Annotated in this window: 83 protein-coding genes (1 of these 83 running past the window's edge); 11 read left to right on the top strand and 72 right to left on the bottom strand. The window is 44.3% G+C overall.

What is annotated here, in order from left to right; genetic code table 11:
- Positions 1-22: 22 nt before the first annotated feature.
- From rfbC to MHB84_RS16310, 10 genes are read right to left on the bottom strand one after another with little or no spacing between them, the layout of a single operon-like run.
- Positions 23-574, bottom strand: a complete 552-nt coding sequence (rfbC, locus tag MHB84_RS16350; RefSeq protein ID WP_076287668.1) for a dTDP-4-dehydrorhamnose 3,5-epimerase — start codon at positions 572-574, stop codon at positions 23-25.
- Positions 575-596: 22 nt separating this feature from the next.
- Positions 597-1,340: a sugar phosphate nucleotidyltransferase gene (locus MHB84_RS16345; protein WP_076287667.1), complete on the bottom strand. Its 744-nt coding sequence runs from the start codon at positions 1,338-1,340 to the stop codon at positions 597-599.
- Between the two features lie 3 nt (positions 1,341-1,343).
- On the bottom strand, positions 1,344-2,474 hold the full coding sequence (locus MHB84_RS16340; RefSeq protein WP_076287666.1) for a hypothetical protein: 1,131 nt from the start codon (positions 2,472-2,474) through the stop codon (positions 1,344-1,346).
- A 58-nt stretch (positions 2,475-2,532) separates the two neighbouring features.
- Positions 2,533-2,937 carry a DUF6270 domain-containing protein gene (locus MHB84_RS31410; protein WP_445322109.1) on the bottom strand — a complete coding sequence of 135 codons (405 nt, stop codon included), beginning with the start codon at positions 2,935-2,937 and terminating at the stop codon, positions 2,533-2,535.
- Positions 2,873-3,250, bottom strand: a complete 378-nt coding sequence (locus tag MHB84_RS16335) for a DUF6270 domain-containing protein (protein ID WP_076287665.1) — start codon at positions 3,248-3,250, stop codon at positions 2,873-2,875. The genes MHB84_RS31410 and MHB84_RS16335 overlap by 65 nt, the downstream gene beginning before the upstream one ends.
- 48 nt (positions 3,251-3,298) lie before the next feature.
- Positions 3,299-5,287 carry a hypothetical protein gene (locus tag MHB84_RS16330; RefSeq protein WP_076287664.1) on the bottom strand — a complete coding sequence of 663 codons (1,989 nt, stop codon included), beginning with the start codon at positions 5,285-5,287 and terminating at the stop codon, positions 3,299-3,301.
- Positions 5,288-5,292: 5 nt separating this feature from the next.
- Complete coding sequence (locus MHB84_RS16325) at positions 5,293-7,749, bottom strand: alginate lyase family protein (RefSeq protein WP_076287663.1); 2,457 nt, start codon at positions 7,747-7,749, stop codon at positions 5,293-5,295.
- A gap of 15 nt (positions 7,750-7,764) precedes the next feature.
- Positions 7,765-11,064: a glycosyltransferase gene (locus tag MHB84_RS16320; RefSeq protein WP_076287662.1), complete on the bottom strand. Its 3,300-nt coding sequence runs from the start codon at positions 11,062-11,064 to the stop codon at positions 7,765-7,767.
- Between the two features lie 34 nt (positions 11,065-11,098).
- Entirely contained in the window at positions 11,099-12,166 is a 1,068-nt protein-coding gene (locus MHB84_RS16315) for a class I SAM-dependent methyltransferase (RefSeq protein ID WP_076287661.1), read from the bottom strand.
- Positions 12,150-13,454, bottom strand: a complete 1,305-nt coding sequence (locus MHB84_RS16310) for a nucleotide sugar dehydrogenase (RefSeq protein WP_076287660.1) — start codon at positions 13,452-13,454, stop codon at positions 12,150-12,152. The genes MHB84_RS16315 and MHB84_RS16310 overlap by 17 nt, the downstream gene beginning before the upstream one ends.
- Positions 13,455-13,683: 229 nt before the next feature.
- Between MHB84_RS16310 and MHB84_RS16305 the strand changes: the two genes are divergently transcribed.
- The 3 genes from MHB84_RS16305 (at position 13,684) to MHB84_RS16295 (ending at position 17,880) form a co-directional block, all read left to right on the top strand.
- Complete coding sequence (locus MHB84_RS16305) at positions 13,684-14,460, top strand: ABC transporter permease (RefSeq protein ID WP_076287659.1); 777 nt, start codon at positions 13,684-13,686, stop codon at positions 14,458-14,460.
- 19 nt (positions 14,461-14,479) lie between these two features.
- The gene (locus MHB84_RS16300) at positions 14,480-15,211 is read left to right on the top strand and encodes an ABC transporter ATP-binding protein (protein ID WP_076287658.1); all 732 of its coding nucleotides are present in this window, start codon (positions 14,480-14,482) and stop codon (positions 15,209-15,211) included.
- 203 nt (positions 15,212-15,414) lie between these two features.
- Positions 15,415-17,880 carry an O-antigen ligase family protein gene (locus MHB84_RS16295; RefSeq protein WP_076287657.1) on the top strand — a complete coding sequence of 822 codons (2,466 nt, stop codon included), beginning with the start codon at positions 15,415-15,417 and terminating at the stop codon, positions 17,878-17,880.
- Positions 17,881-17,959: 79 nt separating this feature from the next.
- On the opposite strand, the gene galU is transcribed toward MHB84_RS16295, so the two are convergent.
- From galU to uvrB, 8 genes are all read right to left on the bottom strand, one after another.
- Complete coding sequence (gene galU / locus MHB84_RS16290; RefSeq protein ID WP_076287656.1) at positions 17,960-18,838, bottom strand: UTP--glucose-1-phosphate uridylyltransferase GalU; 879 nt, start codon at positions 18,836-18,838, stop codon at positions 17,960-17,962.
- 298 nt (positions 18,839-19,136) lie between these two features.
- Positions 19,137-22,922: a DEAD/DEAH box helicase gene (locus MHB84_RS16285; protein ID WP_076287655.1), complete on the bottom strand. Its 3,786-nt coding sequence runs from the start codon at positions 22,920-22,922 to the stop codon at positions 19,137-19,139.
- Positions 22,923-23,094: 172 nt separating this feature from the next.
- Complete coding sequence (locus MHB84_RS16280) at positions 23,095-25,608, bottom strand: U32 family peptidase (RefSeq protein WP_076287654.1); 2,514 nt, start codon at positions 25,606-25,608, stop codon at positions 23,095-23,097.
- Positions 25,609-25,939: 331 nt separating this feature from the next.
- Complete coding sequence (locus MHB84_RS16275) at positions 25,940-27,838, bottom strand: stalk domain-containing protein (protein WP_256716720.1); 1,899 nt, start codon at positions 27,836-27,838, stop codon at positions 25,940-25,942.
- Between the two features lie 57 nt (positions 27,839-27,895).
- Entirely contained in the window at positions 27,896-29,047 is a 1,152-nt protein-coding gene (locus tag MHB84_RS16270) for a trypsin-like peptidase domain-containing protein (protein WP_083678751.1), read from the bottom strand.
- Positions 29,048-29,318: 271 nt separating this feature from the next.
- The gene (locus tag MHB84_RS16265; RefSeq protein ID WP_076287653.1) at positions 29,319-29,531 is read right to left on the bottom strand and encodes a hypothetical protein; all 213 of its coding nucleotides are present in this window, start codon (positions 29,529-29,531) and stop codon (positions 29,319-29,321) included.
- A 320-nt stretch (positions 29,532-29,851) separates the two neighbouring features.
- Entirely contained in the window at positions 29,852-32,710 is a 2,859-nt protein-coding gene (gene uvrA, locus MHB84_RS16260) for an excinuclease ABC subunit UvrA (protein ID WP_076287652.1), read from the bottom strand.
- 662 nt (positions 32,711-33,372) lie between these two features.
- Positions 33,373-35,364, bottom strand: a complete 1,992-nt coding sequence (gene uvrB / locus MHB84_RS16255) for an excinuclease ABC subunit UvrB (protein WP_076287651.1) — start codon at positions 35,362-35,364, stop codon at positions 33,373-33,375.
- A 169-nt stretch (positions 35,365-35,533) separates the two neighbouring features.
- Here uvrB and MHB84_RS16250 point away from each other — a divergent pair, with 169 nt between their 5' ends.
- Both MHB84_RS16250 and MHB84_RS16245 read left to right on the top strand, forming a co-directional pair.
- A complete protein-coding gene (locus tag MHB84_RS16250) occupies positions 35,534-36,331 on the top strand; it encodes a flagellar motor protein (protein ID WP_076287650.1) in 798 nt (265 codons plus the stop codon).
- Positions 36,315-37,157 (top strand): flagellar motor protein MotB, encoded by an 843-nt coding sequence (locus MHB84_RS16245; protein ID WP_076287649.1) that lies wholly within the window; start codon positions 36,315-36,317, stop codon positions 37,155-37,157. The genes MHB84_RS16250 and MHB84_RS16245 overlap by 17 nt, the downstream gene beginning before the upstream one ends.
- A 188-nt stretch (positions 37,158-37,345) precedes the next feature.
- On the opposite strand, the gene MHB84_RS16240 is transcribed toward MHB84_RS16245, so the two are convergent.
- From MHB84_RS16240 to MHB84_RS16230, 3 genes are read right to left on the bottom strand one after another with little or no spacing between them, the layout of a single operon-like run.
- On the bottom strand, positions 37,346-38,524 hold the full coding sequence (locus MHB84_RS16240) for an ABC transporter permease (protein WP_076287648.1): 1,179 nt from the start codon (positions 38,522-38,524) through the stop codon (positions 37,346-37,348).
- A complete protein-coding gene (locus MHB84_RS16235) occupies positions 38,517-39,707 on the bottom strand; it encodes an ABC transporter permease (protein ID WP_076287647.1) in 1,191 nt (396 codons plus the stop codon). The genes MHB84_RS16240 and MHB84_RS16235 overlap by 8 nt, the downstream gene beginning before the upstream one ends.
- A gap of 11 nt (positions 39,708-39,718) precedes the next feature.
- Positions 39,719-40,654 carry an ABC transporter ATP-binding protein gene (locus tag MHB84_RS16230; RefSeq protein ID WP_076287646.1) on the bottom strand — a complete coding sequence of 312 codons (936 nt, stop codon included), beginning with the start codon at positions 40,652-40,654 and terminating at the stop codon, positions 39,719-39,721.
- 209 nt (positions 40,655-40,863) lie between these two features.
- On the opposite strand from MHB84_RS16230, the gene MHB84_RS16225 reads away from it, so the two are divergent.
- A complete protein-coding gene (locus MHB84_RS16225) occupies positions 40,864-42,138 on the top strand; it encodes a sensor histidine kinase (protein WP_076287645.1) in 1,275 nt (424 codons plus the stop codon).
- Positions 42,139-42,157: 19 nt separating this feature from the next.
- Positions 42,158-42,847: a response regulator transcription factor gene (locus MHB84_RS16220; RefSeq protein ID WP_076287644.1), complete on the top strand. Its 690-nt coding sequence runs from the start codon at positions 42,158-42,160 to the stop codon at positions 42,845-42,847.
- 52 nt (positions 42,848-42,899) lie between these two features.
- Here the strand turns inward: MHB84_RS16220 and MHB84_RS16215 are convergent, their stop codons facing one another.
- The 5 genes from MHB84_RS16215 to ftsE form a co-directional block, all read right to left on the bottom strand.
- Positions 42,900-44,225: a PDZ domain-containing protein gene (locus MHB84_RS16215; RefSeq protein WP_076287643.1), complete on the bottom strand. Its 1,326-nt coding sequence runs from the start codon at positions 44,223-44,225 to the stop codon at positions 42,900-42,902.
- Between the two features lie 64 nt (positions 44,226-44,289).
- The gene (locus MHB84_RS16210; protein ID WP_076287642.1) at positions 44,290-45,759 is read right to left on the bottom strand and encodes a S41 family peptidase; all 1,470 of its coding nucleotides are present in this window, start codon (positions 45,757-45,759) and stop codon (positions 44,290-44,292) included.
- A gap of 134 nt (positions 45,760-45,893) precedes the next feature.
- Positions 45,894-47,177 carry a murein hydrolase activator EnvC family protein gene (locus MHB84_RS16205; RefSeq protein ID WP_076287641.1) on the bottom strand — a complete coding sequence of 428 codons (1,284 nt, stop codon included), beginning with the start codon at positions 47,175-47,177 and terminating at the stop codon, positions 45,894-45,896.
- 153 nt (positions 47,178-47,330) lie between these two features.
- Entirely contained in the window at positions 47,331-48,248 is a 918-nt protein-coding gene (gene ftsX, locus MHB84_RS16200; protein WP_063567509.1) for a permease-like cell division protein FtsX, read from the bottom strand.
- Positions 48,238-48,924 (bottom strand): cell division ATP-binding protein FtsE, encoded by a 687-nt coding sequence (gene ftsE, locus MHB84_RS16195; protein WP_024631580.1) that lies wholly within the window; start codon positions 48,922-48,924, stop codon positions 48,238-48,240. Before ftsE ends, ftsX begins: the two co-directional genes overlap by 11 nt.
- A gap of 252 nt (positions 48,925-49,176) precedes the next feature.
- Here ftsE and MHB84_RS16190 point away from each other — a divergent pair, with 252 nt between their 5' ends.
- Positions 49,177-50,610, top strand: a complete 1,434-nt coding sequence (locus tag MHB84_RS16190) for a VanW family protein (RefSeq protein ID WP_076287640.1) — start codon at positions 49,177-49,179, stop codon at positions 50,608-50,610.
- Positions 50,611-50,773: 163 nt separating this feature from the next.
- On the opposite strand, the gene MHB84_RS16185 is transcribed toward MHB84_RS16190, so the two are convergent.
- The 4 genes from MHB84_RS16185 to MHB84_RS16170 form a co-directional block, all read right to left on the bottom strand.
- The gene (locus MHB84_RS16185; RefSeq protein WP_076287639.1) at positions 50,774-52,333 is read right to left on the bottom strand and encodes an MDR family MFS transporter; all 1,560 of its coding nucleotides are present in this window, start codon (positions 52,331-52,333) and stop codon (positions 50,774-50,776) included.
- Positions 52,334-52,406: 73 nt separating this feature from the next.
- Complete coding sequence (locus MHB84_RS16180; protein WP_076287638.1) at positions 52,407-53,111, bottom strand: hypothetical protein; 705 nt, start codon at positions 53,109-53,111, stop codon at positions 52,407-52,409.
- 36 nt (positions 53,112-53,147) lie between these two features.
- Entirely contained in the window at positions 53,148-53,873 is a 726-nt protein-coding gene (locus MHB84_RS16175; RefSeq protein WP_076287637.1) for a polymer-forming cytoskeletal protein, read from the bottom strand.
- Between the two features lie 14 nt (positions 53,874-53,887).
- Complete coding sequence (locus MHB84_RS16170) at positions 53,888-54,511, bottom strand: YhbD family protein (protein ID WP_076287636.1); 624 nt, start codon at positions 54,509-54,511, stop codon at positions 53,888-53,890.
- A gap of 220 nt (positions 54,512-54,731) precedes the next feature.
- On the opposite strand from MHB84_RS16170, the gene MHB84_RS16165 reads away from it, so the two are divergent.
- Complete coding sequence (locus tag MHB84_RS16165) at positions 54,732-55,520, top strand: alpha/beta hydrolase (protein ID WP_076287635.1); 789 nt, start codon at positions 54,732-54,734, stop codon at positions 55,518-55,520.
- A gap of 117 nt (positions 55,521-55,637) precedes the next feature.
- Here the strand turns inward: MHB84_RS16165 and argH are convergent, their stop codons facing one another.
- The 7 genes from argH to argC all read right to left on the bottom strand — a co-directional run bounded on the left by argH (position 55,638) and on the right by argC (position 64,825).
- Positions 55,638-57,041: an argininosuccinate lyase gene (gene argH / locus MHB84_RS16160; protein WP_053779582.1), complete on the bottom strand. Its 1,404-nt coding sequence runs from the start codon at positions 57,039-57,041 to the stop codon at positions 55,638-55,640.
- Positions 57,042-57,146: 105 nt separating this feature from the next.
- The gene (locus MHB84_RS16155; RefSeq protein ID WP_076287634.1) at positions 57,147-58,382 is read right to left on the bottom strand and encodes an argininosuccinate synthase; all 1,236 of its coding nucleotides are present in this window, start codon (positions 58,380-58,382) and stop codon (positions 57,147-57,149) included.
- A gap of 85 nt (positions 58,383-58,467) precedes the next feature.
- Entirely contained in the window at positions 58,468-59,436 is a 969-nt protein-coding gene (gene argF / locus MHB84_RS16150) for an ornithine carbamoyltransferase (RefSeq protein ID WP_053779581.1), read from the bottom strand.
- Between the two features lie 199 nt (positions 59,437-59,635).
- Positions 59,636-60,892 (bottom strand): acetylornithine transaminase, encoded by a 1,257-nt coding sequence (locus MHB84_RS16145; RefSeq protein WP_076287633.1) that lies wholly within the window; start codon positions 60,890-60,892, stop codon positions 59,636-59,638.
- Between the two features lie 370 nt (positions 60,893-61,262).
- Positions 61,263-62,102, bottom strand: coding sequence for an acetylglutamate kinase (gene argB / locus MHB84_RS16140; protein ID WP_076287632.1), 840 nt, complete (start codon positions 62,100-62,102; stop codon positions 61,263-61,265).
- A 318-nt stretch (positions 62,103-62,420) separates the two neighbouring features.
- Positions 62,421-63,659: a bifunctional glutamate N-acetyltransferase/amino-acid acetyltransferase ArgJ gene (gene argJ / locus MHB84_RS16135; protein WP_076287631.1), complete on the bottom strand. Its 1,239-nt coding sequence runs from the start codon at positions 63,657-63,659 to the stop codon at positions 62,421-62,423.
- A gap of 116 nt (positions 63,660-63,775) precedes the next feature.
- Positions 63,776-64,825, bottom strand: a complete 1,050-nt coding sequence (gene argC / locus MHB84_RS16130; protein ID WP_076287630.1) for an N-acetyl-gamma-glutamyl-phosphate reductase — start codon at positions 64,823-64,825, stop codon at positions 63,776-63,778.
- A 330-nt stretch (positions 64,826-65,155) separates the two neighbouring features.
- Here argC and cls point away from each other — a divergent pair, with 330 nt between their 5' ends.
- A complete protein-coding gene (gene cls / locus MHB84_RS16125) occupies positions 65,156-66,604 on the top strand; it encodes a cardiolipin synthase (RefSeq protein ID WP_072733585.1) in 1,449 nt (482 codons plus the stop codon).
- 210 nt (positions 66,605-66,814) lie between these two features.
- On the opposite strand, the gene MHB84_RS16120 is transcribed toward cls, so the two are convergent.
- The 20 genes from MHB84_RS16120 to MHB84_RS16025 all read right to left on the bottom strand — a co-directional run bounded on the left by MHB84_RS16120 (position 66,815) and on the right by MHB84_RS16025 (position 86,982).
- Positions 66,815-67,720: a YitT family protein gene (locus tag MHB84_RS16120; protein WP_076287629.1), complete on the bottom strand. Its 906-nt coding sequence runs from the start codon at positions 67,718-67,720 to the stop codon at positions 66,815-66,817.
- A gap of 99 nt (positions 67,721-67,819) precedes the next feature.
- Positions 67,820-68,933 (bottom strand): peptide chain release factor 2 gene (gene prfB, locus MHB84_RS16115; RefSeq protein WP_099859210.1). Its coding sequence is split into 2 segments (ribosomal slippage): positions 67,820-68,860 and positions 68,862-68,933, totalling 1,113 coding nucleotides; the frame shifts between segments, so codons are not numbered across the junction.
- 441 nt (positions 68,934-69,374) lie between these two features.
- Positions 69,375-71,879 carry a preprotein translocase subunit SecA gene (gene secA, locus MHB84_RS16110; RefSeq protein ID WP_076287627.1) on the bottom strand — a complete coding sequence of 835 codons (2,505 nt, stop codon included), beginning with the start codon at positions 71,877-71,879 and terminating at the stop codon, positions 69,375-69,377.
- A gap of 781 nt (positions 71,880-72,660) precedes the next feature.
- Positions 72,661-73,224: a ribosome hibernation-promoting factor, HPF/YfiA family gene (gene hpf / locus MHB84_RS16105; protein WP_072733587.1), complete on the bottom strand. Its 564-nt coding sequence runs from the start codon at positions 73,222-73,224 to the stop codon at positions 72,661-72,663.
- 417 nt (positions 73,225-73,641) lie between these two features.
- Positions 73,642-73,839: a cold shock domain-containing protein gene (locus tag MHB84_RS16100; protein WP_024631599.1), complete on the bottom strand. Its 198-nt coding sequence runs from the start codon at positions 73,837-73,839 to the stop codon at positions 73,642-73,644.
- 247 nt (positions 73,840-74,086) lie between these two features.
- Entirely contained in the window at positions 74,087-75,331 is a 1,245-nt protein-coding gene (fliB, locus tag MHB84_RS16095) for a flagellin lysine-N-methylase (protein WP_143764519.1), read from the bottom strand.
- Positions 75,332-75,565: 234 nt separating this feature from the next.
- Positions 75,566-75,901: a hypothetical protein gene (locus MHB84_RS16090; protein WP_083678750.1), complete on the bottom strand. Its 336-nt coding sequence runs from the start codon at positions 75,899-75,901 to the stop codon at positions 75,566-75,568.
- Positions 75,902-75,903: 2 nt separating this feature from the next.
- Positions 75,904-76,287 (bottom strand): flagellar export chaperone FliS, encoded by a 384-nt coding sequence (gene fliS / locus MHB84_RS16085; RefSeq protein ID WP_076287624.1) that lies wholly within the window; start codon positions 76,285-76,287, stop codon positions 75,904-75,906.
- A gap of 19 nt (positions 76,288-76,306) precedes the next feature.
- Positions 76,307-77,776, bottom strand: a complete 1,470-nt coding sequence (fliD, locus tag MHB84_RS16080; protein ID WP_076287623.1) for a flagellar filament capping protein FliD — start codon at positions 77,774-77,776, stop codon at positions 76,307-76,309.
- 15 nt (positions 77,777-77,791) lie between these two features.
- Positions 77,792-78,160 (bottom strand): flagellar protein FlaG, encoded by a 369-nt coding sequence (locus MHB84_RS16075; protein ID WP_076287622.1) that lies wholly within the window; start codon positions 78,158-78,160, stop codon positions 77,792-77,794.
- Positions 78,161-78,343: 183 nt separating this feature from the next.
- Positions 78,344-79,114 carry a flagellin N-terminal helical domain-containing protein gene (locus MHB84_RS16070; protein WP_076287621.1) on the bottom strand — a complete coding sequence of 257 codons (771 nt, stop codon included), beginning with the start codon at positions 79,112-79,114 and terminating at the stop codon, positions 78,344-78,346.
- A 191-nt stretch (positions 79,115-79,305) separates the two neighbouring features.
- Positions 79,306-79,536 (bottom strand): carbon storage regulator CsrA, encoded by a 231-nt coding sequence (gene csrA / locus MHB84_RS16065; RefSeq protein WP_076287620.1) that lies wholly within the window; start codon positions 79,534-79,536, stop codon positions 79,306-79,308.
- Positions 79,536-79,985, bottom strand: a complete 450-nt coding sequence (fliW, locus tag MHB84_RS16060) for a flagellar assembly protein FliW (protein WP_076287619.1) — start codon at positions 79,983-79,985, stop codon at positions 79,536-79,538. The genes csrA and fliW overlap by 1 nt, the downstream gene beginning before the upstream one ends.
- A gap of 86 nt (positions 79,986-80,071) precedes the next feature.
- On the bottom strand, positions 80,072-80,980 hold the full coding sequence (gene flgL / locus MHB84_RS16055) for a flagellar hook-associated protein FlgL (RefSeq protein WP_076287618.1): 909 nt from the start codon (positions 80,978-80,980) through the stop codon (positions 80,072-80,074).
- A gap of 23 nt (positions 80,981-81,003) precedes the next feature.
- Positions 81,004-82,566, bottom strand: a complete 1,563-nt coding sequence (gene flgK / locus MHB84_RS16050) for a flagellar hook-associated protein FlgK (RefSeq protein WP_076287617.1) — start codon at positions 82,564-82,566, stop codon at positions 81,004-81,006.
- A gap of 18 nt (positions 82,567-82,584) precedes the next feature.
- Positions 82,585-83,085, bottom strand: coding sequence for a flagellar protein FlgN (locus MHB84_RS16045; RefSeq protein ID WP_076287616.1), 501 nt, complete (start codon positions 83,083-83,085; stop codon positions 82,585-82,587).
- A gap of 8 nt (positions 83,086-83,093) precedes the next feature.
- Complete coding sequence (gene flgM, locus MHB84_RS16040) at positions 83,094-83,378, bottom strand: flagellar biosynthesis anti-sigma factor FlgM (RefSeq protein WP_076287615.1); 285 nt, start codon at positions 83,376-83,378, stop codon at positions 83,094-83,096.
- A 151-nt stretch (positions 83,379-83,529) separates the two neighbouring features.
- Positions 83,530-83,937 (bottom strand): TIGR03826 family flagellar region protein, encoded by a 408-nt coding sequence (locus tag MHB84_RS16035; protein WP_064641917.1) that lies wholly within the window; start codon positions 83,935-83,937, stop codon positions 83,530-83,532.
- Between the two features lie 138 nt (positions 83,938-84,075).
- Complete coding sequence (locus MHB84_RS16030) at positions 84,076-86,160, bottom strand: fibronectin type III domain-containing protein (RefSeq protein ID WP_076287614.1); 2,085 nt, start codon at positions 86,158-86,160, stop codon at positions 84,076-84,078.
- A 336-nt stretch (positions 86,161-86,496) separates the two neighbouring features.
- The gene (locus tag MHB84_RS16025) at positions 86,497-86,982 is read right to left on the bottom strand and encodes a ComF family protein (RefSeq protein ID WP_143764517.1); all 486 of its coding nucleotides are present in this window, start codon (positions 86,980-86,982) and stop codon (positions 86,497-86,499) included.
- 510 nt (positions 86,983-87,492) lie between these two features.
- Between MHB84_RS16025 and MHB84_RS16020 the strand changes: the two genes are divergently transcribed.
- Positions 87,493-87,636 carry a hypothetical protein gene (locus MHB84_RS16020; protein ID WP_179087122.1) on the top strand — a complete coding sequence of 48 codons (144 nt, stop codon included), beginning with the start codon at positions 87,493-87,495 and terminating at the stop codon, positions 87,634-87,636.
- A 113-nt stretch (positions 87,637-87,749) separates the two neighbouring features.
- On the opposite strand, the gene MHB84_RS16015 is transcribed toward MHB84_RS16020, so the two are convergent.
- The 15 genes from MHB84_RS16015 to MHB84_RS15945 all read right to left on the bottom strand — a co-directional run.
- Positions 87,750-89,642 (bottom strand): helicase-related protein, encoded by a 1,893-nt coding sequence (locus MHB84_RS16015; RefSeq protein ID WP_076287612.1) that lies wholly within the window; start codon positions 89,640-89,642, stop codon positions 87,750-87,752.
- 559 nt (positions 89,643-90,201) lie between these two features.
- Positions 90,202-90,582 carry a hypothetical protein gene (locus MHB84_RS16010; RefSeq protein WP_076287611.1) on the bottom strand — a complete coding sequence of 127 codons (381 nt, stop codon included), beginning with the start codon at positions 90,580-90,582 and terminating at the stop codon, positions 90,202-90,204.
- Positions 90,583-90,907: 325 nt separating this feature from the next.
- The gene (locus MHB84_RS16005) at positions 90,908-91,630 is read right to left on the bottom strand and encodes a response regulator transcription factor (RefSeq protein WP_063567747.1); all 723 of its coding nucleotides are present in this window, start codon (positions 91,628-91,630) and stop codon (positions 90,908-90,910) included.
- 4 nt (positions 91,631-91,634) lie between these two features.
- On the bottom strand, positions 91,635-92,795 hold the full coding sequence (locus tag MHB84_RS16000; protein ID WP_024631628.1) for a sensor histidine kinase: 1,161 nt from the start codon (positions 92,793-92,795) through the stop codon (positions 91,635-91,637).
- Between the two features lie 47 nt (positions 92,796-92,842).
- A complete protein-coding gene (locus MHB84_RS15995) occupies positions 92,843-95,566 on the bottom strand; it encodes a stalk domain-containing protein (protein WP_076287610.1) in 2,724 nt (907 codons plus the stop codon).
- Positions 95,567-95,914: 348 nt separating this feature from the next.
- Positions 95,915-99,649, bottom strand: coding sequence for a SwmB domain-containing protein (locus tag MHB84_RS15990; protein WP_076287609.1), 3,735 nt, complete (start codon positions 99,647-99,649; stop codon positions 95,915-95,917).
- Positions 99,650-99,867: 218 nt separating this feature from the next.
- A complete protein-coding gene (gene metK, locus MHB84_RS15985) occupies positions 99,868-101,070 on the bottom strand; it encodes a methionine adenosyltransferase (RefSeq protein ID WP_063567744.1) in 1,203 nt (400 codons plus the stop codon).
- A gap of 257 nt (positions 101,071-101,327) precedes the next feature.
- Positions 101,328-101,600 carry an alpha/beta-type small acid-soluble spore protein gene (locus MHB84_RS15980; protein WP_053782866.1) on the bottom strand — a complete coding sequence of 91 codons (273 nt, stop codon included), beginning with the start codon at positions 101,598-101,600 and terminating at the stop codon, positions 101,328-101,330.
- Between the two features lie 139 nt (positions 101,601-101,739).
- Positions 101,740-102,297 carry a hypothetical protein gene (locus MHB84_RS15975; RefSeq protein WP_076287608.1) on the bottom strand — a complete coding sequence of 186 codons (558 nt, stop codon included), beginning with the start codon at positions 102,295-102,297 and terminating at the stop codon, positions 101,740-101,742.
- Between the two features lie 107 nt (positions 102,298-102,404).
- The gene (locus MHB84_RS15970) at positions 102,405-104,954 is read right to left on the bottom strand and encodes a DUF4352 domain-containing protein (RefSeq protein WP_076287607.1); all 2,550 of its coding nucleotides are present in this window, start codon (positions 104,952-104,954) and stop codon (positions 102,405-102,407) included.
- Between the two features lie 139 nt (positions 104,955-105,093).
- A complete protein-coding gene (locus MHB84_RS15965; protein WP_076287606.1) occupies positions 105,094-108,108 on the bottom strand; it encodes an S-layer homology domain-containing protein in 3,015 nt (1,004 codons plus the stop codon).
- Positions 108,109-108,627: 519 nt separating this feature from the next.
- Positions 108,628-108,969, bottom strand: a complete 342-nt coding sequence (locus MHB84_RS15960; protein WP_024631636.1) for a hypothetical protein — start codon at positions 108,967-108,969, stop codon at positions 108,628-108,630.
- 206 nt (positions 108,970-109,175) lie between these two features.
- Positions 109,176-113,054 (bottom strand): S-layer homology domain-containing protein, encoded by a 3,879-nt coding sequence (locus tag MHB84_RS15955; protein ID WP_076287605.1) that lies wholly within the window; start codon positions 113,052-113,054, stop codon positions 109,176-109,178.
- 160 nt (positions 113,055-113,214) lie between these two features.
- On the bottom strand, positions 113,215-114,342 hold the full coding sequence (locus tag MHB84_RS15950; RefSeq protein ID WP_053782860.1) for a glycosyltransferase family 4 protein: 1,128 nt from the start codon (positions 114,340-114,342) through the stop codon (positions 113,215-113,217).
- A 373-nt stretch (positions 114,343-114,715) separates the two neighbouring features.
- A protein-coding gene (locus MHB84_RS15945) for a WecB/TagA/CpsF family glycosyltransferase (RefSeq protein ID WP_076287604.1) crosses the window boundary here: on the bottom strand, positions 114,716-115,343 show its 3' portion. The gene runs 131 nt beyond the window's last position; only the last 628 of its 759 coding nucleotides appear in the window; the start codon falls outside the window, past its right edge — the gene reads right to left on this strand; the stop codon is at positions 114,716-114,718.

Here is a 115,343-nt window from a genome sequence, read left to right as displayed (position 1 = left end):
TGGAACCTCCTAATTACTTCACTTAGAAATTGAAATTGATCTCCGCATCTTGAAGTAAAGGATGTCTTTGGTCCTTATCTGACAAAGTCGGACTAAATGTAGGCCAATCAATTCCAAGAGCCGGGTCACTCCATAATATGCCGCGGTCGTTCTCAGGGGAATAGTATTCGTCCACTTTGTAAAAGACTTGGGTATTCGGAACAAGTGTACAAAAACCATGGGCAAATCCTTTGGGGACCAATAACTGACGATGATTATGTTCACTCAGGATAAAGCCCTCCCACTGTCCAAAGGTGGGTGATCCTTGACGAATGTCCACGATAACATCGTAAATCACACCAGAAATAACCCGAATTAACTTGGTTTGTGCTTTGGGATTAAGTTGGTAGTGCAATCCGCGCAACACACCCGGCTGAGCAGATAAGGATTGGTTATCCTGAATAAACCTGTAGTTGATTCCTTGTTGATCCATGAGCTGCTCATTGTAACTTTCCATAAAAAAACCCCGGTGATCCCCATGAACCACCGGTTCAATCAAACAGGCACCTGTCAGCTTGGAAGGAGTGATTTTCAATTATTTCGCCATCCCTTCTCTTCTATAACTTTAACTTCCCGTACGCGTCACCGAATGCAACATCTCGCGCCAATTCATTGGCCCGCGCCAACGACGCGTGAGTACCTGCATCTGTCCACCAACCCTTAAGTATATCGTAGGTAAGATTTCCTCGTTCAATATATGCATTGTTTACGTCTGTGATTTCCAATTCGCCTCTTGCAGAAGGCTTTAATGTCTTTATGATCTTGAAGACCTCACTATCAAACATATATATGCCTGTTACCGCGTATTTGCTTTTGGGTTTCTGCGGTTTTTCTTCAATGGATACGATGCGATCGTCATGTAACTCGGGCACTCCGAAGCGATGGGGATCAGTGACTTCTTGTATCAATATTTTAGCTCCGGACTTTTGCTCGCGGAAATTGGACACATACTCAGTAATATCGTCCTCAAACACGTTATCACCAAGGATGACCACCATTTGATCGTTACTTGTAAATTGTTCTGCCAATCCGAGTGCTTGAGCTATTCCTCCTGCTTCATCTTGCACTCGATAAGTGATCGAAACACCTATATCGCTTCCGCTACCGAGTAGATTTACGACGTCCCCCATATGTTCTTTGCCGGTAATCACCATGATCTCGGTAAGGCCAGCTTGTTTCAATTTGTATGCAGAATGGAAGATCATCGGATACTTGCCTACAGGAAGCAGATGTTTATTGGTTACCTTGGTTAGAGGAAAAAGGCGGGATCCTGTCCCGCCTGCAAGAATTATGGCTTTCATAAATTAGACTCCTTCTATTGCATCAACAATTTGTCGGCATCTAGCGCGCCATGTATTTCCAAGTGAAAACTGAATACTTTCTTCCTTTGAATGCATCTCAATATTACTATTAATTAAATCATTTATAAGCTTTATTAATTCCTCTCTATGTGAGTATAAATGTACGTATGGAAGAAACTTATGCATTTCTCCATAATTAATAGAAAAAATAGGCTTACAAAAGAGGATATATTCATAAATTTTGACAGGGTCAACTGCCCTAACTAACTCACTTAATACAAAAGGCATTATAAACGCATCAGCCTTATCAGCATAATCTTTTAACTTCTCATGTTCTACCATCCCGATAAACTCTAACCTGGGATGAACTGGAACCTTAGTGTCTATGGGACCTACTATAGTGAACTTCACTTTAGACATTTGATCAAGTACATATAAAACTGTATCAAAATCAAACCACGCTCCAACAGTTCCGATGTAGGTAATGTTGAATATTCCTCGTTGTTGTTCTTCTTGTGCATGTAAGGAATTTCCCTGTATAGTAGTGAGTTTAGTTGAATTTATTATAGAAGGACTAATCCCGTTATTAATTACAACAGGAATACTTCTTAAATGTTCTTTATAAGAAGATACTATTTTATTCTTCAAATAATTAGAAGACGTAAATATAAAATCTGCTCTTCGTACTAATTCGATCTCTAATAAACGCAAGCGATTAATTCTTTTATTAGAATCATCGTAAAAACCTAAAAAATCATCCATACAATCATAGATAACAAGTTTATCTTTGAATCGATCTAAAGGGACAAAATCCAAAATAATTGGAGAAGTAATCCATATATAATCAAAATTCTCATAAGAACGAATAACATTCCTATTTATAAATCTTTCAATCCATTGAATAGTCTTAACTCGCCCCGACATCGGAACCTTTCTTATCAAATTAATATTTGAATAAGTACTAATTGTTCTAGAATTAAGAATGGTATTCCTATGTTTGTCACTAAATTTATAGATATAGAACAAGTCCACATTATAGTATCGAGTTAATTCTTCGAATAAAAAATGGGGACGTTGCTTGATCCAATTCCAGTCCACATGCATGAGATAAGCTATCTTTGTTCTGGTTGTCAAGATATCATCCCCTTAGTAATTCGAAAAGATTGAATGTGTGCATAATAGTATACATTAGCTACTTTTTACAATCTGCTATTTGTTTAAATATATCCAAGTAATATTCGTCGGTATAATGCACAGGGCTTAACCCCCATTTATGCGAAGCACTACCAACTCGGTTGCTCGAAACAAATCGAATTTCTGGATATTTGTTCCTCACATAACTATAATATCTTTCCAACACTTCATTATTTCGTTGTATGTTTTGAGAATTAGGATATTCACATAGATGGTACTCCTCATTAATATAATGATCCGCCCAATAAGTTTCGTGAACAATTATTTTACTTATTGATACATGTGATAAAAGATACGTAAAGAATTTATCGCATGACTCCTCCCAGAGTAAATGCGTTCTATCGTTGAACCGTGAAACTCTCGTAAAGGTATAAATTTTCAAGATTACCGTTAACAAATTCATTTGATCTTGTAACATAAGAATTGTCTAACTTCATCAAATCAAAGCGCTCATCAACAAAGTCAATGATGAACGTATTATGATTTTTTTGTTTCAATTCTTCTAAGAAGGTATTCGAGAAATCTTTCACAATCATCCCTTTTTGGAATTCGGATTCTAATGAAATATCCTTTTGAATTACTTCTAGAGGATTTGATAACAAACTGATTAAAGATGATCTTGCATAATATTCAAGTTTTTTTTCATGTTGAGCAATTCGAAAAACATCTCTCGACACACAACTTCCAAAAATAGTAAATTCACTATATATCCCCATTGGATACTCCTATCTATAATCCGCTTATTTCGAAATTATATAGATTCACTAGATATTTAATTGCACTACCTCTACAATATTATTATCTAGTCTACTGATTTGATTACCATAAACATCTCTGATAAATACTCTGACTTGATACTTACCAGCATCAGATAATCTAGTCTGATAATAATTCACTTCAGAATACCATTTCACTTCTATTTTTTCACTATCTTTATATAGATACCATGCATATGTTAACTGGTTCCCAACTGCTTCTACTGTAAACTTAACTTCCTTACTTTTTGAAGCAGTACTTTCCTCTAAAGTGATATTATTTATTACAGGGATCACATCTTTAGCAGTAATTTTTTGTTGTAATTTCTTGCCATTCAGCTCAGCACTACATAATTTAATTGAGGTTCTCCATTCTATCACTTGATCTCTCTTTATATTTGATGTGATTCTAAAAGAATTTACAGACCCTATACCTGATGTTGAGCACAGGGAGCGATGTAGTGAAATACTATTGTTAAGACTACGATTACATGTTAGTTGATACTGAGAACCATCAAAATAAATATTCACAGTATTATCTGAACGTTTGAATAGCTTGGCTTCATGCTTCCCATCGTTTAAGAGTATAGGAATAATATGTTCACATGATAACAAATCCTTATTTGCCTTAATTTTGTAGTTCCATACTATTTCATTTTCAAAGATTCTAATACTTTTATTAACACAAATGCTAGAATCCTCCACATATAAATCTATTCCATTGTCTACAACACTATAACTAGCATTCTGAATACTATCAGGATATATAATTTCACCGTTGTAACCCTTAATTATATATCCTTCAAATATACTATCTGATGCTGCATCAATATTTAATCTAGGTTCAAGAAGTGGCATTCTTTTCCCACCAACTCTATAGTGGAAACCTTGCATTGACGGCACATATTTATGTGAATGCATTCTTAACGAACAACCGAAAAAACTTTTACCTTGTCTAAAAAAGATGTAACCACTCTCTTCATCTACAAAAGTAGTGTCAGTAAGGTCTACATTAATATTTAATAAATCCTCATCTCTAACGCAATCTGAAATAACTAGACCAACTAATGAAAGAGTATTATACATATTGACGTGAGTATACTTCTCAAAACCTACCCGGAGGCTATGTGGGAAATAGTTTGGAGTGCAACTATAACTACCATCTTTTTTTTCATATCTCAGCCATAGATCTAGAAGTGAATTAAACTCCATACCATTGTTTGTGGAGTGTTTATAAATAAGTAGCATGCATCCCCATGTAAATATTTGATTACTACTCCTGCCCAGAGTAGCATATGAACTATCAGTTGCAATAATATTAGAAATCCATAAAACTCCTTTATGAATTATTTTTATTGCTCTTGTTTGATCATGGTCAAAATCCTTCCTCACTGTACTAACAATACTTAATAATATAAATACAATAAATAAATGATATGCAATTGGCTTACCGTCCTCTACACCTCTATGATCAGAAACAGCATCATCAATAAATCCGAGTTTATTTTGAGATTTCTCAATGTGGTCTAATAAATATCTACAGTATTCGCTGTTCATGCTCTTACCGCTTAAAGAAGATAATAAAAGTTCACTCCCCCATTGTAAGGCCGCACAATTTGTATTAATTTGTCCACACTTATCTTCAAAAGAAGAATAAAACTCTTCAAATCTAGCGAAAGATCGTTTCTTTTCATGTTCCGGCAAATAATGTATAGCTAATAAACTATAATGTATTAGAAACACCTTACAAAAAGAAGAAACACCCCTGTCATTGCATAATACGATACTACGTTCAATTAATTTAGAAAAATAATCATAATAAGATAAATCTCTTGTCTTTGTATATAAATACGCAAACAAAACTGCAGCAGTTGCTGAAGAGTAATTTTCACTATATTCAGTTTCAAATGGATCAATTAGCAAAAAATCATCTTCCGGTATACACCATGATATCAATGTTGATGAGAAATCCTTAATGATTCTTCCAATAAAATCCATATCAATCACTTCCAACTAGTAATCTGTATTTTCTCAAAATGATTATATTCAACTTCTCCAAAATATTTATCATTAATCCTATAAATAACAGTATACTCTCCAGGTTCTACAAATTTATACCTAAATTCGTTGCTTTTGTTATTGATAAAATCATAGCTTGCTCCATCCTTATATACATACCACCTTGACGATACCCCGCCATAAAAATTAGATAAATCAATAGTAAACTTATAAGAATTGTTGCCCTCATCCATTATGTGATTATTACTAACAATAGGTTCTTGTTGATCAGTAGAAATCGGCTTATATATAAATTTATTCCCTTCATATTCAACAAACCCTACTATCTTTTTCGTAGTTTCTTTCGCCTTATTGCGCAAATAGCTTATCACTGCATAAGAGTAACCTTTTTCTAGATGAAATTCCTCATGATTTTCACCCGAATAGGAACTTGATGTAAATTTTTCCCCTGTAACTTTATCAATCAGATAGTAAGAGTATGAGAGTTCTTGCTCATAAGATTCTGCTGAATTTTTGATTTTTAAGTTACTCCCCACTATATCAGCTTCGACTTGACTCTCAGGAAGTCTCTCTCTCGATTTGATAGGTACAATTACATCGTTAATTTCAACTTGTTTTCCATCATAATTAAGATTTTGTTTCAAATATCTAGGTAAATCTGTCTCATTAATTATTCTTATGCTAGTTACAAATTCTGTGCTTTTGCCTGACTTCTTAAAAAGAATAGATTGACTAGGCACTGATTGATTTAATCCAGAAGAAATTACACTTAGATTGTTATCTTCATTTTGTCCTATATTTTTTTTAACTTGATCCACATTTGCTAGTTGGTCTAATAATACATAATAGTTTGTGTCTTTAATTTTTAAAATTGCACGATTTGGAGTTAATTGCTTAATCTCAGTGTCATTTGACAAGTGGAATACCTGAGAATAATCATGGACTTTTTCAGAAACGATATCATCGTGAATAATTATATTATTTCCATCAAGATAATTAATTGTTCTATCAATCTTAACACCTGGAAAAATGTTATTGAAACCTGTTACAGATTCATACCCTTCTTCTTGAGAATAAGAATAAATACCTACCTTTTTAGAGTTAAACATACTAATTGAATAGCTTTTACCATCTACTACTATTGTATTGTGAGCTGAATTACTATTAATATAATCATAAATCGGATCTCCAACCATATAATTGTACATACCTGGATCTATGAAAATATCGTGCCCCTTTGAATATAATAGGAAAGATAGATCATCCGCATGCTTATGAGTACTAGACGAATATCCTGATTTAAACAGCGCCCATGTAGACTGGTCATATTTGTTAGAATCCCAATACTCTCGGAAAATTATAGTCCCATCATTTTGAAATAGCCTTGTGTTATACTCCGGTTGAGTCCCATTGAACCCTTTTGAAAATATATATTCTAAAGAATGGTCATTAAAGCTATTGATAATTGAAGGATTATTACTTGTAAAAGTACCAAGTGTATCACCAATTAATGGTATGGATAGATTTGGTTTATAAACATACACCAGATACTCAAGTGCTCCTTTATAGTAACTATTTGCTATTTCAGCATAAACATTGTGACTACTACTCAAAAATTCCGATATTCCTTTTATATAACTAATAATCCCTACATGATACCCCGTTGAATTCTCAATATGAACATGTTTATTAGGGAAAGCATATTGAAGTTGCTTGTCCAGTCTCTCTATTCCTTTTTCAACATAATTATTATTTTCTAGATAATACCCCGCTTTAATTAAGGCACCGTCTTGAAAAATGCCATGATTGTGATTTTTTGTATAGTTTGTATCATCATAAAGCCATTCGCTATTATTTTGAATCAGTATATCTAGTTTTTGTACTCTCAACTTATTTCCAACAGATTCTTCCACCTTAGAAAGATAAATTAAATTTTCTACTCGCTCTGCTACAGAATGATCGTACCAAGTATACCTATTTAATTTTGCTTTAGATTGAGCATACTCACCCCATGACAATACAAATTTATCCGCAGCATCCAGATATTTATCATCACTTGTTAATGTATAAGCCTTACTTAAATAATATATAGGCCTCAAGGTTTGTAAATACAAGGAAAAAGTATTTGGAGACTTAGTTGCACTTATATTCCAATCAATATTATCAATATTATATAATATTTGAACACCAGAATTTATTTTATCATTAACAAAAAGATTATCGTTTAGTAACGCATCTGCATAATCAATATATTGCTCATCACTTGTAATACCATCAGTCATGAATATAGGTACATATTGTTGAATTTCACTATCAAAATTATTAGCAATCGCATTTTTCTCCATTTCGTTCAGTTTTATCCCTACCGCTGTAGCTAGTGCAACTACAAGCAGTAGAGTAGTAGCGACATAAGTACCTCTGTTCCTAAAACTAAATCGCAAAGTCCTCTTTTCCTCCTACTTAGAGATTAATTCAATCTCCTGGATAATAGTGGTTTGAAGTCCACTTTGACGTGCAACTCGTTCAGATGCCTTGAGGGATAAATCAAGAAATAATTCGGGGTTGTTATACAATTTTTCAATATTACTGGCCAACCCTTCATAATCTTCTGCTTCTACCAACATACCACATGTCTCATCTACGAACTCTGATGTAGCAGCTACATTATTGGTAATCGGAACCAAGCCAGAGGACATTGCCTCATCTCTTGAAACGCCTTGGGAATCCCATCGAGTCGGTATTAAGAAAATTCCATATTCTTTATGCAACTCAGCAATCTCTTCTTGTCTTAAAAATCGTTCTTCTAATCTAACATTCTTAAACTTTCTTATCGGCTTTACAGTTGAATGGAATAATTCTCCTTTTCCGATTAAAGTGAACTGTAACTCTTTAAAAACAGGCTTTTTTGACAAGCTTTGTATAGCTTTAACAGTCAGATCATTAGCATACTTATTACTAGCAAAGGGTCTAATTGATAGTATCTTTTTACGATGTTCGTAGCCCTTTTCATTATAATTAAACAAATCACTATTTATATAGTTGTGTATAATACTATATTTATCTTCCGGCAATCTGATCTTCAAATCTTCAAATACTTCTTCGGCAAAGTAATCAGATACAAAAACAAAATGAAGATTATATTCCTCATTTATTGCTCCATTAAAAATCTTTTTCCAAAATAGAACTTTAGCTTCAGATTCTATCTTTGCCCTATCCAACTGTTGCTGTGATGTATAATTATATTCTCTTCTCCACCAAGGTTGGATTTCAGCGCCATGAATCCATACAATAGTTCTTTTTGATGTTGCAAATTTTTGAATGCCACTCCATAACGTTTCATTTAAAAAATGAACTAAAAACGTATCATAATTTCCACTTCTAGCTACATTATTGAATTTTTCAAAATATCCACTTGTCACATCAATTCCGCCAAATTCAGTATATCCCGCTGGATCTCGCTCATTAAGTTTGAACATATCTACGTTATATCCATTCTTTTTGTATTCAGTTAGTCTGCTATGGATAAAAGCATACCTGTATAAGTTCTGATAGTCTGGATAATTATCAGCTAATAGGAGTACCTTTGATTTATTCAAAAAATAACCCCGATCAAGATTAATATCACCAACAATCAATTTTTTAATTTTGCATGTGCCTTCCCCTGAAAATCTTAATCCAAATTTCATATATTTAACGTTGCTATTAAGTTGAACACTAACTTTACGACAGCATGGTTTTACCATGCTCTCGATTTTATTACGATTATTGTCAAGAAGTACAATAACAATATCTACAGAGAATTTCGACATAAAATCGACGTCTAGATATACATTTGTATTAGAATTAAATTTGTCAGTTCCATATTCCTTGTTTAAATATATATATTCATGGGTATCCTTTAACTTTGATTCTACATAAATAAAGTCGTTCTCTTTCTTCAAATTAATCTGCTTAGAGCCATGTATTTGATTAAAGATATCATCAGAGGAAATGCTAATCTCATTTACAGATTTTTTACTTGGTTTTATTTCCTCAGCCTTTTGATATATTTGCGACATTGCTATGCCTTGATCATTAATAATTAAGTCATCTACAACAGAACAATGATCATCATTGAAATTCTCACAATAATTATATTCATCAATGGAGAAGCAATCTTCATTGATCCTACTCTCTTCTATTGATTCAGAAAAATCTATAATTTTTGAGTTCGGATAATTATCTAGCCTTAAAAGTGCCCTTTTCACGTCAAAAGATCCGACCATTCTATATTGCTTACCTTCATTATTTTTCTTAATGTCATTAGTATCATCATTTGAGAAATATGCACCCTTACATATCACAGAGCAATCTGTATATTTTGTTGCCAAAACCATATCCTCAATATAACTTTTCCCGTAATAATCTTTTGATGACAGGTACGCTATATAATTAAAATTATTTCCAATATAATTAGCAGTATCTTCATTCAAACTCTCTACAACTTGAATGCCTTCTGTGATGAGTGAACTATCCTTTATATCACTAATGACTATTAATTCCTTAAAATCATAAGATTGCTGTTTAAATTGATTAATTACATATTGCAACTCTTGTTCTGTGCTTGCCTTAGAAATTAAGGCAACCCCTTTACGACTAAGTTCCAACTTAGTCTGATATACTACATTAACCAAGTATTCTAATCGATGAGTGTAAGTATGTTCAGTCAGTATTTTCCTTAACCCCAGCAGCCTGTACTTATTGTAATATTCCATATCTGTAAACTTGTCAATTTGGTCTCCAAGATATTTACCGTCATCCGTACAAATTACTAAATCACCAAGCATATTTCGGATAGCCCTAGAATAATTACTTACTGTAACCGTATTTGATGCCAATAGCTCGAACACACGGCGTGCACACATACTTTGTGACTGCTTCACAGAATTCATATTAATATTGAAGCGATACCCTTTGTATGCTTTATCGATCTCAAAAGGTTTCAAATTCCCTTTTATATACTTCTTATACTGAGTTGGAAATGCGTAGTTAGGATCATCTTCATAAAAATTACGATCATAAATGTCTAAATTCTTACTCTCAGTTATTGTATCAATAAATGTTTCTAAATCTTTTATCCGTTCTGGATATCGTTTATAGTACGCTCCTGCAAACGCATACTTATCTTCTCTATCATATAGTTCAATTGGGTTATGAACTTTTAATTGAGCTGCGAAGGGCATCAAATAAACACGATTATGATTCAGTAATGTTTTATACTGCTGAATACAATCAATATCTGTAGTAAAGACATAATCCACATATTTAGCAGTTGCTAAAAAAGTATCAAAATGTACAGGATCCTCTTTGTTCCAAAACACAACAGGAATTTTATTTTTTTTACAATAACTTAACAAATCAATTAGTTCATTACTTAGATGAGGTACTTTTCTATTCCATAATCCATCAATTCCACGCCAAGCTGACTCAAGAAAAAACAAATCAGGGTTGAAGGACTGGATCTCTCTTAACCAATTATCAGGAGTTACTTGTAACAAACTGCATTCAGGCTCAAAAGAGTTAAAAGTAAATTCATCCATAATACAAGCGATTTTCATATTTTTTGTATCGTTAAAAGATCTTTGAAAAGTTAACATATTATTTGTAAGGGACACATTACCATGCTTCGTCACATTCACAATATTCATTTCTTTAAATAGTTCAGATCTTCTTATTTGAATCTCACGTAGTTTCTGCTCAATGTATTCCATACTCATAAATAAATTCTCCTCACTCATCAAGTGCTATTCACTAGAAGTCCTTAGGAATTCTCTTCTTGCGTTTCCAGTAATTCAGTGTAAGTCTCCCCAATTTAGCATTACTAAGTAAATCATACTTTTTAGAGATGTTTGCATACTTCGCCTCTAGATGGCTATAATCAAAGATAGCCTCCTCGTATTTTTTTAAAGTAGATTCCTCACTATCCAATCGATCCAACAACTCTTTATTTTTTGATTCCTTGATAATTTTCAGTTCCTTATTTTCCTCTTCTAATATTCCAATTTTGCGTTCTAGATCATTTACCCTTTTCTTTTCTTGATCATTTTGCGCTAAATGATGAAAATGATTTAATTCATCATTCTCTTTCTGTAAACGAGTTAAGTGCTCCCTTCCCGCCTTAATCTTCTCATTATATTCATTAATAAGAGTTGTCTTTGAATTAAGTTCGTCTACTAAGGTTCTTTCGACAGAATAGAATGCTGCTTCAAGCTGTTTGACGACTTCTCTAGGGAGTTTTAATCCCGATTCCCCCTCACCTGACAAAGAGCAGCCCACTATCCCTATCCATTTACCTAAAAACTTAATTTCTCTGACCTTAAAATAAGGCTCCACTTCTTCAAGCAAATTAAGCATATAATATGTCTTCTTGTGATCAAAATAATCATTAATACCAAAAGGAACTGTTATGATTATGGTACCATTGTCTACGAGTAGATTTTTGATTTTTACTAATAACGATTGAGTGGACGTGAAATGCTCCATCACCTCAGTAAGAATGACAGTATCAAATTTCTGTTCACTTTCGAATTCAAAAATACTACTTGTATAAAATCTTGCATTCCGTTTAACGGATTCACTTTCATTTTCTAGCGAGTTATTAGCATAAGAAATTGAGCTTTCTTCAATATCAATACCTACTGCTTGTTTACCTTCTCTGGCTAATATAAGCTCCGTTATGCCTTGTGAACAACCGACATCTAGAACAGACTTACCTGCCACTTTAGAACAAATCCAATGAATTCGTTCTCGTGTTTTTCTAGAAAACTGATCTCCCATTCCACCATGATATGCTTCGGCAACCTTATCTAACGGCTTCAATATATCCACTCCTCAAATTCGCAGGACTGATTAATGGTTGTCCTAACACATGGTAAAGAAAACCAGCTTCCGTCCAAGTTTTGTGATTTACAACCCGTCTAGTATCGAACACAAGAGCCCCGCGTGCCAGCGATGTTAGTTTTTTGGGGTCAATCTGTTTAAACTCATTATGATCGGTCAAAATTAGTATCGCATCAGCACCTTCAATCGCATCAGCTAGCGTATCCTTTTTCCCTAAAATATACTCTTTGACGTGTGGGTCAAAAATTTGCAGGTCGTAGTGGCTCTGTAATTGATGAACAATCTCAACTGCAGGGCTCTCTCTCATGTCATCAATATTCCCTTTAAATGCCAAACCAAGTACAGCTACTTTCTTGGTGTTCTTACCTTCAGTAGGCAACAATTGTTTCATTTGGCTTACTACAAAATTAGGCATTTCATCATTTGTTGTTCTGGATATATGAATCAAATTTGCCAAGGAAGGAGCGGATTCATAAATGAACCAAGGATCCACAGCGATACAGTGACCTCCGACACCTGGTCCAGGTTTATGAATATTAACTCGCGGATGACAGTTTGCCAGATCAATGGCCTCCCAAACATTAAAGCCTACACGCTCAGCAATTTTCGCCATTTCATTTGCAAAAGCAATATTAACATCACGATAAGTATTTTCCATCAACTTGACCATCTCAGCTGTCGTTGCATCAGTTATATGAATATTCCCATTAACAAATCTTTTGTACAACTCTGCCGTTCGCTCCGAAGATTCTTGGTTAATCCCCCCAACAATCCTATCATTTTGAACGAGTTCAACGAGTAATTGACCGGGAAGCACCCGTTCAGGTGAATGTGAAACAAATAGTTCTTTTCCAATATCAAACTTGGTTTCTTCCAAGATGGGTATCACCACATCTTCAATTGTTCGAGGTGGAACGGTCGATTCCAGAATAATTAAATCGCCCTTCTTGAGAAAAGGTACAATGGAATTCGTTGCATCAATTACATAATCGACGTTTGCAGTTTTATCCTCATTAATCGGAGTAGGAACAGAAATGATAAAAGCATCTGCCTGCTCCGGCATAACTCCGAAACTAAGTTGTTTGGATTGGATCACCTCTTCAAGCATTTCCTGAAGTCCCGGTTCTTCAATATGAATTCGACCATCCAAGAGTTTCGTAACAACATCGGGATTAATATCAACACCATGGACTTCAACGCCATGTTTGGCAAACATAATAGCTGTTGGCAATCCTATATAGCCAAGACCGATTACACATAATTTCAAAGTAACATCTCCTTATTATTCTCCGAGAAATCATATTGATTATATAAATAGCAAGTTTTTGAATTTATTTTTCTACATAATAGTGCATTATAGCACGAATAATGACAATTTTTCTCCTCATTTCTGGTATGACAAGTCCCTTCAAGTACCTCACAGATTGTAGAAGCTGATTCAAGTATGTTAACATACTTGTGACGTATTGCCCTCAAGTATAAAAGGAGATTATGAAATGCATACATATTTTTTGAATCTGTACAAATATAAGGACTTATTGTTTGAATTGGTTAGGAAAGATATTAAGCTTAAGTACAGAAACTCCTTTCTTGGTTTGTTATGGAGCATCTTGAATCCACTTATGTTCATGATTGTTTTAACAGTTATCTTCTCCCAGCTATTTTCGACAACAATCGAACATTTCGCCATCTATGTCCTGACCGGTCGCCTAATTTACGTATGTTTTTCAGAAACGACGAACTTTGCGATGCAGTCCATTTTTACAAATGCTTCATTAATAAAGAAAGTATATGTGCCGAAGTACTTCTTTCCACTGTCCAAAGTTTGTTCATCATTTGCAAATTCCTTATTATCTATGATTTCAATTATCCCCGTCATGCTTTTTAGCGGTTTACATTTTACTTGGGTCAACCTAATGATTGTTTTTCCATTGTTCTATCTATTTCTATTTTGCATTGGAATAGGTTTGATCCTGTCAACAATCTATGTCTTCTTCCGGGATCTACAGCATATATACTCTTTGGCACTTGTAATTGTTATGTATGCATCGGCAATTTTTTACCCGGTAGATATCATCCCAGTCAAAATTATGCCGTTCATACAACTGAATCCGATTTTTTTGATCGTCGAAATGGTCAGAGAATCTCTTATTTATAATACTACTTCAGCACTTGGTACTCATCTTTTTTGTATTGGATATGCAGGGGTGTTAATTGTTATAGGATTGGTCACTTTCTACAAAAAGCAGGACAAGTTTATTTTTTACCTGTAGTGGGATTGGAGATGAAAGAATGAAAGACGTAGCAGTAAGAGTGGATCATGTCTCCATGAAATATAAATTAATGAGCGGGAAAGTTAACTCATTAAAACAGGTTTTCATCAATGCCATGACTCGTAATATCACGTATGAAGAATTCTCTGCTCTGGAAGATGTCAGTTTCGAGATTCAAAAAGGAGAAGTATTTGGTGTAGTCGGCTTGAATGGAGCTGGGAAAAGTACATTACTAAAAATTGTTTCGGGTATTATTAAACCAACATCGGGGGCTGTAGAAAGATTGGGTTCGTTGGTTCCTCTGATAGAACTTGGCGGAGGATTCAATGCAGAGCTTACCGGGTTTGAAAACATATATTTGAACGGTATGCTCTTGGGATATTCCAAGAAATTTATCAAGGAAAAAGCAGATGAAATTATTGAATTTTCGGAACTGGAAAAGTTTATTCATACACCACTTAAAAACTACTCTTCCGGTATGAGAGCCAGATTAGGGTTCTCAATTGCCACTCTTGTTAAGCCAGAAATTTTAATAGTAGACGAAGTACTATCTGTTGGGGATTACAAATTCAAGGAGAAGTCCGAGGCTAAAATGAAGTCTCTCATGTCCTCAGGGACTACCGTGTTATTTGTATCCCATTCTATAGAGCAAATGAAGAGCATGTGTAATCGAGTATTATGGCTAGATCAGGGGAAAGTCAAAGAAATTGGACCTGCCGTTGAAATATGCGATAAATACCAATCAAAATAATCTTAATGCTCGAAAAAGTCCACCTTACAATTCCCAGGCACTTCCCGCAAAAATCAACACTATTTCCTTAATGTTTTTAAAAGTATGATACTTAAAAACCTGCTTTAATGGTGTTAGAAGACCAAAAAAAAAGATACAAAACGTTAGTAAAGATTCTACTTCTATCAACGCATTTGCAAATACTAGAAAAGGAGAATCATGCTTTGTCGAATCCAATATACGGTAAACAAAAAAAGACACTGAACAAGGCAAGTGCTAGCTCAACTTCGCCGCTGCTATGGTCTCTTACCATAGGAGTCATCTTATTTTCACTCTGGTCCTCGTTCCAAGTTGCGTTATTTAACGGACAGTTACTTCAATTCGAAGGCCCCATTTACTGGGCGCTTGCAATTACAACCCTCCTGTTCATCATATGGGCTGTAGTCTACTACAAAAATATCACACTAGACTCCCAAAGAGATTGGCTAAAATTAGCCGTCCTCTTGCTGCCACTTACCTACATACTGTCACTTATTAGTGCAGCATCGCATTACTTGGCAGTCAACATGATTCTAATCCAGTGCATTTATGCCATGCTCTTCGTCATGACGATGTCACTACTCCAGAACAAACAAATTAATCATATCATACAATCTTCGTTAATAGGAATTGCATATGTAATTGTAGGTTTTGGATTGTTGAACTGGCTGGGAGCCTTCAGTTTTGCGGGCAAGCTGGTTGGCTGGTTCTCTTCAGGAGTAGTCAATGGGGTATACAATCAAGCGATCTGGAACGATGCCAACGGACCACGGCTTGCTTCCGTGTTTCAGTACCCGAATACATACGCAGCGTTCCTTATGGCATTTCTATTCATTAGCATCTTTAGCCTAATCCGCACCAAAAAGGTTTATATACAGATGTTTCATGGGTTCATGCTTGTTCCCATCTTGCTGTCCCTGTTGCTTACATTGTCGCGGACTGGTCTTGTGATGATGCCAGTCGTTTTTGTAATCATCCTGTTGTTACTTAAACCAGCAAAACAGATTTTATGGTTCATTTATCTCACTATTCCAGGAATAGGTACGCTTGCTGTCCTGAATCCAGTCAATACCGCTGGACTCGAATTACAGCAAAAGTTTTCTGCAGGACTTGCAGCCAAAGGTTGGATTTATCTGATTACCGCATCCATCGTTGTAGCGATTATCAACTGGTTGATCCAACGTTGGATCGCTCCAAAGCTTGAAGCCAAGTTCCAAGCTTGGGGTAAACGTAAAGGCGCAAGCCTCTGGATCCCGCTTGGCTCAGTGCTGCTCGCCATTATCGCAGCAGTGCTGTTGTTGGGTACCAGCGTTCGCAACATTTTGCCGGACAGCATCAGTACGCGTCTGGAAAACATCAACTTCCAGCAGCATAGTGTCCTGGAACGACTCACCTTCTACAAAGATGCCGCCAAGGTTATCGCGGATTATCCTTTGATTGGTGCTGGCGGTGGCGCTTGGACTGCACTGTACGAAAAGTATCAAAACAATCCATACGTCAGTGCCCAGGCACATAACTTCTTCATGCAGTATCTGGTAGAAGTCGGACTCATCGGATTTATCATTTTCATGGCATTTATTCTGTATATCTTCTATCAATTCGTTCGCAGCTACTTGCGAAGAGATGAAAGCGAAAGAGAGTCTCATTTTGTTTTTTTTATTTTATCTATGACTATTCTGGTACTGAGTCTACTCGATTTCAATATGAGCTATGTTTTCATCGGTATGCTGGTGTTTATCGGGTTTGGAGGTATGGCAGCGGTAATCGAACCACGGCCTGTTAAACGTTTGAAGGTGAGCCCATCGGCTGCACGAGGGATCTATACTGCAATCGCCGGAGTTTCAATCATTGTACTATTGATCGTATCCGTCCGCTTCTTGCAAGCAAATCAATATGCGAATACAGCTAAAGAAGTAGCACAAACTAGCCAATCTTTTGAAGAGATTAAGACTGTATTGGACAAAGACTTGGCCATACGTAGTACACACTCTGACTCTCTCTTGACGCTATCTGCTCTGTATCAGCAGGGTTTCGAGCAGACGCAGGATGACCAGTTCTATATGGCTGGTGTAGATCTTTTGCAAAAAGGACTACAAGCAGAACCCTACAACAAAAGTATGGTTAAACAGCTAATCCAACTTTATGAGCTTAAAGGTGATAGTGACCAAGCGTATGCTCTCCAAAAAGAATATGCCAACAACTATATCTGGGATATGGAATGGTACGAGGCGCTAATTAGCCGTTCGTTCGATCTAGGATATCAAGCACTCGGACAAGGCGATACAGCCAAAAAAGAATCCTACTTCACATCAGGTCTGGATGCTTACCAGCATGTTGTTGATGGAGTAGAGCACCTAAAAACTCTTCCTGAAGGGCAACTTCAAGGAAAGCCATTCGAGCTAACTTCAACAATGATTCTAAATGCAGGGAAGATGAAATACATGCTAAATGATTCCGCCGGAGCTGCAACGGTTCTTAAGGGTGGAATTGCTGAGGATCTGTCCGATGCGACCAACCGTGAAATTGCCCGTTGGTACCTCGCAGCTCTGACGAAGGACGGACAACAGGATCAAGCGGTGTATGATAAATTGATTGCTGTAGCACCTAATGAAGCTGACGAGATTAAACAGATTGCTGAACTGACCTTCTAACTTGTCCCAAGTTAGATCAAAGCAAAAAGGTTTACCCTTGAGGGTAAACCTTTTTTGTATATAAAATTAAAAGTAAATACTAATTTGATGCCACAATCTTCTTCAAATAATTCAACAAATCTTCCCGCAGATCATCATGCTGAAGTGCATAATGAATCGTTGTCTCTATAAAACCCAACTTCTCTCCCACATCATGACGAAGGCCTTCAAAATGATAGGCCAATATTCTTCTCTGCTCATTCAAACGAGATAACGCATCGGTCAACTGGATTTCGCCACCAACACCTGCGGACTGTTGTCCAAGAATCTCAAAGATATCCGGTGTAAGAATATATCGTCCCATAATAGCAAGATTTGAAGGAGCATCTTCAGGCTTTGGCTTTTCAACTAAACGTTTAGAGCGGAATACTCGGTCGTTGGTTTTCATGATTTGCTCGCCATCAACAATACCGTAACGGGATACTTCTTTCCAATCGACTGGCTGAACACCCACGATTGGAGACTGGTATTCATCATACACTTCCATCATCTGCTGAAGACAAGGCTTATCTGACTCAACGATATCATCTCCAAGCAGCACAGCGAAGGGTTCGTCTCCAATAAACTTGCGGGCACACCAAATCGCATGTCCCAGTCCTTTAGGTTCCTTTTGTCGAATATAGTGGATATCTGCCATTTCAGAAGATTTACGCACCTCATTTAATAGATCCCATTTCTGTTTATCAACCAGATTTTGCTCCAGTTCAAAAGAGTAGTCAAAATGGTCTTCAATCGCCCTCTTGCCTTTACCTGTCACGATAATTATATCCTCAATACCTGAGGCCACAGCCTCTTCGATAATGTACTGAATCGTTGGCTTGTCAACAATAGGCAGCATTTCCTTGGGCATAGCTTTGGTTGCTGGCAGAAAACGGGTTCCCAGACCAGCAGCCGGAATTATAGCTTTACGAATTCTCATGATTTAACTCTCCCTCTTTATAGAGTAGATGATATGTATATCTATTCTTTCTTTTCTCGAAAGTGCAAAATTGCAAAAATACATTAATCATCAGGCTATGTAGTCTAAAATAGTTAATTATAATATATCAGATATATAAATGCATGTTTTGTATATTCAAGATGATTTTACTAGTATTCTATTCATACTATACTAAACAGGTTACACTTCTCGTCCATATCAATCTTCTTTCTTAATAAAATGATAGGGTGATACAAGTTAACAATCTGTACCACCCTATGCCACCACAACAGCTTACTTATACCATCAACAGCTCCCGAATATCCTGCTCAGATAAGGTCGTTGATCCCCCATCTCCCGGCTCAATCACTTCAGCGATCAAATCCTTCTTGCGCTGCTGCAGTTCCAGAATCTTCTCTTCTATTGTTCCTTCCGTAATCAGTCGGATAACCTGAACGACTTGCTTTTGCCCCATCCGATGGGCGCGGCCAATGGCTTGTTCTTCGACCGCGGGGTTCCACCACAGATCATATAATATTACGGTATCTGCACCCGTTAAGTTCAGCCCGGTACCACCAGCTTTCATCGAGATCAGGAACAGCTCCCCTTCCCCCTCGTTGAATCTGCGGCACATGTCGACGCGACTCTGAGTCGGTGTCTGCCCATCCAGATAAAATAGATTCCTGCCCTGCGCAGCCAATGTCTGCCGAATCAGATTCAGCATGCTTGCAAACTGGGAGAAGATCAGGATTCGTTTGCCTGCTGCCAGACAATCCTGAACCGTTTCGAGCAGCTGCTCCATCTTCCCGGAATCTCCTTGATAGCCCTCAACAAACAGAGCCGGGTGACAGCACAGCTGGCGTAAACGGGTGATGCCTGCGAGTATTTTGATCCGATTCTTCTGAAAACCGTTCTCTTCCATATCCTTGGATGTCTCATCCTGAAGCTGGGAGAGGTAGGCAGCATACAGCTTCTTCTGCTCAACTGTTAGCTCAGAGCGCTGTACCGTCTCAATGCGATCCGGCAATTCCTCCAGCACGTCCTTCTTCAGGCGGCGGAGAATGAACGGACGAACCATCCGGGCAATGCGCTCAGGCGGCAGGTCCCGGAATCTGCGATAGCTTGGAAACAGACCGGGAAATATCGCTTCGAAGATGGACCACAGCTCATCCAGTGAGTTCTCTACAGGCGTCCCTGTGAGCGCAAAGCGCCGCGGGGCCTGAATCTGCTTGACGGCCTGAGCCGTCTGAGAGGAAGAATTTTTGATCGCCTGAGCCTCGTCCAGAATTAGCGTATGGAATGTTCTAACCAGATACATGTCCAGATCTCGACGCAGCAATGGATAAGACGTTACGATGACATCCGCCTGATTCATGTCCGCGAGCATGTTGGCGCGCTCTTCCTTTTGTCCTGCAGCGATCAGGACGCGTAAATGCGGGGCAAATCGCGCAAATTCATTCGCCCAGTTGTAGGTCAACGAAGCAGGTGCTACGACAAGCACTGGAGGATGGGTTGCTTGGCTTCGAATGGTTAAGCTATCCTGCGATATTCCCGATGCATGGGAATTACCCCCTAGCCCCACCAGAGACGCCTCATCCCATGGCAATCCGGTTACAGGATCAATCCCTGAATAAGCAGGCTCTGAAGCACCCTCTCGCAGTATCCCGTTTTTCCCGTAACGATCTGGTCTTCCAACATCTCCGTCTAAAATCGGGTTCTCTCTTAGTTCAGCCGTGATATAGGCGATGCTTTGCAACGTTTTGCCAAGTCCCATGTCATCTGCCAGGATCCCGCCAAAACGATAAAAGGCAAGTGTGCGCAGCCACTGATATCCACTGGCCTGATAATCTCTCAACACGGGAGCCAGCGCATTCGGCAGCGCAAAATCCATCCGCTCAGGATCACGAAGATCATCCAGGAAACGCTTCAGGGAACCTCCCCACTTCACATGTCCGGAAACCTCATCCCGGCCCGGCAGCTGTAACGCTCGAACGGCTGGCAGCCGAATGTGGCTGCCTTTGATATCGCCCGCTCCCAGTCCCAGCGAATCCGCCATGTGGGCGAAGCTGTCAGCTCCTTCATTTTCAAGCGATAGAAAGACACCACTGCGCAAGCGGAAATACGGTTTCTTTTCCACAATGCTGCGCATGATTTCCTGAAGTTCCTGCTCGTTCACGCCTTCCATTTCAAACGAAATTTCCAGCCAGTCCAGTCCTTTCCCGAGATCTGCCCGGACTTTGGGAGGGGTTGGGTAGGATTGCATCATGGCCTTTACTGCATTCGGGACATAGATGTCCACCTGTTTCTCCAATTCAGGCACCAAATGATACATTAAATCATAGATGGCATCTTCACGTTCACTTGCCCACACGCTGCCTTCCCGTTCCAGGAAGGAACGATCCAGTCGCTCAATCAGATTCCGCTCGGCATGACGGTCACGCACCAGAATAACCTTTTTCTCTTCTTCGTCGATCAGATACTCCGCCAGCGGGTTAATCACCATTACACCATAATCAAACTCCAGACGCGCAGTGATCCGTTCCCGGTAAAAATCAATATAGAGCTTCGGCGCAAGCTCCGGCTCAGCAATTCGTTCACGCACCTGGGAGTCGATCGACAGATGTCCTAGCGTACGGAGTTCCGGCACCACATGCTGCACGAACTCATCGACTTGCTGGGAGGAAATATCGATACTTTCCTTAATCCCATACGAAGTGAGCGCCCTGCTCAAGTCTTCCAGACTGCGCATCTGCATCGGCTCCAGCATGTGAAGTTGTCCTTCGACCACAGCAGCATCATAGGCCGGAAGAAGAATCAACTCGCGCAAACCCGAGATCTCGAGCTGATACCCCTCATTGTCTCCCTGGGCAATCCGGTAAAACAGAGGCAGTGCCCCTTCACCCAACGTGAGCGGTCCGTTCGCGAGTCCCGTACCTTCCATCCGGCTGTCGGCCTGAAGCAGCAATTCCAGCAGCGGTTTCCACACCAGCGGCGCAATCAATATATCCCGCCCATCCGAAGCCCCCAGATAACCGGAGATGGATTCTCGATACGCTTCCTCGCTCTGCCTCATACGAATCAACATGGACAGAATCTCCTGATCCTGAGGGCTGAAATAATGCATGGAAGGATCATAGAAAAACAGTTTGGTAAACGACATCGGCTCGCCCTTCTCAACGCAGTTCAGGAATTGCTTCACCTTTTGCACCACGTATAGTCGTTTACTTCCGACCTTAAGCTCCAGCGCGAGCTTGGCTCCCCCTTTGTGAACCTGAACGAGCTTGCATATAAACTGAACCTGAAGCTCTTCTCGCAGCGATGAGCGGGTGACAGGTGCCGTATATTTACGTTCACCCGCATGTAAGGGACTGCGTTCCTTGGCAAAGATGGACAGAATCTGGTCAGCTGTGCGATACGAAGGCTTGTCTGCTGAACGTCCCCAGCCTGGAGCGGAACTCGGGCGACCTGCCTGGGCAAAATGGACAACCGGTTGATGATCCGCTTCAGCAGCGGAATTAAGTCCGAAAGCAGAGGATCCATTCTTTTGTGCAAAAGAAAGTGATGTTGTACTCGTACTGGACTCCGTATATCGTTTTGAACTTGAACCTTCGTGTCGTTCCGGATTGTCATTCCTAGCCGAGTCTAAGGTTGAAGAAGAGTTGGGACGCTCCCACTCCTTCTCTTCCACCAGCGTACCTACTCTGGAAGCAGGGCCTACACCAGAGCGAGAAGGATTCCCTGAGGAAGGTTTGGATGACTCCTGCGAACTACTGGTACCCGCAGCGTTAAGCTCCTGCAGTTCACCCCATTCATGAATCGCCAGCAATACTGCAGCGACATGTTTGCAATAGTCATAATACCGGCCATCACCTGGACAAGTGCAATTTGCCTCAACTTCCCCTTTTTCGTCCAAATCCACCTTCACCTGATATCGTTCCGTGCCACGCACCATGGCTTCATAATGATGCTGATCGTCACTGACAATCAGATTGCTCACCCTGCCGGACTGGTTATAGGCTTCCCCTCGTTTAAATGCCGTGACCCCGCACAGCAATTTGATATCCATCATGGTGAATGGCGCCACGTATTTCGCCTCCTTATGCGTTCTGACGGGTATGATATCTCTCAATCCACCTGTCCCTTTTACAGAAAAAACCCCAAGAGCTCCGTAAAGCAGAGTTTGGGGTTGCTTCATGCTTGTAACCTGTTACTTGCTATTATGCTTGCCGTCCTAATAGTTGCAGCCTACGATCCTATTATTTCACCAGTTGACCACGCGTTACGCCAAGCTGGTTTGTTGCTTTCAGTGTTTTCCAAACTTGTGTACCACTGATCTCGCCACGCAGAGCACGATTGTACAGATCAATAACCTCGCGCACCTGCTCAGGGGATTCTTCCAGGAATTCAACACGGTAGCGGGATACACCCAGATCCATGAAGTTGGTCAGGTATTCTGCACCGGATTGTTCCACCGCATTATACACGGTATTACGGCAGCCTTCGTCCACACGTACTGGGTGAGACATACCGATCCGATCTTGCAAGGAAGCCCGGTGATCTTCACATGGACGTCCACAGTTCGTAAAGTCGGTTCCTTCACTCATAAACGTACAGTACACACAGTGCTCAGTATGGAACATCGGCAAATGCTGATGAATAACAACTTCCGTCTGACTTGTACGGGAGTGTCCCAGCAAATCAACCATTTGCTGAATGTTCAGGTCATAAGAAGGTGTAATCCAGTCACAACCTGCTTCCAGGAATAGTTCCACTGCTTTGTGATTGGCAATGTTGAGTGAGAAGTCACCGATCAATTCCGGGTGCTTCGCATCCGGGTTCTCCATCCGGTGGCGCAAGTAGAAGTACAATGCACCCGTATTACGTACGAGCACAGCATCCGGCTGTAAACGCAGGATGTTGTTGTGATACCCGTTCTCGCCAGGCATATGAATGCGTGGTGTTGCCAACGCAATCTTGCGGCCTGCGGCACGAACAGCTTCCACCGCTGCCGGGAACTGCTTGATAAACTCGAAGTCGGCGTAGATCATGCCGACACCCGCTTCTAGCGCTGCCTCCACTTGTGGCAGGCTGCGGCAAAGCGCGGTCAGCTCCGCATGACCGCGGGCAACTGGCGCTGCTGGTTTAACCGCATCGCCGTAGACTTCCACCGCCCGTTTCACGTAAACGGGCGGTTTAGGGCGCTCGCCCGCGAGTTGTTCCACCGCCTGACGGCGAATGTTATTCAACTCACGCATCGGGATGATGACGTCACCGTGCAGGTTGACGTCCAATTCTTCCAGCTGGAACACAGTGCCGCCCAGACGTCCGAATTGCTCTTCGAGCAGTTCGTGCGTCATTGGACGCTTCTGGGCAATATCCAGTTCCATCTCGGAATTCACACGGACTGTCGTGCCCTTCTGCACGTCCGTCCACCATGTGCTAAGCGGCTGGCCTGGGCTGCCGATAACTTTTACGTTTACCGGGAAGATGCGATAAGGCTTCTCGGTTTCAAAGCTCTGACGCAGACGTTTGTCCAGCGCCGGATCATTCGTTTTCCATACTTTGTCGCCAACTTTCACGCGGCGCAGGTCCACGTCACTACGGCCTGGTACAACGTCCACGATCCAGCCTTCCTCGGCTTCGCCTTCAAGCTTCACGCCTTTGCGACGTACATCGTAGACACGTCCGCCCTCTTCCTTCTTCGTCGGATCTCCGGCATCAAATACGATTCCGTCTCCACGTTTCACTGGTGCATCCAGCTTCAGGACGACACCATCACGCAATACTTGGTCTACACGACCCAGATAGACGCCACGGCTTTTCGGGAATGTACCGTCAACCAGCTGTTTATTATTCGTTCCATCCAGGAAGCCGTGTGTGAATCCACGAGAGAAGCTCTGCTGCAATTCACGAACTTCTTCCTTACTTGGAGGAGTATTATCTCCATCAAAGTAACGGTCAATCGCTTTGCGGTATTTACTAACCACGTTGGCCACGTATTCCGGCGTTTTGAGACGTCCTTCGATTTTGAAGGAAGTTACGCCTGCTTCGATCAGTTCCGGCATCAAGTCAATCGCAGCCAGATCCTTCGGAGACAGCAGATACGCCACATCGCCCATTGGTTTATGCTCGCCATCCACCATCAGGTCGTACGGCAGACGACAAGCCTGTGCACATTCCCCACGGTTGGCGGAGCGTCCACCCCACATTTCAGATGTCAAACATTGCCCAGAATAAGATACACACAACGCACCGTGAACAAATACTTCCATCGGCAACTTCGCCTGTTCTCCGATCTTCTGGATCTGCTTCAGGTTGTTCTCCCGTCCAAGCACGACACGTTCCATATCAAACGGCTTCGTAAACTCCACCGCTTCCGGTGACGTAATCGTCATTTGGGTGGAACCGTGAATCGGGAAATCCGGCGAGATCTCGCGAATCATTTTGACCAGACCCAAATCCTGTACAATTACGGCATCCACACCTGCATCGACACAAGCATCAATCAGTTCTTTGGCATCCGTCAATTCATTTTCAAAAATCAATATATTAAAGGTCAAAAAACCTTTTACGCCATAACTGTGCAAAAACGCCATAATCTCTGGCAGCTCGTCCATACGGAAATTGTTCGCCCGTGCCCGTGCATTAAATTTTTCGACTCCGAAGAAAATCGCATCCGCGCCGTTGGCTACCGCCGAACGCATACAATCCCAGTCACCTGCGGGTGCCAGAAGCTCAACGTCTTCTCTTCGTATTGTTGCTGTTTTCATGTGTATCCTCCCCATAACCGGCATAGCCGGATTTCATCCCTGTACCCTGTACGCTAAATCCTGTACTTAATTCCATACGCCTGCATTATCACTATATCGCTATATCTATACATTATGTCTGTATTGCCTGATTCCCAAGCCTACAGTCATTCTTATTTTTCAGAACAGCAGTCATAACTCCTGAACTAGTATAGTGTACCACTTCTGCAACGACTCTTCTACGCTTTCCTGAAAAAACCGTTTATCATTTTCATTTCCATCTCAATATGAAAAACCGGAAGGTCTCTTGACCCTCCGGCAACACACATCTATTTTATTTCAGTATTTCGCATTATTTGATAAAAGTAAATGAGTTCACGGCTTTTTCCAGCGCCGCTGCCTGGACTTCTGTCTTGTTGGCGTCATTCAGCCCGCTCGTAATGGTATACGTCGTTCCATTCTGTTCAAATACGATCTGACGTCCGGTATACGGCACACCATTGTCCACTTCATGATAGATAAAGGAAAACGCAGGCACACCCGCAAACGTCAACTCCTCACTGCTAAGCAACTTGAAGTTTTTACGCGTTTTGGTTGCTTCCGCATAGGCCTCTCTAAGTTGGCTGACGGTCATTTCAATGGATTTGTCCTCACTTGCGGCAATGGAGAATTGGCCACCTGTGAAGGTATACACGACAGGAGAATACTCAAACCGATCATTGTACGGCGTCCAGTAACGCGGAATATCTACACTGTAATGATAACGTTTGGACGTTCGTGTCACAGCTTTTGTTTTATCCGTCAAATACGGGTCTTCATCCAGCTGTCCGAAATTATCGGATACGGTATCAAAATCAATCTCGACACTCTTCATGATACTCTTAAACCATTCACGATCCTTCGTTTGCTCCTCAGGGAACGTATACTCTGCATAATAGCGATAGCCGTTTTTTTGCAAAAGAACATCAAACTCCGTCTGCCATCCATCGCCAAAGTTATAACGGAACTCATTCACCTCAGCAGTCTCGCCTGATACATCCATCGTATACGAACCTATCGGTTCATAACTTTCCCGCGTGAACGTCTCACGCATCCATTTGTCCAGTTGACCGCTCCACTCTTTGACCGTCGCACCTTTCGGTGCAGATGTAACACGCAGCTGCAGATATGCACCATCTTTGGCTTCGTATATCATCTGTGTGTTGTCCATGGACCAACCTGCTGGAATCTTCAGTTCAATGCCATAATCGTCATTCCAGGTAGAGCGCATACCCTCATCCACGGTTGAAAGATCCTTAATTGTACGATCGGACTGTGCATAAGTAGGCTGGAATGAATTAAGCAGCGCTGCACGTTTGCCCAGATCCTTGTAATTCAGTGCTTCATAATCGGCAAGGTATACGTCATATTGGCGACCATCATGAATATATTGGCGCATTTCCCATAACACCCCGTCCGCATCTTTAACCACAATCCGGGCAAAAGGGTTTTTTCCTTTGTCAATTGATTCCCGATCGAGCACCGTGTCTCCGCTCTCTTTCGCTTCCTGAACAAGCTGCTGTAACAAATCATCCGAATCCAGATTCACATCCTGGTCACTCACGTACACTTCAAGATAATAACTGCTGTCCTCCGCGCCAAATGTCATCATGCGCTCCTGCTCACCGGTTTGCAAAATCATGAGGTCGGATGGGTAATTAATGGACCAGTCGTAATAACTGTTACCAATTCTCGTTTTGCCTTCATCCAGATTAAGGCCGCCCTCGTCTTCATCCGTCGATTCATCCGTTTGCAATAATCGAATGACCATTTCTCCAGAGCTACTTGGGGCAAGTGTAGCGCCAATCCCTGCGGCTACCGGTCGGAGTGGCACCATGAGCACGCCATTTACCATTTTTGGGGCAGCCCCCATCTCTTTTTTGACTCCATCCACCCAGGCAATCGAACTGCCAATGGTTAAGGTGACAGTATGCGGGCCTTCCTTAACCTTGACCACATCATTCTTCTCCAGTCGGATCTCGCTGCCAAAAGCTTTCTTGAATACACCGACAGGAACCATCGTAACCCCTTTGAACTTATATGGTTTGGCGATTGCCTGCTTGCTGCCGTTGATATAGGCGCTCGTACTACCCGCTGTGATCCGCAGCTCACTTGTTATAAGATCGGATGCCCACGCAGGCAATGCCGCTCCAATGCTCAGCATCCCGGCTAACATTCCTGTGCTCAGCACACGTAAAAATGATTTTTTCATTCCGTTCATTCGTCCTCTCTGGATCCGGATTGCTCGCCGGGCTTTATTGATCTTCATCTACAGTGAACTGCTCATCTCATCGTCTTGGATATCCGCTCGATCAGCAAGGACCACCGTACGAGTGACAATATCGCCGTCCGTTTGCATTAACAGTTTGACCTTCTGTCCTGGCACATACGTTTTGAGCAGCTCATTGATATCCACCACAGAGGACACACGTGTGCCTGCCACACTGTATAACACATCTCCCTCTTTGATTTTGGCTTTCTTCGCTTGAGCTGACAGCACACCCGTAATCGTCAAAGGATCATCTGTAGGCAGGCCCACAATCGCTGACCAGCTCTCTTCCAGTTGCAGTCCAAGGCTTGCACGCTTGATTTTTCCGTATTCAAAGAACTGATTAATAATATATTGAACGGTATCTACTGGAATTGAAAATCCCATGCTCTCGATACCCACCGCTGAAAATTTCATAGAGTTAATACCAACAACTTCACCTTTGAGGTTGACCAGCGGTCCGCCGCTGTTGCCCGGATTAATGGCCGTATCTGTTTGAATCAACCGATAGGTGGCCTCCACTCCCCGATTAAGCCCACTGATTACGCCTACTGTCGCCGAGTTACGCAAAGAGAAGGAGATCGGTGTGCCGATGGCAATGACGGTTTCTCCAACGGTTGTTTGTGAAGCTTTGGCAAAGGTCGCCGGTTTAAGAGATTTAGCATTAATTTTGATTAGAGCGATATCGCTTAACGGGTCACTGTATGTTTTGGTGATTTTATATGTATTGCCATCGGTCGTCACGACCAACGGATCGATTAATCCATCAACTACATGGGCGTTCGTCACAATCCAGCCGTTAGAGCGGATGATCACGCCAGTGCCATGAGCCAGGTTATAACGGTCCGATGTGACGCCATCCTGTGATTCAGTAGATTTGCCGATGATGCCTACAACAGACGGAGATACTTTTTCAATTACTTTCGGGACTGCTTCATTGCCCTTATACTGAAACGTTCCAGATTTGGCGTCATATTGCCCAGTTCCTCCGAGCGCTTTGACTAAATCCTTTGAATTAACATATACTTGTCCATCTACCACTTTGGCTTGCATACTTGATGAAGACTCCGCTGCTCCAGCCGTTGCTGCAACACTGATCGAGAGCACAGCAGCCATCAGTATGGCTACACCCTTTTTCCCCAACACTCTCATTCTCTCACCTAACCCTCTCTATATATCCTCCGTTATGCAACCGAAACCATAGGATCCAACACTGAATCTCTTTCTCTATTATCTGCAATACCGGTATCCTCAAATTTAACATACAAATTATTCCTGTACAATCGCTTTAAGACCTAATTTCTATAGAGAAGGCCGTATTATCCACACCACTCTGCAAAACACAAAAAAACACCCTCCTAAATTCCATGGAAAGTGTTTGTCTGTTCTTCTACTTGCTGTTTTCAAATAAGTTCAACGTTGTCTACGAACCAAACCAACCGGTAATCATGGCATAGTCCGTCAAAAGGAATACAAGCAGACTGACCACTGCAAATCCGATAGCAAACAAATTCTTCTTCGGTGCGCGAAGCAGACGAACCACTCCGATGAAAATCAGGATCGTAAATAAGATGACAAAAATATCAAACGCATTAAAATTTGAAGTACTCGCCGCGGCAGCTTCTGCAAACAGCATGGATAGACAGACCTCCTCACCATAGTTGAACAGCTAAACGCATACCCTAATATCTTCCTCTATGTTATCTGTACCCTGCTTGTAATGCAAGCCCTATCATCCAGAAAAATGAAAAAAATCCAGTTTGGCAGTAGATTGTTGGAATGCTTGCTCTACCGCATATGTAAACACTTTCACCGATTTCATATAAGATTGACACAACGGCAAAATATCAGAAAACCCTTCTTCTCGGAAGAAGAGGACATCGAATCATACATCGATGCGCCTACTTCATGAAAAGAAGGGTTAGATATTTAAAAACAAGCTGTAAACTGGAGCATTTACTCCGTCAATTGCAACGTCTTGCTTCGTTCCGTATCCCGCTCCAATACTGGCTTCAAGTACTTACCTGTATATGAAGCTTCCACTTTAATAATATCCTCTGGCGTACCTGTCGCAACAATGGTTCCGCCACCACTTCCACCTTCTGGACCCAGATCAACGATATAATCGGCTGTTTTGATAACATCCAGGTTATGCTCGATAACCAGTACCGATTCTCCGGAATCCACCAGACGGTGCAGGACGTTCAGCAGACGATCAATATCATCGACATGAAGACCAGTCGTTGGCTCGTCCAGAATATAGATGGTTTTACCCGTACTGCGACGATACAGCTCGGAAGCAAGCTTCACGCGTTGTGCTTCACCACCGGACAAGGTTGTTGCAGGCTGTCCCAAGTTAATATAGCCCAACCCCACGTCGAGCAAGGTTTGCATTTTGCGATGAATTTTCGGAATGTTCTCGAAGAACTGCGTTGCATCCTCTACCGTCATTTCCAGCACATCTGCAATATTTCTATTTTTGTATTTGACTTCAAGGGTTTCACGATTGTACCGTTTGCCTTTGCAGACCTCACAAGGCACGTAGACATCTGGCAGGAAGTGCATCTCAATTTTGATAATGCCGTCCCCGCGACATGCTTCACAACGACCGCCTTTAATATTGAAACTAAATCTGCCTTTTTTGTATCCGCGCACTTTGGCTTCATTGGTTTGTGCAAACAGATCACGGATGTCATCAAAAACGCCTGTATAAGTAGCCGGGTTGGAGCGTGGTGTCCGTCCGATTGGAGACTGGTCAATATCAATGACTTTATCGATATGTTCCAGACCGCGAATCTCTTTGTGCTGACCTGGGCGTACTCGTGCGCGGTTCAAATCACGCGCCAGCGTTTTATACAAAATCTCATTAATTAGCGTTGATTTACCCGAGCCGGATACACCCGTTACTGCGGTGAATACACCCACTGGAATTTTTACATTGAGGTTTTTCAGGTTATTTTCCTTCGCTCCACGCACTTCCAGCCAGCGGTCCCCGACACTACGACGTTCCGTACGTACCGGAATAAACTTGCGCCCGCTCAGATATTGACCCGTTAACGAGTTCTCGTCATTCATGATTTCTTCCGGTGTGCCCTGAGACATGATGGTACCACCGTGGATACCTGCCCCAGGACCAATATCGATAATATAATCGGCTGCCATCATCGTATCCTCATCATGTTCAACCACGATCAGTGTGTTACCGATATCCCGCATATGAGCGAGAGTTGAGATCAGACGATCGTTATCCCGTTGATGCAGACCGATACTCGGCTCATCCAGAATATACAGTACACCCATCAGGCTGGAACCAATCTGTGTCGCCAGTCTGATCCGCTGGGCTTCACCACCGGACAACGTTCCTGCAGCACGGCTCAGGGTCAGATAATCTAATCCTACGTTTACCAGGAAGCCGAGACGGCTGTTGATTTCTTTTAAAATAAGCTTAGCGATTATTTCTTCTTTTTCACTCAATTGTAGCGAGTCGAAGAAACGACCAGCTTCTCCAATGGACAAACTTGTCACATAAGCCATGTTGTGATCGTTAATCGTAACAGCAAGGCTTTCACGTTTCAGTCGCTGACCTTTACATGTTCCACAAGGCTTAGCACTCATATAACCTTCAATGAATTCACGGATACCTTCGGATGCTGTCTCACGGTAACGGCGCTCCAGATTATTCACAATACCCTCAAAGGTAACCAGTGCTTCTTTCCGTTGTCCAAAATCATTCTCGTACCGGAAACGAATTTTCTCCGTACCTGTACCCTGCAACAGCTTGTTCATTTGTTCAGCAGGCAAATCTTCTACAGGTACGTTTTGTGGAATGTTAAAGTGCTCGCATACCGATTTGAGGAACTGCGGATAATAGGTGGATGTGCCACCTGTCCAAGCATCAAACGCACCGTCTTCAATTGTTTTGCTACGATCCGGTACTAACAGGTCCGGGTCAACAATCATTTTGACACCTAATCCATCACAATCCGGGCAGGCGCCAAATGGGCTGTTGAATGAAAACATGCGCGGCGCCAGCTCTTCAATACTGAACCCGCACACCGGGCAGGCAAAGTTGGAACTGAAGCGCAGTTCTTCTTCACCCATAATATCTACCAGCAGTTGTCCACCGGACAGATTAAGTGCAGTCTCAATAGAGTCGGCCAAACGTGATTGCACATCTTCCTTGATCACGATCCGGTCAACCACAACTTCAATCGTATGTTTTTTGTTCTTCTCCAATTGAATATCTTCGGACAGATCACGTAACTCTCCGTTCACTCGAACACGGACAAAACCTTGTTTGGAGATATCGGAAAACACACTTTTGTGTTCACCCTTGCGTCCCGAGACAATCGGTGCCAGAATCTGCAACCGGGTCCGTTCAGGATATTGCATTATGCGGTCTACCATTTGTTCAACGGTCTGGGAGCTAATTTCCACGCCATGATCCGGACAATGAGGATGTCCCACACGTGCAAATAACAGACGCAGATAGTCATAGATTTCCGTAACGGTTCCCACAGTAGAACGCGGGTTACGACTTGTCGTTTTCTGATCTATGGAGATAGCCGGGGATAATCCTTCAATGGAATCAACGTCCGGTTTCTCCATCTGCCCCAGAAACTGTCGTGCATAAGCCGATAATGATTCAACGTAACGTCGCTGTCCTTCGGCATATATCGTATCAAAAGCCAGCGAGGACTTGCCTGAGCCACTCAGACCGGTCAATACAACAAAACGGTCACGCGGGATGGTGATATCAATGTTTTTGAGGTTATGCGCTCGCGCGCCTTTGATGACAATGTTCTCGCTCGCCAATGGTATTCATCCTTTCAATGTTGAAATTCCAACCTTTTTTAAAGGCTTTTCGATCCCTCCCAAACCCTCCCTTCCAAGGGAGGGCCCCAAAGGGCACAGCCCTCTGGACACCCGAAACAAGCGGTGCAATGGTGAATGGTCGGGTCTTGCTATGTGAAGGTTGTCGTGTGCCCGCAGCTTCGTCCAAGATCCCAGCCGATCGCTGGTCTCTTGGACGGCCGCTCTACCACGAGAGGGCGCTCACGGCTTCGCCTCGTTCGCGAAGATCGCCATTGCCTTTGGCTCGGCTCCCCTTAAACACTAGGACGCTCACGGCTTTGCCTCGTTCGCGAAGGTCGCCATTGCCTTTGGCTCGGCTCCCCTTAAACACCAGGGCGCTCACGGCTTCGCCTGCTCGCGATGGTCGCCATTGCCTTCGGCCCGGCTCCCGAGTACACGACTTCCAAATGTTTTCCTATAAACCTTTTAACCAATTTCAACTTTTCTATCAGTATAGACCTGATTTTAGGTTTTCAACATGTCTAATTATCGGTAGACATCACTGATTTCCTGACTCAACAAGAGAACGGCCACCCGGCCGTTCTCTTGTTGCAGATCTATCCTTGCTGCGACACATTCATTACTGTGCCTCTATCTTATATTTCTACAGTCTGCTTAATAAGCTATTCTGCGCGCAGTTCCAGCAATGCATCGCGAAGTTCAGCAGCACGCTCAAACTGCAAGTTTTTGGCTGCGTCTTTCATCTCTGCCTCTAGGCGCTGAATAAGTGACTGACGTTCCTTCTTCGACATCTTCTCGGCAGCGCCTGTAAGATAGTCTTTCTTGGATTCGGCAACTTTGGTTGCTTCAATCACATCACGCACTTTTTTACGTATCGTCTGTGGTGTAATGCCATGCTCTTCGTTATATTCAATCTGGATTGCACGACGGCGTTCCGTTTCCTTAATCGCCTTATCCATCGAATCCGTCACTTTGTCACCATACAGAATGACTCTACCTTCGCTGTTCCGCGCTGCCCGACCAATCGTTTGGATCAGTGAGCGTTCCGAGCGTAGGAAGCCTTCTTTGTCGGCATCCAAAATGGCTACCAGAGAAACTTCTGGAAGATCCAGACCTTCCCGGAGCAAGTTGATTCCGATAAGGACATGGAAAACCCCTAGCCTTAGATCACGCAGGATCGCCATACGCTCCAACGTCTTGATCTCGGAGTGCAAATAACGAACCTTGATTCCGATCTCCTTCAGATAATCTGTTAAATCCTCGGACATCTTCTTCGTTAATGTTGTAATCAGAACCCGCTCGTCTTTCGCAATCCGGTCGTTAATCTCACCGATCAGGTCATCGATCTGCCCCTTCGTTGGACGCAGTTCAATAATTGGATCAAGCAGACCGGTTGGACGAATGATCTGTTGTACCATCGTATCCGTATGCTCTATCTCGTAAGGACCTGGTGTCGCGGATACATAAATGATCTGATTCATCTTTTCTTCAAACTCGTCGAATTTGAGCGGACGGTTATCCAGTGCAGATGGCAGACGGAATCCGTGATCAACAAGTACAGTCTTCCGTGCTTGGTCACCGTTATACATTGCACGGATCTGTGGCAGCGTCACGTGGGACTCATCGACCACAATCAACATATCATCTGGGAAATAGTCCATCAGTGTGTAAGGTGTATCGCCTCGTTCACGGAACGTCAGTGGTCCGGAATAGTTCTCAATCCCTGAACAGAACCCTACTTCCTTCATCATCTCGATATCGTAACGTGTACGTTGCTCCAGTCGCTGAGCCTCCAGCAATTTCCCCTGTTCTCTCAGCACTTCAAGACGTTCTTCCAGTTCACGCTCAATGTTCACCAGCGCGACACGCATCGTCTCTTCTTGGGTTACGAAGTGAGATGCCGGGAAGATGGCGATATGTTCACGTTCGCCAACCAATTCTCCAGTTAACACGTCAATCTCCGTAATCTTTTCAATCTCATCACCGAACAATTCCACCCGAATCGCATGTTCACCCTTTGATGCAGGGAAAATCTCGATAACGTCACCGCGAACGCGGAACGTGCCACGCACAAAGTTAATGTCATTACGCTGATATTGAATCTCTACCAGACGAGACAAAATCTGATTGCGTGGTTTCTCCATCCCTACCCGTAGGGACAGAAGCATGCTGGAATAGGAGTGCGGCGAACCCAAACCATAGATGCAGGATACACTCGCTACAATAATGACATCCCTGCGTTCAAACAATGAACTCGTAGCCGCATGGCGCAACTTATCGATCTCTTCATTGATACTTGAATCCTTCTCGATATACGTATCCGAGGAAGGAATATAGGCTTCTGGCTGAAAGTAATCGTAGTAACTGACAAAATACTCAACCATGTTATTCGGAAAAAAGTCTTTGAACTCACTTGCAAGCTGTGCTGCCAGCGTTTTATTGTGGGCAATAATCAGCGTGGGACGTTGCAGCTTGGCAATCGTCTGTGCAATGGTGAATGTCTTACCTGTACCGGTTGCACCCAGCAGCGTCTGATATCTCTTCCCTTCCTGAACACCCTTCACCAATTCTTCAATGGCTACAGGCTGATCACCTTGGGGAGAAAACTCTGACTCGATTTCGAACGTTTTGTCGCTCATTATAATATCGCTCATTGCCGTATCTCACCCTATCGTCTAAAATAATAGTCACTATATATTGTCGAAGTTCCCCGAATTTACATATGGGAAAACTTATAGTAATAAGAATATTTGTTCCCGTTTAATTATACCTCGTCTGTGCAAGTGATGCAATCGCGAACTAAAGATAGGAGTGGGTTAATTTATGGATATTGCGACACTTATCGGCATTATTGCCGGGATTGCCGCAGTCATTAGTGGTTTCTTATGGGAAGGTGGCCAATTATCCGGTCTGATGCAAAAGACCGCTGCTCTAATTGTATTTGGTGGAACGATCGCCGCAGTTGTTGCCAGTTTCCCTGCACATCGGCTGCGTACGATTCCTGCTGCCCTCCGCATGGCCTTTGGGCGTAACAACAATGACTCAAGCCAGTGGGTTGAAGAACTTGTAGATATGTCTTCAATTGCTCGCCGCTCAGGCGTACTTGCACTGGAACGAAAAGTGATAGACCATCCGCATCCATTTTTACAAGATGGTATTCAAATGGTTGTCGATGGCACAGATCAGGATGTAGTTCGCCAGATCATGGAGATGGAGATTGATTCCGTCGAACAAAAATATGAAGGTTATGCCAAAATTTTTGAATCAGCAGGCGGTTATGCTCCAACGATGGGTATCATTGGTACCGTGATGGGACTTATTCAGGTACTTGGCAGTCTGACCGATCCTACCGGACTCGGACCAGCAATTGCTGTTGCCTTTACCGCAACCCTTTACGGGGTCGCCAGTGCCAATCTTATCTTTTTACCCATTGCTTCTAAAATTAAATCCCGTGGAGCAGACGAAATTCAATCGATGGAAATGCTGCTCGAAGGCGTACTATCCATCCAGAACGGGGAAAACCCTCAGCTTGTGCGTAAACGGCTCGAGTCCTTTACACTTACTCACCGCCAAATTACACGTCCTGTAGTGAAGGAGGGATTGGATGAGTCGGCGCAGTAAACGGCGCGGAAAACGTGAACCTGGAGATCATCGAGATCGCTGGATGATTACCTATGCCGATCTCATTACCCTGCTACTGATCTTTTTTGTGATCATGTATGCCATGAGCAATCTGGATTCTGGTAAATACGATGTGGTTACTCAATCGTTGCAAAATACTTTCAACCAATCCAATTCCCTGCTTGATCAAGGGGAAGGCCTTGGTGGTACTGCTGGACAAGCCATTACCAAAAATCCACCTTCTCACATTCAGGGTGAAGATCCCGGAGAAGGCGAAGGTTCTCCTTCCGGCTCCGAGACAGGTACGCCAGATGATGAAGATCAGCCACTTACGGAGCGGGAAGAGCAATTCAGATCACAGGAGCAGGAACTGCAAAATCTGTTCAATGTGATTACCCAGTATATCGAAGACAATAAACTGGAAAATCAGATTTTTGTTGCGGACAAGCCGCAAGGCATCTCTATCACACTCAGCGACCGCTTCCTGTTTGATCAGGGAAAGGCCGCACTCAAAAGTGATGCTGCACCCACACTGAGCAAATTGGCAAGCCTGTTCCGTGATCTGAGCACGGTTGTCAGCATTGAAGGACATACGGACAACGTTCCTGTCGGAGCGAACGCAACCTATAAAGACAATTGGGAGCTTTCCGGGGAACGTGCACTGTCTGTATTGCGATTTTTTCTCGACAAAGAAAAGCTTGACCCTGACGGATTTCAATATGCCGGATACGCGGATACGCGCCCAACTGGGGATAATACTACCGCCGCAGGGCGGCAAAAAAATAGACGTGTGGAAATCACCGTTTTACGTCAACTCCAGCCTTAATCTCCAACATTTCCTATGAAGCATCCTTGCTTTATTATAAAAAGCACGTTCTTACTGAATTCGATTCAGCAGAACGTGCTTTTTTTTATACTTCTATCTCTTATTGCTAAACGACAGATCCTTATTTTCTTCGTTGTACAGCAATGGCACACGATGTGATTACCTTCATCATACAAACGATCAACACATTACGCATCTACGCCTGGCTGGCTGGGACGAAGAATCGCAGAACCCACCGTCAGTAAAATAGCTGCCATGCCAAACAGTATCAGTAGCGGCATTGTAATATCTGACAACGTACCACCAGCAGAGATCGTTTCCACCGCTTGAATCGCCCATTTCTGCGGAACAAAATTAGCAAGTTTTTGCATGTAATCCGGCATGATCGACAGCGGCCAGAAACAGCCACCAATCATACACGTCGGTGTGATAATCAGTGAATTCAGCATAGTTGCATTTTTGGATTCACGAATCAAACCGGCAACCGTACTCGCAATCCCCATGGAGACCAGCATAAATGCGGCCAGAATGAGAAGATGGATGCCAAATGGAAGCCCCGCATCATAATGTAGCCCCCATCTGCTAATCACCAGCACCAAAACAATTTGGATCAAACCGATCGCAAAACTTCCCAAAAAATTGCCCAGTGCAATTTCATAAGCGCGGACCGGCGCCGTGTAGACTCTGGCCATCGTCCGCTTCCTGCGGTCTTCCATAATAACAGCAACTGTACTGGTCAGCAGACCCATCATGAACATAATTGTAAATCCGGTTACGTTGTTCAAACCCGGTTTTGGATAAATCTTCAGCTCAGTTGCTTCACCCGAAATTTGATGTTTACCAAGTTCAATTAACAGCTCTTTAAATTTTGCTTGGGCCAGAGCTGGATCAGGAGTCTCACCCGATGCCGCATCTGTTGCTGCCAATACTGCCGAAGCAGATTGATTCAATCCCGCCGCCAAACCTTCAACAGCAGCTCTAAGCGTATAAGAGCTTTCACTGACACGAAGTTCTACCAGCTGGATTTCAGGCTGTTTGTCTTGCAGTAAATTGTCCGTGTAATGCGCCGGGATGACGAGTCCTGAACTCCCCCTTTGCTGCGCGATGGCTTCATTAACTTCCCCAACGGTTTTCATGGGTTTGAGCAAATATTCCTCTTTGCGGCCAAGCTCATCCAAGATCCATCTGCCTGCTGCACCCTGATCCTCGTTTACATAAGGAATGACTGCACGTGTTCCCTCCTCGCTCCCAAACAGCGCAATTGTTCCTGTGACGACAAGGCAAGGAAGAAGAAAGAATGTGATGAAACCACGTTTGCGCAATATCGTGCGCCGGATCATCAGCCAGGCAATATTCAGGCTATTCATAGCGATATCCCGCCTTTCTATAGATCAGTCCCGCTGCCGCCACCATTACTGCACATACCGAACCAAGCATCATGATGCTGTACATAATCTCACTTAAGGGAGCGTTCAGCATCATCCGCAGAAAACTTTGCAAAGCCCAGTGGTTTACCGTAAATTCGCTTATTCGCTGTACAAAACCAACGGCAATGGGTGTAAATCCACCGCTAATAAATGTCATGGCAATAATGATGCCTTGAAGAGCGGCGCTTGCGGATGCGGAATTCTTGAAAAGCAGGGCAACAATCACGCCGAGAGTCATGGAAGCCAGCGTAATCAGCACACAGATTAGAACAATTAGCCAGGGATGTGTGCCCCAGTTCACACCATATAACCAATGTGTCGCCAGTACGATGATGATGGCCTGCAAGAAAGCAATTAGGCTGTTGCCTGCAATTTTCCCTCCAAAAATGACCCCATTGCCGATTGGAGCTGCCTGTAAGCGAGTTAGCGTTTTTTTGTCTCTCTCACCAAACAGACTGTTGCTGGTTGTCATACCTGAGTAAAGCATGAACATGGCGAGCATGGAAGCTGCATAATATTGTGAAGCACTATAAGAGGTACCCACTTCTCCGGGACTGCTGACGGCTATATATGAAGAGCTCGTTCTATTGGTCTGTGAATGCTCAGCCATTGCAGCTACTGCGTCAGGACCTAACACTTTCGCAGCAGCGACCTGTCTGTTCAGTTCATCCGTGAACCGCGTAAACAAAGTCTCACCTACAACATTGAGCGTGCCATCTTTCCCCAGTATCCATTGCAACCTTGCCTCTCCCCCCTTCATGACCTGCTCTTCCAGATCTGATGGGACGATTACAGCAAAATCCAGATCACCACGTCGCAGTGCACTTACAGCCTCTTTTTCCGTAGGTATGTTCTGTACCTTCATCATTTCGCTTACTGCCAAAGATGTCACAAATGTATTTAAAGCTTCGCTGATCGCTCCAGAACCGGAATTCTTTTCAGTTTGAATGATGCCTACTCTCACCGGGTCAGGAATGGCTTCATTTGCCGACCCCATTGTACTGGAAAGAGCAGTACCCAATATAAAGATGAGCAGCAGTGGCAGAATAAACAGATTCAGCAGAACGGAACGAATTCTCAGAATCCGTCTCAATTCAAAGATGCAAATATGCCATATGTTCATCTGACATCCTCCTAGTCCCGAAGCGTACGTCCGGTCAGATTAAGGAAGAGCGTTTCCAGATCAGGCTCTTCAACCTTGAGCGATTGAATGGAGATTTCATGTTTGCTGCAAATGAAGAGCATATCCTGTAGGTCCTGCTGTGCAGAAGGCAGCGTAATAGTCAATGTATTGTCTGATACTTCTACCGCACGCACACGGGGATGAAGTTTTAACTTCTCCACAACGTCGTGACCAATGCCCGAAGTGGTGAGCACTATTTTTTCCTCAGATGCAACCCGTTCTCTCAGTTCTGCTTCGGTGCCGCAGGCGATGATATGCCCCCGATCCATAATCGCTACCCGGTGACTGATTGCAGCAACTTCCTCCATGTAATGACTTGTATAAATAATGGTTGACCCCATCTGATTAAGCGTACGGACCGACTCCAAAATATGATTCCGTGATTGCGGGTCAATGCCCACTGTTGGTTCATCCATAATGATTAAATCCGGCCGATGCATAATGGCACACGCAATGTTCAGCCTGCGTTTCATACCGCCAGAGAAAGTGAACGGGGCATCCTTCGCTTTGTCCTGCAAACCTACAAATTCGAGGGATTCCTGCACCCTTTCTTTAAGCATTTTTCCACGGAGTCCATATAGTCGGGCAAAAAAAGTGACATTCTCCGCAGCGGTCATCGTTTCGTATAGAGCCAGATCCTGTGGTACCAGCCCGATTTTGCGTTTTACTTCAAGCGGCCGCTCCTTGACTGATATGCCATCCAACCGAATTTCACCCTGATCCATATTTAAAAGACCAGCAATCATGCTAATGGTGGTACTTTTCCCAGCTCCATTGGGTCCAAGCAATCCAAAAATTTCACCTTTACCGACACTCAGATTTAAATGATCCACTGACAGCTTGCTACCGTATCGTTTCACGACGTGATCCACTTCAAGCATAGCCATAGATTATACACTCCTCTTCCGTCCAGCTTCCTGCGACTGGATTTTCATATCTGTATTGTAACGAATTGTGATCTTCTGCGAAGGTACGAAAGGTCATGAAACAAAGGTGACTTAAGTCATCTTCGGTTGGGAAAACTGCCTATGATATAATCGACATACATTACCGGAAGGTATACCTTCACTTCTAAAATAAAGGATGTCTTTGACATATGCCGATGCGGTTGCTGCAATACGGTTTACTCATAGTTCCTGCGGTCCTGTACATTCTGGTGCTACCCCTGGAACAAGAAGATAGCTATACTCTGTATATTATCATTGCGCTAGGACTCGCGGTGTGGAAAGACTTCTCCCGTTCAAGTATGCAGCTTTTGCTGCTCGCGGCCGAAATCCTCTTCAGCTGCTGGCTGATCGCTCTATATGGCCCATTTATGTTTTTCCTCTCCTTATCTGCGCTTTATGTGTACATGTACAGACTGGATAGGACCCAGCGATGGTTAATGCTCGCCATTCAGCTTATAGCCAGCAATATTGCGCTACATTGGTATTACGCCCCACCACAGGAGCTTCATGCGTGGCTTACACTTCACACCAACACGGCCATTCCTTTTAGCTTCACCCAAGAGACAATGGCTCGGGTTGCAGGTAACTTGCTCCTGCTCATCACCGCAACACTCTCTTGGCAGGGGTCTAGAAGCGCGAGCAGTCGTGGGCAGCTTGAACAGGTGTACGATGAGCTGAGAAGTAAACATTACGAGCTTCAGGAGGCACGCGAACAATTGCTGCAATTCACGAAGCAGCTTGAAGGAGCGGCACAGGTTGAGGAGCGTACCCGGATATCCCGACAGCTTCATGATGATATTGGTCATCGCCTGATTCGTACTAAAATGATGTCTGAGGCAGCCCTCTTGACCCTCCCTATACATCCTGAACAGGGCACAGAAATGGTGAGACAGATTCGGGATCAATTGGCCTCCAGTATGGATGACATGCGCACCACGCTTCACAAATTGCGGCCTGACTCTTATAAATCCGATGCCTATGCATTAGATCGTCTGCTTGAAGACGTTGGCCGGGAAACAGGTGTGAAAACGCGTTACGAAGTGCGTGGGCATTCACATGCACTCTATCCCAGTATGCAGATTGTCTTGTACAAAAATGCCAAAGAGGCCGTGACCAATGCACTCCGACATGGAAATGCTACTACGATTACGGTGGAACTGGAATTTGGAGAAAGAGAAATCTGTATGTCCATCAGCAACGATGGGAAGATCCATACCTTTACCACCAAGGAACAAACGAAAGGCAGACGTGAAGGATCACGTGCTAACCCGGGCTTAAAAGCAGAGTCTACAGGACTCGGCATGGGACTTGAAGGAATGCGCCTACGCACACAGTTGGTTGGTGGGAAACTGGAGATCAAGTCGGACTATCCCTATACGGTGATTACACGCCTGCCTATGGCGAACAAAGCTGAACTGATCTGAAAAAGGAAGTGATTTGCTCATGTCAGACCTGAATGAATTAAATAACTCGAGCCATTCTGTTCACCCTGAGTCCATTCGGCTGATGCTTGCGGATGATGATTCCTTTATCCGTGAAAGTCTCAAAGTCCTGCTTGGACTCGATCCCGGCATTACCGTTACAGGTACAGCTTCAAACGGCCGGGAAGCTCTGGAACTGCTGGAGTCCGGAACAATTGCCGACGTTGTACTTATGGATATTCGCATGCCAAATTGTGATGGAGTTGAAGGTACCCGAATCATTAAAACACGTTTCCCTGACGTGCGTGTACTGATGCTTACTACGTTTGACGATGATGAGTATATTATCCAGGCTTTGCAAAACGGAGCCAGCGGTTATTTACTTAAAAATGTGCCACCTGACCGGATCATTCAGGGCATCAAGACTGTACATAACGGGGATATGTTGATTCATCCCGATATTGCTCGTAAGCTCGCGAGTCTACTCCGTCCTGCTGCAGCGCCTCAGACACATGAACCCATTGACTCTTACGGACTAACCCGTATGGAAATGGCTGTTGCAGAGGCTATATCAGAAGGGCTGTCCAATAAAGAAATTGCCGCAAAACTATTCTTGAGTGAGGGCACAGTCAAAAACTATGTTACGGATATTCTCGGCAAGCTTAGTTTGCGCGACCGGACTCAGATCGCCATTTTCATGTTAAAAAAGTAGCAAAAAGGGTATTTCCCTCGCCTAATTAGGCGGAGGAAATACCCTTTCGTCATTACATCTCTACAGTTCTTTGCTCCCCCGCCGGGGCGGGTGGCAGTGCCAGTGGAGCCTCAACATCAAGCTGATCTTTCCGACGTCGTGCGAACAATTTGAGACTTACGATATGAAACAGAGTTAGCGGACGCAAGCGGAGCGCCCAGGCTTCATGATTGTCCGGAGCCATAAGCACCCCGAGCTGGTGATGCTCACCTTCATAGATCGCCCGTTGCATGAACTTGCTCTCACCCTGATGATTACGTACCTCCAGCTTACAAAATGCCGGATTCATCCGCAATGCGCGATGTAATTGCTCAGGCGAATGCACCAATACGCCATTCACCTTGTACAGGGTCTCCCCTGCTTCAATCCCCAGTTCTTCCGCGGGACTATCAGGAATGACGCCCAGCACCTTCAAGCCGTGCTCAGGGTGTACAAACAGCGGGCTGCGGTTTTGCTCCTCAAAGCCGCTGTACCACACCAGGAACTCATGCCCAATGAAAGCAGCCAATGCTGCGACAACCATGAGTGGAGACCACCATGCAGCCAGGAGGCTGAGCACAAGAAGTCCTGTCCCATATAACAGCAATCGTTTTGCGGAAATCTGAACTTTTTTCCCGGGGAGCATACTTTGCGTAACTTCTCCAAATCCGAGCATAATCGGCAGCGCAACCAGCATGTAGCTATTCCCTCCGCTGATCAGGGCGGTCCATGGCAATTCAGCCCCGCCCGTAACAGGAACCAGAATCAGTAACGGAATCGGCCAGAAATGCTGCAACTGATAGCCTCCAACAAGCTTGCCGCGTTTACCCTCGAAGAGCAAAGGTGATGCCATGGATACCCCTTGCATACGTACCATCAATGCTTCACCGATATGTAATACAGCTGCGAGCACAAGCAGTGCGGGCATATCCAGTGCACGTAATGCTTCAGTGACACTTCCCATCCATCCTGCCGGCTGCCAGCCCGAAGCCATATTTAAACCAAACTGCAACACACCAAGCAAACCTGCAGCATAAGCAAAACATAAGTATCGGATACGGAATAATGCCAGGAATAACGTAGCTGCCCATATACAGATCAGGCTGCTCAGTGTAAGATGTGCCCCGAGAAACAGCGATATAACGGAGACCACTACACCGATTACAATACCTCCAAGTACTGCACGAATGGTCTGTGTGATCGAGCTTTGCAAACGAACGTGGAACAATTTACGTTCCTGTAAGAGTTGACGATGATAAACGAGAGCAATCAAGATTACCGCAATATAATAAAACGGCTGAATAAACAACTGCAACAATGCTTCTCCTAATGTGGTCAACCATGGCCAAGCCCATTCCATTGTGGACGGTCACCCCTCTCCTTCAGCCGGTTCAGAAAAAAAGAAGGCTGAAAATCAGCCTTCTTTATGGCTTCGACACTGCGGACGAAATATCCTTTGAGACATTTTCGATCGCGCGCTTCAGCTGTGCATCATATTGAGGATTGGCAATGCGTTCAATCAGAGCCGCTTCCAGTGATTCCGCGGTTTTCTCATCAATCTGGCCAGTTGCCTGAATGCCTTTTTGTTTCTGGAATGCTTTGACCGCTTCTTCTGTCTTTTGGTCATAGTATCCATCTACACGATCCGGCTTAAAGTCAAGTCCTCTCAGCATCGTCTGCGCACTTTTCACATCCGTGCTATTGCTGTCGTATTTCAAAGGTAATTTTTCTTTGTTGATTGGTGCCACCGAGAAGTAATCCGGCTGGTTCACCGCGATATCGGGTTTGATCCCTTTTTCATGAATCCAGTCTCCGTTCGGAGTCAGCCATTTCGCGATGGTGATTTTCAGCAGGCTGCCATCACCCATTTGCTTGTCATAACTCGTCTGTACGGTGCCTTTACCAAAGGAGTTTTCCCCAACCAGCGTTGCGCCTGCCGACTGTTGCAATGCACCAGCCAAAATTTCCGACGCACTCGCGCTTCCTTTGTTCATCAATACCGTAATTGGGTACGATTTACCTGATCCGTTCGATTTGCTTTGTTCCTTTTTACCGTTCTTGTCTTCGACTTGAACAATAACTTTGCCTTTCGGAACAAATTGCTCTGCAATATCAATAACGACCTGCAAAACACCACCCGGGTCATTACGAACATCAATGATCAGGCCCTTCATGTTCTGCTTCTCCAGCTTCGCCAGTTCTTCCTTAAAGCGATCTCCTGTGTTCAGCGAGAATTGGGTGATTGTAATCACACCAACACCGTTATCCTCCATGTGGGCGTACACCGTCTCCAGATCAATGTCATCACGCACAATGACAAATTCAATCAGCTCGGAAGATCCAGCACGTTTAACCTGTACCTTCGCTTCACTGCCTTTTGGACCTCTGATTTTGTTAACGGCTTTGTTCAGTTCCAAACCTTGCAGGGATTCACCATTCACGGACATGATCATGTCTTTCGCGCGAATACCCGCTTTCTCGGCAGGTGATCCTTTGATCGGTGATACCACTACCACATTTCCATCCTGTGAGGATACCTCTGCGCCGATTCCGGTAAATGAACCTTCAATCGACTCCTCGAACTGGGCTGCTGTTTCCTGCCCCATATAGTTGGAGTACGGATCACCAAGGGATTCCATCATGCCGTTGATCGCACCATCAATCAGTTTGGTTCGATCCACGTCTTTATAATAGTTGCTTGAGATCAAATCCATCGCGGTTTCAATCTTCTTCAAATCGTTCTTCTGCTGCGAACTGCCTGTAACGCTGGCGAGCAATCCTTCACCAGGTGTCGTTTGTGCCAGACCAGGTGAACTCATCAGCACCAGCGTAAGCAGGCTGCCTCCGAGAAGGGCTACAATGACAAGCAGCAGGGCCGATCTTTTCTTCATCATCCGTTTGTCACCGCCTTTAGTATTGAAGCGTGTCAAATTCAATTGCTCCGTGAAACATTCCCTGAACATGCCAGCTTAGTATATGCCTAGCTTGTACGGAATATGTTTGTTCCATTCCAACTGTTGGCTAAAAACTACAAATAGTTAAATGGATTCACTGCTGTTCCATTATCACGTACTTCAAAATGCAAATGCGGTCCAGTGGAGTTGCCTGTACTGCCTGATTCAGCAATTATATCGCCACGGCTTACCGTGTCACCCTTGCTAACCTTAAATCCGCCTTCACGTAAATGACCGTATAGCGTCCATAATCCGCCTCCGTGGTCAACAATGACGGTGTAACCATATCCACTATACCATTCAGCCATGATGACGATCCCGCCTGAAGCGGCATGAACGGACGTTCCTTGAGCAACAGCAAAGTCTACACCTGCATGCATTTTACCTACTTCACCCGTGATCGGATGAATACGAGGTCCAAAACCGGAAGATACACGCGCACCTGATACTGGCATGCCAAAGATACCGTTACCACTGGAGTATGACGTGCTACTGCTACTGCTGTTGGAGCTAACCTTGGTCGCCGCCTTCGCAGCTGCCGCGGCACGTGCAGCTGCTGCTGCTTTTGCTTTGGCTGCCGCCGCCGCTTGCTGCTCACGCAATTTATTTTTCTCTTGCAGAAGGGCCGAACGTTTGCTGGCAATCTGCATCAATACGTCTTCCTGTTCTTGCGTCAGCTCTTCCGACTCTTCAATCTTAGCATCATAAGAAGCGAGAAGCACTTGCTTCTCCTGTTCCTTCTCATTCAATTGGGACTTACGCTGTTTCTTCTGCGCATACAGACTCTTGGCTTCTGCATATTGCACATCTAGTTCTGCTTTTTTGTCCACGACGAGCTGCTTGTCTTTTTTGTGTTCATCCAGCAAATGCTGATCCTGATCCACAATCGTTTTCAGTGAATCGGCACGAGTCAAGAAATCAGAGAAGCTTGTGGAAGTTAACAACACATCGAGATAAGAAACGGCACCGTCTGTATACATCAGCCGTACACGCGATTCAAGTAATTTCTCTCTTGCAACGATACGTTCTTCTGCGGCTTGCAGATCTTTTTTCGTTGTCCGGAGATCTTCTTCCGTATTCTCAATCTGCAACGATACGTTTGCCAGCTCATCACTAACCACATTGATCTGCTCCATGACGACTTTCAAGTAAGCATTGGTCTTGTTTTTGTAATGCTGGGCTTCCTTTTTATTGCTGGCAGCCTTTTGCTGCTCCTTTTTGGCCGAAGCCGCCTTATTCTCCAGTTGCTGAATCTGCTGATCAATGTCGCTAATGCTACTCTTGGCATATCCGTCAGAAGGTTGAAGCGTCAAACTGGCCAATAACGTTAGAGCCAGCAGCGAAGCTGTTTTTTTCAAAATGTGATCCCCCATCCTATGAATTCACAAGAAAGCAACCTGCACAGGTGGTGAACAGCATGTTCTTTGCTTTCTTTACACTAAAGACTCCGTCTTTACTACATATCGTCAAACAGTGTTCAGTTGTGAACCTGCTTTGCCATTCTTTTTCGATTAAACGTTAAGAGATTTGCGGATGGACAATGTGCTTCCCAAAATACCAACCAGCACACCGAGTCCGATCAACAGTGTTCCAAACAGCAACCAAATATCACCGAGTGGAATCAAATTAAGCATCTGCATAAATACATCCTGACCAATCGTGGCCATCAGGCGGCTGTAACCGAAGAACAGTACTGCTACCGTAATCGCCGAACCGATCAATCCAATCAATGCCCCTTCGACAAAGAAAGGCCAACGAATGAACGTGTTGGTTGCACCAACCAGTTTCATAATACCGATCTCCCGGCGCCGGGCCAGAATCGTTACGCGAATCGTATTCGAGATCAGGAACATGGACATTAACCCCAGTCCCCCAACAAAAATAAATCCGATATTACGGACAAGCTTCGTAAATTTGAACAATACTTCCACCGTTTCCTTGCCGTAGTTCACTTTCATGATCGGCTTCTCCGGGTGTTTATCGTTCAATGCTTCGATTTTTTGCGCCACAAAAGTGACGGTTTCCGGTTCAATGACCTCTACTTCAATGGTCTCCGGCAGTGGATTGTTATCCACATCGAAACCGCTCAGCACATTGTCTGCACTTTCTCCGAGACGTTCACGGAACTCCTTGAGTCCCTCTTCTTTGGAAACAAAACGAATTTCACTGACTTCAGGCATCGCACTGATTTCCTGCTCCAGCGTGTTACGCAGGTTCTCATCCACGTTCAGCTCAAGAAACGTACTGATCTCGACCTGACTGTCCACCTGGTTGGCCATGGAATTCACATTAAGCACCAGCAGCATGAACACGCCCAGAATGAGCAATGACACGATAATGGACATGATGGAGGCCACGGACATCCAGCCGTTGCGGAATACGTTTTTGAATCCCTCCCGTAAATGGCGCAAGAGAGTACTAAAATTCATAACCGTATTCCCCTCTCATCTGATCCCGTACAATCTGTCCCCGTTCAATCGCAATAACCCGTTTACGCATCGTATTAACGATATCCTTGTTGTGGGTCGCCATAACAATAGTGGTTCCGCGGAAATTAATTTCATCCAGCAGCTGCATAATGCCCCATGACGTCTCCGGATCAAGGTTACCCGTAGGCTCGTCCGCAATAATAACAGACGGATTGTTCACGATGGCACGTGCGATGGCAATACGCTGCTGTTCCCCACCCGACAACTGTGAAGGTTCACGATTCGCCTTGCTGCGCAATCCAACCAGATCAAGCACTTCCATCACTCGTTTCTTAATGTGACGCTTCGGTGCTTCAATAACTTCCATGGCAAATGCCACATTCTCAAATGCCGTCATGCGTGGCAGCAACCTGAAATCCTGGAACACAACGCCGATATTCCGGCGTACGTAAGGAATTTTGCGTGGCTTTAACTTTCCGATATTAAATCCGTTAATGGATATTTGTCCTTTGGTCGGAACTTCTTCCCTGTACATCAATTTCATAAATGTCGATTTGCCTGCGCCGGACGGACCGACGATATAGACAAATTCATTGCGGTCGATCTTCACCGACACCCCTTGTAATGCGTGGGTACCATTGGCGTAGGTCTTCCACACGTCCTGCATTTCTATCACATCATCACTTCCCGTTGCATAGTTAGCCATTATCATTTCGACACAATCCCGGCATTTCCTTTAAAAAGACCTGAATTTCATCAGGGAAAATCCATTTCACCCCTTTTTCGATGGTGAAGCATGGATTCATATGAATTTTATTGTAACAAATTTGTTACCTATTGAGTACCCGAAAGTTTTCCATCATTGGATCATATATATGGAAAGTGTTACGAAATGCGGAACAACAGAAGTACAAAGGAGCGTTCGGATATGAAAAAAATACATTTGATGGTCATTGCACTGTTCTCCATCCTTTTAATCGGTTCCGCGTCCTATGGATTGCTGTATATGTACGTGAACCAACCCGCGCTACCAGAAGGTGTACGTGTTGGGGAGTGGTCGGTTGAGGGCGTGAATCGCAAGGAAGTTCTACCAGCACTGGATGAACGATTAAAACAAATGGAAGCATGGCCGATCACCCTTGAAATTGACGATCCTACACCAAAAACATTGATGTTCACCGCCGCCCAGACAGGCGCCAGCTACAGTGCTGACGACTTCCGGACAGCTGTCCAGCAATTGGATGAAGGCAATCTGTGGGAGCGCGCTTATGCCCGATATCACTTCATTAAGGAGTGGTCCCTCAAGCTGACGTATAATTCAAAATCACTGAGAGAGCAGCTTAATCCTGCCTGGGAAAAGGAAACCTTCGGTACACCCGCGAACGCTGTTCGCCGCATTACCGCAAGTGACAAGGTCCAGTACATCCCGGAAAAGGGCGTCCGCCGGATCGCCTGGGATGAACTCGCGAGCCTGATGCAGGCTAAACTGCACCGCGATTTCGCTCCACTGGACCATGATACGAAGCCGAACCCGCTGTTGATTCAGCTGCCGTTGTATACGCTGCAACCCGAAGTGACTCTCAATTCGCTGCGCCAAGAGGGAATTGACCGGAAGATCATTCAGTTCTCCACTGGCCTTGGAAACAGCAGTGCAGGCCGGATACATAACGTCAGCGCAGCAGCGCAAGCCGTTAACGGCATGATTTTGCCGCCAAATGGTACTTTTGATTATGAGAAGGTCATTAAGAAGGCCGAGGAAGACTATGGTTTCCGGGAAGCCCCGGTTATCGTGAATGGGCAACTGACCCCCGGTATTGGGGGCGGTATCTGCCAGGTATCGAGTACGGTTTACAATGCAGCCCTGTTGACCGGACTGGACATCGTAGAACGCCGCAACCACTCCTTGCCCGTCAAATATTTGCCGAAGGGACTGGATGCCACGTTTGCCTCAGGTTCCATCAATTTTCGGTTCAAAAACAATACTGGCAAGTCCCTGCTCATTCATGCCAAAGTGGAAGGTGGAAGCTTAACGGTCAAATTTTTCGGCACCTTCCCGGAGAACGTCAGTTATGCACTGGAATCCCGTACAATTGAGACATTAAGTGCTCCCGTGAAATATGTATCGAGCAACGTACTGCCTGACGGTGCTCAGCAGGTGCTCCAGAACGGTCAACCTGGATATATTGTAGAGACGATGCGCACCAAAAAGGTGGATGGTAAAATCGTCGAATCCAAGACCATTACACGTGACACATACAAAGCCCAGAATCGCCTGATTGCCCGCTCTGGTCATACTAACCTGCCTGATCCCAAGGAGCCTTCTGTCGTAGAGGATGGCATCAGCGACACGAAACAGCCTTAATCTTACTTTCACATGCGTGCACATGGATAGGATAGGCTCAACTCAGCAAACGTAATAACAAATAGAAAAAGACACATCTCCTGTTCCCCATTCTGGGTCCCTTGAGAGATGTGTCTTTGGTTTATTTTACAGATACATATTAGGTTTGATTAGACTGATACCTTTAATGTCCGCCTGTGTACTCTTTCTGCTCCTCGCCGATAACCATCTTCTCATTACCCATAAAGAAAGCAGCAATCAACGCGAGTGCGGCCGGGATCGCAGCCCAGGCAAAGAGCTGCACGATGGATGAAGACAACGCATGCGTAATGGTGTCCAACACCTGAGGCGGAATCGCCTTTCTCAGCTCTGGCGACAGCAGCGCATGTGGATCGCTCAGATCCACTCCCTGAGGCATACCGCCTGCAGGAGCACCAGCGCCACCCGCTTCTGCCGCTGATCCGGCGAGGGCATCATTCATTTTACGCGTAAATACCTGGCTCTGCACGATACCAAAAATCGTAATGCCCATCGTCATCCCAAGCGAACGCAGGAAGTTAAGTGTGGAGCTTGCTGCTCCGCGTCTTTGCGGTTCAAACGCGTTCATGGCTGCATTGCTGAGTACCGAGAATGACGCCCCGACACCGAGTCCAATCATCACCATGAATATACGTATCGTCCATAGAGACGAAGTTTCATCCAGCGTTGTCAGCAATCCAAGACCAACCACCAGCAACGCCAGCGTAGGAATCATAATGTTGCGATATTTGATTTTGGTCATCAGTACCCCACCCATGGAAGCCGTCACAACGGACCCCAGCATCATTGGCAATAATACGAGACCAGAATTGGTCGCCTTGCCACCGAGTACCCCCTGGATGAAGATTGGAATATACACGGATGCGGTAATAAACGCCGCACCACTGAACATGCCAATAACGTTACTGGACCAGTACACCCGGTTGCGGAACATGCCGAAGGAGATAATGGGTTCCTTGGCTCTCGTTTCTGCAAACAGGAAGAGCAATGCTAACACCACGAATCCGGCAAACAAACCGAGGATCTGCCACGAGCCCCAAGCATACGTTTTGCCGCCCAGTTCAAGCCCAAAGATGAGACAGACTACCGCACCAATCAGTGTGATTGCACCCAGCCAGTCAATCTGTTGGGATTGATGCTGATGGGATTCTTTGTAGAAAAATGCAATAAACACAAACGCGATCAGACCAAGCGGCAGGTTGATATAAAATACCCATTCCCATGTCGCATACTGCGTGATGTAAGCACCCAGTAGTGGACCAAATACGCTGGATAAACCAAACACGGCTCCGAACAGACCGCCCAATTTACCCCGTGATTCCGGTGCGACCACATCAAACATGATTGTAAAGGCAATCGGCACCAATGCACCCGCACCAATACCCTGAATAGCTCTGTACATCGTCAGCTCAACGATTGATGTTGCCGTTCCACATAATGCAGATCCGAGCATAAAAACCAGTATTCCGAAAACAAAAAACTTTTTCCGTCCGTACATGTCGGATAACTTACCGAAGATTGGCATACCCGCCATCTCGGCCACCATGTAAGCGGAGGTCACCCAGACGAACTTGTCGAGCCCACCCAGCTTCCCGACAATATCGCCCATAGCTGTTGCCACGATGGTATTGTCCATCGAAGCCATCAGTATGCTTAGCAGTAACCCTGCCAGCACCAATCCAATATTATTTTTACGTGTAGCCATTCTACTCAATCTCTCCCATTCACATCCGATTCATATGACTGAATTAGTATATCCGAAAAGTTACGGCGGATAATCAGTCCAAGGACCGATTGCTTTGCACCAAAACTTCCGATTGCGGATGAATTTGCAGAGAAGAGCGGTATTCTACCGTACCAATCCGGCAGCCTGGACCAATTTTTATTTTATCTCCTCGTACAACCTCGGCCTCCGTGTTCTCAAGTTCAATTTCGTCGCCTTCGATTAGATTGGCCTTGAGAATAGACTTGTTACCAGTGAACAAACCCTCCAGCAGTTTTCCCCGCGAATTCTTCACTGAAATGATGGAACCGCCCATTTCCTTGACCTCGGATGGACCCATAATTTTAAGTGTCATACTTTCGGCACTGAGCATACCCGTTATCGTAAAACGGCCATTCAACTTCATATTCTCCACCTGACAATCACCTGATACATGAAGCTCGCCTACCACTTTCATATGTTCAGCTTTTGCATACAGGTTAGAAGCATGATTGTCTTCCTGCTCATCGGAACCAACAGCAGACCGCTCTTTCAAGGTAAGGGTTCCCGTAATTTTGATATCGGTTGATTCAAGAGATCCATATATAACGGATGTGCCGGTGCATTTGAATTGATCACAGAACAGATTATCGTTAAATGAGGAATCTCCCATTACCTTGACCTTGCCGTACACACCGCCAGAAGAACTGCCGTCGCCGATGATGCTAATGTCATGCTTTTTATCCAATGAACCAGCAAAATGGTTATTCAAATCGATCACATCCCTTTCTCTCCAGGTCAAAACTTAAATTAAAATTTAAATCCGCTGACTGCTGCCCACCTTGGCGTCTGGATCAACCTCTAGTTCACCCGAATATTCGACCAACCTGATGTTACAGCCACGACCGATATGAACCTTGCTGCCACGAACAATATCAGCCTCGGTATCTTCCAGCACGATTTCATCCCCCTCAATCAAGGATGTCTTGAAGGATGGGGTACCGCCCAGGCCAATACTTTTCCAAAAACCAGTCTGTTCCTTACGCCGAATATCAATGCGTTCCCCGCCAATCTCTCTCGCCGAAGAAGATGTATGCAGCCTGATCTCTACCGTTCCGGCATTCAGAAAGCCACTAATTTTAATATTGCCCTGTACGTTCAAAGACTCACATTGTACGTCGCCTTCAATATCGATCACGCCACCAATATCAATGCGTTCCCCATCAACCCGTCCACGAACAGTACACTTCCCGTTGACTTCGAGCTCAGGGCTTCGGAGGTCTCCGTTAATGGTTGTTAAACCATCCACACGAACACGAGAACTAATCAAGGGGCCGTTCAGCGTGCACATACCGTTGATCGTTGCACTCTCAGAGCTCAAAGCACCGTGCATCTTCAATGTTCCATTCACATTCATGGAGGTACAGTCCAGGTTACCGTTTACTTTAGCCATGCCATCGATAGATACCCGGTGAAAATTCCCGCCTGCCGTTTGGCTCATGCCCGCTACGTTCAGATCATTGCGCAAATTACGTTCCTCCATATATGATCCTCTCCTTATCCCAATTTGAGTTTTAACTCTTCCATGAACGTCCCCATCGACTGCCTGAGAACGACCTTCACACCATTATCAAAACAAAGCTCTGTTCCTGCTGTTACCAGCATGAACGAAGGGACACCCATCTTGCGAATAAGCACCAGTTCGCTTGGTTTGCCTGTGAAACGATAATAATGCTCGGACATGACATCGATCAGCAGCGTACCCTCCTGGCGGGTAACATCTCCGCTCATTAGCAGCTTATCAAGTACATAAAGCATCATGATCTGCTCCAAAGCATACAACGGCCGCTCCCGGCCTGCTTCTTTCAACAGCTCAAGCGAAATGTTCGAAACAATGTTTCGCTCTAACAGCTGTTGAGCGGACATTTCCACTTCACCCAAAGTTGGTGAAAACACATCTGCCAGTTCATCCAGCGACAAGCCGTCTTTCATATTGAGAATCTTGTCAATCCGCAGTAAAATCTGTTGTTTTGGAAAAAAAGTTTCTTGTCCCGTATAGGACGACTTCCGAATAAACCATTCCTCCGGAATGAGATTCTTCCGCTTCCAGCGGTACAACTGGCCGTAGGAGATACCCGTCAGGTCCAGCAATTCTTTTTTGGAGATCAAATCATCCGTCATATATGGTCCCCCTTTGTGTTGAAAACAGTGTAACATAACATTGTTTCGTTGTAAATAAGGTGAATAACTAGTTGTGAATTTCTTATTATTGCAATGAAAAGACTTTGCGTATAACCTGTTTATTATAGACACTATGGAACCATTATGGATTCAGATCCCATCCTATTGAATCGGGTCAAACACATCGTTAATGGACTTATGAAAGGGGTTTCTCATATATATGGCACTTATTAAATGTGACTTTTACTCTGACACGCTTGGTCTAAGCACCAGTATGCATGTTATTCTTCCACAACAGACCCACAATCAGATTGGCATGGAGAACGTATCCGGCCAAGGGTTACATCCCACGCTGTATCTGCTGCACGGGCTATCGGATGATGACTCCATCTGGCTGCGCCGTACATCCATCGAACGATATGTTGCGGACCTTGGTATTGCCGTTGTGATGCCTCAGGTACATCGCAGCTTCTATACAGATATGGCGGAAGGCGGACGCTACTGGACATTCATCAGTGAAGAGCTGCCTGCACTTGCACGTTCCTTCTTCCCGCTATCACACAAACGTGAGGACAACTTTGTTGCTGGCTTGTCTATGGGTGGCTACGGAGCATTCAAGCTGGCACTTCACAAACCGGAGCAATACGCCGCTGCGGCAAGTTTGTCTGGAGCACTCGACATGGTAGCGCATATGGATAACCGAATTGTTAAGGCATTAAGTGATGCTGAATTCAAGCGGATTTTCGGAGCAGAAATTAAAGGTTCGGAGAATGACTTGCTGCATCTGCTCGAAGAAAGCAAAGCAAGTCAGGGTCCAAAACCTTTGCTCTACCAATGCTGTGGGACAGAGGACTTCCTGTATGACGAGAATCAAGCGTTCCGTCAAGCTTGTGCACAAACCGATTTCCAACTGACGTACGAGGAAGAACCCGGTGGACATGACTGGGGATATTGGGACGAGAAGATCCAGAATGTGCTGAAATGGTTGCCTTTGCGTGAACGTAAGTAGTCGAGAAATTTAACATATCTAAATCGTTGTCACACACAAAAAAGCAGGCCCTTGAGAAGAAGTTCTCGGCCTGCTTTTTTCGTTATATATCTTTATTTCATTATAGTAAATGCGTTATTAACCCCGATTGGTGATCCATTGCTCCGTAATTTCCAGCACCTTTTCACTACGTCCAATCGCCTCAGCCACCTGGTTCGAAGCCGTTCCGCCGTACACATTACGAGCATTTACAACCGCTTCTGGTTGCAGCACATCGTATATACGCTCATCGAACAACGGGGAGAACTGACGGAATTCATCGATGGTCAGATCCAGCAGATACTTGCCGTTCTGGATACAATACAATACCGTCTTACCGATAACTTCATGCGCTTGGCGGAATGGCAAACCTTCGCCCACGAGGAAGTCCGCAATATCTGTAGCGTTCGAGAAATCCTGATTGACCGCTTGACGCATCCGACCCTTGTTAACCGTCATCGTTGCAATCATCGGAGCGAACAATTGAAGTGCGCCTTCCAGCGTCGCTACTGTGTCAAACATGCCTTCCTTATCTTCCTGCATGTCCTTGTTGTAAGCGAGCGGTAGAGATTTCAGTACTGTCAGCAAACCGATCAGGTTGCCGTACACACGTCCTGTTTTACCACGAACGAGTTCCGGTACGTCTGGATTTTTCTTCTGTGGCATAATGCTGCTGCCCGTGCAGAATGCATCATCCAGTTCAACAAAACCAAACTCCGTGCTGCTCCACAGGACCAACTCTTCACTCAGACGGGACAAGTGAGTCATGATCAGTGAAGCGGCTGCCAGGAACTCCACGATAAAGTCACGGTCGCTTACTGCGTCCAGACTATTCTCATATACTCCATCAAAGCCCAACTGTTCCGCCACAAAATGACGGTCAATCGGGAACGTTGTGCCTGCAAGCGCACCTGCACCCAGTGGCAGCACGTTAATGCGTTTGTAGCTGTCCATAAGACGCTCTGCATCCCGTTGGAACATCGATACATACGCCATCAGGTGATGAGCGAACAGAATCGGTTGTGCACGTTGAAGATGCGTATATCCCGGTACAATCGTATCAAGATTATCTTTGGCTTGTCCGATCAGCGCTTCCTGCAACGAGTGCAGCATGCCAACAAATCCAACTACCCGCTCACGCAAGTACAAGTGCATATCCGTCGCCACTTGGTCATTCCGGCTACGTCCTGTATGTAATTTGCCACCTACAGGGCCGATGGTATCGATCAGGTTTTTCTCAATGTTCATGTGGATGTCTTCATCCGATACGGAGAATTCCACTTCCCCTGCACGGATTTTATGAAGAACAGTGATCAAACCTTCCTTGATCGTCTCTACATCCTCTGCTGGCAGAATTCCACATTTGCCCAACATCGTGACATGAGCCAGACTTCCTTGAATATCTTCCTCGGCCAACGCTTTGTCAAAGTTGATTGACGCGGTATATTCCTCAACCAGGTGATTGGTTTGTTTGGTAAAACGTCCTCCCCACAGCTTGCTCACAGTGAGTACTCCCCTTTCGCTCATGGACAAAGCCGCTCCTGCCAGATGTGCAAGAACGGCCCGCCTTGTCAGTTATTATCGTGATGCTTTATATACATGATGAAATTAGTTTTTGTTTTGTTCCACACCGGAATTTACTTTCAAACGCAATGCGTTCAGGCGGATAAAGCCAGTTGCATCCCCTTGATCGTATGCTTGTGTTGGATCAGCTTCCATTGTGGCAATGTCCGGGTTGTACAGGCTGACAGGGCTTTTCACACCTGCGCCGATGATGTTGCCTTTATACAGTTTCACACGAACGGTACCTGTTACATTTTTCTGGCTTTCAGTCACCAGCGCCTGCAGCGCTAGACGTTCCGGTGCGAACCAGAAGCCGTTGTATACGAGTGTGCTGTAACGTGTGATCAGGCTATCACGCAGGTTCATGACTTCACGGTCCATCGTGATGGATTCCATTTTGCGGTGAGCGGTAAACAGAATTGTTCCACCTGGTGTCTCGTATACACCACGGCTCTTCATGCCGACGAAGCGGTTCTCTACCATGTCCACACGGCCGATACCATGTTTGCCACCAAGTTCGTTCAGTTGCTCCATCACTTGTAGTGGGCTCAAGCGCTCACCATTCAGTGCAACACAGTCGCCTTGTTCGAATTCAAGTTCAACATATTCCGCTTGATCCGGTGCATCTTCAGGTGCACTGCTGAGCAGGAACATGTCTTTGTTCTCGTCCGCACTTGGATCGAACCAAGGATCTTCCAGCACGCCGCTCTCATAGCTGATATGCAGCAGGTTACGGTCTGTGGAGTAAGGTTTAGCCGCCGATGCGGTTACCGGAATGCCATGTTTTTCAGCGTAAGCGATCATCTCCGCACGTCCTGGGAACTGGTTGCGGAATTCTTCCAGACGCCAAGGCGCGATGACTTCAATATCTGGTGTCAGCGCAGCTGCGTTCAGCTCAAAACGAACCTGGTCATTCCCTTTACCCGTAGCGCCGTGAGCAATCGCTGTAGCGCCTTCTGCACGAGCGATATCGACCATACGTTTAGCGATCAGTGGACGTGCGATACTTGTGCCAAGCAGATATTGTCCTTCATAAAGGGCGCCTGCCTGGAACATTGGATAGATGAAATCTTTGGCGAACTCGTCACGCAGATCATCAATGTACACTTTGGAAGCGCCTGTAGCGAGAGCTTTCTCCTCAAGGCCGTCCAGTTCATCCTTTTGTCCAATATCCGCCGTAAATGCGATAATCTCCGCATCATATGTTTCTTTCAACCATTTCAAAATTACAGATGTGTCCAACCCGCCAGAATAAGCGAGTACAATTTTTTCCTTAGCCATGTTCGATGGTCCTCCCCAAGTTCAGTTGCTTAATCTATCATCGCGAAATCTGTGCCTAAAATCAACCCATTCAGGCAAACAGCATCTATTCACTCATTAACGCAGCCATCAATGCTTTCTGCGCATGCAGTCGGTTCTCCGCCTGATCAAAGATCAGGGAGTTTGGCCCGTCAATAACTCCAGCACTCACTTCTTCTCCACGGTGAGCTGGCAGGCAATGCAGGAACATATAATCCGGCTTCGCGCCTTTCATCAGTTCCTCATCCACCTGATACGCAGCAAATGCTTGTTCACGAATCTTCTGTTCTTCTTCAAAACCCATGCTCGCCCATACATCCGTATACACGATATCCGCATCTTTCACAGCTTCCTGTGCACTGTACGTTACAGTCACCTGTGAGCCGCTCTCCTGTGCAATGCTGCGCGCCTGCTCTACAACTGCGCTGTCAGGCTCATAGCCTTCCGGAGTCGCTACTGCAACATGCATACCCATCTTCGCTGCACCAAGCATAAGGGAATGCGCCATGTTATTGCCGTCTCCGACATAAGCCATTTTCAGCCCTTCCAGCTTTCCTTTGTGCTCCAGCACAGTTTGGAAATCTGCGAGTACTTGGCATGGATGCGCTGCATCGCTAAGACCGTTAATAACCGGAACATCCGCATGTTGTGCCAGTTCAGTCACATTATGGTGTCCAAAGGTACGAATCATGATGCCGTCCAGGTAACGTGACAGAACTTTGGCTGTATCATGTGTCGTTTCCCCACGACCAAGTTGGATATCGTTTTTGCTCAGGAAGAGCGCGTGTCCGCCCAGTTGGAACATGCCGACTTCAAAGGATACACGCGTACGCGTAGATGATTTTTCAAAAATGAGTCCGATCGTTTTGCCTTGCAGTGGCTGATACGGCACACCGTTTTTTTGTTTGCCTTTAATCTCAATCGCAAGATCCAGCAAATAACGGATTTCCTCCGCTGTATAATCTGTAAATTCAATAAAATCACGGCCTCTAAGATCGACCTTCTGTACCTTCTCCGTCTGTTGCGCTTGTGTCATGTTAGTGTTGTCCTCCTTATTTCCGGTTCCCTGCACCCGCATGGGCAGAAGAGTGTAGAAGGTTGAGATCTTGCCATCCGGCTGCTCACATTCATCTTCCGCTAGTTTACCGCGCGGCTACAGGGATTCATGATTCATCATTTTGTTCCGCTTCGAGGCCCGCGAAGGCCCCGAGTCAGAAAAGTTGTATAAAGTCTTTTTAGGCGTTCTTCGCCGCCACATGCTCTTCAATCAACGTAGCTACCAAGGATACCGCCTCATCGATCTCTTCCTTGCTCACATACAAGTTTGGAAGCAGACGAATGACATTCGGTCCTGCGGATACAAAGAGAATGCCTCGTTTCTGACCAGCAAGCACGATGTCGCCTACCGCTTCAGCACATTCGATTCCAACAAGCAGCCCCATACCCCGAACTTCTTTTACAAACGAATTACCAGCCAAACGCTCCCGCAGAGAGTTCATCAGGTATTCGCCCATTTCAGCTGCACGTTCTGGCAGGTGGTCTTCGAGCATGGTTTCAATCGTTGCAATGACAACGGAGGAAGCAAGCGGTGTACCGCCAAATGTTGTTGCATGACTGCCTGCAGTAAACGCATCCTTCAGATAACCTTTACCTAGCATCGCACCTACAGGGAATCCACTACCAATACCTTTGGCTACCGTGAAAATGTCCGGCTCAATGCCATAATGCTCATGCGCGAACAGTTTGCCTGTACGTCCCATTCCGGTCTGTACTTCGTCTACAATCAACAGCAGTCCGTGCTCTTCACAAAGTTTGCGAACGTGATGGACAAAATCTGGTTTGACCGGATGCACGCCGCCCTCGGCTTGCACCATCTCCAGCATGATCGCTGCTGTATTGGGTCCGATTGCCGCTTCGAGAGCCGCTGTGTCATGCAATGGTACGGTTACGAATCCGGCTGGCAGTGGCAAAAATCCTTCTTTCACCTTATCCTGCCCAGTTGCTGTCAAAGTTGCGAGTGTCCGTCCGTGGAAGGATTGGGCAAATGTAATGACTTCGTACCGACCTGTGCCTTTGACCTTCTGGTGATAACGACGAGCCAATTTGATTGCCGCCTCATTCGCTTCTGCACCACTGTTACAGAAGAATACGGCGTCTGCGCACGTATTTGCTGTCAACAAAGCTGCCGCTTTTTCCTGACCGGGAATCTGGAACAAGTTGGAGACATGCCACAGCTCATCAATCTGAGCTTTCAGCTTGGCTCCGACTTTCTCCGGTGCATGGCCCAGACTCGTTACAGCCAACCCGCACATGAAATCAAGATAACGATTGCCCTGATCATCCCACAGCCAGCTGCCTTTACCTTTGACCAAACTGATTGGATAACGTGCATACGTTTGGAAAAGAGAGCTTTCCGTCTGTGCCGCTACACCTGTCGCTGCTACGCCCGCTACTGCTGTGCCAGAACCTGGCAGTTCATTGCCTTTTGCCATCACCTATCACTCCTATTGGTTGGTGCAACGGCAATCATATAAGAGCTATAATTTACACTAGACCACTCCGATTGCAGGACCATCTTTTGAACGTACGCATACTCCACTTCGATGACAGAACAACCTTTCGATCGCTGTTATCCCCGGATTTTTTTGATTGATCCTTAAAGGGGAAAATCCGGGGATAAAGGCGCACGCTTCGCTTCTTCAGGTTATTTCTGTCCTCTACGTTATGCATTTTTATTCTTCAGATTGGTTCTGCACCCTACGTTATTGTGTGTGTAATATTAGATTTCTTATATAAAAAAGCGATGCACATATTTTTTTATTTACTATAAGACCATGAAGACACTAGCGCACTGAGAGCAAATTACTGCATACGGATAATTCGGGTTCCGATCGTTTCTCCGCCAAGCACACGGCTCAGAATCTGTGGTTCACTGCCATCTACGATGATGACCTCACGCACTTTGCCGTGAATACAAGCGATGGCTGCACGTACCTTTGGAATCATGCCGCCATAGATTTCTCCGGTTTGGATCATATCCTCGATCTCCTGTACAGAGACGGATGGCAGCACTTTTTTCTCGCCACCTACATTCTTCATAATGCCAGGGACATCGGTCACTACGATCATCCGACTCACTCCGAGATGGGAAGCTACCGCACCTGCGGCTGTATCTGCGTTGATGTTATAACGCTGGCCAGAGGCATCCACACCAACTGGCGCGATAACTGGCATATAACCCATATCCACGATTCCTTGAATAATCGCCGCATTAACGCCCGTCACGTCACCTACCCAACCGATCTCTGCATGGTTGCTAACCGGTTTTGCCTGGATCAGACCACCGTCCACACCCGACAATCCCAGCGCGTGTCCACCAACTCGTTGGATCAGGCGGACGATCTGTTTGTTAATACTCCCCGCAAGAACCATTTCCACGACGTCCAACACAGGTTCCGTTGTTTTGCGCAATCCGTTCACAAACTCGGTCTCTATGCCCAGCTTCGCCAGGTTATCCGAGATCGCAGGACCGCCGCCATGTACGATGACAGGCTGAGTTCCCTGGGACTGCAAGTCACGCAGATCTGCAAAAAAGGATTCAGGCAACGCCGCCAGCGTACTGCCTCCGCATTTCATTACAAACGTCTGCTTCTCAGCACCAGCCTCTGTTCCGATACTCTCATTTTGCAATGTTGAATTCATGAGGGCACTCCTTTCGTTCAAATATTCTAAAAGGCCTAACACTTAATAAATCCAGATTAGACGGGTCTAGCTGTTACAAATTCGGATCGTTCTTTCGATCGCTGTTGTCTCCAAGTTTTTTGGATTCCCCTTCTCTAAGGGAAAAACTCGGAGACAAAGGCGAACGCTGCGCTTCTACAGAATCGATTCCGACTTTTGCACTATCCCCGTCAATGATCAAACTCAAAAAGTTTAATCCTTATAGATGTTCTACATATTTTTGTAAAGCAGCTTTTCAATAATAAAGCTGCTAGATTAACTAAAACTAACCACAAAATATTACGTGCGGTATGCCGCGTTAATTCGTACATAGTCGTACGTCAGGTCACAGCCCCATGCGATGGCCGTTCCCTCGCCGTGGTGCAGATCGACCACAATCCGTACGGTATCGGTCTGCAAGTAGGCCAGCGCCGCTTCTTCGTCGAATACGACTGGACGGGATTGTTCAAGTACAGAGATGTCTCCAAGACGGATATCCACCGTCTCCGGGTTCACCGGCTGTCCCGCGCGCCCTACGGCTGCAATAATGCGTCCCCAGTTGGCATCCGCACCAAACATCGCGGATTTCACCAGGCTGGACCCAATGACGGTCTTTGCAATAGCTTGCGCAGATTCATCACTTACGGCACCCGTTACCTGTACTTCTACCAGCTTGGTTGCTCCTTCGCCATCGCGCGCAATGGCTTTGGCAAGCACTTCGCACACATAAGTGAATCCGGCAGCAAAAGCATCCCAATCCGGATGTTCCACGGTCAGTTCTTCGTTCCCTGCCAGACCGCTGGACATGGCTACAAGCATGTCGTTCGTGCTCGTATCTCCATCCACTGTAATCATGTTAAATGTATGATTGGTCGCCTGACGCAGCAGGCGCTGCAACGCTTCTGCACTAATGACCGCATCAGAAGTCATAAAAGCCAGCATCGTCGCCATATTCGGATGAATCATCCCTGATCCCTTGGCAGCACCCGCAATCGTAATCGTTTTGCCGTTCACCTCAACGGAGACGCAGGCTTCTTTTTTCACCAAATCGGTTGTCAGAATAGCTTGGGAAAAATGCTCCGCCTCTTCTGCTTCCTTGCCCAAATGTGCCGGAAGTCCGCTAATCCCCGAGTGTACAGCGTCCATCTTCAGCAATTCACCAATGACACCTGTAGAAGCTACAGCAACATCCTCTTCTGCTACACCCAACTCACGTGCGGCCGCCGTACGCATGGCGTAGGCATCCTCTTCACCTTGTTGTCCAGTACATGCATTGGCATTCCCGCTGTTCACGATGACTGCCTGAAGGCGTCCATTGCTCAAGCTCTCACGTGTGACTTTCAGAGGTGCGGCTTGGAATACGTTCGTTGTATACACCGCAGCTGCAGTTGCCGGCACGTCACAGCGAATCGCTCCGATGTCGTTACGAGACGTTTTTTTCAATCCGCAGTGCAGTCCACCAGCAGTGAACCCGAGCGGGGTTACAATCGTTCCGTTCTCAACTATAGTAAAAGCCTTTTGCTCCACATTCGTTCCCATATGTTATCCCCCGTTATGCGTTCGGCTGCATGCCGATTGTCCGCTTGCTTTGCCTGATCCGTTTTCCCCACATTGTATCGGAATTGCGCCTAGACGCTCTCCCAATGATTCAACCCTTATGGATATACTGGAGTCATGTTCAGCCCGAGGTTCTCCTCCCATCCCATCATCAGGTTCATATTTTGAATGGCTTGCCCGGATGCACCTTTTACCAGGTTGTCGATGACCGAAATAATCGTCAAACGACCTGTACGAGGATCAGCTGCAAATCCGATATCACAATAGTTCGATCCGTACACTTCCTTCGTTGAAGGCCAGATCCCCGGCTCACGTACCCGCACGAACGGACGATTTTCATAATATTTACGGTACAGATCAACGATTTCACGGTCACTGTGTTCACCAGTTAGATTGGCATACATCGTACTCATGATTCCACGCGTCATCGGCACCAGTTGAGTTGTGAACGTTACTGTGACTGAAGTGCCAGTGATATTTCCCAGCACTTGCTCGATTTCGGGAATATGCTGATGTTTGTTCAGTTTATATGCTTTGAAATTCTCATTCATTTCTGCATAATGATACGCCAGAGCTGTTCCCCGTCCCGCACCCGATACACCGGATTTGGCATCAATGATGATACTGGAAGGGTCAATCCATCCTGCCTCAACAGCTGGAATCAATCCGAGTAACGTAGCCGTTGGGTAGCAGCCTGGGTTGGAAATAAAGTTCTTGCCCTTCACTTCGTCGCCATACACCTCTGCCATGCCGTATACCGCCTGTTCCAGCAATGTAGCAGAAGGTGCCGGATGTTTATACCACTCTTCATACACCGTTCCATCCTTAAGTCTGAAGTCTCCAGACAGATCAATGACCTTAAGCCCTGCTTCAAGCAGGCTCGGAACGAGTTTTGCGCTGACACCAGACGGGGTTGCTGTGAACACCAGATCTGCACGACTTGCGATCTCAGCCGGGTCCACGCCGTCGAGTGGCCTCTGAATCACGTCCGTCAAATGCGGGAATCCATCTGCGATGGACTCACCACTGCTGGATGAAGAGATTACCGAAGTAATTTCAACCTGCGGATGGTTCTGGAAAAAACGAATCAGCTCCACCCCGCCGTAGCCGGTGGAACCGACGATTGCCACTTTTAATTTGTTATTCACTCTCGCTCCCCCAATCTTGTCGTATGCGCTACTTATACTGTTCTCCTGCTCCCAATGAGCTTTCATACAGCAATTCCGTCGCTTCTATGCATATTTGTGTATTATTATACGACTCTAGTTATATAAATACAACACTCTATCATCAATTTTACATGGATTCTCATCGCTTCCGAACATATCTTTCCAACATCTGCGGACGAACCCGTATACTTCTGCTAAAATACGTATTATAGGAAACATTACAACCAGGGTCTAATTCATAATCAATCTACACGATGAAGGGTTTATGAATGGATTCATGATGGTCATTATGAGACATGGGGGACTACAGTGCATATCGAATCCATTTTACTTGTTGTACTCCTGGGCCTGAATATTATTTTCGCTGCAGCGGTCGTTTTCTTCGAACGAAAGGATGCCAGTGCATCCTGGGCTTGGCTGCTCGTCTTGAACTTTATTCCGGTATTCGGGTTTGTACTCTACTTATTAACAGGGCAAAACCTGACGCGCTACCGACTTTTCCAGTGGAAAGAGCGCAAGAAGCTTGGGCTTGAAGAACGTATTGCTGCCCAGCTTGCACAGCTGCAAGACAATAGAACACCTTTCCGTAATCAAGCGACAGAGAGTAGTCAGGACATGATTTATATGAACCTGAAGCAAAACGATGCTCTGTTGACCGAAGATAACGCGGTCGAGATTATTACCGACGGAACAGACAAATTCCAGCGGTTGCTCGATGATATCGAGGCAGCGAAAGATCATGTTCACGTGCAATACTACATTTATAGAGGTGACCGACTCGGCAAAAGAATCCGGGATGCACTTATTCGTAAAGCGCGCGAAGGTGTCAAAGTTCGTCTGCTGTATGACGCGCTGGGATCGCGGCGGGTATCCAAACGCTTTTTCAAAGAATTGCGCGAAGCAGGCGGTTTGGTTGAGGTCTTTTTTCCATCCAAATTCAGTCTGATCAACCTGCGTATGAACTACCGAAATCACCGTAAAATCGTCATCATTGATGGCAACCTTGGATATACAGGCGGGTTTAATGTAGGGGATGAATATCTCGGCTTGAATTCCAAGTTCGGTTACTGGCGCGATACTCATTTGCGTATTCAGGGTAATGCTGTTCATGCTCTTCAGACCCGTTTTCTTCTCGATTGGAATGAAGCGTCTAAGCAGCACGATACACCGTATGTTCCGGCGCATTTCCCTCATATTGAGGGCACAGGAACAACTGCTATGCAGATTGTATCCAGCGGACCGGATGCAGAGACAGAGCATATCAAGAACAGTTATCTGAAAATGATTAATGGAGCCAAACATTCGATTCTGATTCAGACGCCTTATTTTATTCCAGATGCCAGTGTATTCGAAGCCATTCGTCTTGCGTGCCTGTCAGGAATCGATGTTCGCATTATGATTCCAAATAAACCGGATCACGCCTTCGTATATTGGGCTACGCTATCTTATATCGGTGAGTTGTTAAAGGTGGGAGCAACTGTTTTCATCTACGATAACGGCTTTATTCATGCCAAAACGCTCATTATCGACAGTATGGTCGCATCCGTGGGAACCGCTAATATTGATTACCGCAGCTTCCGATTGAACTTTGAGGTAAATGCATTTATGTATGACGAGGCGATTGCGACTACTCTTGTGCAGACGTTTGAGCATGATCTTCTTGTATCCCGTGAGATGACGTTAGAGGAATACAATAAACGCAGTGTGAAGATCAAATTTAAAGAAGCGATTTCTCGTCTGCTGTCTCCGATTCTCTAGATACAGTAGTAATAGAAGGATTATCAGTCAAAAGACAAAACAAAAAGCAGGTGCTTCCTTTCCAGCTATGTCTGGTGAAGGAGTACCTGCTTTTTTAGATTATAAATTTACTTTCTTATTATAAGTTAACGTATGACCTCTACACTGCTCTCCTTTATCATGTAAATGTGAATGTTAAGTTCATTGCTAGAGTGTCCTACTCGCTGTACCTTACAATTCCCCACGCTTAAAGCCTTCGCCCAGTACTTCATGCGCATTGCTAATAATGACAAAAGCCCCCGGGTCCACGGACCTAATCAAAGCTTTCAGTCTAGGCACCTCATTCTGTCCGACCACCACCATCAGTACAGTACGCTGATCGTCGGTGTAACCACCTTTTGCCTCCAGCTTCGTCAGTCCGCGATCCAGATCATCCAGAATCACCTTCGTAATCGGTTCGGTCTGGTTGGAAATAATATAAGCTACCTTCGAGTTACCAAGCCCCATCTCTACGGCATCTATGACTTTTCCGGTAACGTATAATCCGATCAGAGCAAAGAGTGACTGCTCCAATGACAATACAAAGGCAGCCATAATAATGACCGTAGCATCCATCATCACAACGCAAAGAGAGTAACTCAGTCCACTATATTTTTGTACGATCCTGGCCAGAATGCTCATGCCCCCTGTTGAACCTCTACCCCGATATACGATTCCAATCCCGAGACCAACCCCAATTCCTCCATAGAGTGAACCAAGTAGCGGATTCGTTGTTGGAATGGCCCAGTCTTTCGTGAGGTATACAAACAGTGGCAGTACAATACTGCCGAGTACAGAACGTATTCCATACTGCTTGCCAATCAGAAGAAAACCCGCGATCAGAAGCGGAATATTAATAGCCCACTGGGTGTATGCCGGCTCAAGCCCCAGCCAATGTTTGCCCAATATTGATAACCCGGATACCCCACCTGAAGCAATCTGGTTCGGAAGTAAAAATAAATTAAAGGCCACGGCAATCAAAAACGAACCTAAAATAATGGATACGGTATCTACAACGTTTCTCCATGGGCCGTTCAGGGGAATGAGCGTGGTTAGCCTCTTCTTGCGGTTATTGTGTAACGGTTGTTGCTGTTGCATGTCATCTTGCTCTCCTTTTTTGTATATATGCTCAAAAAAAAGCCCCTGTATACACCCAGCATACGCCTACACGTATCGGGTCTATACAGGAACTTTTGATTAATCGGTATCTACTTTAATCTGGCTGCGCAAATAACCATCGATGAATCCATCGAGGTCGCCATCCATTACTGCTCCTGTGTTTCCAGTCTCCACGCTCGTACGGTGATCCTTTACCATACTATAGGGATGGAACACATAGGACCGAATCTGGCTACCCCACGCAATATCCGACTGTTCTCCTCGGATTTCGTCCAGCTGTTGTTTTTGTTCTTCAATTTTACGTTCATACAATTTGGAACGAAGCATCGTCATCGCTCGCTCACGGTTCTTAATCTGTGACCGTTCATTCTGACACGTTACAACCACACCTGTTGGAAGGTGAGTAATCCGTACAGCTGAGTCGGTGGTATTGATATGCTGTCCACCCGCGCCGCTCGCACGGTACGTATCGATCTTGAGATCTTCTGTTCGAATATCCAATTCAATCGTGTCATCAATCTCAGGCACCACATCACAGGATACGAAGGAAGTATGCCTGCGTCCTGAGGAGTCAAAAGGTGAGATTCGCACCAATCGGTGGACACCCTTCTCGGCTTTCAGATACCCATAAGCATTGTGCCCCTTGATGGATAGCGTGACACTCTTGATTCCTGCTTCATCTCCTGCCAGATAATCCAGCACCTCAACCTTGAAGCCACGTTTCTCGGCCCAGCGTGTATACATCCGCATCAGCATCTGTCCCCAGTCCTGTGACTCGGTACCACCAGCACCTGGGTGAAGCTCGAGAATGGCATTCATCTTGTCATACGGCTGATTCAGGAGAAGTTGTAGCTCGAACTCTTCTACCTTGCTCACGATGGCTGTCACGCTGTTACCGATCTCCACGGCCAGATCATCATCGCCTTCTTCGTCAGCCAGTTCTGCCATCATGACCGCATCGTCATAATCCTGCTGCAGCTTGGTGTATTGATCCACAGATCCCTTCACCGCGTTCAGCTCGGCGATTAAGGATTGTGCCTTATCATTATCATCCCAGAAATCAGGGGCGGACATCTTCACTTCGAAGTTCTCAATCATCTCTTGCTTAAGATCTAAGTCAAAGAGACCCCCTAAGATTTGTTAGTTTCTTGCCTATTTCACGCAGGTCCTGCTTCACGCTTGGATCGATCATGTGCAATTCCTCTTTTCATTAAGATAAGCTCCCCGCATCCAGGGCATTCCTCCAGATCAAGTATCCGATGCTTCACCTTGGAGTCTAGGTTACCTTTATATCGGCAATCCTCCTCTCCTTGATCATGGTCACATAGTTATAACTATGCACCAATTACAGGTTATGCATCCTTCACTTGATCATTTGGAATACCCGGCTGCAAGGAGCCGTTCATGTCATTCTATTTAAGTTGGTCAAACATTCGTTACACCTTACCACTCCGATTGCAGTAGCATCTTCCGATCGCTCTTATCCCCAGATTTCCTTAATTCCCTTTCACAAGGGGAAAATCCGGTGATAAAGGCGAACGCGTTGCTTCTCCAGTTGCTTCTGCACTCTCCGTTATGGTGTAAAAAATTTAGATCGAACTTATATACAGGGTAATATAAGAGAGTCGTTTAACTACTCTTGACCGTGGCAGTGTTTAAACTTTTTGCCGCTGCCACATGGACACGCATCGTTACGTCCGATTTGGTCAGACACTTTTACCGGACGTTTCTCCGTAGGTTCGCCGCTTGTCGAGATCTGACTTTCATCAACAACCGCTTGACGCTCCTGATTGCTCTCGATTTGTGCTCTCATCACATAGGTTGCCACTTCTTCCTGAATCGAAGCAATCATCTGATGGAACATTTCGAAGCCTTCGAACTGGTACTCACGCAGTGGATCTGTACCGCCGTAGGCACGCAGGTGGATACCTTGACGCAATTGATCCATCGCATCAATATGATCCATCCATTTGCTGTCTACTGCACGGAGTACAACCACTTTCTCGAATTCACGAACCATCTCTTCACCGATTCGCTCTTCACGTGCATTGTACTTGTTCTGAACTTTCTCAAACAGGTAGTCGATAATCTCTTCTGCTTCTTTGCCCCACAGATCATCTTTCGTTACAGAGCCTTCATCCAGCAATTTGCTGTTCATGTAGTCGGCGACTTCCTGCAGTTCCCAGTTTTCCGGAATGTCATCACTGCAATGAGCTTCTACAATACGTTCAATGGAAGGCTTGATCATATCCATAACGATTTGTTTGATATTCTCGGACTCAAGCACCTCGCGGCGCTGTTTATATATAATTTCACGTTGTTGGTTCATGACATCATCATATTGGAGAACGACTTTACGTACGTCAAAGTTATTACCTTCAACCCGTTTTTGTGCCGACTCCACCGCACGGGTAATCATCCGGCTCTCAATCGGTTGGTCTTCTTCAAAACCAAGACGCTCCATCATGTTCAGTACATTGTCTGCACCGAAACGTCTCATCAGCTCGTCACCCAGTGACAGGTAGAACTGTGTAGAACCAGGGTCACCCTGACGTCCTGCACGTCCACGCAGCTGGTTATCAATCCGACGAGATTCGTGACGCTCTGTACCAATGATATGAAGGCCGCCCACTTCAGCTACACCTTCGCCCAGGATAATATCCGTACCCCGTCCAGCCATGTTGGTTGCAATCGTTACTGCACCGGCTTGTCCAGCTCCTGTGATGATCTCCGCTTCTTCAGCATGATATTTGGCGTTCAGTACCTGGTGACGGACACCGCGGCGTTTCAGCATATCGGAAATACGCTCGGAGTTTTCAATGGAAACCGTACCAACCAGAACCGGCTGGTTCTTGCTGTGACGTGCCACGATTTCTTCCACAACCGCGTTGAACTTGCCATCGATGCTCTTGTACACCACATCAGCCATATCATCCCGTTTGTTTGGACGGTTGGTTGGAATCTGCAATACTTCGAGACCGTAGATTTTTTTGAATTCTTCTTCCTCGGTTTTCGCTGTACCCGTCATTCCCGCAAGCTTACGGTACATCCGGAAATAGTTCTGGAATGTAATCGTAGCAAGTGTCATACTCTCGTTCTGTACTTCAATGCCTTCTTTGGCTTCAATCGCTTGGTGCAATCCATCGCTATAACGACGTCCTGCCATCAGACGGCCTGTGAACTCATCGACGATCAGTACTTCTTCATCACTCACCACATAATCGACGTCACGACGCATGATTACATTGGCTTTCAATCCCTGTACGATGTGATGGTTAAGCGTAACATTGGCATGATCATACAAGTTTTCGATACCAAATGCTTTCTCAGCTTTCGCTACACCAGCTTCTGTCAGCGCTACGGATTTCACCTTGATGTCCACCGTAAAGTCTTCTTCTGGAACCAGACGTTTCACGAAACGGTCAGCTGCATAGTACAGATCCGTAGATTTCTGAGCTTGTCCGGAAATGATCAGAGGTGTACGTGCCTCATCGACCAGAATGGAGTCCACTTCATCAATGATACAGAAGAACAATGGACGTTGTACCATCTGCTCTTTGTACAACACCATGTTGTCACGCAGATAGTCAAAGCCAAATTCGTTATTCGTACCGTACGTAATATCACATGCATAAGCATGTTGTTTCAAAGCATGGTCCATACCGCTCAGGTTAACCCCTACCGTCATGCCCATGAATTCATAAATTTGTCCCATTTCCTGGCTATCCCGTTGAGCCAAATAATCATTGACCGTTACCACGTGTACACCTTTGGACATCAATGCATTCAGGTATACCGGGAGTGTTCCTACCAGTGTCTTACCTTCACCCGTTTTCATCTCTGAAATCCGGCCTTCATGAAGGGCAATGCCTCCGAGCATCTGTACGTCATAGTGACGTTTGCCCAGTACACGGCGAGATGCCTCACGTACGGTTGCAAATGCCTCTGGAAGAAGTTCATCTGTTGTTTCTCCCTTTTCAATGCGGGCACGGAATTCCTCCGTTTTGGATTTCAGTTGTTCATCAGACAGAGCCTGAAATTGTGGTTCCAGTTTATTGATCACATCGACTGTCTTCATCAGACGTTTAACATCACGTTCGTTCATGTCGCCGAAGATCTTTTTGACAAGTCCTAGCATGGTATACCCCTTTCGTGCAAAACAGAATAGACCCCCTGCTGCCGCCGCGCGACACCATCGGATGGATATGTATCCACTTGCCCGGGGGTGACAAACGATATAAAAAATAATATAAATGAATCAACTCCAGGCTTGCCAAGGTTCCTCATGAAGCTGATTCGGTATTCAACCGGATCCGGTTATTAGAAATAAGCCGAATACCGAGCCTTATGAATCATGTTCATGGTGCTGTGCCTGTCATTGATTATGATTAGCGATCATTCGTTGACAATTCCTCATCAGGACAATGATTCTCTTGCATAAATTGTAACAGTTTGTAAGGGTCGCCGCAACACGCCACAGCACACTTCTTTGAACTTCTAAAGCCTCTCCGATGGAGTTTAAGTGCAAAAAATCATAGTCGTTAGCGGAAGCCCTGGATTCTATCGTTTCATTTTCCATTTAGATAAGGCATGTTAACGAATTTTGGTGGTAAATTTGGATTAAAATCTCAATATAGAGAAAAAGAATACACCTTTAACGACTTCTCCGCAAGCACTGAAAATTTTGCTTTCACTTTCCACGGATTGGTCTCATTCCTACTATCTATTAGACGCAGTAACATGGGAAATAGTTTCACTATCTTGCTTCAGCGACTTTTCCCCAGCCCATCCACGCACAAAAGAGCCCCATCCCATAAAGGATGGAGGCTCTTGTTAGTTTAATCCAATACAGGAATCCAACGTATCCCTGTCTTCATTCGTTATCATTAAGGAATCATTTTTCATTTCAATTCATTGGTTCAACCTTGTTCAATCAAACCGTATTTACCATCGTTCCGTTTGTACACAACACTGACTTCTTCGTTCTCAATGTTGGAGAATACGAAGAAATTGTGGCCGACCATGTTCATTTGGAGGATAGCCTCTTCCACGTCCATTGGTTTCAACATAAACCGTTTCGTCCGCACCACTTCCAAATCATCATCTTCGGTCTCCGTATCCAATTCAGCGGTAGCTACTGTACCTGTCGGATCTTCGACGAAGAGCGTTTTCAGGCTGCCTTCCTGACGGAACTTACGGTTAATTTTCGTTTTGTGTTTACGGATCTGACGTTCCAGCTTGTCCACCACGGAATCAATGGAAGCGTACATATCGTCGCTCTCATCCTCGGCGCGGAGCACAATGCCTTTCAAAGGGATCGTCACCTCTACTGTATGCAAGCCTCTCGTCGTGCTCAGGGTAACAGCACCGTCAGAGTTAAGGGGTGCATCGAAATACTTCTCGAGTCTACTCAACTTTTTGTCGACATAATCCTTCAAAGCATCGGTAACCTCGATTTGTTGACCTCGAATACTTAAATTCATAGGGCACTCCTCCTTTTCCTTTGCCACTTCATTATAACACGAATGTAAGCGCCATGTAAAAACTCCCGGTGACCGAATAATGACATCTGTTCAAGCCACATCAGCCAACATAGGCTTACCGCCATATTTCGCGATATTTCACCATTTTGAGGCATAATCGTTAATTAACATGGATGGTCTTATTAGGCGCTTGATGATGTAATTAACCGTTTCCGAGCTCCTTCAATCTATTATGTAAAATGAATACAAACTATGTCTTGAATCTATCAAATTTATATGAATAATGTTCTATGGCTGATTCTCAAATTTCGAATCTATTAAAACAAAAAAAGACCCCGGAAAAACCGGAGTCTGATGCTAGCGATAATTCAATTGGTAACCATCTAACCATATATGTAGGTCGGATTGTCCGGATGATTATAATTTGATTACGTTAGCTGCTTGCGGTCCACGCGCGCCTTCGACGATGTCGAATTCTACGGATTGACCTTCTTCCAAAGTTTTGAATCCTTCGGATTGAATTGCGGAGAAATGTACGAATACGTCGCCGCCGTCTTCAGTTTCAATGAAACCGTAACCTTTTTCTGCGTTGAACCATTTTACTTTACCTTGCATGCACTAACATTCCCTTCGTCATCAAATGAAGTGAGGTTGTGTCAAAGACCCTTGCCCACAACTCAGATAATACCATCCAAAGTTATCCATTGTCAATTGGTAAAGTAAATGTTTTCTTGGAATTTTTTGTAGATTTATGTTGCTTAATTTTGAACACGGATGGACCCTTAATCTTTATAGCTCCCTTCTGAGCTCAAGTAGCTGTTTAGCTGTGTTCTCAATCATTAACCACAGTAGTTAGTTTAAATCAATTTTTAATTAGTAAACTTAAATGTCCCATGGAGGAATATTGTTTCTCAGTAAGAAATTCAATTATATTTTTCACATATACATTTGTATGTTCTGATGTCTTAGTAAACGATTGAATAAGTTTTATGACCTTATCTGTTGTTAATCCTTTATGTTTAATTGACATTCCAATGAGAAGAAGCTTTAACAAGACATAATGACTTACCAATATTATATATATCTTATATACATTTCCACTCTCACTTTTAGGGAATAAATGCGAATATATAAAGTTAACGGCATAATTTTCAAAAATATACTCATATTCATCCATGAAGGGTTTATAATAGGACAGATAACCTTTCTGGTAAAAATCAACTAAATCTAGTTTGTCGTCTGTTTCTTTGTGCTCATTGAGTCCATCCAAATAGTCTTGCACACAAGACGCAAATCTTGCATTTGAACCTATGTTCCCAAGATTTTTAGAGATAATATTGTTTAGTGTAATAAATTGAAATTCATGATCCTGGGGAAAAGTTCCGTAGTCCTGTAACTCTGCATTGTTATTAATCATCTCTTTAAAATTTTCAATCAAACCTTTAATATCACTTTCACTTTCTTGCTTTTGATTGATCAACCGTTGCAGTTGTTCACAGAACAAACCCATTATGATTAACCTATGTGGGAAACTGTAATTCCTATTTTGAATAATTTCAATAGCAAAGATCCGGATATCCCAGAAAAAATTCATGAATGTGGGATTTCCCTGATCAGTAATGATTTCACCCTTCGATTGAGCATTTTTTTGCAACATAGCCTCAGTATGTGTAAACTCCATTTTTTCAGGGTTCAACAATGCTAATCTGGCCGCTTCTGGACATGACATCACTGCAGAAATTTCCTGCTCGTTATTTACCCAGAATATATTACGTGGATACGTAGCACATATGGGCGCCAAATACCTCTCTCCAAGCGAAGCTTGTATAGTACATAGCTTTTGTTCGTCTAACATGGAACAACATCCAGTGTCACCATCCATTTTCATTCTTGCAAACTGTTCATTTGTTCTTGAAGGGGTATCAATCTTTTCAATACCCGTTCTAAAGCTATCCCTTAATGCTTTTTGTGACACACTCGTAAGATTGGTATAGGTTGTTTTATCAATTTGCACCTTCCATCCTATACAGCAACTATCCTCACATTCAGATCCGATACATTTAAAATCCAGCATATATTTCGGTACAAGTGCAGCTGAACTACTCATCATTATTCCACTCCTTAATTATGAATTTGTTTATTATTATTTACATATTAGTAAAATAAACTGAGACTTAATGTTTGAATGACTTCTCTTCTATAGGAATGGTTGACCTATAAAAACATCAAAAGTTTCATTCATATTTTAATATATCGGCATACATGACTCAGATAATTAACTCAGTTGAAGAGCAAAAAAAACAAAAAAACCGAATTTTCAATGAAAATTCGGTTAACTTCATCACTTTCTATCATCAATGAATAGACTGTCTGGAATGTAATTTGTCTGATATGCCACCTGCTGAGCTTTGATTGCACCCTGCTTCTCCAGGAAATCAGAAGCTTCATTTTTAAAAAACTCCATCCGAGATTTTATTAGAGAATCGTAGTTAAGAATAGACACAATCTGTTCTTTTTCTTCTTCGGTAGGCTTCTCTTGGAGAACCAGAAGTTGTTGAACGAGTAACTCCCTCTCCCCCGTAAAGCTCTCTAACTCTTCATACGTCACTTCGCTTAACCTGTCTACTATTTGATCAGTTAATAATGTTAATTTCATTAGGAGTTCCTGAAAATTCATGTTTAGCCCTCCGCTATCATCCCTGGTGATTTGGCCACCTCTACCCATGCTTCTCTTAGTTCAGAAAGATGCTCCAATACTTCCATAGCTATATCCTTATTCTTTTTTATATTAGCTTCTACGAGCCGATTCAACATGTACTCATATATGGACAACAAGTCAGTAGAAATGGAATAATTAAAGTTTAAAGATGCAATTAATTCATTAATAATTGCTTGAGCCTTGCAGAAGTTATTGTTAGCCTTCTCTATATTCTGCTCATCTACACCCTCAATCCCTATATTGACAAAACGAATGGCTCCATCATATAACATAATCAGTAATTTAGGTTTAGAGGCAGTCTGCGCTTGCGTCTGTTGATACTTTTGATACGGTGAAGTAATCAATTATATGCCCTCCTTATAATCAAGACAAGAAGCTGGTAAGTGAGCCAGAGATACTATTATACTTATTAATTGCCACTTCCATGGCGGTGAATTGTTTATAGTACTGTGTCTCTTTCCTTGTCATGAGACTATTCATAGTCGTAATTCGATTGTCAATATTTCTAAGTTCCACTCCCATTAAACTAGTAGCCAGAAATGATGCATTCAGATCACTGTTTGTTTTGGAAGTTCCTGCCTTCTGAGCCATGCTTTCTAGAGAGGATGAAGAGATTTTCCGTAGTCGTGTATATATACCATCCGTGGCATCATATCTTTGACTTGATCCGGATGAACCAATTTTGCCTGAACTAAACGCATTAGCAACAATATTCGGGTCTGAAGCGATAGCCTGCTTTAATTTATCTTCATCCAAATATAGCTTCCCTTTTTCAGACCAAGTTCCTGTAGTAATACCAAGATCGGCAAGGTTTATTTTTTTTCCATTGCCAAGATCAATATCCTCGATAATTGCTGATCTCATGTCGGAAATTGCTTGTCTTAATATACTATCGTTTTTCAACATTCCGCTCTTAGCTTTATCTTCCCAGAGCTTGATCTCATCTTCTTTCATATCCTCTTTTTGTTCCGAAGTTAGCGGTGTATATTTCAAATACCTTTCTTCATCACTCTTGCTATTAAGTGCTGCCAATATTTCATTATATGCAGTCACAAATTGTTTAACGTTATCTACGATTTTATCAGTATCCTGTACCACTTCAATTTTGGAAGATTGCCCAGTAGAATGAACTCCTGTCAAGTTAATTTCTACACCATTCAAAGTAAAACGGTTAGATGTTTGTTGCATAGAAATTCCATTGACTGTTAATTTCGCATCCTGGCCACCTGTTGGTGATGCCAAATTGAACTGATCAATAATATCACCACTAAAACTGAGTTGTGCATCAGCTCCTGTGGTTTTGTTTGTTAATGAAAGCTTACCCAGTGTCGGGTCATATACAGCTGTCACCCCGGCGTCCTTATTGTTGTTGATTTTAGCGACCATGGAATCAATTGTATCTGTTGCATCAAAGTTTATCTCAATATCGTTTATTGTAATCTTCGTTTCAGTTGAAATGTCGGAAATGAGAGTGGATCCTGATTTATTACCAATTCCAGTGGCACTTACAGTACTCGCCGCTTTAGCTAGTTGTTGTACACTAATATCAAGTGAACCCGTACTCGCCGATCCTGTGGCTGAAGCAGATAATACACCGGCCGTTCCACTAACTTCAGCCTTTTTCGTTTGAGTTGAACTGCTCAGACTCAAATTCATTAAGTTCGTATTTGAGAATGTAATGAACTTCGAACTAATTTCTCTATAACCTTCTCGTTTCCATTCAACCAATTGCTTTTGCTGATTAAGCTTGTCTAATGGTAACCTTTGGGCTTTCATTAGTTTAGCTACCATCGAATCAATATCCATACCTGAAGCAAGACCTGTCAGTCTCATAGCTTGTTATCCCCCTTAGATTTTCTCATCAATAATTAATCCAGAAATTTCCATCATTCGTGCTGCTAGATCCAATATTTTTTCCGGAGGAACCTCACGAATCAAATCTCCACTTTCCTTATCCAACACTTTGATCATAATTGTGTGAGTTTGTTCATGCATAGAAATCTCAAATGCCTTCTGAGGCCCTTGAATTGCACGAATAGCTTTCTGAAGATCAGCAATTATTTTTTCTTGGTCCATAGGAGCACTGCCTGAAGTAGAGGTTCTAATCTTCTGGTTTTCCTTTGAATCAGAAGAAGAAGATCCAGTTGATGAAGCGGACGAGTGGCTAATTGAGGGTATAGAATTTAATGAAGCTTGTGTTGATAATTTCGTATCCATATTTCATCCTCCTATTATCATCAAAATTGATTTAAAAAATGCCGGTATGTAGTTTCAATTACTATATATATCGGTTAAATCTCGACTTAATTTAGGCTAATATAGAGAAATCCCAAAATTCATCCTCAAAACGCAACAAAAAAGAGGCCTTGAAAATCAAGACCTCTGAGTTGATTATATATCTTAACGAAGCAAGGAAAGAACGCCTTGTGGTGCAGAGTTTGCTTGTGCCAACATGGATTGGGAAGCTTGCAACAAGATGTTATTCTTGGACAGAGCAACCATTTCCTTAGCCATATCTGTATCACGGATACGGGATTCAGCTGCAGTCAAGTTCTCAACAGTAGTACCCAAGTTGTTGGAAGTGTACTCCAGACGGTTTTGAACAGCACCCAGTTTCGCACGTTCAGTGGAAACACCTTTAATAGCCGTCTCAATGTCAGCAGTGGTTTTAGTAGCATCCAGACCAACAAAAGTGGAAGTATCAATTGTTCCAATAGCAATTTTTGTAGCACCGTCATCGCTAACGATGATATCAGCACCACCAGTGATCGCTTTACCATTGAATTTAGTAGTAGTCATGATTTGGTCGATTTGGCCAGTCAATTCAGTCAACTCTTCATCAATGTTAGCTTTATCTTCAGTTCCGTAAGTACCACTCGCTTTTTGAACATTCAGTTCTTTCATACGAGTCAGCATGGAAGATACTTCATTCATCGCACCCTCAGCTGTTTGTACAAAAGAAATTCCGTCTTGAGCATTACGTTGTGCTTGCTCCAGACCACGAATTTGACCACGCATGGACTCGGAGATGGACAAACCAGCAGCATCATCAGCAGCACGGTTGATACGCAGACCGGAAGCCAGTTTCTCCATGTTTTTGCTTGCAGCTGTGTTATTCAAAGTCATGTTACGGTGAGTGTTCAAAGCTGGTACGTTGTGATTGATAATCATTGTTTATTTCCTCCCTGAAATGGTTATATGCCCACATCCATGTGGTATTAGCGTCTTCACAGGTCGGCCGCCCTGAAGATTACCGCCTTAATATATATATCGACGGCATGACATAATTTGTTTATAGTAATCTCAACTTTTTTTCTAATTTCTATCTAACATTTTAGAATTGAAGTAACTTTTGAGTAGAATCATTTGTTTTTCCCAAACTCTTCTATCGATTTTTGCAGTGTTTCCAAATGCATCGCCGCATCTTGATTGTTTTGTTCAATCGCGTCAAGAACTTCCTTACGATAGATATCAATATCTCTTGGAGCTGCTATACCAATTTTCACATTTTCTCCATCTACGGATAGCACCGTCAGCACGATATCTTCTGAAATGACAATGGATTCACCCTTTTTCCGTGTAAGTACCAGCACTAGATGTCACCATCCTTGCTAAGAGAATCTTCATCTTTCCATAATGCATGTTTAGTTGTGTATTCCGTATCTTGCAGCACAATCTGTTTGCCTATCTTTTTTTGTTTATTGAACACAATTGGAGCCAGTAAGTTTGCGGTTGCGTTTCGAATCTCATCGTGTAGTGTGACAATACATCGAACCCCTACGTCATCTGGATCTGTTACACCCAAATCTTCTACGTTTTCAGGTGAAAGTTCAAACTCATATTCCGGATGAAAATCAAATGGATTTACGGTTACAAAGGCTACTGCCGGTTCTTTAACTGAACTGAAGAGACTGAACACTTCGTCATGCTGCTGCAAATCAAACGTTTTTAGTTCTTCAAATCCTGGAATTCCTTTAACAAAAGTATATGTTTCTTTTAAGGTCTGCTTTTCAGTTGTACCAACTTTATTGTCCTGATTCATTTTGTTCACCCTCCCAAATTAGTAAAAAAAGCTACGGACTGTTCTCTGTCCATAGCTTACGGTGTATCTATGATTAAAATCAAATGTTACCTCATAAAGTCCATTAGTGTGGGTTGCATGATTTGAGCAGAAGATTTAAGAGCTGCTTCATAGATCGTCTGTGCGGACGAAGCCTGAATCATCAAGCTTGCAACATCAGCATCCTCAATTTTGGATTGAAGAGTTGTGAAATTCAAGCTTTCATCGCTTAAACGATTCTGTACTAATTGAACTCGGTTACTACGAGCACCTACTTCTGATAAGCTGGATTGCATTTTTACTGACCTAGATTCTATATTCTGTAGCTCTTGCTGTGCAGCAGCCTGATCGCCACTTGCTAATGCGGTCGAAAGATTATCAATAACTTTAAATATGTTGTCAGCTTCACCTTTACCCCCGAAAAAATCTGAGCCGGGAGTGTTGATTTGAAAACTCACTTGCTCACTGATCGAATACATAACGGCTTGATTATCGGTCTCAACATCATAATACTCTGTTACACTAGAGGATAGTTCATAAGGCTGTTTGTCATAAGTTTGTCCGTTAAAGATATACTTTCCGCGAATTTGCGAGTTTCCAATTTCCGCAAGATGCTTCTTCAGTTCTTCTACTTCAAGATTAACTGCTTCGATTCCGTTATCCGGAAGAGTACCATTAGAACCTTGAACAGCCAACTCCTTTAACCTTTTCACTACATCCAATGCTTGCTGCATATTCGAATCCGTCGCATCCAACCAGCTTACTGCTGCATCCGTATTGGATTGATACTGCTCATTCGCCGCCAGCTCTGCACGGTAACGAAGCGCGTAAGTCACACCAACGGGATCATCGGATGGTTTATTGATTTTGCGCCCAGTGGAAATCTGGTTGGACATGTTATCCATTCGGTTCAGGTTGCGGTTCAGGTTACTGAGCATCTGAGTGCTCATCATACCTGAGGTTACGCGAATAGCCATTATTGGTTACTCCTCTCTATGTCTTAGCGCCCTACTACACCGGTGCTGTTAATCAGTTTATTTAGCAGTTCGTCGTAGGCAGTCATGAAACGGGCAGCTGCACTATACGCGTGCTGGAATTTGATCAAGTTGCTCATCTCTTCATCGAGAGATACGCCGCTTACCGATTGACGATTCAAGTCAACCTGCTCCGTGAGGAGTTGAGCATTTTGTGCTTGTCGTTTAGCCTCTTGGGTCTGGACACCAAGTTGTCCTACAATTCCGCCGAAAAAGTCGTCCACCGTTGTTGGTTTGGACAGTCCAGTACCAAAATCAAACTTTACATCTTTTAATCCAGCCATAGCCAGCGCCAAGCTGTTATTCCCCAGTACTACACTTTCACCTGTACCTGTTCCGGCCGTACGCATCGAAGTTGCGATGTTATTCGGATCATTTTGGATATCCGTACTTAAGGTAATGTTCCCAGCCGTGATCGTTCCTGAACCGTCTTTGGTTGTAAAGAAATCTCCACCCGCTGTTGGCGTATTACCACTAAGCGTATAACCCAATTTGTGCAGTCCATTAATCCCTTGTACCGTCACTTTCAAATCTGATGTTAACGTTCTATTGTTATTGGCATCGGAATAGGTCACGTTGTTGAAAACCGTGCCGCTAGGCAATACGGATCCAGCTGGAATGGTAATCTCAATATCCCCGGTTGCGAGCGTATTCGCCAGTTGATTGATCTGGTTTCGATAGTCTGCTACATATTGATCACGGGAATGGATCATTCCGTAGACTTCGCCGCCAGTCAAAGTCCCCGCTTGATAGGCGTTTTCCAAAATATCAGCCGTGACAGGAACAACCGCAGCTCCAGTAACTGCTACTTGGCCTGCAAGCGTTACCTGGTAGCCGCTATCCAGTTCTGTTATCTGAACGCCGGCAATCTTAGAAAGCTGATCTACTGCATAATCACGCTGGTCACGCAAATCGTTGGCATTGTCTCCAAGCTGCTCCACTTTTACGATATTATTGTTCAGATCCGCGATGGACTGCAGATATGAATTGATTTCGGTTGTTTTTAATGAAACGTTGTTGGTGAGATCATTAGTCAGTGCATCCAATTGGAGACTGATCTGATTCAAACCGTCTGTTAGCGCCAACGTTGTCTCCTTAACAATCTTGCGGTTGGTTATATCCTGCGGATCTTGGCTCAGATCGGACCAGGAGTTCCAAAAATTATTCAGGACAGTACGGATCCCTGTATCCGAGGGCTCGTTCATGATTGTCTCGAGCTTTTCCAGTGTACTATTTCGGACAGTCCAGCCCCCGAGTGATGTATTCTCATTACGGAACTGGCCATCCAGAAAAGATTCACGCACACGCATAATGGAGTTAAACTCAACCCCTGTTCCAAGCTGACCTGGAGATGTCGTGCGATAAAAGGCCACAGCATCAATCGGGTCTGCCGCAGTCATATTGACAACTTGACGTGAATAACCCGGTGTATTTGCATTGGCAACGTTATGTCCTGTTGTATTCAAAGCGGCGGTTTGCGTAATTAAACTGCGTTTGGCCGTTTCAATTGAATGGAATGTTGAAGCCATGTTGTTTATCCCCCATTATTAAGCCCGTGTATCAAAGAGTCCGGAGCGAGCCATACCGTAAGGCTTCTCTGAAGGATTCTGATAAGTGGCCTCTGATTCAGAATGAAATGACATTGTCTCAATAAAGAAGTCGATGTACGAGAGTGACTGTTTGATCAGCTGTTGATTGGCTTCATTCAGAAATTTCACCTTTTGCAGCACATCTGTTAATGAGGTTTGAGCTTGAAGGAGTCTCTTCTTCTCGGAAGCATCAAAAACAAGTCTCATTAACTCACTGATCGTTAAATTCAGTTTCGACTTGATTCCACGTTCCTCCAGGAACTGATGGACCGCCTGAAGTCTCTGCTGCTCGATCATCTCAATTTTTTTAGCCAATTTGGTTTCTTGATTGATCAGAGCGATCAGTGTCTCGACTTTGTTGGCAACAACCGCTTCCTTCTTTTGTTCTCCCAGTTCCAGCATATCCTCATGTGCAGCTTGCAGCTGTTCAAGTACATCGATTATCGATTCAATGGCCATGTGTCCTCCTATTGATTAGGGAAGTTCTTAAAGTATGGAGCGAGCTTCTCGGCGAGCTTCTGGCTGTCTACTTGATACGTTCCCGAATTTACCTGTTCCTTTAATTCCTGAATGCGCTGTGTACGTGCTGCATCCTGTGTACGACTTTGATCTTCAAGCATCTTCATCGCCTCCGGAGAAATGGATACTTCGTCCTTACGGCGGCTTTTCTTAGCGTCAGCCTGCTGATTGGATTCAATGTTCCTTTGGTAGGAATTAATAGCACCAATTCTATTCGGTTCATTGATTTTCATACGAACTACACTTCCTTCGCCTTTGGATTTTTACATTATCTTGATCATAGCGAACAATTCGGATAATAAAAAAAACCGATAATCTTTAATAAGTTTATCGGTACGTTCCAAAACATTTGTTATAGCAAAAACTGTATTTAAGCCCTCGCTCCTATGAATCGCGCAGTTTGTCGACAGCATTGTAGGCTCGCCCGCCTATATTATTGTTATCCTTCTGGCCTACTTCACGGGCTGCTCCTGCCAAATCTTTGGTCAAGCGGCTTCGGCATGAATCACACATATGTCCTTCACGAATCAGCGTTCCACATACTTCACAAGGATACATCATGTTAGGGGCGTTTTCGATGGAAATCCGACCCTCCCGAATAAAGCGGGTGATTTGCTTAATCGAAATCTCCGTTGCATCAGATAATTCCTGTATATTGGTACCCTTATTCTCACGTAGGTAGTCTACACATGTCTGGTATTCCTGCTCAATTTCTTTGATACAGTTCGAACATACATCCCGAAAATTCAACGCATATAATCTGCCGCAGCGAGGACAATTACCCAGATTCATTGCTAAAACGCCCCTCTCAAACTTCTACTACGTATACTTTACTTTATAACGTCTTTTCAAGTCTACTTTTTAATATCATATCAAAAATATGAGAAAAAGGCTGCGTCAATGCGCAACCTATTCCTCAAAATGGAATGTTTATTTTAATGTCTTCACGTTAAGTAACGTGGTCCAGTCACTTAAATTCGAACCACTTATTGCGCGAATGCGATACTTGTGTGCACTCCCCGCAACTAATCCAGAATGTACAAATAAGTGTTCGTCTGTGATCCCTACAGTATTCCCATCTGCTTCAATTTCATAAGATGTAGCGCCTGGGACAGCAACCCACGTCAGTGTAATGGACGCATTCGTCTGATTCCCTTTTAATATCGGCGTTACAAGTTTGGTTAAGCCCAAAATTTGTTCGCTCCATGAACTTACGCCTGCTGCATTTTTGGATCGTATTCTAAAAACATGATCCGTGTCAGGTAGAAGATTGCTTTTTATATAGCTTGTACCGGATACAGAAATAGTAACGCCATCCACTTCCAAATCATACGCAGTTGCACCTTTAACAGCATTCCATTTTAGTGTTATGGATTTATTGGTAGAGGCAGTAACGTTTAATCCGGTTACAACGTCGGGTTGTGTCACTTGAGAAATGATTCCCGTCCAAGCGCTATCGTTAGTATCACTTAATGCACGAATACGATATTTATGTGACTCTCCCGGGTTTAATCCCTCAACAATGTACGTAGGATCAATAGATCTGCCAACGACGCTCCCATCCATCTCTATTTCGTAATATGAAGCCCCTTTAATGAGTTGCCAAAATAATTGAGTGTCTTTTGATGAGAAAGAATTTATCTTTAGTACAGGGGTCGCTAATTGAGTCAAACCCAATACAGAATTACTCCAGCTTCCTACTTCCAGTTTGTTTTTGGTTCTTACCCGGAAAGTATGCTGCGAATCAGGTGTAAGTCCTGTCTTCGTATAGGATGTGCCTGATACTGAAACTAATTTGCCGTCGATCTCCAGTTCATACCCCGTGGCACCACTCACAGCCTGCCAACTGACTTTAATTTGGTTGGAATTAGCTTCTATGATCTTCAAACCACTCTCATAATCGGATACAGTAAGTTGTGTATAGGTATTACTCCAAAGACTCTCGTTATCAGAAGAGAACGCCTTGAGTTTATAGGAGTGGTTGGACCCCGGTACCAAATCTGCATGATCATATGAATTCGTATTATTCAGCTGAATCGGTTCATCCTCATCAATTTGCAACTGGTAGAAATCTGCATCACCTGTAGGTGACCATTGAATTGTATTTTTTCTTGCCACTGGAATAACGTTCAGAGAAGGCTTGCTTAATAATGTTTTTACTGAATAAGTATCACTCCACTCACTTGCTCCAAACGAATTCACTGCTCTTACCCTATAGTCATAGACTGAGTTCGAATTCAAAGAATTATCAACCCACGTATTTATGTACGATTGTCCTTTTAAAGTTCCATTCACTTCTACTTCATAAGCAGTGGCTTTATTTGATTTATCCCAACTAAGTTCAACCGAACCATCACTTACTTTAGCTACCAATCCGGTCGGGATTTCAATCGGCACAGTAGGTTCTTCCACTTCTACTGTTTCAGGTATAAATGAATAATTTTCCTCACTCGAATGATAGTATGGATTAATGTTGGAAACCAAATCTACGACTTGACCTGTTTCGGCATTAATCACAAGACTCAGAGGTTCGACCTGCGTGTTATAAACATTAATCGGAGTCACGTTTCCTATTGGATCGGTTTCAGAAAATAGCCAATCTCCATTCACAAAATCAACTTGGTGATATTCCTCCCAAAGCTTATTGAATTCAACAACAAAAGCATGCTTAACTTCTCCTGTATAAGTTGAATGGTATTTCCCAAAAGAAACTTGAGAAATATCGTTAGTCTCTCCTACAATTAACTGGCTTTTAAAGGAAGGTAACGTTGACGTTGGAATATTCTCAGATCTTTGCCACCGTAATTGAACTTGATTCATATTTGATTTTAATTTACCTTCTTGGACATACAGAACAAACTGAGAATCATTACTGGAAGAAAGCACACCTCCTTGAACTGATGCGGCATGTGCCCGGTTCCCCCCGTACACGCCAAACTGTCCGAATACCAGCATTATCACCAGTAAACGGACGGTCCATAAGTAAAACCCATTTTTTCTTTTTCCTGCTCCCACTGTTGTTCTCTCCTTCAAAAGATATGTTGTGCCACTCCCTGTGCTGTCACCTATGGCGAACGGCAGAACTATCTATTCTACATGGCAGAATCAATTCCTCTTTTTTACATGTAAACATATTCTTATTTAATATATATTTATAATTTCGTTAAACAACAGATATACAAATCATATGTGTGTATATGAAAATCCATAAAAGTGATAACGTTATACATAATAGGAACATACATTTCCAATTGTATATAAAAGCTATTAATTATTGTAATCATGTAACTTGCTTCTCATATTCAAATGAATATTAAGTAACTATCTATCTGCTCAAGCTATCTGATCTAGTCAGGATCTAGCCAAAGTCAGCGTGTAAATCTCTATTGGAAGGTTAATAGAATATCCAGCGTTTAAGATCATCTGTCCACATGCATCCAAGGTGCTACCCGTTGTGTAAATATCATCAATTAGTAACAAGCGTAAGGGAGTTAACGGCCGACCTTCTGTTGTTGGTGTGACATGCGAAGACCCTTCTTCTCCATTAGCGTATGAATTAGCTGCTCGTGAATACATGTTCTTTTGAACGGATTGAGAAGCCGCTTTATAGAGTTCAAGCAACATATCTATTCCACCTGGCTGAATTGCAAATGCATCCTGCATCGTCTGGATACGCTCGCCGCGTGTCTTGAAGCTTTGTTTGGTGGTGTTGATCCGACGCTGGAGCAGATCAACAACAGGTAGGCGGACGGCTGCGGCTAGTCCTGCTGCGAGCCGCTCGGCCTGGTTGAAGCCGCGCTCGGCAAGGCGTTCGTTGCTGACGGGGACATAGGTCACCGCGTCTGGCCGCCATCGCGGCTTATTATTTTGGAGCAGAGACTGGCGGCTGCGCGTCGCTGCTTCGGGATGAGCGTGCGCGTAATACGCGTCTGAGCTGGGCTTGTTGTCTTGCGCGAGTGTATGTGCGGGCGCAAACACGGCATGTGAGTGAACAGGCTCGCTGATTGATTGACGCGAGCCAAGTGGTTGAACAGGCGTGTGCGCTGTTACGCGCCCGCTAGGTTGGTGAAGGAGTGCGTTTGTTGTCGCGCTCGAGCCGGGTGGGTGTGAACCAACATCCACCTGGTATTGAGCAGGCGTGGCGGGATGAGCCACGGGAGTCAGGGTCTCTTTTGCCACAACAGGGTTGAGTTCTTCACTCATTGCTTGAAATGCTTGAACAGTAAGAGCCGTTAACAGTGGCGCGTATCGCTCGTGGCCTCTGAATTTGTACATCCCAATCCATTCCTTCATTAAAGCGTTATACTGGACGGCGCTGCGGTTGCATATGAAAGAGCGGTTTTGCATGTGTGGGCGGACGCAGTCCGGGCAGCCGATCCCTCGACCACAACGCAGACAGCGGATGGAACGAATCCATGGAATTTGCTGCACACAACGCGGACAGATGCCGGGGTAGATCGGAGACAATATCGCTCGTGTACCACAGGTTAGACAAGTTGCTCCGGGTGGAGCGAGCAATCCATGCAGGCGATGGGTGAGTTGGTGCACGTGGTCTGTTATGCTGCTTAGCCAGTTCGACATTAGATTGTTGCCTCCCTTCGTATCTATGGGTGTGTTGGCGGGTAAAGGTAGCCTTTGCGTTTTGCGATGGTGTTCATCTTTTGGATTTGTGCCACCGCTTTCACCTGGGAACGCGTACGACGGGATGATGCGAAGACGACTCTTCCTGCCGGATCATCCATAGATCGACCTGCTCTACCCGCCATCTGTACCAGAGAAGCTTCGTCAAAGAGGCCATTATCCGCATCCAAAATAAATACATCGCTGCGCGGAATGGTGACGCCCCGCTCCAAGATAGTGGTGGTCACGAGCAGACGTATGGTCCGTTCACGAAAAGCAATAACTTTGCTCGCCCGATCCGGATCTTGGGATGATGTTCCTTCGATATGGATTTGTGGAAACATGCGACGCATGAGATTTACAAATGCCTCAATCTGAGCGATCCGTGTCACAAAAACAAATACCTGAGCTTCCCGCAGTAAGGAGGTTTGAATACTCTTTTTTAGTGTGGCGGGCAGCTCTCGCTTCCGGATACATTCGGCGACGGTAGGCATTTTCAGTAACCGCGGTACAGGTAAAGGATAGCGGTGGAAGCGGACCGGAACTTTGGCGTGAGTGAGTTTCCCTTGCGCTGCTTCCCGCTGCAGCCTAGATGGCGGCGTAGCGGACAGATAAACAAAATGACCATCAGGCTTGCATGAGGACGCAGCTGCATGAGCGAGCATGGGATCATTATGGTAGGGAAATGCGTCGAGTTCATCGATAATAACCAGATCGAATGCCTGGTAAAAACGCATCAGTTGGTGCGTGGTCGCGAGTGTGAGCTGTGCGTCTTTCCAGCGCTCGGTGCTGCCTCCGTATAACGTAGCGAGCGAGATGTCAGGGAATGCCTTTGCCAGACGAGGGGCAAGCTCCAGCACGACATCCCGGCGCGGCGTAGCAACAAGCGCTCGTCCACCGTGCTCCAATATGTATTGGAGCAAAGGGAATATCATTTCCGTTTTGCCGGCCCCGGTCACGGCCCACAGCAAAAACCGCCCCGGCCCATCCCCTGCGGATGGCTGGGCCAAAAACGCCAGTGCCGCGGCAGCTGCCGCGCTCTGCGCAGGGCTGAGCCCCCACCGGGCAAGTCCGCCCTCGGTGGGGGCAACGGCCGTGCCACGCTGCGATGCACCGTGTGGCACGGCCCCTGGAGCTGCGCTACGCAGCAGCAGCGCACAGGCACGGCTGCGCCCCAGCGCGAGGCAAGCCTCGCAGTAGGCGCACGCCGCCAGGCCGCAGGCAGCGCAGGGCACGCGCTGCCCGGCAAAGCTGCCGCATCGGCGGCAGCGGGGCGCGCTATGCGCGCGACCAAGCCACGCGAGGCGTTGCCGCCGCGTGGCAGGCCCTTCCAGGGCGGCTGCTATGCTCAGCCGCCCACACAGATGCGCGAGCTGCGCAGCCGCGCGCCAAACCGAGGCAAGCTGCGGCGACGTGTCCGCCAGCAGCGCCTCTGCCTCGGCCGCCAGCAATTGGCGGCCGCGAAGCCGCTCAGCCAGCAGGGCCGCGCCCCGCTCCAGCTGAACCCAGTCTCCGGCGGGATAAGGCTCAGGCATCCCGCCCACCTCCGTACCTCTTTCAGCGCCAATCCCCGCTTTGCCCGCCATCTCTCCCCTAGCCTCCAGTTCCCCGGAAGCCCGCTCGTACTTTTCCAGTTTGCCCTGCATATACGCCTGCCATTGCTTCTCTCCCCACTGATCCATCCCCCCCTCTACCTCAAAATTCTCTACCATCCAAGATGCCTGACTTAAAGGCACCTCCCTGCCTAACAGCAACCATCGCAACACCCGCTGTCCGCTCGCCCCCTCAAGCCACCACGCTACATCCACTCGGACATCCAGTGACAGCATCATCTTCCACTCTTCCCTCACTCGGCACATATACAACCCAACCTTCATTCGCTCTCCTCCCTCATCCTCGTGTCTCTAAACGAAAAAAAGCACATGCCAACCGACTATTCGTCGGAGCATGTGCTTCATGTCCATATCTCATTTATTCACTATCCATTTGTATTATCACTATATCAATTATGCAGTTGTCCCACAAGTCGTGTAGTTTCCAAAAGCAATCGTTACGATCATTTTACCCATTCAATGAGTAGCGATAATCTTTCTTTGGTCACGCGAAACTTTTTCCAATCTGCTTCGTCTATACTTTTAACTTAAGAGTTCTGATTTCAAAAAGGTTCTTGCTGCGATTCCCACAAGGCTCCAACAGGGACAATAACCATAGATTGCATAAAAACCCATATTTAATTTAACAGCAAGCTTGGCTACAATGACAAAAAAAGACTACAGCATAAGCTGTAATCTTTAACCTTAAACATGATGAAATTCACGCTTATTTTGGCAAGCTGGCATGACTTCATTGAAAGTGCATTCTGACTGATGACACGCTTTAGCCAGTCTGTCTCAGCAGCTTGCACGATTAATGGACCCAACTGTTGCAAAAAAGCATCTACTGCTTTGGCTCACGCAAATCGATAAGGCGAATAGAATGACTCCCGGTTTGATTCCACTGTTCCATATCAGTAGGGACAGCGGACAAGTAGGATAACTCCATTCCTTGCCTAAGCATAAGCTTCTCAATAATACGAACCGTTTCGGCTTCCGTACGATCAGCGACAACCGTCAATGTGAAGCTCTTTCCACGGTAAAATAATTCCCGGCAAAGCGCTCTTACAATGCCTTCTATCCGCTGCTCCTGATTGGAAGGAATGAGCATAATCTGCTCGTAGCCCTCGGGGTCCGGACGGGAAAGATGGCGCTGGTGCATGGCATGAACGGCCATTGCCGCCAGGAAGTATATGAGCAGAATCATAGTCAGATGAGCAACCATGGCAACTGCACCTCCTCGGAAGGTCATGCTCACCCATGGCGAACATCCCTGTATACAGCAGTATATGCTGCATTCCCCGAAGGGTTACACTTGCAAATCCTAAAGCGCATATTCCATTCTGATCGACACCGGACGAAGAAGACAGGCCAGGTCGTTCACTCATTCATGCCGAAGCTTGAACATAAGTTCGCCTAACTTCATACTTTGCTCATTTGCAGTAATAAAGTCCATTAACCCGCTAACCAGTCCAACATTCTGGAATGGGCGCGAGTAAACAGAATCCTATAATTGCTATAATCAAACTGCATCTAAATACAATCGTATATTAGAGGGTAACCCAACCATATTTGATCGAGTTGATAACCGCTTGTGTACGATCGTCCACTTCCATCTTCTGCAGAATACTGCTGACATGGTTTTTTACTGTTTTCTCACTGATGAACAGGAACTCACCAATCATTTTATTGCTCTTACCTTCAGCCATCAGACGCAATACTTCAGCCTCACGACGAGTAAGCGGATTATTATCGCCAGCGACAAATTTAACGCCTGCTTCCTTCGAAGCTCCTTCGCTCATTGCCCCTGTCTCATTAAGGTACGTCATACGACGCAACTGCATGATCAGTTTGCCAGTTACTTTAGGGTGGATGAATGCATGCCCTTCATGAACAGAACGAATCGCATTGATCAGGGACTCGGCCTCCATATCTTTCAGCAGGTAGCCATTAGCACCTTTACGCAGCGTCTCGAACACATAACTCTCATCATCATGAATAGACAAGATAATGACTTTGACATCCGGGAACAGCTCACGCAATTTCTCCGTCGCTTCAACCCCGTTTTCCACAGGCATGTTGATGTCCATCAAGACGATGTCCGGTTTATCCTGATTACAGAATTCGAGCACCTGAATCCCATCGCCGCATTCGCCGATGACCTCAATGTCGTCCTCCATATTTAAAATGCGTTTCAGACCTTCACGGAACAGCTGATGATCATCAGCCAAAAGAACTTTAATTGATGTCTTTCCAGTATCACGGTTTTCCATCCTGCTACTCCTTTCCCTTATCCACGTTTGTCGGGATATGAATCACTATTTTGGTTCCTTGATTTTCCGCGGACTCGATCTCAATTCTTCCTTCTAACAGTTCAACCCGCTCTCTCATCCCAATCAGACCGAAGTGGGTATGATCCTTGCTCTTCTTCGCAAGAAGCTCCGGTTTGAACCCAAGCCCATTGTCCTGCACGACAATCTTAACGAGCTGAGCCTGGTATGTAATTTCCACTACAACATAAGTGGGATAAGCATGCTTTGCAGCATTGGACAGACCTTCCTGCACGAGGCGGTAGATCGCAGCCTCCATTGCCGAAGATAAACGGTGTTCCTTACCTCTCGTTTCAAAAAGCGAGCGGATTTTTGTTTTTTCTTCAAAATCCTGCACGTACTTCCGAAGCGTTGGAATCAATCCCAGGTCATCCAGTGCCATAGGACGCAAATTGAAAATAACTTTTCTCATTTCTCCAAGACTCGAACGAACCTGGCCTTTCAAATCTACTATTTCGGCCTGGACCATCTTAAAATCCTGCTTTATGAGCATTCTTTCTACAATTTCCGTCCTAAGTACTAGATTTGCGAGCATCTGCGCAGGTCCGTCATGGATCTCACGGGCAATACGTTTCCGCTCTTCTTCCTGGGCCAAAATTATTTTCAAACCAATCATTTGTCGATTTTTGGCGGATTCAATGATGCGGGTCACTTGACCCAGCTCACCCGACAGATACTCCAGTACAACCCCCATCTGGGAACCGATCGTCTCGGCGCGCTCCACGGAAGCTTCCACATTTTTGGCACGCTTCTGCAGATCATCCCGACGGGCTTTCAGATACATTTCCTTCTCACGGTAAATCATCAGATCCAGCTGTAACTGCGTCGCTTTCTCATACGCCTGCTTGATATCATGCTCGGAATAACGGACGAAGTCGCGGCTAACCTCAGTTAGCCGGATTCGAGAGCGGCGGTAGTTCAGCTCCAATTGATCTACTTTCTCGATCGTTTCCGCCGTCTCTTTCAAAACCGACTTCAATTCCTCGTTCAGCGTTTTTAGCTCATTCCGAGTCGAGTCCATAATCTCAAACATTTGATATTTACTGTTTTCCATGACTTGTATGGCGTTTTTTATGACGCGGTCTATGGCATCGGCTTGTAAATCCACGTTTGTTCGACTCCATTTCTATCGTTTCCGGTATATATCATACCATATCACGATGAGATGGTAACGGTCTTCGTGTTCTGTTCCCATTTTACAGTCAGTCCAAGCTGCTCCGAAACGAGTCTAAGAGGGACTAAAGTCCTACCACCAGATACGTAAGGTGCTACTGTTGCACTTTGTCTTTTGCCATTGATAATGAATTCTTTCTGGCCTACAACCAGATCAATTAGCTTGCCACCACGTACAACGGTAATCCGTTGATTTTTGCTATCCCAGCTCGCCTGCCCACCAAAAGCATCCAATACATGCTTGATTGGGACATATGTTGTACCATTTTTCAGTACTGGCGCAGCATCAATTGCCTTTTTCGTTCCGTTTACGGTCATGGATTTCTGTCCAAGCACTAATGAAGCAGTTCCTGTAGGCAAGCCCACTTCACTGGATTTGGATGGCATGGTGAAAGCAATATTGTCAAAAGCAACCGTGCCCGTCTTCGCACGCTCATCCTGACCTTCTTCCACATTCACCACATAAACCCGTTTCAGCTTCGCCGGATAAGCAATGTTCAGCCCATTCAGATCCACATTGAGCTTTTTCCACCCATCCCAATCAATTGCCTTTGCGAGATCGGCATATACCGTTTTGCCACTGGCATCCGTAAATTCGGCGCGCAACCAGTTGAGGCTCTTATCTCCCATAACATCCATTGACATGGATGTCGCAGTTGCAGATACTTCTTTGCCAGTGGAACCGTTCAATTGGGCATAAGCATACATTTTCCCTATTCCTGCGGTCATGTCATAGTTCAGCTGCAGCACCTTGGAGCCAGCTTTTTCACCTGTTCCCGCTGTCACGGAAGCCGATCCAGTTACACCTGATGCATTGGTCGTGAAGTTGATCGGGTAGCTTACATTCTCGAAGTTCTCCCATATTGTTTCACTTGCCGCAGCGGAGAGCACAACCACCGTGCTGTAGCCGTCATAACGACCGATCGCATAGCCAACTTGAGCGCCGGAGTTCACAGAGGATACGGTTAATTGGTCTGCAACCACTTTACCTTTGAATCCAATAAACTCCCATGTCAGCGAATCCGCCGGAACTGTCACACTTTGTCCGTCTTTGGTCTTCGCCGTTACTGGAATGGAAATCGTTGTACCCGCTTGGAGCGATCCCAAGCCAGATCCTGCTGTCAGCGAAGCCAGTTCACTTCCGCCCAACACGGTAACTTTAATGGAAGATGAAGCTCCATTGCTTGTTGCAGTCAGCGTCGCTGTACCTGGTTTCACACCTTTGATCGTTCCATTGCTTACACTCACGATGCCGTTGTTGCTCGATTTCCATGTCATCTTGATATCGCCTGTCGCAATTGGGTTATAGTAAGTGTCATATCCTTTGGCTGTATACTTGCCCTCTTGCCCTACCAGCAACGTTTGACTGCCACTCACGGCAAAGCCTTTCAGCTTACCTTCTGGAGCCGTAGAGAACACGCCCAGCGTGTTTACAACCTGACGCTGCTCTGTACCGTACTCCGTGTTGAACGTAAGCCCTGCTGTCTCCTCGCCAAGCGGACGAGTTACCATCGTTGTGGAGCCGCCTCCGTCCAGATTCATGCCTTTCCATACACCAATGCTGGTCATGAAGGATTGCAGTTCAGTCAGCGACAAACCGCTGCTGTTACTGTTTTTCTCCGCTGCAATAATGTAGACATAACGACCATCTTGAGAGTAGCCAACTGCCGTTCTCGCACGAATGCCGCCGATACCGGAAGCAGCAATATCACGGGAAAACGTAGCCGCCTTGCCACCATTCACCAGAATGGTATGTCCACCGATCATCATCTGTAGGTTGCTTGGATCAACGGTCTCCCCCGTCGTTTTGGCTTTCAGCTTGTAATCTGCATTCAGCGTCTGTCCTACCGCCAGGTGAGTCATAATCCATGTCGCTGCCGTTCCATGCGCACGCAAAATATACCCATCTGCCGGCACCGTCATGTTTAACGCTTTTTTATCCGAAATTTGGGTGATCACACCGTTCTGCACAAGTACCTCAGTTGGTGTTGTGGAAGGATCATTCGGCCGTTTCGTGGACGTCCAAGCCGGTGTATAAATATACATCGAATTGGCGTGACTGTATTTCACCGAGCTTGATTCGACCGTGTAGTCCTCTTTATTTATCCCACGCAAAGCAAACGTTGAACCATCATCTGCCTTCACGGTGCCATCGAATGAATATTCATCAATCATCGGCTTGCCGTCTTTGGTTACGGTGAGGGCATACATCCCTGACAGCTCTGATGGAGTAGATACGAGGACCCCGTCAGAGACCTGTCCACCAATCGGAGCGAGTTCCCCGGATACATTAAAATAATCGCCGTTCACGGCGGCTACTGCTCCGTTTTCCTTAGCCATGCCACCCGTGCTTTGTTTACTGTTCAGATTGCCACCCTTGCCTGTCATGACATCCAGCTTCACATAGGGATTTTGCAAATCCACTTGAATGACATCTGCCAGTACGTTCACCTTTGAGCCGGAACGTGTTGTTGTATAATTGTATTTCATTAACTTCGCACCCGAAGTCAGAATTTCTTCACTCAGTTTGCTTGTTGTTGTAGAGGCTGCTGCAGCCACCGACTGCCATGAACTTCCCGACCACACCTGTTGTCCCGCTCCCAGAACCGGTGCAATCCAGATCACGCCTGCCAGCGTCACAATCGCCCATTTCTTCGCCTTGCTACCCTTAACGTCGTTCAGCCGTTTCCCTTGTTTCCCCAGCATGTTTGAAACGTCTCTCCCATCTTGTATATCAATCTTAGATATCACGATCTCTGCCACGTGGCAGCAGATAGCGAGATTTCTAGTATACTCTTCTATTAATAGACTGCTTTTCGTGGAAAAAGTTACGCCTCGAGCCAACATTGAGGTTATTCATGGTAAAAAAAGAGCCCACGCTCGGTATTACATCTCCAGACCTGGGATCTATCTCCATAATATTTTCTCAAATCAGACAGGATGCTACATTGCCTTTCATAAAATGCTTTTATTCACCTCCACATGTTCAAAAAGAGGAAACCTATCAGTTAGTTTTCTGATAGGTTTCCTCTTCGTTTAGATCTGATTTAAAAATTAAAGGTAGTTCAACTTATTCAATACACGCTTCAGCATAACTGCCGCTTGTGCACGAGTTGCACTGCCTGTTGGTACAAAGGTTTGGGTAGTCATCCCCTGGATGATACCTTCCTGAACTGCCTTGGCAACCAATTCCTTGGATTGAATCCGATTACTATCCTTGAACTTGGACAATGTTGAAGCGGCAGACGTATTTAACACTGTCGGTTGCTTCGCATAGTCCAGTGCCCGAACCATCATTATGGCCATCTGTTCGCGAGTAATCAGGCTATCCGGTCTGAAGGTGCCATCTGTATTGCCTGTGATGATTCCGGCTTTAGCAGCTGCTCCGATATAAGCACCGGTTGGATCTCCATAACGTACATCTTTAAACTGCTGCACACTGGAGTAGTCACCGGGTAAACCAAGCCCTTTAGCGACCAAGGTGGAAAATTCTGCACGTGTGATCTTTTGTTCCGGTACGTACAGCGTTCCATTCTGTCCGTTGATAATCCACTTTGCAGACAATTCGCTGATGACATCTTTCGCCCAGTGAGACATCGTATCGCGATAGACGACTGGGTGTGATGCAGCCACTACAGTCTGGTTACCACTTAATTGTCCTCTTACCATGACTGCTCCCAATGCATTAGTAAACATGTGAGGAATATTGGCAAGTGAAGAGGTTCCTTGATCAATATATACTAACCCTGTATTTGCTCCTGATGTCGTTGAAGGTAATCTAAGAGCTAATTGGCTTTTGATTTTTTGCTCTGCTCGCTGTCCGCTATAACCGTTGTAGGCTGAAAGGTACACATCGGTAATGTCGGAAACTCTTTGCGCCCCTGCTGAAGCCAGCATGCCGTCCATCGTACTGGACATGGTTATTGGTACAGATTCCAATTGAACATACAAATAAGATGTACCTGACCCTGAAGTTGCATTTATACTTTGCCCAATATTAGATGGACTCAGATCCGATAAAGGTACAGACCATAGACGGTCACCATATTTAACACCAATAAATGCAAAGCGTTCACGTGTTGCTATCTCCGTAAGTGTATCAATCGGGAAGCCTACATAGGCTGCAGATTCCGTTGACGGAACTTCAAATACAATCATGCGACTTGAATTATTGCTTAAGTTTGCATATTGGAATGCCTGATTCAACTTGCTAGCATCCACATTAAACTGACGAGTAGAGCGACTATTGCGCGACTGGGCAGAAGATGTCGTCGCTGCATCCGTGCTCATGACATACATGGACTGGTTAAAAGCGGATGTATCCGATACGGTTAACCATGATGGCAGGTTGCCACTCAAACTACCAGTGTTGGTGGTTGATCCCGTACTTTGAGTTTGGCTCAATGACAAAGGTCCAAAAGCCTCAACAATTACGTTCTGAAGTGTACGTAACGGTATCACTCCCGGTGAGTAACTTATGGTTCCCGTTTGTCCACTTGTTGCTGAACTGGCTAACTTCAGAGTTAACGTCGTTCCAGACGATGTAGCAGAAACCACACTTACCTGTGAGCCTCCCAACTGTACACCGAATTGAGAAGGGGTAAGCAGGGTCTGTGACTGCAGAGATTCCCTGAAGGTAATAGTTACGGTGTCCCCTTGCAATGTAGCTGATTTCACCATACCATTACCCGCTGTGTAGCTTACTGGTGTTAAGTTGATATAACCAGCTGGATTACCGTTTAGGTCCGTCAAACGCAATGCACCAGGTACATATGAAAGTGTTACATTCTGGTTCGTCCCTACAGCTGAAGCCAAAGTCAACGTGACTGTATCATCTTCAATATCTGTATCATTCACAAATAATGGTTTTCCGTCTACAAGGACAGAATACTGGCTTTTTAACGGTTTGTTGGTTGTTCTAAGTGGTTCGTTATAACGTATCCATAGCTTAGAGCCACTCACTTCGGCACTCTGGAATTCAGGCGCCTTGGTATCGATGCTATTACGAACATAGAATCCGCTAAACCCAGCAAGTGCTTGTCCACGACTATCTTTCACAGGGGAAGAGCCTGGTGCATACGAGACACGCACCACTTCTCCATCCGTGATGACACGACTGAGATTCAATGTAACCATTGAACTATTAGTTAAGGATATACTGTTGATCCCTACCGAAGACTGGTTTGCAGTCACACTGAATTGTGACACAGCATCACTGGAATTGATATATACCGTCTCTGGGTAGTATAGATTAATTGTACTGTAATATACAGTACCTTCCCGTGGTTTGGACATGACAGAGTCAAGTGTATTTTCCACATCTCGTGCTGCAAACGAAGCAGCCGGGTTCATGGAAGTATCCTGTATTGGACGTAGTCCAGGCGTATATCCGATCCGGACAACCTGCCCTACGGCTACACCTGTATCGAGTACAACATACACGGTATCTCCCGATACATAAGCAGTGCTAACATTACGTGCTTCCCCATTTACTGTTACCGTAAAGCTGCTGTAAGCCGGATTAGCGCTGAACAGACTTTCATCATAAGTAAGTCGAATCGTATTGTTGCTATACATCTTGACTGTTTTGAGGACTGGTGCCGTAGTATCTCTGCTTAGCGTCTTAAAGCCCCAAGAACTGGTTCCAGTCAATCCCGTAAAGAGATTACCTGCTTTGTCCCGGAACACATTTGCAGGGATATCCACATAATAATTCGTATTGCTTTCCAGTGTACTCTGCGGAACAATTCGCAGCTGTCTATTGTTTGAATTGTTAATAGTCGTTGTTACGGCTACAGTTCCGCCATTGGCCTTTCTCAACGTCGCATTGCCTGGATAATTGGTATCAAGCTCTTTATTAAAAGTAACCGTTAGTTCTCCCGTCAAAGGCGCATTCGTAGTACCGTTCGTTGGAGAAATAGATGATACGGTGAGAGCAGTAGGATCCGAGATTACGCCAAACCCCCACTCGGTTCCGGTTATTCCTCTTGTGTCGTTCCCCAGTTCATCCCTTAAAAGGCCTTCTGGCATGACAACATAATATGTGCTGCTACTATTCCAGTTTTTCTCTGGATCAATCACAATGGTAGTCGTCCCCAAACCAGTAATGCGTGGAGAACCTGCATTCACGGGTATCTCTTCAAATAAAGTAGTCCCTTGAAAAATCTGCAATTTCCCAGCACCTGCAAAAACCTTTTTATCAAATGTCATGGTTATATTAGATGAAGGCGATACCTGCATTGCTGCATTCGCTGGAACCTTCTCTACCAAGGATGCTGTGCCTACACCTTGTGTATGGAACGTCCACTCTTTGTTCAGTCCATTGAAAGCTGTATTATTCTCATCGGTGTAAACAAATGCATTTTTGTCGATTTGAATATAATATGTCCCACCTGGTAGAGGTGTGTGATTAATCGTCACTTTCTTCCCCACATCCGGAACACTGGAATTATCTGGTGTAATACTAACATTACTTGATTCTGCAGCATCCACTAAGATAGGTGGAATAACCTCGGAATCATCAGCCATACGTTTTATAGATATGTATCCACTAGTAGTCCCCGTTGCTTTTCGAATGGGCTGATCAAATTCGATCTCCAATGGGGCTGCTCCGTTCACATTCTTCTCTCCTGCTACAGGTAACGTTGCCGCGACCCCCAGCGTAGTTAAGTCAACTGCAGCATAAGCAGTGTTTTCCACTCCAAGCAGGCCCATCAGCCAACCTTGGGCGGTTAATATTACGATTAAAAGCCCAATTATACTCTTCTTGGCCATTCGTTTTAAACTCACCGATTCGTCCCCCTCAACTTATATTTCTTCTCCTGTCTAATGTACAGACCTCATTATGTATGTCGGTTACAACAGACATTTTATTTAGACAAAAGGGAATAAAAGGAATATTAATTAGTTCGGTAAATCCTCCTTATGACCCAATTACTTATGTATGTAAAAAAGCCCTGATTCCTTATCGGAACCAAGGGCTTCTATTTATGACTGTTACGTTTAATTTAAAGACCTGCTTGCTCTTTCAAAACGTCTGCTTTGTCCACTTGTTCCCAAGGTACATCCAGATCTGTACGACCGAAGTGACCATAAGCAGCCGTTTGTCTGTAGATTGGGCGACGCAGATCCAGCATACGGATAATACCAGCCGGACGAAGATCGAAGTTGTTACGCACAAGCTCTACCAATTTCTCTTCGCTGACTTTGCCTGTTCCGTATGTATCCACGTTGATCGATACCGGGTTGGCTACACCAATCGCGTAAGCGAGCTGGATTTCCACTTTGTCGGCAAGACCTGCAGCAATGAGGTTTTTCGCAACATAACGAGCTGCATAAGCTGCGGAACGGTCTACTTTTGTTGGATCTTTACCGGAGAACGCGCCACCGCCGTGACGTGCATAACCGCCGTAGGTATCTACGATAATTTTACGTCCAGTCAGACCTGCATCTCCTTGAGGTCCGCCAATAACGAAACGTCCAGTTGGGTTGATGAAATATTTAGTCTGCTCATCCAGCAATTCAGCTGGAACGACAGGCAGAATTACGTGTTCTTTGATGTCTTTTTGGATCTGCGCAAGTAGAGTCTCTTCAGCATGCTGAGTAGACACGACGATTGTATCAACACGTACCGGTTTGTCACCGTCGTATTCAATCGTTACTTGAGTTTTACCATCCGGACGAAGATATTCCAATGTACCGTTTTTACGCACTTCAGCCAAACGGCGAGCGATACGGTGGGATAATGCAATTGGCAAAGGCATGAGTTCAGGTGTTTCATTCGTTGCAAAACCAAACATCAGACCTTGGTCACCAGCACCAATGTTCTCTGTCTCGCGAGCCATTTGTTCCGGGTCACGGTTCTCCAGAGCTGCGTTAACGCCTTGTGCGATGTCAGCAGACTGCTCATTCAGAGAAGTTAGGACTGCACAAGTATTATAATCGAAACCAAACTTGGCACGAGTGTACCCAATTTCCTTAATCGTATTACGAACGATGGACGGAATGTCCACGTATTCAGAAGCTGAACTGATCTCACCGATGACAAGCACAAGGCCTGTAGCTACGGAAACTTCGCACGCTACACGAGCGTTTGGATCATTCGCCAGGAACGCGTCCAACACGGCGTCCGAGATCTGATCGCAAATTTTATCCGGATGTCCTTCAGTTACAGACTCCGATGTGAATAGATGTCGGCCTTTAATAGACATTGAAGTTTCAACCTCCCATAACGAGTAGTATGGCGATTGCCCGAACAAAACATTTACGTTGATTCGTTCACTGTACCCTCGAAAGCTTTCCGGGCGGAATAAGGACGCAGGGTCCGCAGTTACGAAGATAAGGATTTTTCAGGTAATGGCCTCAACAAAAAATCAACCTTTCCCTAGCGGAAAAGGTTGCGTACCTCAACTGCCATCTTAACGTATTTGTCAAGACGTGTCAAACGGATTGGGATAAGGAAAACACCCTATAAGTGCTGCTGTGCCTGGCGAATCAGCCTTTTTGTAATCTCTCCACCGACCGATCCATTCTCACGAGAAGTCAGATGGCCCCAGCCTTTATATTGCCCATAAGAGTGATCACTCACCTCACCCAGTTCAGAACCAAATTCGGTATCTGCACCAGCAAGACCTCTACCACCATATCCCACATTCAGACCAAACTCAGCGGCAATTTCATACTTCATCTGATCCAACATCTGACGACTTTCGGGTACCACTTTGCGGTTGCTTCTAGCCATGATTCCTGCACCTCCGATTATTGGTTGTGTACAGTTATATAGAGTGAGCAGGAACAGGGCTGGCTAGCCGTATTAATGTTTGTTAGAACTGGTTAATCTGAACAAATGAAATGAATAAAAAGTCTGACAAGTGCTCATCCTATTTCAGAGAATATCCACCACGTACCATTACAGTCAAGCTGTACTTGTTACCATCCAATACCGTTATACCCCGTCCATCTCTTGGAAAAGAGAGCAAGTGATTAGTCGGTGCTGTCTGACCATTCGTCAAATCAACCCCGTCCGTCAGATCAGCTACACCATTCGTACCTTCACTGACGATCACAGCTTTACCGCTACGCACGATGAACTCCGCGCCAGATGCACCGATCAGCTGTTGACCTGGCTTCACGGTCACAATCTCAACGGCATCAGAGGCTCCAGAGACCAATGGAGGAAGCGTTGTATCTCCACCCGTGCTGCCCGTTCCTGTAGATCCGCTGTTACTACCTGATGTACTTCCAGACCCTGTGTTCGTGCTTCCACCCAAAGCCTTTTGTATTTGCTGATCCACATAACTCTTCGTCACTACCGGATCATCTGCTGTTCCCGGTTGGCTTGTACCTGCACCAATTGCCGTATTGCTGTATACAGACCCAACCCACACGCCAACACCAATCGCCAACGCAGCCAGGGATACTTTCATATAAGGTTTCATTAATTAGTATACCTTCCTTTCTATAAAGATAATCTAAATATATAATTGTCGTCATTCTCTATCATATCTTTAATAGAAAGATTTCACAACGATGCTTAATCTATGACTCATTCTGCACTTGGTAGATTTCCGACAGCTGGAACAAAACCCATTGCCTGTGTTGCCAGCTTGATCCGTTGACCCTGGAACTCATCATATATAGCAATGCTATAAGCACCACTACGTCGATCTTCAAAAACAACATCTTGAATCGTCCAATTCAAAAATTGGTTGTTACCTTCTTTCAAATCTTTGTCCAATACAATCTCTTTATCGAATACTTTTCCAGTAGGTTCAATCACTTGCACAATAAGTTTGTGCTCACTTTCTGGCAAGTTCAACTCATTATTTCGTGCAGCATCATAATTCCATGAGAGGTTCACCGTTGATCCACCACTAAGAGAAGCTTTAAAGTCTCTCGTTTGAAGCGAGTAAGGATAGATTGCAAGATTTTTAATTGTGCTTGATGTGGACTCCTGATCAGGTTTAAGCTCGAATGAAGCTGCATCAACATATCCCGCGCCAGTACCAGTAGCCTCTTTCCCTGTGTTCTCCCCACTCACAGTCTCACCAATCAATAACCTCATATCGGAGACAACCGTTTTCCTGGGAATCTTGGACCACATAGTTACTAATGCAGAATCACCAGGCCCTGCTGGATAATCAATCTGTTTAACTGTTGTTTTGTAATACTCACCATTTTTGGATTCGTAGTATCCTGTTAATTTGGCTAGATCAATTTGCCGATCCTCAATGTTTTTCACCTGAAGCTCCGTGTAAACAATATCGGAAGACGTTCCTGGATAGATCAGTGTTCTTTTCACTTGGAGTTCAGATTTCTTCCCAGGTGTATTCAATGCATAGTTAGTTCCCAACTCTACTTGAGGAACCTGCGGGAGCTGTCCAATGTGTGTAAGTCTAATCAATTCAGATGAATTTTCACCTACTACTTCAGACAATGCAACTTGTAATTGAGCTACATCCAAATTGGTAGGAAGCGAAGTTAATAAATGTATATCGACCGACATCCCTGGTCCCAATAAAGCAGAATTTTGACTTACGAGTAGCTGAGTATTTGGTATATCTGCCGAATCTATTGATAACATCCCTTTTAGCTCAGGAAGCTTAATTGTATTCGTAGATATATTGCGTAAAGTTACTCTTGCTGACAGGACATCGGCGTTATCCCAAGGAAGACGCTGAACAGAATTCCATGTTACACCCAATGTTCCATTCTCAATCTGAAGTGTGCTCTCTGTACCAATGGACTGCTGCATGGAGTTGGCTTTGGGCAGGATGTATGTTCCGGCAGGATAGGAGAATTTAATCTCTTTGCTTTCCGTACCCTCTGCACCCTCAGCTTTTGGTGTATTCATAACCAATTTCAGTGTTCCATCTGCTTCATCGTAAGGCAAACTAAATGTCAGACGTACTAACCGCTCTTCATCCGGTTTCAACTTTAAATTATCCAGTGCCTTGGTAGATAATAGATAATCATTCCCTTTTTTGTTTTGAACAGAGAATTCATATTTAGGCACTGAAACTTCCCGTGAACCTGTGTTTTTAAATTTGAAGTTAACGGTATAGTAATTATTGCCATGAGTCTGACTTACACTGACGTCTCCCACACTAGTAGCCATCTTGCCTTTATTGTCGTCGAGCGTTATTGTGTGGACCTTTCCAACCTTAATTTCTGTATTTTGCAGCGAAGTTGATTTTGGCGTTTGCATGGTCGCGAGTGGAATAACCGATTTCTCAGCTTCATTTTCTTGAACCATAATAAGCTCAGCCCCATCCAGCTTTACCTTCTTGGGAACAGTTGTTATATAGTTTATGCTTTTGGACTCTTGAGGCTGTAAGCTGTACGTTGTATCGTTCGAATTCAGAGTAAGTGGATAGCTGCTACCACCTTTTGTTCTCAGAACCCACTTCACATTCGGATTTTCCAATCCCTTATAGCCAACGTTATGCAGATTAATTTTCACACTTGCATAATTGGATGTGTCTGAGGCAGAGAATGTCTGTAAACCCTGAACTTTTATTTTTACTGGAATATCATTAATCCGTACCTTTTTGACTGTATTCACTGGGGTAGCCACCGTGTACGAGGCAGGAATATTGATTTTCCCCAGAATGCTTTCATAATTTGGCTTGCTGAAGTCCCATTTTACAATTTCGAAATTCAGATTGCTGAGCTGTACGTTTTTTCCGACAGTCGTCACATATGTAACGGATAAAGTAGAGCCAGCAGCAACACTCTTTTTCTCTGCATCTTGCGTCAGCAATTTGGAAGTATAACTTGTACCACCTTTACTTCTAACCTTTGTCCAGTAATCGACTAACTGCAAGCTTTTTTTCTCATTGTTAGTATATGTGAGGGTGTACGTAATCAACTTGCCTTCATCTTGAGTAAGAACGTTAACATCTGTAAGTCTAACACTGCTTTTGGATGATAGCTTGACAGCCGGGACATTAGATAACGTTTTGACAACTTTTTGTGTTTGGGTTGTGTTACTAGGTGTTGCTGCTTGAACCATAGAAAAATTGTTAATCCAAGCAGTTTGAGCCAAACCAAGCACGGTACTCGCGATTATGACTTTCTTCAATTTATTTTTCACTTGAAACCTCCAAAAAGTTAAATTCCATTATATAACTTTATTATAGACGCTTTACTGCAAGAGGAAGTTTCAAAGATTTTACTTTATAAAACAAAAAGCCTTGCAAATGAATGCAAGGCTTTTTGTTACTAGTTAAATATTAGAACTGTTGACCAACAGTGAATGCATCCAGTGCATTATCATGTTCGTCAGTGATTGCTTCAGCGGCTTTGTTTTTCGCACCGTCGAATGTCAATTGAACAACTTTACCAGCAGTTTCACCTGTGTAAGTAGCTGTAACTTTAATCACTTTTTGATCTGTATTATCAGCAGCAGAATTGACGATTTCTACCTTAGTGATTGTAGCTTTAGCGCTACCTACATTCAAAGTGAACAGACCATTGCGATATGCATCATCATAAGCAAGGTTCAATTTAAGAGCTTCAGATGCATTAACTGTTACTGTGAATGTACCATCAGCAGCTTTAGTAATGGATCCGCCACTTGTAGTTGGAACAATTCCATCTTGTACTTCTACAGCTGTGAAAGTTTCGATTTTGTTACCGAAACCATCTTGAGTGTTGTTTGCAACTGTGCTCAATTTAACATTAGCAACGTTTTGTGGGATAACATTATCCGCAAATTTCAACACAAGTGTTTTGTTGTTATCAGCTTGAGTGTAGCTAGTTGGAGCATAAGTTGATCCATTTACATTCAAGCTGAAGTCACTGATAGATACGTTAGAAAGTGCAGTATCGAACTTCACTTTAACTTCGCTACGGCTAGTAGCATATACATCGTCAGTAGCTGCTTTAATTGTAGAAGCGCTCAAACCAGCAGTCAAAGCAAATCCGTTGTCATTGAAGTAGTTACCTTCGGAATCTTTAATGTAGCTTGCAGTTACTTTAGCAGCACCCCATTGTGTCGAAGTCAAGTCATTAGGGATAGCACCATTAGTTACAGCAATACGTACAGTGTTAGTAGAGATCAAGTTAATATCATTGTTCTCTTTAGCGATTTGGTAAGAAGCACCACCAACTGTAACTGTATATTTAGCTGCTTCCAGTGCACTTCCTTCACCAGAAGTTGCCAATGTTTTGTTGAATTGGATGTAGATGTATCCTGGTTTAGTACCAGTTGCATCAGACCACACGCGAGTAATTTTACCGTTTTGAGCTGTAGTAGCATTCAATGTAGCAGTGTATGGCAACAATACGTTACCAACATATGCAGTATCAACAATGCCGGATGCTGTCAATGTGTAAGTAGCATCTGCGCTCAAGCTGCTTCCCAAGTTTACAGTTACAGTTTTGTTAGTATCATTGTAAACTGGTTTGATTACTGGGTGACCATCTGCATCGATACCAGCGATAGATGGTACGTTACCTGCAGAGTTTTTCAACACGTAGTTGGAAGCATCTTGTGCAGAATCCAATTTCAACGATTTGCTGAATTGAAGTTTTGCATAGTAGTTTCCATTTTCTACGTAGAAATCAGTGCTAACAACAGTAGGACGAACTGTATCCAGTGTTGGAGTTACTTTAGCGTCTACAGAAGCAGTGTTGTTGCTGTAGTCACTTACAGTAGTCAAACGAATTGTGTTCTCAGTGTAGTTCAATGGGCTATCGAACTTCAGAGTCACTTTATTATCGTTGATCTCGATAGATTTAGCTGCATTGCCTGTTACGTTAGCATATGCACTTGCAACACTTTTGATTGTTTCATCGAATTCAACAGTTACTTCTTTCAAGTCGTTAGACTTAGCAGAAACAACTTGTGGTGCAGCTGTGTCTTCAGCAGCAGTGAATTTGCTTTCTACAGGAACAATTGACAGACCAGAGAAGTCTTGTACGCCACTCACACGTAGAGTGTGTTCACCAGCAGTCAAATCTGTAGTAACAATTGCTGTGTTAGGGTATACATACTTAACAGAAGCTGCAATTACGTTGTTGTCAACGCGGAACGAAGTAGCGTTAACAGTTGCGGAGTTTACTGGCTCACTGAATACTACTTTGAAAGCTTTTGTTCCCAAAGCTTTAACTTCTTTAACTTCTGGAACTGCTACATCAAGTGGAGTGAACTCTACTTTTTGAGAGAAAGTTTTAGTAGCATCTGCGTTTTTAACGTTGTTAATTTGCAGGCTAGTTGCTCTTTGGTTTGTAAGTTTGGAAGATCCTTCAGAGATCAACAAGCTTACAGTTGTTTTGTCGTCGGACAGTGTAGCACTTTTAAAAGTCAAACCGCTAACAACGTAGTTATTAGTGCTTTCAGCAGTAGCTGGATCTACCGTACCATCAAATTTAACTGTGATTTCTTTCAGGTTTGTAGCAGATACAGAAGATACTGCTTGAGCTACTGTAGTTACATAAGTAACTTTCTCAGTGAACTCTTTTTCTTTGTAAGTAAATTTCACTTCAGTTTCTTTGTTAGCTTCGAGAGCTTTATCCAAAGTCACTTTAACGGATTCTCCGTCACTCATTTTGAAAGTAACAACTTTACCAGCTTCAGTTACATCGTAAGAAGCAACTTTCAAGCTTTGCTCTTGATCAATTGCGTAAGCAGCACCTACAAGCAATTGACGGGAAGCATTGGATTGGAAGTTCAAGCTGGAATCAAGCAGACCAGCGTTGATAGCTGCTTGAACATAACCTTTAGCCCAAGCTGTTGCTGAGTTGTTAGTTTCAGTTGGAACTTCGAGATCCAAAGCGATTGTCAGAACTTTCGCCATTTCTTCGATAGTTACTTTACCGTTGAAGTCGAAGATTTTCTTTTCAACGTTTTTACCTTCCATGATGCCTGCAGCTGTTACTGCTTCAATGTAAGGAGCAGCCCAGTTTTTAGCATTGTAGTTTTTATCATTGTAAGAATATACACCAGTAATTTCTTTCAGGCCAAGCAATTTAGTGATAACTTTTGCGAACTCAGCGCGAGTCATCTCTTTGTCCAAACCAGCTGTTCCATCTGGGTAACCAGTGAAAACACCTTTTGCTTTCAATGCATCAAACTGTTGTTGTGGTGAAACTGCTGTATCACCGAATGCTACAGATGCAAACATCGAGAATGCCATTGCTGTAGACAATGCTACGGATAAAATTTTCTTCATAACCTTTTTTTCTCCTCCTTGGGCGTTCATAACATTTGAATTTTCTTTAATAGGGTCGCTCGTATTCCTCATATATTGTTGCACCCCCTTTCCAGAGTTGTGAGCAAGTTAATATAAATGATGTCTGTGAGCATATCACAGAAACTTGTAAACAATTATAATAATAGAATCATACGAAAATAGAGTAGTTTCCTAATCCTACCTAACGTATTATACAATGGGTTACTCTTGCCGTAAAGCAATTTTTTCTAATAAATAGACAAGATTCTTCACGAGGTCATTCTTGGTAAGAGGCCCAATGTTTTTGACTCTACATCTTAAACGCAGCAGATTTCAAAAAGTTGCGGATTCCTCAAAAAAAGTTTTGAACTTATTTATGTATTGATACAGTGCGGGTAATTTTGATGTTCAAAACCATAAATTCAGTGAAAAATAAGCATGTTGCTTGAAATTATATGGTGTATGAATGGATGGGGACGTTTATTTATACCCTTAAACCCGCTGCATGAAGCGACAAATTCTTCTAAATGTAAAATATAAATAAAAGGCACTCCATTTGGAATGCCTTTCGTAAAGTTTCGTTTCTATTCCTTAGCGAATTTTCATCGCAAGATCAATAATTTGAGCACGCATATTCGGATCACTGTTCAATCTCAGATACATGTCATCAATGGGTTGTCTATTTTCCCGGTACGTCTTTTCATGCTTCATCGTGGTGTGAGACCATTCAATTAAGTCATTCTCAGCCAGAACCAAATTGTTATACGCATCATGGAAGCCAGTCGCCTGTACAAGCCCTTCCATCACTTCTTGGGAAACTTCCTGTGTTTTACGTGTATCTTCTATTTTCTTCTCCAGAATGACTGCTTGTTTCTCGAACTGTGTCTTTGCCTTCATGTAGCCCAGCTGGGCTTTCGAATAAATCGGTTTCATTAGCTAACTTCACCCTCTAGATCATTGTGTATTTACCGTTATTGTATCTTAAACTCTAGCAAATTACAAAAATAGTTATTGGTAAAAAACAGTTTCCTTCTATTATAAAAGTGCTCTTTTCCAGTTTGATATACAGCTATAAAAGACCTGTCCCCAATTGCACAAGGGACAGGTCTTGCACTAATGCATAGATGAACTTACATGAATTAGCTCAAGTTTTTAGGGAAAACACTAGTGCTTTTTTTCAGTAACTCCACTGCAATTTTACCAGCTTCCGCGCGGGTGAGATTGCCTTTCGGGTTGAAGCTGATCTGTGCCTTCTTCTGTCCAGCTACTGTGGAAGAGGAGCCTTCCATAATTTTCGCTTTGGACACGGCCATAATGGAAGGGCCTGCATATTTCTCCATTTTACCCGAATCAACAAATGACTTGGCAAGTTGTGCTTCAAGTTTGCTATCGTTGTTCGCCAGCTTTAGTTTCAAAGCACGTGCAATCATAACAGCAGCTTGTTCACGTGTCAGCGGTTGATCCGGCCCAAATACCCCATCAGTCAGTCCAGTTACGATGCCCGCTCTTGCTGCAGTTTCAATTCGATCATAATCCCACGTTGCAGAGCGTGCACCTGGTACAAGATCCACAAAGGTACGGTTATTGTCAGAGTTGATTGGCAAATTAAGTCCTTTGACCAACAAGGTAGCAAACTCACCTCTAGTTGTCTGATCATCAGTACCAAATTGCTCAAAACGCAAGTTATTCATGAATCCTTTGGAATAAAGTCCATTCAAGATATTACGAGCCCAGTTATGATTTGTTATATCATTATAGCTGCGGCTTAATTTCATAACTTTATAATAACCAAACTCGTCAAACGGTACAGTAACTGTATGTGCTTTGGTATCTACCTCACCACCAATGTTTTCCCACTGGCGATTAGCTGTGTAACGATATACTGTAATCGTCGAACCTGCTTCGTCAACCACATTAGAGTCAAATGACAACGTAAGTGTCCCCCGCTGTGAAGGTGTAATTTTGCGTTCCGCAGGAGTCTGTGGATTACCGAACAAGCCTTCTACAGAGTATGGAGCAAGTCCGTCAGTTGGGGCAGCATATGTCGCTGAACCAAGATCCCCAGATTCACCCAAACCACCATTTACCCAGAAAATCTGAGATATACGACCGAAGTTGCTCGAAGCACTCGTGGATCCAAAGTTAAGCAAATACTCATCCGGAATGCTCCATGCAGGTGCACCACTACTTTCACCCGTTCCAGGGAAACCAATTACATTACCGTAGTCATTACGACGTTCTACTATACCTGTAGTCGGATCTGCAATACCAAACAGCAGTTTCGTATCTGGATAGTACTTCGTAATTCCTCTTGTATTCGTACTTTGCATGACTGTCCCTTTCGGGAAACTCAACTGTAACCCTTTATTAAAGACGGTATACTTGGTTGCTACCTTCGGAGCCATATACTGCGCATCCACACCTACTGTTCCCGTGTAGAATACTTCAATCGTATCATTGATACTTGTACCCGCACGGGTGATCGTAATTTTGATTTTGTTTTCCTTATCCTGCTTCAATCCTACATAATCATATACGAAACGGTTGTCCCCTAAATCTGTACGTTTCACAGCAGGGTCTTTGCCGATTAATACTTGCGTTGCTCCCTCTGCTTCGATATCAAAATGAACAAAGTTTTTGTTTACTACAATTTGATTACCAACCGTTGGTTGTGGAGAAAGAATGCGATACGCACTTACTTCTCTAACAATTTCTAATCTTTGTGTTGTCTTTGCTCCGGTCTCATTAATCAACTCCAGAGTGTACACATAAGTACCCGGTGCATCTGCAACCAGATCCTGAACACGCATGATAAAGTCCTTTTGATCACCAGCAAAATCATAAGTGTAGCGATCTCCTGCAAATGTAACCGTAGCATTACTTACCGAGTTAACCGGCAGGTCAACAGAGAGAATATTCTTGGTTCCCATATTCAGATTCATCTTAACTGCCCCACTACCACGCAGGACCACATCATAGTTTTTCAAACTCGTTGTGTATTTATTATCATTAAAGATAAATTCAGGTGTAAGATTGAAGATTAGAGGCAGCAGCGGGTTATCCGCGCTGAACTCTTTCGGTGGGAAGCTTGGGCGGTCTTTACCTACAGCCGGTTGAAAGTTCATAATGGTAGATACATTGTTATCGACAATATAAATACGCAATTCTTTTCTGATTTCCCGAGCCTGGCCCTTGTCGTCCTTACCTATACCTGTCAGAATAATACGGTTTTCTCCGAAGACCAAAGGTCCTTTCTCCAAAGAAATATCGAGATTAATGTTAAATACTCCGGTCGTTTTATTCAACCAATCGGGTTGCAAAGCTTCTGAAGTATTAGTAGATCTTACTTTCTCACCATTCGCAAATACTTCTGCAACGAAAAAGTTACTATTAATAGTATCATCAAAATCAATGTATTGCCCCTTAACTGCAAGGGTATTTCCGGAACTTACATTGTAAGTCTGTCCATCAGTAAGGTTTTCTACATAAATAAAGTTTTTGGAAGCATAAGAAATCGTCACATCTTTATATGCTGTAGAACCATCGTAATTGAAACGGACTGTCTGGTTACCGTTTTTCAACCCGGCTACTTTAAAAATATATCTAGTATCTGATACGGTTGCTACATATTGCAGAGGGATAGAGCTTGTTCCCAGTGGAAGATAGTTTGCTTTCAACCCTGTTTCCGGATTAGCTGGCTTGCCATTTGTTGTCACCATAATGTAGAAGTCACCTGAATCCACTTTAGCTCCGTTCAGGGGTTCTCCCGTTGGCAGATTCGTTATGCCCGTTCCACTGTACCCTTTGAGGTACTTCAAGTCAGTAATAACCGTTTGACCCTTCATGTACTGGAAATCCATTTTTTTACTTATAGTCTTCGTTCCATAAGTTACGGATAACGTATGATTTTGATCGACCAAAACTTCACCATTAGTATCTTTGTTAAAATTCACAGCATCGATATCAAAGGAGACTAACCAGTATGATGGCGTATTATCCTTCAAACTTGGAACAAACACTTCCTCAGTGAAGATAGGCGTTTCTTTCGTGGTGCTATTATCCACAATGATTTCGGCACCTTCACTGAATTTGTTTTTGTTCACTTCATCATAAGGAATCAGCATTTGCACATGCACTTTGGCCTTGTCTGTATCTTCTGTGAAGACTGGCTCAACACCGAGCAAACTCTGTCCATTCCCGTTTGAATCCAGCAAATCAAGCTTAACTATCGGATTTTTTTCATCATAATAAAATAAGGAATAGTTAAATGTGAGTGTATCCGAACCATTTTGTATCACCAACTTCAGGTCATTGACACCTGGGTTAAGCTTAAGCTGTGGTGAAAAAAAAGTGCCATCTTGTAAAAGCTGTGTCGCCAAAGCCTGCCCATTATTGACCGATACAGTTATTTTGGTTGCGTTCATGGCTTTACCTTGAAGAGTAATTTCATCTTTATTCACTACAATTTGTGTACCTTCATTAAGATCCAGATTATCTGAACCGCCTAGTACCTGCAGCTTCTCTACATAAGGTACCTGGTCAAATAAAATGTAGAACGTCTCTGAACGTTCATTCTGTCCTTGTGCACCTGTAAAAGTAATCCGGTTCATACCCGGATATAATGTTACATTTGCTTTGAAGCGGTTATCTGGTCTATCAACATCAAGGGTAACTACCGCAGGAGCAACACGTGTGGGGTCTTCCACCCAACGATTTCCACTTTGATCCCAGTTCAGAAGTTGGATGTTAGCTCCCAATGTGGACCCTGTTACTTTGGTATACGTGCCAGTAATCACTTGTTGCGGATCGGTAACTTTATATACTTTATCTCTCGTTATCTGATTGTCCCCTGCCGTCAATGTTAAATCAACTGTATTTCTCAGATCAGAAACATCGGGGGTGAAATAGCTTGTCAGTTTGTCCGCCGCCGATGCGACTGGTGCAAGGCCTGCTGGTATTAGAGATACAACCAGTGCCACCATCATCAGCCAAATTATCGGCTTCTTCGTACGCTGCATGCAATCATCTCTCCTCTTTTTAAGTCAGTTAACTTTTTTATCGGCCGAAAGGTTCCAATTATTTAGTAAAAACAGCAAAATAAACAAAAAACCTTGTCCACGAGGGACAAGGTTTGGGTTGAAAGAATATTCAATAAGATCAGTAAACGAGCGTTTCTATTTAGGATTTCGAGCGGGTCTCCGGGTTCAACTTGACGCGCATACGCATCAGGAAGTTAATGACCGGCCTTCTGGTTTTGCTTACAAGTCCGATGACTTCTGCTCCAACCTGGAGGAAGAACATCATAATACAGATCACGACGAACGTTACCCAGTTGGCTTCGAACATCGCAGCGGAAGATTGGATAATCGCCAGTACACCGAAGAAAGCGGCAATACCGTAGATGATCAGCACTGTCTGACGGTGACTGAATCCAAGCTCACGCAAGCAGTGATGCAAGTGACCTTTATCCGGTGAGAAAATCGGTTTCCGTTGTACCGCACGACGAATGATCGCGAAGAAGGTATCCGAGAGCGGCACACCGATAATGATCAACGGTGTAATGAAGGACACGACAGCAATTTGTTTGAAACCAAGCATGGACAGCATTGCCAGAGAGAAACCAAGGAATAGTGATCCCGTATCCCCCATAAAGATCTTGGCTGGGTGGAAGTTGAAGAACAAGAAACCAACAATACTACCAAGCAGTACAAGACACATCAAGGCAATCATCATATTACCCATCAGGAAGGACATCACAGCAATGGTACCAATGGCAATACCGGATACACCGGCAGCCAGACCATCCAGACCATCAATCAGGTTAATCGCATTTGTTACACCAACGATCCAGAGAATCGTCAGTGGAATGGAAACCCAAGCTTCTAGTGAAGAGTAAGCATCCTGAAAAGGAATATTGACGAAGTCTACACGGATATTGAATCCGAATACGACTACAGCAGCAGCAACAATTTGTCCGAGCAGTTTGACTTTGGCTGACAGTTCAAAACGGTCATCCAATGCACCAATCAGTACGATGATCGATCCACCAATCAGAAAAGCACTGACAAAGCTCATATCTCTTGTCGTAAACCATGCTGACACAAACGGAAGCAGTGCAGCAACGGTAATGACAAAGGCCAGGAAAATCCCTAGACCACCAAGACGTGGCATAATCCGAGTGTGCACTTTACGAGCATTCGGCGTATCCATTGCACCGATTCTGACTGCGAACTTTTTGACAAGTGGTGTCAGGGCAAGAGCCAGTCCCATTGACACGATAAATCCAATGATAAAGATCGCTACCATTTGAACATTCGACCCCCAATTATAATACCTGTAAGAAATTATAAATCCCCTGATCTCTTTTTATATATAAATTATTGTTCGTCACTTTTAATAAAAATACCATTTGCACCAGAACGGAGAGGACAGAAATAACCTGTAGAAGCGAAGCGTTCGCCTTTATCACGGGATTTCAACCTTACAAAGGTTGGATAAAAGAAATCCAGGGATAACAGCGATCAAAAGGTTATTCTGACATCGGAGTGACCATGTGCAACTATAAGTTTTTATTTGAGTGGCACACATGTAATCCGGAATGAATTATACGCTGATCACAGGCGAAATGCCAACCTCAATTTTTAGCAAAAACGTGCATTTTACTCGTAATAGCCTAATTTTAACGGACTTTAGTCACGTTTTCTTTGTCCCGCATCACTTTGACAGCGAATTTCGGAAGCGCAAGCATTCGGCCAGCCCGGCTAGGTTCCCGAAGTAGACGATAAAACCATTCCAGTCTTAACTTTTGGAACACTTTAGGTGCACGTTTGGTTTTGCCCGAAATCACATCAAAGCTGCCTCCAACCCCCATGGTAACGGGAACCTGAAGCGCGTCTTTGTACTTGTGAATCCACGGTTCCTGTGTGTCTGCCCCACGTGCAACAAACAGGAGATCAGGTGCAGCTTCACGGATGGAAGCGACAACCTGATCGTCCTCAGCCGGACCAAAATAACCGTCGCGATAACCTACAATTCGAATCGCCGGATATTGCTCTTGTAACCGAACTGCCGTTTCTTGAATCACCTCAGGTGTGGAACCGAGCAGATACACGCCCCACCGATAGTTTTCTCCAACACGCAGCAATTCATGTAAAAGCTCAAATCCAGGTACCCGCTCTGCCACAGGCTCCCCACAATAATTGGCAGCCCATACAACCCCTGTTCCATCGGCTACAATCATTTCCGCAGACTGCATAACCTTCATCATCGCCGGGTTTTCCAGCGCGGCCATGACCATGATGGGATTG

This window comes from Paenibacillus sp. FSL F4-0087 (assembly GCF_038020215.1).
GTDB classification, from domain to species: Bacteria; Bacillota; Bacilli; order Paenibacillales; family Paenibacillaceae; genus Paenibacillus; species Paenibacillus taichungensis.
This window is presented reverse-complemented; position numbering and strand designations above follow the sequence as displayed.

Bases quoted from the DNA above. Each gene is read 5' to 3' on its own strand.
- MHB84_RS16335 (WP_076287665.1), bottom strand. From the start codon at position 3,250: ATGGGGATATATAGTGAATTTACTATTTTTGGAAGTTGTGTGTCGAGA.
- MHB84_RS16120 (WP_076287629.1), bottom strand. From the start codon at position 67,720: ATGCAACAGCAACAACCGTTACACAATAACCGCAAGAAGAGGCTAACC.
- MHB84_RS16100 (WP_024631599.1), bottom strand. From the start codon at position 73,839: ATGCAAGGTAAAGTAAAATGGTTCAACGCAGAAAAAGGTTACGGTTTC.
- MHB84_RS16320 (WP_076287662.1), bottom strand. From the start codon at position 11,064: ATGAGTATGGAATACATTGAGCAGAAACTACGTGAGATTCAAATAAGA.
- flgL (WP_076287618.1), bottom strand. From the start codon at position 80,980: ATGGCTATTCGCGTAACCTCAGGTATGATGAGCACTCAGATGCTCAGT.
- MHB84_RS16010 (WP_076287611.1), bottom strand. From the start codon at position 90,582: ATGGTTGCTCATCTGACTATGATTCTGCTCATATACTTCCTGGCGGCA.
- MHB84_RS16005 (WP_063567747.1), bottom strand. From the start codon at position 91,630: ATGGAAAACCGTGATACTGGAAAGACATCAATTAAAGTTCTTTTGGCT.
- MHB84_RS16235 (WP_076287647.1), bottom strand. From the start codon at position 39,707: ATGAACATATGGCATATTTGCATCTTTGAATTGAGACGGATTCTGAGA.
- MHB84_RS15960 (WP_024631636.1), bottom strand. From the start codon at position 108,969: ATGAAACCGATTTATTCGAAAGCCCAGCTGGGCTACATGAAGGCAAAG.
- MHB84_RS15980 (WP_053782866.1), bottom strand. From the start codon at position 101,600: ATGGCTAGAAGCAACCGCAAAGTGGTACCCGAAAGTCGTCAGATGTTG.
- MHB84_RS16045 (WP_076287616.1), bottom strand. From the start codon at position 83,085: ATGGCCATTGAATCGATAATCGATGTACTTGAACAGCTGCAAGCTGCA.
- fliB (WP_143764519.1), bottom strand. From the start codon at position 75,331: ATGAGTAGTTCAGCTGCACTTGTACCGAAATATATGCTGGATTTTAAA.
- MHB84_RS16175 (WP_076287637.1), bottom strand. From the start codon at position 53,873: ATGGAGGAACGTAATTTGCGCAATGATCTGAACGTAGCGGGCATGAGC.
- fliW (WP_076287619.1), bottom strand. From the start codon at position 79,985: ATGAATCAGGACAATAAAGTTGGTACAACTGAAAAGCAGACCTTAAAA.
- MHB84_RS16015 (WP_076287612.1), bottom strand. From the start codon at position 89,642: ATGAAGGTTGGGTTGTATATGTGCCGAGTGAGGGAAGAGTGGAAGATG.
- MHB84_RS15950 (WP_053782860.1), bottom strand. From the start codon at position 114,342: ATGGTAGCGATCTTTATCATTGGATTTATCGTGTCAATGGGACTGGCT.
- MHB84_RS16225 (WP_076287645.1), top strand. From the start codon at position 40,864: ATGCCGATGCGGTTGCTGCAATACGGTTTACTCATAGTTCCTGCGGTC.
- MHB84_RS31410 (WP_445322109.1), bottom strand. From the start codon at position 2,937: ATGAATTTGTTAACGGTAATCTTGAAAATTTATACCTTTACGAGAGTT.
- MHB84_RS16245 (WP_076287649.1), top strand. From the start codon at position 36,315: ATGAGTCGGCGCAGTAAACGGCGCGGAAAACGTGAACCTGGAGATCAT.
- MHB84_RS16270 (WP_083678751.1), bottom strand. From the start codon at position 29,047: ATGAGAGTGTTGGGGAAAAAGGGTGTAGCCATACTGATGGCTGCTGTG.
- flgK (WP_076287617.1), bottom strand. From the start codon at position 82,566: ATGGCTTCAACATTCCATTCAATTGAAACGGCCAAACGCAGTTTAATT.
- MHB84_RS16250 (WP_076287650.1), top strand. From the start codon at position 35,534: ATGGATATTGCGACACTTATCGGCATTATTGCCGGGATTGCCGCAGTC.
- MHB84_RS16305 (WP_076287659.1), top strand. From the start codon at position 13,684: ATGCATACATATTTTTTGAATCTGTACAAATATAAGGACTTATTGTTT.
- MHB84_RS15995 (WP_076287610.1), bottom strand. From the start codon at position 95,566: ATGCTGGGGAAACAAGGGAAACGGCTGAACGACGTTAAGGGTAGCAAG.
- MHB84_RS16075 (WP_076287622.1), bottom strand. From the start codon at position 78,160: ATGGATACGAAATTATCAACACAAGCTTCATTAAATTCTATACCCTCA.
- MHB84_RS16170 (WP_076287636.1), bottom strand. From the start codon at position 54,511: ATGACGGATGATTTGATCTCCAAAAAAGAATTGCTGGACCTGACGGGT.
- MHB84_RS16220 (WP_076287644.1), top strand. From the start codon at position 42,158: ATGTCAGACCTGAATGAATTAAATAACTCGAGCCATTCTGTTCACCCT.
- secA (WP_076287627.1), bottom strand. From the start codon at position 71,879: ATGCTAGGACTTGTCAAAAAGATCTTCGGCGACATGAACGAACGTGAT.
- fliD (WP_076287623.1), bottom strand. From the start codon at position 77,776: ATGAGACTGACAGGTCTTGCTTCAGGTATGGATATTGATTCGATGGTA.
- MHB84_RS15955 (WP_076287605.1), bottom strand. From the start codon at position 113,054: ATGCAGCGTACGAAGAAGCCGATAATTTGGCTGATGATGGTGGCACTG.
- MHB84_RS16265 (WP_076287653.1), bottom strand. From the start codon at position 29,531: ATGCTGTTTGCAGAAGCTGCCGCGGCGAGTACTTCAAATTTTAATGCG.
- flgM (WP_076287615.1), bottom strand. From the start codon at position 83,378: ATGAAAATCAATGAACCGAATAGAATTGGTGCTATTAATTCCTACCAA.
- MHB84_RS16210 (WP_076287642.1), bottom strand. From the start codon at position 45,759: ATGATGAAGAAAAGATCGGCCCTGCTGCTTGTCATTGTAGCCCTTCTC.
- MHB84_RS16165 (WP_076287635.1), top strand. From the start codon at position 54,732: ATGGCACTTATTAAATGTGACTTTTACTCTGACACGCTTGGTCTAAGC.
- metK (WP_063567744.1), bottom strand. From the start codon at position 101,070: ATGTCTATTAAAGGCCGACATCTATTCACATCGGAGTCTGTAACTGAA.
- hpf (WP_072733587.1), bottom strand. From the start codon at position 73,224: ATGAATTTAAGTATTCGAGGTCAACAAATCGAGGTTACCGATGCTTTG.
- MHB84_RS16070 (WP_076287621.1), bottom strand. From the start codon at position 79,114: ATGATTATCAATCACAACGTACCAGCTTTGAACACTCACCGTAACATG.
- MHB84_RS16345 (WP_076287667.1), bottom strand. From the start codon at position 1,340: ATGAAAGCCATAATTCTTGCAGGCGGGACAGGATCCCGCCTTTTTCCT.
- MHB84_RS15965 (WP_076287606.1), bottom strand. From the start codon at position 108,108: ATGAGGAATACGAGCGACCCTATTAAAGAAAATTCAAATGTTATGAAC.
- argJ (WP_076287631.1), bottom strand. From the start codon at position 63,659: ATGGGAACGAATGTGGAGCAAAAGGCTTTTACTATAGTTGAGAACGGA.
- MHB84_RS16185 (WP_076287639.1), bottom strand. From the start codon at position 52,333: ATGGCTACACGTAAAAATAATATTGGATTGGTGCTGGCAGGGTTACTG.
- uvrB (WP_076287651.1), bottom strand. From the start codon at position 35,364: ATGAGCGATATTATAATGAGCGACAAAACGTTCGAAATCGAGTCAGAG.
- MHB84_RS15975 (WP_076287608.1), bottom strand. From the start codon at position 102,297: ATGAAACCTTATATGAAAGTATCCCTGGCTGCGTTGGCGATTGGTGTT.
- MHB84_RS16145 (WP_076287633.1), bottom strand. From the start codon at position 60,892: ATGGCAAAAGGCAATGAACTGCCAGGTTCTGGCACAGCAGTAGCGGGC.
- MHB84_RS16330 (WP_076287664.1), bottom strand. From the start codon at position 5,287: ATGGATTTTATTGGAAGAATCATTAAGGATTTCTCATCAACATTGATA.
- MHB84_RS16155 (WP_076287634.1), bottom strand. From the start codon at position 58,382: ATGGCTAAGGAAAAAATTGTACTCGCTTATTCTGGCGGGTTGGACACA.
- MHB84_RS16275 (WP_256716720.1), bottom strand. From the start codon at position 27,838: ATGAAAAAATCATTTTTACGTGTGCTGAGCACAGGAATGTTAGCCGGG.
- MHB84_RS16035 (WP_064641917.1), bottom strand. From the start codon at position 83,937: ATGAATCTGGGTAATTGTCCTCGCTGCGGCAGATTATATGCGTTGAAT.
- MHB84_RS16280 (WP_076287654.1), bottom strand. From the start codon at position 25,608: ATGAAAACAGCAACAATACGAAGAGAAGACGTTGAGCTTCTGGCACCC.
- argB (WP_076287632.1), bottom strand. From the start codon at position 62,102: ATGAATTCAACATTGCAAAATGAGAGTATCGGAACAGAGGCTGGTGCT.
- ftsX (WP_063567509.1), bottom strand. From the start codon at position 48,248: ATGAATTTTAGTACTCTCTTGCGCCATTTACGGGAGGGATTCAAAAAC.
- MHB84_RS16090 (WP_083678750.1), bottom strand. From the start codon at position 75,901: ATGAATTTTCAGGAACTCCTAATGAAATTAACATTATTAACTGATCAA.
- MHB84_RS16215 (WP_076287643.1), bottom strand. From the start codon at position 44,225: ATGGAATGGGCTTGGCCATGGTTGACCACATTAGGAGAAGCATTGTTG.
- MHB84_RS16300 (WP_076287658.1), top strand. From the start codon at position 14,480: ATGAAAGACGTAGCAGTAAGAGTGGATCATGTCTCCATGAAATATAAA.
- galU (WP_076287656.1), bottom strand. From the start codon at position 18,838: ATGAGAATTCGTAAAGCTATAATTCCGGCTGCTGGTCTGGGAACCCGT.
- MHB84_RS16190 (WP_076287640.1), top strand. From the start codon at position 49,177: ATGAAAAAAATACATTTGATGGTCATTGCACTGTTCTCCATCCTTTTA.
- MHB84_RS16230 (WP_076287646.1), bottom strand. From the start codon at position 40,654: ATGGCTATGCTTGAAGTGGATCACGTCGTGAAACGATACGGTAGCAAG.
- argF (WP_053779581.1), bottom strand. From the start codon at position 59,436: ATGACACAAGCGCAACAGACGGAGAAGGTACAGAAGGTCGATCTTAGA.
- MHB84_RS16240 (WP_076287648.1), bottom strand. From the start codon at position 38,524: ATGAATAGCCTGAATATTGCCTGGCTGATGATCCGGCGCACGATATTG.